An 87,808-nucleotide genomic window follows, 5' to 3' on the forward strand; every position below is an offset into this window, starting at 1 on the left:
CGCGGCACCGTCGCGTTGCAGTACGCGTAGAGCAGCTTCGCGCCGTGCCGGATGATCCCACCGTGCTCCTGATCGACGCCGGGCAGGAAGCCGGGTACGTCCAGAAGAGTGATGATGGGGATGTTGAAGGCGTCACACATCTGGACGAATCGCGCGGCCTTCTCGGACGCCTCGATGTCCAGCACGCCGGCCAGGGCCTGGGGCTGGTTGGCGACGATGCCGACGACCTGGCCGTCCATCCGGGCCAGGGCGCAGATGATGTTGCGGGCCCAGCGCTCGTGGACCTCCAGGTAGTCGCCGTCGTCGACGAGCTCCTCGATGACCTTGTGCATGTCGTACGGGCGGTTGCCGTCGGCCGGGACCAGGTCCAGGAGGGCATCGCCGCGCCGGTCGGCCGGGTCGTCGCTCGCCGCGGTGGGCGGGTTCTCCCGGTTGTTGGAGGGCAGCATCCCGATGAGGTAGCGGACCTCGGCGATGCAGGTCTCCTCGTCGTCGTACGCGAAGTGCGCGACGCCCGAGGTCTCGGCGTGGACGTCCGCGCCGCCCAGCCCGTTCTGCGTGATCTCCTCGCCGGTGACCGCCTTCACGACGTCCGGACCGGTGATGAACATCTGTGAGGTCTCACGCACCATGAACACGAAGTCCGTCAGCGCGGGGCTGTAGGCCGCACCGCCCGCACAGGGACCGAGCATCACGCTGATCTGCGGGATCACACCGGACGCCTTGGTGTTGCGCTGGAAGATGCCCCCGTATCCGGCGAGCGCCGAGACGCCCTCCTGGATACGGGCACCCGCGCCGTCGTTCAACGACACCAGCGGCGCACCCGCCGAGATGGCCATGTCCATGATCTTGTGGATCTTCGTCGCGTGGGCCTCGCCCAGCGCCCCGCCGAAGATCCGGAAGTCATGCGCGTACACGAAGACCGTCCGGCCCTCGACCGTGCCCCAGCCCGTGATCACACCGTCGGTGTAGGGCTTCTTCGCCTCCAGGCCGAAACCCGTCGCCCGGTGCCGCCGCAGCTGCTCGACCTCGTGGAAGGAACCCGGGTCGAGAAGGAGCTCGATGCGCTCGTGGGCGGTCAGCTTGCCCTTGGCGTGCTGTGCCTCGGTCGCCCGGTCACTGGGTCCGCGGCGGGCCCGCTCGCGCAGTGCCAGCAGTTCGGCCACACGGCCGCGGGTGTCGCTCGGCTCGCCCTGGGTTTCGTCCACAACGGTCATGTAACGACCCTACGAACCCCGCCAAAGAAATCGTGCCGTCGACTCCGTACAGTCTCCTGCCCGGTTTACTGGTGGAGCCTGACAGTAGCCCGGGCCCATGCAGGCGAAGTACCAGCCGGTACCGGGTTCTCCTTATGGAGGTCCTACAAAGGATCACTGTGGCCTGCCGCACACGCCGGTGAGCCGGGGGACGCGGTCGAGCTGGGCGTCCTGCACCTTCTGAATGTCCTCCAGGCGCGGGAGCACCGGCTCGTCCGGGTGCGCCACGGTCAGCAGCACCGCCTCGTAGAAGGCGTCCCGCACCGCCGCGGGCATGACGTCCGACGCGTCCAGGCACAACGGCACCCGCTGGTCCGTGAGGCGGCGGCCGATCTCCCGCTCGACCGCGCCCTTGCGGGCCGGGACCGCGGAATTGGCCGAGAACACCCCGCCCTCGCGGCCCCACTCCTCCTGGGCCTTCTCGGAGGTGAGGCGCCGGATCACCGTCCGGGCCCGTTCGCCGTCCCCGAACAGCGCGGCGAAGTCCGCCGACACCTCGTGGGCCTTCACGGTGTACGTGCCGCCGGGCAGCAGCGGGGCCGAGTCCGTGAAGGCGGCCCCGGCCCTGCGGGCCCCGTAGAACGTGCGGGCGAAGGAGCCCTGGTGTTCCAGGGAGCAGCCGCCCTCGAAGAGCAGCCCGTCTCCCCCGGCCGGGCCGCGGTGGTCCTTCGTGAGGATCGCCTGGCGCTCTTCGGGCGAGCCCTGGGCGAGCAGGCCCGCCCAGGTGGTCCAGGCGGTGACGACGTGCGGGGCGGTCCAGGGCAGCTCCCCGGTGGCCCACCGCGCGTACAGCACCGGGCCCGCCTGCTGGAGGAGCAGGTCCTCGATCCAGTCGCTGCCGGGCCAGCCGGAGGAGCCGTCGTCGCCCATGGCCGCGCACCAGGCGTCCAGCGGGGCCGGGGCGGGCGGCGGGGTCTCGCCCCTGCGGTACCAGACGATGGACTTGAGGTCGGCCTTGAGCGGTACCCACAGGTCCTTCTTTATGCCTTCCGCCTCCGGCAGCCACGGGTTGCCGTACTCCTCGGGCTCGTAGAGGTCCGTGAGCGGCTTGAGCCGGTTGTCGGCGGCGTACTCGACCAGTTCACCGACACCGGGCAGGATCGCGATGTCCGGCGGGTTGCCCGCCTGGACCTCGGCGAGCAGCACCTCGCGGGTGGCCGCGGTGCCCTGGTAGGTGTACGGGATGCCGAAGCCGTCCAGGACGTCCTTGAACTGCCGTTCCTGCTCGTCGGTCCAGGGGCCGAGGATGGTCACCCTCGGTTCGGCGTCGCTGCCTCCGGGGGCCGCGAGGCCGCAGGAGGCGGTCAGGAGCAGGGCGAGGACGAGCAGCAGCGCCCGGGGGGCCGTCCTCCGGATCATCCGGCCCTCCAGTAGTAGTCGGCGTTGAGGCGGCGGGCGATTCCGGCGGCCGGGAGCAGGAGGACCAGCGCGCCCGCGCCGAGCGCCCCGTAGTAGGTCCAGCTCTGCCAGCTCCGGGCGGCCAGCCCGTCTCGCAGTTCGGTGGAGGCGCGGGTGACGTACTGCTGGGCGTCGGCGAGGCGGTCCGGATCGCTCGCGCCGCCCCCGGACGGCACGCAGGGGTCGCTCGCGGTGTCCCCGGACCGCACGCGGGGGTCGCTCGCGGTGGCCTCGATCCGGACGAGCCGGTGGCGGGCCGCGTCGAGCCGTTCCTGGGTGGCGGCGGTCGCCCACAGCGGTACGACGGCGAGGGCGACGGCCACCAGCAGCGTCGGCAGCAGCCACGGGTCCAGGCTGCGCCCGCAGCGGCGGCGCAGCAGCCACAGCGCGCTGAGCGTGGTCAGGACGAGGACGAGCAGGCCCAGTTCGGCGACGGCCCAGCCGGTCACCTGGAGCGGGCCGAGGGTGCTGATCCGGCCCATCCGGCGCATCTGGTGGTCCTGGAGGACGTCGAGGCGGGGCACGACCCCGGTGCCCGGCCGGTTCAGCTGGCGGTCCGCGTCGCTCATCTTCTGCCGCTGCATCAGGTCGTCGTGCACGTACTTCACCGTCCCGGGCGTGACGGAGCCGCTGTACGAGGTGAGCACCCCGGTGACGGTCGCCAGGACGCCCCGGCCGCGCTCGCCGTCGATCTGGACGTCGGAGAGCCGGGACAGGCCCTGCCCGGCCGCGGAGAGCTGGGCCTCGTAGCGGGCTCCGGCTCCGACGACCTCGTCGATCCCGAAGCACACGGAGAGCCGGGCCTCCTGGTGGGCGCGGAGCAGGGCGAGCTGGGTGGCGGAGACGCCCTGGACGGCGGGGGCGGCGTGGCTGCGCATCTCGCCCGCCGCGTTCTGGACCTCGCGGTACGAGACGAGCAGCGCGGTCATCGAGACGAGCGCGGCCAGCACGATGACGGCCAGGTGCAGTTCGAGCAGCCGTCTGGTGCGGGAGCCGGTCGTCCGGCGGGCCCGGAAGGCGCGCGTCCAGTGGGTGGGCCGGGGGATCACAGGCGCCTCCCGCAGGCGATGCAGTACCGGGCGCCCGGCCCGGCGGGGTGGCGGCAGCCGGGGCACTTGCCGGGCGGACCCCCGGCGTGCGCGGGCAGGTCCAGCAGGGGGCCGGAGGCGACGTGCAGCCGTCCCTCGCGCACGGTCCCCCGGTCGACGGTGGGGCCGACGCGGACCAGGCCCCGGGGCCCGTCCACGATGTCGGCCACGGTGCGGACCTTGGTGAGGACCCAGTCGGCGCCGATCTCGTGGGCCAGCCGGACCGCGAGGCCGAACTGCCGCTCGGCCTCCTCGCGGCTCATCGGGTCCAGCGCCGCGTAGCCCCGTTCGAGCGCGGTCCGCATCCGGGTCGCGGCGTTCATCGCGTCGAGCGTGCCGCCCCCGCCGTCCGCGCCCACGGCGACGCCGGGCGGCAGCCAGCGGACCACGAGCGGGGCGGCGGCCTCGCCGACGGACACCGTGGCGAGCTGGAGCAGCACGCCGAGCGGGTCGGCGCTCGCGTCCGCCCGCACGGTGAGCAGGTAGTCCCGGGCGCCGGGCTCCCACTGGTGGGTGGCGAAGTCGTACCGGTGCGGGTGCTCCGGCGTGGTCAGCGGGACGAGGGCGTGCTGGCGGGGCTGCCGCTCGCTGAGCGCGATCCCGGTCACCGCGGGGCGGCCGGTGACGGTGACGGGCAGTTCGGGGCTCAGGACCTGGCGCAGCCGCCGCAGCGCCCTGGTGACGGCCGGGGCGAACCGGTCGGGCGCGGTGTCGGCCGTGCCGTGCAGGCCCTCGGTGAGGGCGAGCAGCGGTGCCGGGTCCCAGTCCGCGCCGAGCGCGAGCACGTCCGCGCTGAACTCGCCCTCGCACGCGGCGATCCCGGCCCCGAGGGCCGCCTCGCCCGCCGGGTCGTGCCCGCCGCCGTCGGTGACGAGGATCAGGTGCCGTACGGGCAGGGGCCGCCCAGCGAAGAGCGTGCGGGCGGCGGTGAGCCAGGTCCCGTATCCCGGCGGGGGCCGGTCGTCGGGGGTCGGTGCGACGCGCCCCGCGCTGAACGCCGCGCGCCGCTTCTCGTCGGTGTCCGCGAGCGCCCAGGGTCCGCGCAGCGGGTAGCACTGCCCGGGCCCGTGGTCGCCGGCGCCGCCGAGCACCGCGAAGGACACCCCGTCGGGCAGCGCCCGCAGGGTCGCGGCGAGCGCGGCGGCGGCGTCCTGCCGCCGGGCTGGGCCGACGTCCAGCGCGAGGACGACGGCGAGCTCGGTGGCGGGCCGCTGGTCCTGGGGGCCGGTGCCGGTGGCCTTGACGCGCACATGGGCGTCGATCCGGGTGTCGTGGTGCGGCTGCTGATCGCGCCGGACGTCGACGGACACGACGAACCGGAGCCCGGTCGGCGTCGGGTCGGGAGCGGCCATGAACGGATCTCCAGGGGTACGGCGGGAGGGGCGGGCGGGTAGTGGCGGCCGGGGCGCACCGCGCGCCCCCTCAGAACCGCGTCTGCGGGCGCACGGCGTGGGACAGGTCGATCAGCCGTTCGTACTCCGCCGGTTTCTGGCGTTGGCGGGCCAGCCAGCGGTAGCACTGCTCCAGTTCCGCGCGGACCTCCCGTTCGCCGGGGACCGGTGGGGGCGGGAGGCTCCTGCGCGGCCATGTCCGTCGCGGGGGCGGGGGGCCGGCCGTGGCGCGGACCGCGTCGAGCTTCCACTCGTACAGTTCGGTGCGCAGCAGCCACGCCGCCTCGTCGCCCGCGACGACCGGGGCGGCCAGCGCGGCCAGCGCCGCTCCGATCTCCGCGAGACCGGGCAGCGGGTGCTCGCCCGCGGCCAGCCGGGCGGCCCGGATGCGCAGGGCGGCGACGCGGGCCACGGTGTGGTCGCGGGACTCGTCGGGGACCAGGTCCAGGACCCGGACTGCGGCGTTCCGGTCGCCCCGGGCCAGGGCGAGCCGGGCGAGGCCGAGGGCGGCGCCGACGTGCGAGGGGTTGCGGGCGTGGACCGCGCGGAACAGCTCGTAGGCGGACGGGCCCGCCCCGGGCCCCACCTGCTCCGCGCAGTACGCGAGGGCCAGCTTCGCCGCGTATTCGCCGGGCAGCGCGCGGTGCACGGCCGAGAAGTGGCCGTGGGCGGCCTCCAGCAGCGCCCGGCGCTCCTCCTTCCGTACGTCCGCGCCGCGCAGGGCGACCAGGCCGCGGTGCCAGCTCAGGCGCCACTGCCGCACCGGACCGGGCCCGGGGATCGCAGCCGCCGCCTCGACCTGCTCGTGGGCCGCCGCCAGTGCCTCGGGGCCCTCCTGGCCGAGCAGCAGCCGGGCGTTGTGCAGGCAGATCTCGACGGACCGCTCCCCCTCGGCGGGCTGGGCGAGCGGCTGGCCCGGGTCGTAGCTGCTGACGCCGAAGCGGGCGGCCTGCGGGTCGCCGGGGTAGGGCCGGGGCACCGGGAGGCGGCGGGCGATCTCGGTCGGGGTCGGCGTGCCCGGGTCCAGGGTGGGCGCCGGGGGCGTTTCGCGGCGGCTGTGCAGCGGGCGGCGCAGCCAGTGCGCGTAGTCCGGGACCGAGCCCAGGCGGGCGCCGAGCAGTTCGGTGGAGGGCGTGAAGTAGGCGGAGGGTTCCGGCTGGTCGCGCTTGCCGCGCAGGGCCCGGATCTCGCGCAGCACCCCGCGCAGCTGCCCGGCCATGTCCTCGGCGGTGCCGAAGCGTTCCTCGGGGTCCTCGGCGGTGGCCCGTGCCAGGACGAGCCGGAAGGAGCTGATGCCGAGGCCGGGGACGTCGTCGCCGACCGCCCAGCGGGCCAGTTCGCCGAGCGTGACGCCGACCGTGTGCACGTCGTGGGCCACGGTGAGCGGCTTGGTGCCGTCCGTCTCCGGGGCCGCGAAGTACGGGGTGATCACGGGCGGCGGGTCGACGCTGCCCGCCTTGCGGACGCCGCCGAGGTCGATGACCTTGATGCCGTCGAGGTGGTGGATCACGTTCGACGGCTTCATGTCGCCGTAGAGGAAGCCCATCCCGTGCAGATGGGACAGGGCCTCCAGGATCTGGCAGCCGTAGGTGACGACGTGTTCGATGTCGAGGACGAAGGCGCCCTGCCGGACGGACTCGACCAGTGCGGACAGGGTGCGGTCGCCGACGTCCTCCATGACGATGTAGCCGCCGGAGACCGTGCCGTCGGCGTTGGCCGTGGAGACGAAGTCGCGGATCTGGACGATCCGTTCGTGCCGGATGGCGACCAGGCTGCGGCGCTCCTCGCCGGCCTGGGCGGCGCCGCGCTCGGCGTAGCGGTTGAGGAGGCCCTTGACGGCGACGAAGTCCTCCAGGTGGGTGTCCTCGGCCAGATAGACCCAGCCCTGTCCGCCGTGCGCGATGGGGCCCCGGATGACGTACTGGTCCTGGAGCGGCGGACCGTCCTTGGTGAGCTCGGGGCGGTACGAGTAGGGCGCCCCGCACACCGGGCAGTACCCCTCGTCCGGGGGCGGCGCGGCGGTGTGCGGCGGGACGAACGCGGTGTCGCAGGACTTGACGGAGCAGGTCATCACGATGCGCACGGGGTGCTCGGCGGCGGCCAGTCGTTCCGCCGGGCTGCCCGGGTCGAGCAGCGGGAGTTCGAGGAGCCCGGCGGGCCCGTGGTCCTCGGGCGCGCCGGGCAGCGGCGGCAGGCCCGGGGCGGTCTCGTCGCGGCCGCAGGTGTCGCAGTAGCCGGTGGGCAGGACGGCGCCGGTGCAGGGGCCGCCGGTGAAGCGGCGGTGCGGGCAGGGAATCCTCATGGGCGGCCCACGGGTCCGGTGCGCTGTCCGGGCGGACCGGCGGCGCACGCGAGGTCGGCGCGTAAGTCGCGTAAGAGCTGCTTGAGCCCGACGAGCCGGGCGTGCGGATCGGGCTGCGCCCTCAGCTCCCCCAGGCGCCTTCGGCGTGCCGCCGGGTCCGTGGCCGGGCGCGGGGGTGCGGACGCGGAGTCGGTCAGGCCGTCCAGGCGGGCCCAGACGCGTTCCATCCGCTCGGCCCCGCGCACCAGTTCCTCGGCGCGTTCGTCCAGCGCCGGTACGAGCAGGTCGCGTTCGACGGCGCCGGGTGCCGGGCCCTCCGTGCCGCGTACGACGACGAGCAGCCGGAAGCCGAGGGCGCGCACCCGGGCGAGGACGCGCACGAGCCCCGCCGGGTCCGGGTCCTCGTCGAGGCCGACCACCACGAGGACCGGGCCCGCCGCGGGGCGTCCGGCGAGCGAGCGTTCGGGTTCGTCGCCGCCTTCGAGGAGCCAGTCGCGGTAGCGGTTGCGCTGGTGGAGCGGGGGGCGCAGCTGGGCGACCAGGGTGTCCACGAGCTCGTCGGGGCGGCCGCGTCCGCCCTGGTGGACGAGGTGGGCGCGGTGCAGCTGGTGGCGCAGGGTGCGGTCGCGGCCGCCGCCCTCCGGGATGACGCTGAAGCGCACGGCGGGCTGGTCGGCCCCCGCGAACCAGCGCCGCAGCCGCGCGGCGAGAGCGTGGTCCCAGCCGTCCGGGCCGCTCAGCTCGGCCACCAGGGGCACGAGTTGTGCGATGCGGTCGACGGGGATCATGTACGAGAAGGCGAGGTCGTTCTCGGTGGGCAGCTCCATCTCCAGGTCGCCGCGCCAGCTGACGACGAGGCCGACGACGCTTTCGGGGCGCTCGCCCTCGCGGCCGGTGTGGACGGCGGCGCCGCTGAATCCGGGGCGCACCACCTCCGCGTTGGTGCGGGCGTCGAGCTGGACCCAGTCGCCGTGGAGGCCGCTGATCCGTCCCGCGAGCCACATGCCGTCGGCGTCGAAGGGCGCCGCGTAGCCGCCGAGCCACACCTCGGCACCGCGCTCCAGGCGCCGGGACAGGGGTGCCGGTTCCGCCTGGGGGCGCGGGCCGTCCAGGGCGAGGACGGCGACGTCCTCGCGGTCGGGCAGCCAGCCGTCGGGGGCGACCCGGGCGGCGACGGGCGGGATGGCCGGGTTCTCGGCGAACTCGACCCACATCCGGGCTCCGGGCTCCCCGACGACGTGGGCGCAGGTCAGCATCCGGTCCTGGGTGATCAGCACCCCGGCCCCGCACACGTCGCCCCGCGGGCCCTCCCGGCGCAGCCGCAGTCGCCAGTCCGCTCTCAACTCCCCCATGGTTCACGAGCGTACGCGCGGACGGGCCCCGCTTCCCAGAGTGCGGACACAAAGGGAAGCGGGGCCCGGGCCGTTCAGCCTCCGCAGTGGAAGCGGGCGCTGCCCCAGTCCGCGTGGTCGTTACCGTTGCCGTCGCCGCCGTCACCGACGACGAGCTCGACGTACTTGGCGCCGGTGACGTCCGCCGTGAGCGACCAGGCGGCGTCGGAGGCCCGGAGCACCGGGGACTTCACCTTCTCGGTGCCGTCGGCCCTCACCGAGAACTGGACGCTGCCCGCGGTCTTCTGGACGTCGTCCACGCCGACCTCGGCGGTGAAGGAGGTGCACTGTCCGCCCAGGTAGTAGCGGATGGTCGCCGGGGCGTGGCTGCCGAGCCCCTTCTCGTAGACCGTGCCGCCGATGGTGAGCGGGGTGCCGTCCCCGGCGCCGGTCTCGCCGTTGGACAGGTCGCGCTCGACCGGGCCCCAGCCGTTGGTGGTGGCCGTCCAGTCGAGGTCACTGGCCCAGCTGTCCCGGGTGGGCGGCGGGGGCAGGGTGCGCACGGAGGTCTGGGCGCCGAGCTTCCGCTGTCCGTCGCCGGTCGTGTACGTGGCCTGCGCGGTCAGGGCGTACGTGCGGTACTCGGCGTCCACCGGCGGGGTGACCTGCCAGCGCGCGGTGACCTTCGCGCCGGGTGCCACGGTGTCGAAGGTGACGGCTCCGGCGGGCTCGGCCCGCCAGCCCTCGGGGAGGGCGAGGTCCACCTCGACGCCGGTCGCGGCGGTGGACTCGTAGTTGGTGAAGCTCACCTCGACGGGGTTGGCGGTGCCCGGCTCCAGCGTCTCTCCACCGGCCGCGACGGTCAGCGTGCCGCAGGCGGCCCGCTCACCGGCGGGCGCCTCGCCGAGGTCGGTCACGGTGAAGGCGTCGAGCACGAAGTCGGCGCCCTCCGGTGCGTCGCCGCGCTTGCGCAGCCCGGTCCAGGTGTCGCCGCAGCCCGCCGTGACGGTCTCCGTGAAGTGGCCGGTGTCGTGCTGGGCGCCGATGGCGGTGGTCCGGGTCTCGACGGAGGCGGGCTTGCCCTCGGCGGTGATCCGGTCGTAGCCGTCGACCCACTCGTAGGCCCCGGCGTGGCTGGACTGGTAGTCGTACTCGACCCGGTAGCGGTGGCCCGCGGTCATCGGGACGGTCCAGGGGGCCGTGCGGTAGACGAGGCCGGTGTTCTCCTCATGGGCCTTCAGGGACTCCTTGCCGCCGATCACGTCGTCGATGAGCTTCCCGTTCCAGCCCGCCTGGGTGTACGGGGCGTGGAGCTGCGAGATGACGGTGCGGGGGTCGGTGGAGCCGCCCGCGTCGCCCTTGAGGAAGGGGCCCCAGCCCTGGTCGACGTCCTCGAAGTCCTCGTGGACGACGGTGCCCTTCTTCGTGGCGGGGGCGCCCGCGACGAGGCGGACGTCGTCGGCGCGGACGGTGGCCGTGCTGCCGTCCGCGGCTTCGATGCGCAGGGTGGTGCGGCCGTTCGCGGGGGCCGTGAAGTCGACCTTGGCGCGCTGGAAGTAGGTGCCGTGCCAGTCGGACGCGGCGACGTAGTCCCTGGCGGTGGAGCGGTCCACGGCGACGGACTCGCCGCCCGCCGAGAGCGTGGTGTGCCGGGTCTTTCCGGGCTCGACCTCGATGAGCGCTGACGCGGTGTAGCGGGCGCCGGGCTTCAGGCCGCCGATGCGCTGGGAGAGCGCGGCGGTGCCGGAGCCGGAGAGCTTCGCGCTGTTGCGGCCCTGCGCGTCGGTGTCGCGGACGGCGGTTCCGGTCTTCGTCCAGGCGCCGAGCCGGTCGTCGTTGAAGCCGGGGTCGGCGACGAGGGTGTCCTCGCCCCACTTCGGGTCGGCGGCCTCCGGGGCCTGTCGCGGGTAGAGGACGTACGGCTGTCCGGCCTCGGCCTTCAGCGTGATCCTCCCGTCGACGGGCCGCACGGTGCCGGTCTTCACGCGGCCGTTGTCGGTGAGCCGGTAGACGGTGTACGTGCCCGGGGAGGGCACCGCCCAGCTGCTCGTACCGCCCTCCCGGCTGTAGTGGTAGAGCTTCTTGCCGCCGTCCCACGGAAGCAGGTAGTCGGTGCCGCTGAGGACCTTGCGGCCGTGGTCGTAGTAGGTCCGCTTACCGTCCTCGACGGTGCCGGAGATCCCGCCGGTGAAGGTGATGTCGTTGCCGTCCCAGCGGGTGATCTTCTGCTGCTGGAGGTACTTGGCGGGCAGGTCGCGCTGCCAGACGTTGTCGTAGAAGGCGTTCCAGTCGGTCTCGCCGGTCCAGCCCTCGAATTCGGCGATGGCGCTCTGGCCGAGGACCGGGTCGTTGTTCCAGACGTCCTTCTCGCCGTTGCGGATGAACCGGATGATCTTCGAGTTGATGCCCTTGTTGGTGGCGCCGCCGTAGTCCAGGTCGTTGGCCCAGTGCGACCAGAGCGAGGCCCGCTCAAACTTGTCGGCCCACTCGCTGGAGACGTTCCAGCCCTGCTTCTGGAGGGCCTGGACGGTCTTGTCGGCGATCCAGCCGTGTGTGTAGTACACGTCGATGTACAGCATCGAGAGGTTGGCGCCGGTCTCGTCGCGCAGTTGCTGGAAGCGCTTCGCCAGGTCGCCGCTGTTGATGTCGCGGCGCTGGTCGATGTAGTAGCTCTGGCCCAGCCAGTTCCAGCCCGGCTTGGTCTTGTCGACCAGTTGCTCGTCGAACGCCTTGGCCTCCGGGTACGCCTCCGTGGCGTTGACGTGGACGCCGAAGGTGGCGCCCCACTTCTTGCCGTCCTTCAGCAGGGCGTTGAGGTCCTTCAGCCCGCCCGCGCGCTTGTTGTAGTCGCCGCCGTAGTCGGGGTGGGCGGAGTCGTGGCCCTCGGAGGCGTATCCCTTGAGCAGGGCGAGCTGACCGAGGCCGTCCGTCGCCAGGGAGATCCGCTTGACGTCGTCCAGGGTGCGCAGGAAGGGGTGCGTGGCCTGGCTGGCGAAGTTGAACGGGATGTGGGTGATGACCCGGTCCGCGGTGTCCTCGCTGCCCGGCGCGACCACGCCGATCGAGCGGAAGGCGACCGCCCCGTCCTGCCAGTCGACCGTGCGGTCGCCGTTGGCGTCGGGCGTGACGACGACCTTGGCCCAGGGCAGGGCGTCCCCGCTCTCCGGCTCCGGCGCGCCCGCGCCCCGGTAGGTCCACTGACCGGACCAGACGGCGACGCGCGTCGAGCCGTCGTCCTCCTTGCGGGCCTGGTGCCAGAACCGGGCGTCGTCGCCGCCGGTGGCGCCGGAGGGCTTGTCGTACGAGGAGTTGGACTCGACGGCTGCCGCGAGCGAGCCGGTGTTGACGATGGCGTAGGTGGCGCCGGAGGGCGCGGACTCGGCCGGGGTGTCGCCGGTGACCTTCGCGAAGACGTCGGCGGTCCTGGTGGAGTCGGTGTCCAGCTTGGTGAAGGCGGTGGCCGCGCCGGTGTCGGTGCTCGCCACGGAGACCAGGTCGTGGCCGGGTATGTCGATCGTGGACACCCGGAAGGCGGCGGTGTCGCGGACGGCGGTGACCTTGAAGGTGGTGGCACGGCCGGACACGGAGAGCGTGGCGTCGATCTCCACCCCGGGCAGGTCGGCGAAGGCCAGCGTGTAGCGGGCGGCCGAGCCGGTGACCTCCGGGGCGCCCTTGAGCTGCACCGGGTGCGCGGTGCCGTTCAGGGTGACGGCGGTGACCGGGCGGGTGGAGCCGGTGAGCTGCTTGCCGGATCCGCGGTCGGTGTACGTGAGGACGCGCGGGAAGTCCGCGGCGACGGCGACCGCGAGCTGCGCGGAGGAGATGACGGGGCTGTCCGCGGGCACGGCGGCACCGGCGGCAGCGGGCGAGGGGGCGGCGGCCACGGCGGGGAGGGCGGTCCCCACCAGGGCCAGGACGGCTGCTGAGGCGGCGGCTGCGACGCCCACCGGCATACGGCTTGGTGACATGTGCACTGCGTAGTCGTCGGCTCGGCGCACCGTCAACGACGTACGGCTCCGAGGGCTTCGCCAGTCCAACAACCGCCTTCCGTAAGTCCAAGTAGGTCCACCTGGGGCGGGTCCGGGGCGTCCGGGGCACCGCGTTCAGTTCCTGATCACGTGGTGTGCGGGCATCGAGCGGCCTCCAGGCAAGTGCCGCTCATCAGCGTCGAGTTGTGAAGAGTTCTTCTTTTTGAGAGCGCTCTCAGTCACAAGTATTGACGCCTGTGCCGCGCGCCGAGAAAGTGGTGCGCATCGCGGACGCCCCCCGCACCACCTTCCCCGCACGGTCCACCCGTCCGCGCCCCCACGCACCCCCGGAGTCGCCTCATGATTTCGCGCCGCAAGTTCCTGACGGGCGGAGCCGCCGCCACGGCCACCGCACTGACCTACCCCCTCTGGGGCAGCGCCCTGAGCCCGAGCGCGTCGGCCTCCGCCGCCACCTGCGAACTGGCCCTGGTCAACAAGTCGTTGCCCGGCCGCGTCAACGCCTACGTCACGGGCCACGAGCAGGGCACCGACCGCTGGGTCCTGCTGCGCGCCGACGGCAGCGTCTACCACCCCGACTCCCCCTCGGCGCCGCAGACCCCGCTGCCGGTCGACTGCGCGATCCCGCTGAACGGCGCGGGCGGCGCGCCCGTCGTACTGACGCTGCCTCAGATGTACGGCGCCCGGGTCTACTTCGTCCGGGACGACACCCTGACCTTCTACCTCAACCCGGGCCCGGCCCTGGTCGAGCCCGCGTTCGCCACCTCCACCGACCCGAACTACGGACGGACCTGGTCGTTCTGCGAGTTCACGTTCAATCCGCAGCAGCTGTACGCCAACATCAGCTACGTCGACCTGGTGACCGCGCTCCCGATCGGCCTGACCCTGGAGGGCGATTCCACGCACACCGTCGCCCCGCTCCCCGACGGCGCCGTGCAGCGGATCGCCGACGGCCTCATCGCCCAGGCGGCCGCCGACGGCCAGCCCTGGGACAAGTTGGTGACCCGCGGCGCGGACGGCAGCGTGCTGCGGGTCATCTCCCCGCAGAACCTGATGGCGCCCTACTTCGACCGGCCCGACCAGATGCCGTTCCGCGACCTGTTCACGGCGCAGATCGACCAGGTCTGGGAGAAGTACCGCTCGACGGACCTGCGCATCGACCTCCAGGGCGGGCGCGGCGTGCGCACGGGCCGGGTCAGCGGCGACACGCTGGTGTTCGAGGGCGGGCACACCTTCACCAAGCCGGTCTCGAAGGACATCTTCACCTGCAACCACGGGCCGTTCACCAACAACCCGGCGGACAACGACGACAAGAAGGCCCTGCTGGCCCGGCTGGCGGCCGGCTTCAACCGCTCGATCATGCTCAGTCACCCGGACCAGCCCAACGGCACCTCGGTGGCCGACTACTACCAGGGCGCGGCGACCAACCACTGGTCCCGGATCGTCCACGCCAACAGCCCGATCGGTTACGCCTTCCCGTACGACGACGTGCGTCCGGACGGCCAGCCGGACGTCTCGGGCGCCGCGAACGACGGCAATCCGAGGCGGTTCACGGTGAGCGTCGGTTCCTGACCTCACCCCCACAGACCGGGAGGACCCCCGTCCGGGCGGGACGGGGGTCCTTCCTCATGCGTGCGCGGGACGCCGCGCGGGCACCGGTGCCGTGTTTCAGGCGGCGGCGCCGACCGCGAGCTCCCGGCGGGCGCGCGCCGCGGCGCCGACCGGTACGGCGTCGGAGCCCAGGCCGGACCGCACCAGCCGGACCGGCTGGCCGCTCACCGGCGGTTCGGCCGTCAGCGACGCGAGGACGAGGGGGCTCAGCAGCGGCCAGGCGCGGCTGACCCCGCCGCCCACGACCACCGTCGTGATGTCGACGACCCCGGCGGTCATCACGATCGCCCGCGCGATTCCGGCACCGGCTGCCTCGTACACCGCGAGGGCGTCCGCGTCACCGGCGCGCGCCGCCTCGGCGACCTCGCGGGCGGTCAGCCCGCGGCCGGTGCGCTCCGCGTAGCGGGCGCCGATGGACCGGCCGGAGGCCAGGGTCTCCAGATGGCCGCGCCCGCCGCACGAGCAGAGCAGATCGCCGAAGCCGGGGATGTGCCCGATCTCCCCGGCCGCGCCGTGCGGACCGGTGAACAGCGCGCCGTCGCTCCACAGCGCCCCGCCGACGCCGGTGCCGAGGGTGATGCCGAGGACGTTCGGTTCGCCCCGGACGGCACCGCCCGACGTCTCTCCGTACAGGAAGGCGTTGACGTCGTTGTCCAGGAAGGCGGGCACGTCCAGCGCGTCCTGGAGGGCGTCGGTCACCCCGAATCCGGCCCAGCCGGTGAAGGAGTCGCTGGCCACGAGGATGTGGCCGGTGTCGGAGTCCACGACTCCGGCGGCGCCGACCCCGCAGCCGGTGAGCCGGCCGGGGGTGCGCCGGAGCAGCGGGGCCAGCGCGTCCAGGGCGGCGCCGGTCATGGCCGCGCCTCCGTGGGCCGCCGGGGTCGCCGTCTCGGCGCGGTCCAGTACGGTCAGGTCGTCGTCGCACAGCACCACCTGCGTGGTGGTGCCGCCGATGTCCACTCCGGCGAAGAGCCTGCGGTCGTGGGCGTTCATGCCTTGGCCTCCGTCCGGCCTGCCGTGAGGGCGGCCAGGCGCTCGGCCCGGCGACCGCGCTGGATCACCGGGTCCGGCACCGGTACGGCGGCCAGCAGGCCGCGGGTGTAGTCGGTCTCCGGGTGCAGGAGGGTTTCCCCGGTGGGGCCCTGCTCCTGGATGCGGCCGCCCCGCAGCACCACGACGCGCTGGGCGAAGTGCTGGACGACGGCCAGGTCGTGGGAGACGAAGAGACAGGCGAAGCCCAGCTCGTCCTGGAGCTCCGAGATCACTTCGAGCACCGCCTGCTGGACGCTCACGTCCAGGGCGCTGGTCGGTTCGTCCGCGACCAGCAGCCGGGGCTCCAGCACCAGAGCGCGGGCCAGGCTCACGCGCTGTCGCTGGCCGCCGGACAGCTCCCGGGGCGCGCGGTCGGCGACCTCGCGCGGCAGCCGGACGCGGTCCAGGACGGCGGCGACCTTGCTCCTGCGGTCCTTGGCGGAGAGCTTCCCTCGGTGGACCCTGAGCGGTTCGGCGACGCACTCCCCGACCGTCATCCGGGCGTCCAGCGACGCGACCGGGTCCTGGAGGACCACACCGATGCCGGCGCGCAGGGCCCGGCGGGCCCGGGACCGGGTGCGCGCCAGGTCGTGGCCGAACAGCGAGACCGTGCCGGAGGTCGGGGCGATCAGGCCCAGGGCGACCCGGGAGGCGGTGGACTTGCCGGAGCCGGACTCGCCGACCAGGCCCAGCGTCTGGCCGGGGTGCACGGCGAGGGAGACGCCGTCGAGGGCCCGCACCGCGTTCTTGCCGCGGCCGAAGACGACGGAGACGTCGCGGAGCTCGGCGACCGGCTCGGTGTCCGGGGCCTTGTCGACGGCCTGGGCCGGGGCGGCCTCGTCGCCCTCGGCCACCGACAGCCGGGGGACGGCGGCCAGCAGGCGGCGGGTGTAGTCGTGGGACGGGCGCAGGAGCACGTCTTCGACGGGACCGGTCTCCACGATCTCCCCGTGGTACATCACGGCGACCCGGTCGGCGAAGTCGGCGACGACACCCATGTTGTGGGTGACCAGCAGGACGCCGGTGCCCGTCTCGGCGGCGAGGCGGCGCAGCAGGTCGAGGATCTCGGCCTGCACCGTGACGTCCAGCGCGGTGGTGGGTTCGTCGGCGATCAGCAGGGCGGGGTTGTTGGCGATGGCCATCGCGATGACGACGCGCTGGCGCTGCCCGCCGGAGAGCTGGAAGGGGTAGGCGGTGGCCCGCTTCTCCGGCTCGGGGATGCCGACCTTGCGCAGGAGTGCGACGGCCTCCTCCGCGGCCTCCTTGGCGGAGACCTCGCGGTGGTTGCGGATCACCTCGGCGATCTGCGCGCCGACCCGGGTGAGCGGGTCGAGTGCGGTGGCCGGCTCCTGGAAGACCATGGAGGCGGTCCGGCCGCGCAGGGCGGCGAGTTCGCCCTCGCGGGCGCCGACGACCTGGGTGCCCGCGATGAGCGCGCTGCCGGTGGCGCGGGCGTTGCCGGACAGCAGGCCCATCGCGGCCAGCGCGATGGTCGACTTGCCCGAGCCGGACTCGCCGACGAGGGCGAGCGTCTCGCCGGGGGCGACGGTCAGGGACACGCCCCGGACGGCCGGCACCTCCCCGGTCTCGGTGGTGAAGACGACGCCGAGGCCGTCCAGTTCGAGGATCGGCCCGGCCTGTGCTGCGGCGGGGCCCTGGGTGGCGGTCATCCGCGTCCCCTCACGTCGAATGCGTCGCGGAGCCCGTCCCCGATCGCGTTGAACGCCCACACCACCAGGATGATGGCCAGGCCGGGCGGAATGATGAGCCACCAGTAGCCGGAGTAGGCCGCGGTGAGGCCGGCCGAGAGCATGCCGCCCCAGTCGGTGGACGGCGGCTGGACGCCCAGGCCCAGGTAGGAGACGTAGGCGACGAGCAGGATGGCGTCGGCGATCTGGAAGGTGGCCGCGACGATGATGGTCGAGACCGAGTTCGGCAGGATGTGCCGGATGATCGCCCGGCCGTGCGTGCCGCCGATCGCGCGGAGCGTCAGGACGTAGTCGCGGTTCTTCAGGCTCAGGGTCTCGGCCCTGATCAGGCGGGACGGCACCAGCCAGGACACGAAGCCCAGGATGACGATCAGGCCGGTCAGGTCCGGGGTGGTGATGGCGGAGACCACCAGCAGGATGAAGAGCGCCGGGATGGCGATCCCGGCGTCCACGATCCGCATCATGACCGCGTCCACCCAGCCGCCCGCGTAGCCGGCGACGGCTCCCCAGAGGGTGCCGATGACGGTGGCCAGGACGCCCGCGGCGAGACCGACGATCAGCGACACCTTGCCGCCGTACATGAGCCGGCCCAGGACGTCGTGGCCGACCGCGTCGGTGCCCAGCCAGTGGGAGCCACTGGGGGCGAGGTTGACCTGCTGGAGCATCGTGTGGGTCTGGTCGGTGGAGTACACCAGCGGACCGGCGAAGCAGAACAGGACGAAGACGACGACGACGCCGAGGCCGACCACGGCGAGCCGGTTGCGGCAGAAGCGCCGGACGGCGAGGCGGGACCCGGACGCCGTGACGGCGGCGGCCGTGCCGGGCACCTGGCCCGGCTGGATGACGGCACTCATGCCCGGCCTGCCTTCACTCGGGGGTCGATGATGCGCTGGACGATGTCGGCGAGGAGGGTGCCGGTCACCGTGGCGACCGCGATGACGAGCACGCAGCCGAGGAGCACGGGGTAGTCCGAGGACTGCGCGGCGGTCCAGAAGAGGAGCCCCATGCCCGGGTAGTTGAAGAGCTGCTCGACCACCAGCGCACCGCCGAAGAGCACCGGCACGTAGTACCCGAGCATGGCGACCACGGGCGTCAGCGAGTTGCGGAACACATGGCGCCACAGGATGGCGCGCGAGCGGGAGCCGCCGGCCCGCGCGGTCCTGACGTAGTCCTCGGACAGGTTCTCCAGGGTGGCCGCCCGCATGTAGCGGCTGAAGACCGCGATCATGGAGGCCGCGCCCGCGACCACCGGCAGCACCAGCGCCTGCGGTTCGGAGATCACCTGGGCGAGCGTGTCGCCCTGCGGTGCCTGCGAGGGGAACCACGGCAGCGTCTGGCTGAACAGCAGCACCAGGACCAGTCCGAGGAAGTACACGGGCGTGGAGTAGGCGATGAAGCTCAGCGTGGTGATGACGTAGTCGGCGGGCTTGTTGCGCCGCACGGCCTGCCACATGCCCATCGGGATCGCCAGCAGCAGGCCGACGACCGCCGACAGGACGGTGAGCAGCAGGGTCTTCGGCAGCCGTTCGGTGATGAGCTGGGACACCGGCTCGTTGAGCGTGTACGAGGTCCCGAGGTCACCGTGCAACAGCTGGTTGAGGTAGTAGAAGTACTGCACGGGCAGCGGCTTGTCGAGGCCCTGTTCGTGGTTGAAGGACGCGATCTGCTGCGCGGTGGCCTGCGGGCCGAGGATCCCGCGAGCGGGACCCCCGGGCAGGGCGTGCAGCAGACCGAAGACCACGATCGTCACGATGACGATCACCACGACGGCCTGGAGTATCCGCCTGATGAGGTACGAGGAGGTGCTCATGTGATTTCCGGTCGCTTCGGCTCAGTGATGCGCGTGGTGGGCGACCGGGGTCACTTGGTCCACTTCCACATGGCGGGGTGGAAGTTGGCGAGCGAGTCCTGGGCGAAGCCGCCGAGGCCCTTCTTGACGACGGACACCTGGTAGTCGGGCTCCGGGAGCCAGACGACCGGGAGGTCCTTGGTCAGCGCGGCGCTGTACTTCTGCATGGCGGCGTCGGAGGAGTCGGTGGTGGTCTCGCTGATCACCTTGTCGACGTCCGGGTTCGAGTAGCTGCCGAAGTTGGAGCCGCCGCCGGTGGCGAAGAGCGAGTCACCGCTCGGGTAGGCGGGGAAGTACCAGCTGCCGGCGCTGCCGAAGAAGGACAGCTGCCACTTGCAGCCGGGCTGGTCGGCGGTGCACTCACCGGCCTGCGAGAGCACCGAGTTGACCGGGGCGGTCTTGATGCTGAAGCCGATGCCGGACTTGGCGAAGGACGACTGGAGCGCGCTCATCATGTTGTCGGTCACGGTCGAGCCGGACTGCGACAGCACCTGCATCTGGAACTTGGTGCCCTTGTCCACCCCGGCACCGCACTGGTCGGCGCCGCTGCCCGGCTCCGTGCAGACCATGACGCCGCCGCGCTCGGTCCAGCCGTGGTCGGTGAGGAGCTTCTTCGCCTTGGCGGTGGAGAAGGGGTACGGGTTCTTCTTCTGCTCGGCGGAGATGAAGGAGGAGGTCTGGCCCTGCGGGACGGGCCCGTAGGTGGGGACGGCGGTGCCGTTGAAGATGACCTCGGACAGCGTCTTCTGGTCCACCGACATCTGGATCGCCTGGCGGGCGTAGAGCTGCTTGAAGACGGGCCCCATGGTGGGGTTGTTGAAGTTGTAGGGCATGTACGTGATCGCCCAGCCCGCCCACGGCTTGAGGGTGTAGCCCTTGGCCTTGAAGGACGCTTCCTGGCTGAGGTTCGTGGCGTTGATGTAGCCGTAGTCGACCGTGCCGGCCCGGAGCGCGTTCTCCTCGGCGTCCGCGGTGGTGAAAGGGAGCAGGTTCACCGTCTTGATGTTGGCCTTGCCGCCGCCGTCGTACTTGGCGTTGGCGAGCAGCTGCACCTTGCCCGCGGTCGAGAAGGACTTGATGGTGTACGGGCCGCTGACCGTCTTCCAGAGCGGGTCGGTGGCGTAACCGGCGATCTTCTTGGCGGCCGTGTTGAGGTACGTCCAGACCTTCTTGGCGCCCGCGGGGGTGAGGTCGAGGTCCGACACCTTGCCGTCGTCGCTGGTCTTGTCCCAGACGTGCTGCGGCATCGGGCGGATCATGCTCAGCTCGTTGGCGAGCATCCACTGGGTGTTGTACGCCTTGTCGAACGTGAGCGTGAAGTGCGTGTCGTCGACGATCTTCAGCGCGGTCCAGTTGTCCGGCGCCTTGCCCGGGCTGTAGCTGGCCCAGTCCTCCTTGTTGGCCTTGACCAGGTTGTACCAGAACTGCACGTCGCGCGAGGTGATCTGCTTGCCGTCGCTCCAGTGCCGGTTGCCGAGGGTGATCGTTGCGCTCTTGCCGTCCTCGGCGAAGTCGGCGGCGGTGGCCAGGGAGTTGTCCTTGTTCCAGCCGACCTTGCCGGTGGAGCCGTCGTACGCGATCAGCGGCTCCCAGAGGGACTGGGATATGGAGGAGTTGTTGGTGTTCAGGTGGGCGGCGGTGCCGACCGGGAGGATCCAGTTCGGCGTGAAGTTCGCGGGCAGCGCGTAGTTGATGCTGTCCGACGAGCCGGAGCCGGAGGCGCTCGCGCCCCCTCCGGAGCAGCCCGACAGAAGAACGGCGGCCGTGGTGGCAGCACCTGCGGCGAGGGCCCAGCGACGGTTGCGCACCGTGCGGGTAAGGATCATGACACTCCTCGGTTCGAAAGGGCCCGCAGCCGCTCGGGGGGTCGGCGCTGCGTTCACGACAGCTAACGCCGCCGCCATCGAAGAAACAAACAAGAATGAATAACAAGTAAGTTACTGCACTTTCGACGAAAGTCGTCTTGCCCCATTTCTTCCGCCCGTTTGGGGTGTTTTGACCAATTAAGTAGGGCTTCAAGGCTCGAGGGACTTCCTTCGCGCCACTGTTCCCCTGTGCGAAGCGCGGGCGTATCGTCGCCGCCACACACCCGTTGCGGAAGTAACTTTGTACATGACTGGAATAAGTGCGTGGGACCGCAAGGCCACGAAGGGGACCCCGTCCCTCGCCGTGCGCGTCCTGGAACTCATCGCATCGGGCCAGGCGAACTCCCGGGCCGAGCTGGCCGAGCGCCTGGGGGCCGCCGCCTCCACCATCTCGCTGGCGGTGGGGCATCTGGTCGAACGCGGCCTGGTCGCCGAGGAGGGCACCCAGTCCTCCACCGGCGGACGCCCCCGCAAGGTGCTGCGGATCGGCAGCCGGGACGACTTCGCCCTCGCCGCCGACCTCGGTGGCCGGCACGCCAGGATCGGCGTGGTGCTCCCGGGCGGCGGCCTGGCCGACGTCTCGACCGTCCCGTTCCTGATCGCCGACGGACCCGAGGCCGCCCTGCCCCGGCTGGCCGAGGCCCTGGAAGCCCTGGCCGGACAGCGGAACGCCGGTCGCCTGCGCGGTGTCGGCCTCTCGCTGCCCGGACCGGTGGACATCGCCTCGGGGTCGGTCGTCCGGCCGTCCCGGATGCCCGGCTGGCACCGTTTCCCGGTCGCCGCCTGGCTGGGCGAGCGCTTCGGCGTCCCGGCGGTCGTGGACAACGACGCCAACTGCATGGCGGTCGGCGAGCACACCGTCCGGCACGACGGGCCCTCGCAGACGATCATGGTGAAGATCGGCTCCGCGATCGGGGCCGGCGTGATCGCCGAGGGCCGCCTCTACCGGGGCGCCACCGGCGCCGCGGGGGACATCACGCACATCCGGATCGACGCCGGGGCCGGCATCCCGTGCTCCTGCGGCAACACCGGCTGCCTGGAGACCGTGGCGTCCGGTGCCGCGCTGGTCCGCATCCTGCGCGAGCGCGGCGCGGACGTGAACAGTCCCGAGGACGTGGCCCGGCTGGCCCTGGACGGTGATCCGCTGGCCACCCGCACGGTCCGCAGGGCGGGCGACTACCTGGGGCAGGTGCTGGCCGCCAACGTCAATTTCTTCAACCCGGGCGCCGTCTATCTCGGCGGCATCCTCTCGACCCTGGAACAGTTCGTCGCCGCCGTGCGCAGCCGGCTCTACGAGAGCTGCCACCCGCTCGTCACCGAGCACCTCACCATCGAGCGGACGCGGCTCGGCGCCGACGCCGGGCTGGTCGGCGCCGGACAGTTCGCCCTGCAGCACGCCCTGGCCAACGCCCTGCACGAGGTGGGCGGAACGGGCCGGTTCGACCCGCTCGCCCCCCGCCCCCTCTGACGCCCCACCCCTTACGAGGAGCCATGTCGCAATCCCGCACCGCAGCATCCCGCCCGGTCATCGCCATCGCAGGGCTCGGCATCGAGTCCTCCACCTTCTCCCCGGCCCGCACCCGGGCCGCCGCCTTCCACCCCTCGCGCGGCACCGAGGTGCTGGACCGCTACCCGTTCCTGGCCCCCGGTGAGGAGCTGCGCGAGGCGGCCGACTGGCACGGCGCCCTGGTCGGCAAGTCGCTGCCGGGCGGCACCGTCACCGCCGCCGCCTGGCAGGAGCTGACCGACGAGCTGATCGAACGGCTCGCCGCGCTGCCCCGCCCGGACGGCCTCTGGTACGACATCCACGGCGCGATGACCGTCGAGGGCGTCGACGACGCGGAGGCCGTCCTGCTGGACCGCATCCGCGCCACCGTCGGCCCGGACGTGATCATCTCGACCTCGATGGACCTGCACGGCAACGTCTCGCGCGAGCTGGTCCACGGCAGTGACCTGATCACGTGCTACCGGATGGCCCCGCACGAGGACCACATGGAGACCAAGGAGCGGGCCGCCCGCAACCTGGTCGAACTGCTGGCGTCCGGCGCGCCCCGTCCCGTCAAGGCATGGGTGCCCGTGCCGGTGCTGCTGGCCGGCGAGCAGACCTCCACCCGGATCGAACCGGCGAAGAGCGTGTACGCGGCGGTGGACGACGTCGAGGCCATGGACGGCGTGACCGACGCCGCCATCTGGGTCGGCTACGCGTGGGCCGACGAGCCGCGCAACCGCGCCGCCGTGGTGGTCACCGGACCCGGCCGGGAGGCCGTGGCGGCGGGTGCGGAGCGGCTGGCCCAGGGCTTCTGGAAGGCGCGCCACGACTTCGAGTTCGTCGCCCCGACGGGCACCTTCGACGGCATCCTGGACGAGGCCCTGAAGTCCGACCAGCGCCCGTACTTCATCAGCGACACCGGGGACAACCCGACCGCGGGCGGCGCCGGTGACGTGACCTGGGGGCTGACCCGGCTGCTGGCCCGCCCCGAGTTCCGGGAGGACGACGGCCCGACGGTCATCTACGCCTCGGTGCCCGGACCGGACGCCGTCGCGACGGCCGTCGCCGCCGGGGTCGGCGCCACCGTCACGGTCACCGCGGGCGCGGAGGTGGACGACCGGCACGCGGGCCCGGTCACCCTGACCGGCACGGTGCACTCCGTTCGGCACGGGGACCGGGACGCGCGGACCGAGGTCGTGATCCGGGTCGGCAGTGTGTACGCGATCCTCACCGAGCTCCGCAAGCCGTACCACCACGAGCACGACTTCACCGATCTGGGCCTCGACCCGCGGGGCGCCGACATCGTGATCGTGAAGATCGGCTACCTGGAGCCCGAGCTCTTCGACATGTCGGTGGGCTGGAAGATGGCGCTCACTCCCGGCGGCGTGGACCAGGACCTGGTGCGCCTGGGCCACCACCGCATCCGCCGCCCGATGTTCCCCTTCGACCGCGACATGGCCGACCCGGACCTCTCGGCCCGGATCATTCCCGCCTCCGACCAGCCGCTGACCGGGGAGGACGAGTGACCGCCCGCCCCGCGCTGGAGATCGCCGTCACCTCACCGGCGGGCGCCCGCGCCGCCCGGGAGAACGGCGCCGACCGGGTCGAACTGTGCACCGCGCTCGAACTGGGCGGCGTGACCCCGTCCGCCGCGCTGGTCGAGGCGGTCGCCGCGGAGGGGCTGCCCGTGCAGGTCCTCGTCAGGTGCCGGCCCGGCGACTTCGTCCACGACGCCGAGGAGCTGGACCTCATGGCCGCCGAGGTGCGGTCGGTGATCGCTTCCGGCGCCGCCGGAGTGGTCATCGGCGCGCTCAACGCCGACGGCACCCTCGACGTCCCGGCGGTCGCCCGGCTGGCCGAGGCGGCCCGGTCCGCGGGGCGTCCGGTGGAGGTGACCCTGCACCGCGCCGTCGACCAGTCCGCCGACCCGGTGGCGACCGCCGCCCTGCTGCCCTCGCTCGGACTCACCCGGGTCCTCACCTCGGGCGGGGCCCCGTCCGCGGCCGAGGGGCTGGCGACGATCGCCGCGATGGCCGCCGCGGCCCCGGGCGTCGACGTGATGGCCGGGGGCGGTGTGCGCCTCGGCGACATCCCGGCCCTCGTCTCCGCGGGCGTCGGCTCCGTCCACCTCTCCGCCAAGGTCCGCGCGCCGCGCCGCCCCGGCGGCACGTGGGTTCCGATGGGCGCGGGCGGCACGTCGGCCGAGCAGGACACCCATTTCGTCACCGACCCCGGTGTCGTCGCACGGGCCCGCCGGGCGCTGGACGACCTGGCCTGACCCTCACGCCCCCGTACGCGACTGCGCCCCCACCCGGGAACGGTGGGGGCGCAGTCGCTTACGGGGGGCGCAACCGGTCAGCAGCCGCCGCAGTTGTAGTAGGTCACGTCCCAGTGGTTGCCCTCGTCGGCGTAGACGTTGCCGGACGCGGACTTGTACTGGGGGGCGCCGTCACCGCGCAGGCCGATGTAACTGAACGCGCTCTTCACGTAGTTGGTGAGACAGGTGGTCTTGCCGAAGTCCAGCTTGTAGCCGTTCCAGTGCGAGTACGTGCCGCTGGCGTGCCCGGTCTCCGTGCCGCCGGTGATGTTCAGGGCGCAGCCGGTGGCGCTCTTCAGGGTCTGGGCGCCCTGCGCGGTTGCCAGGTTGAGCTGCTCGAACGAGGTGCAGGTGGAGTTGTAGCGGTCGGAGCAGCCGCCGGAGGACGACCAGGTGATCCCGGACGAGCTGAAGCGTGCGGTCGCCTGGCTGTGGGTGAGCTTGGTGACGGCGTACGCGTCGGTCGTGCCGCTCACCAGGCCGAAGCCGGGCGCGAAGAGGACGCCGAGCACGAGGGCGAGCGCGGTCAGGACGGGGCGCAGCGTCATCCGGGGGACACGGGGCGCGTGGAAGACCATGGGGGACTCTCCTCCTGTGCATGACAAAGGGGCAGAGGAATAGTGCCCCAGTTCTACGCGCGTCGCCAGGGGGCCTCGCGTAACGGCCGCGTGAACAGATGGCGGGCATCGCAACAGTCCGCGCGACAGATGTTGAACTTTGAACAAGATGGGCCTACAGTGAATGTCGTTGAAGGTTAAACAACAGGTCGAGCCCACTCGGCCAGGTCTTCGAGGAGGAGCCATGGCTCTGTTCAACCGCAAGTCCGACGACGCCGCTGCCGCCGCCACGACCACGGCCGACGTCGACCCCGCCCTGGCCGCGCTGACGGGTGACTACACGATCGACCCGGCGCACAGCAGCATCGGTTTCACCGTGCGTCACGCCATGGTGACCAACGTGCGCGGCTCCTTCGCCGAGCACGCGGGCTCCCTGAAGCTCGACGGCAGCAACCCGGCCAATTCCACGGCCTCGATCGACGTGAAGATCGCCAGCGTGGACACCGGCATCAAGGACCGCGACGGCCACCTGGTGAGCGGCGACTTCTTCGACGCCGAGAAGTTCCCCCTGATGACGTTCCGCTCGACCTCCGCCGAGCAGCTGGGCGGTGACAAGTACCGCGTCACCGGCGACCTCACCATCAAGGACGTGACCCGCCCGCTCGCCATCGACCTGGAGTTCAACGGCTCCGCCAAGGACGTCTACGGCAACGAGCGCGTCGGCTTCGAGGGCGGCGCCGAGATCCTGCGCTCGGACTGGGGCCTGACCTGGAACGCGGCGCTGGAGACCGGCGGCGTCATGGTCAGCGACAAGGTGAAGCTGACCTTCGACATCTCCGCCATCAAGGCCGCCCCGCAGGCCTGACCCGCTCAGCGCGGAGCGTCGAGCACCCGCGCGGCGGCAGCGCGAAGGCCCTTCACCGCCTGGTGAAGGGCCTCGTCGCGTCGAGCGGCCAGCGCGGTGTGCGCGGCCCTGTGCGTGGTGTCGCCCGCGCGGGCGTCCGCGACCATCCGCCGCATCAGCTCGGCGCGTTCGCCCGACGCCCGGCCCACCCGGCCGACCGCCGCGACCATGGCGTCCGGCCCCTCCACGAGGACCACCTCGGCGGCCCGGTGAACCTCGCGGGCCAGGCCGACGAACGCGCCGACCCGCTCGTCCACCATCGCCATGTCCGGCCGCTCCGGCCGCAGCGCCTCGAAGACGGCGTCCAGGGCGATGTCCCGGTCGTGCAGGGCCCCGAGGTACGCCACGTACGCGTCCCTGCGGTGCTGTCTGCGCCACTGGTCGTACTGGGAGCGGGCCGCCGTCCGCCCGGTGACGAAGGCCGCCCCCAGAGTGGTGAGCGAGCCGACGGCGGCCCCTATCAGCGCGGCGACTTCGGCATCCATGCGCGCCATTGTGCCGCCGCCCCGGCCCGCTCAGCCCATGGACTTCGAGCCGTCCAGGGATTCCCGGATGATGTCCGCGTGGCCCGCGTGCTGCGCGGTCTCCGCGATGATGTGCATCAGCGTCCTGCGGGCGGACCACTTCGCGTCCCCTTCGAACCAGGGGGCCTTCGGCAGCGCGTGCGCGGCGCCCAGGTCCGGCAGCGAGGCGACCAGCTCGTCGGTCGCCGCCGCCACCTTCTCGTAGGCGTCGAGCACGCCCGCCAGCGTGTCCCCCGGCAGCATCCTGAACTCGTCGGCCCGCTTGGCGAAGTCGGCCTCGGTCATCGCGGTGAAGTCCGGCATCGCGGCGGCACCCTCCACGATGAACGCGGCCCAGCCCCGCTCGACCGAGGTCACGTGCTTGATCAGGCCGCCGAGACACAACTCGCTCTTCGTCGTCCGGTCCCCCGCCTGCTCGTCGGTGAGGTCGCGCGTGGTGAACCGCAGGAAGTGCCGCTGCTTGCCCAGCGCCTCCAGGAGGTCCGCCCGCTCGTCCGAGCCGGTGTTCGCGGTGGGCGTCTCGCTGGCGTTCATGGTTCTGCCTTCCGTCGTTCCTGTTCCGCCGTCAGGACCGACAGTACGAGCGCATTAGGTCAGATCCGGTCCTGTACGCGCGGTCAACGCCGCCTGACCTTCAGGGCGTTGTCCGTTCGGGTGGTGGGGTTGCCGTCCGGGTCGTTCTGGATGCGCTCGTGCTCCTCGCTGAGCAGCACCTCCCACTCCCCCTCCGGCAGCTCCAGCTGGGCCAGCACCTCGTCCGGGGTCGGCAGCTCCATGTCGGCGTGCCGGTCGTCCCAGGCCGGGAAGCCCGCGTGCCCCACGATCAGCAGCACCCCGCCCGGGGCGACCGCGCGGGCCGCCCGGTGCAGGATGCGTTCGCGGGGCAGGTCGCCCATGGAGTGCAGGAACTGCGCCGAGACCAGGTCGTACGCCCCTTCGGGGAAGGTGGCGCCCAGGTCGTGGAACTGCCAGTCCACCCGGTCCGCGACCCCGGCCTCCGCCGCGTGCTCGGCGGCCCGTTCGAGCGCCACGCGCGAGATGTCCGTCGCGGTGACGTGCCAGCCCCGGCCCGCCAGCCAGACCGCGTCCGCGCCCTCCCCGCAGCCCAGGTCCAGCGCCCGGCCCGGCGCCAGGTCCTCCACCTCACGGACGAGCACGGTGTTGGGCTTCCCGCTCCAGATGCGGTGGCTCTCGCGGTACCGGTTGTCCCACAGCTCCGCGTCGGACGGGGCGTTACGGGCTTCCACGGCGCGCTTGGTGTCCTCGGTGACGAGGTCCCCGTTGATGGCCGCGCCCGCCTTGAGCCCGGCCGCCGCCGCGCCGATGACCTGGTCCATGAGACCGGTGACGTTCCCGGCGACCCACACCCCGGCCGCCGCCGTCGCGCCGGCCGGGTCCGCCTCGATGTACGAGCCGACGGTGTGCCCGCCCATCTCCAGCGGTACGGGGCGCAGCCCCAGGCTCTCCAGCACGCCGGAGCGCGCCGTGAACCTCGGCTGGACGACGACGGCCGCCCGCTCGACCACCCGGCCGCCCGCGAGCCGGACGCCGGTCAGCCGGTCGTCGGTCACCTCCAGCCCGGCCACCTCGCCGTCCACGACCGCGATGCCGCGCGCCGCCAGCTGCTCGTACTCCTCGTCGGAGGGCTCGGGCCCCTTGTGCAGGAAGAGCGTGACGTCCCCGCTCCACTGCCGCCACAGCAGCGCCTGGTGCACGGCCATGGGGCTGACCGCGATGACGCCGATCGCCGCGTCGCGCACCTCCCAGCCGTGGCAGTACGGACAGTGCAGCACCTCGTGGCCCCACCGCTCGGCCAGGCCCGGGACGGGCGGCAGCTCGTCGGTCAGCCCGGTCGTGACCAGCAGCCGCCGCGCCGTGACGGCCGTCCCGTCCCCGCGCACCACCCGGAATCCGGCGTCCTCCGGCAGCCGCTCGGCCACGGTGACCTCGCCGGTCACGACCTCGACCCCGTACCCGGCGACCTCCTCCCGGCCGATCGCCAGGAGCTCCCCGGGCGGGGTGCCCTCGCGCCCCAGGTAGTTGTGCACGTGCGACGCGGGCGCGTTGCGCGGACTCCCCGAGTCGATCACGAGCACGGACCGCCGCGCCCGCCCGAGGGCCAGCGCCCCGCTCAGCCCGGCGGCCCCGCCACCGATCACCACTACGTCGTACATCTGCGTGTTGTCGCTCATGCGAACCTCCTCCATCTACGGAGATGGTGGGGCCCGCGCGCGACTGCGGCAAACATCCTTGCCGGTGCGGCAAAACGATCCACCCGGACACAAGGCCGCAACCTTCGCCGTACCGAATAACGTACGCATCTGGTACCGTTTTAAGTACGTCTCTATCGCGACCTGGCGACATGCACAGGAGGAACCCCATGACCATCAACGCAAGCGAAGCACGGAAGGACTTCTTCGGCCTGATCCGTCGCGTCACCGAGGACCACGCACCGGAGCGCGTCACATCGAAGGCGGGCACCGTCGTGATCATGTCTGAGGAGGACTACAACGCCTGGGAGGAGACGATGTACCTGATGCGCTCCCCCCGTAACGCCGCCCGCCTCATGCGCTCCATCGAGCAGATGGACGCCGGCCGCGGCACCGTACGAGACCTGATCGACACGGAGGACGCGTGAAGACGTCGTTCTCGGACGACGGGTGGGAGGACTACACCCACTGGGCCGACACCGACCGCAAGACGCTCCGCAGGGTCAATGACCTCATCAAGGAGATCAAACGGACCCCTTTCGAAGGCAGGGGCAAGCCCGAGCCACTGAAGGGGAATCTGTCCGGCTGGTGGTCCCGCCGCATCACGCAGGAACACCGGCTGGTCTACCGCGTCACCGACTCCGGCGGCCTGGAGATCATCCAGGCCCGCGACCACTACTGACCGCCAGGGGCCAGAAGGAGAACCTGCGCACTCTCAACGCTTCGACCTCCCGGCTCACCACGACGTCCACCGCCGTCGCCCCCAGCCGCCTTCCGCCGTCGGCCTCCGGTTCGCGTTCTATCCAGGTCCCCAGCGCCACCTCCAACGCCCAGCGACCGGGCGATGTCCGCGACCGGCATCCCCGGACTGCTTGCCGCGAGCCATGGCAGATGACTTTCACCCACAGCTCGTCGCGTGACCTGCCGTTCAGGTGTCGGCATCGAAGGGGTCACCTCACACTCCTGCCGAAGCCCGGCTGACCAGCCAATCCACCCGTCCCTACGACAGCAAATCGAAACCCGGAGTGCGCCACCCTGAGGCGACGCTCGGGCCCTCGGCCTGCACAGCCTCAGCCCTCAACAGAACACGGGCCACGGAATCCGTCGGCGGCCCGTCACGAAACTTCGAGACTCACGTTGCCGTCAAGGCGCCCAAAAGCCCCCGCCGGAGAAATTCCGACGGGGGCTTGGTGCTTTGCTACCGCGAGGCTCGCGCAATCCACTCCTCTAGCCCCAGCACAACCGCCTCTAGCCGGTCGTCGAAATCCGCGCTAGAGAGCTCCCCACCGTCGAAGGATCGCCAAACTCCGGATAGGGAATCAATCAGATCACCCTGCCTCATAAGGAGATCAGACAACTCCTCTCCACTTAGCGAATGCTTCCCCTTGGAAATCATCCAGACGACACTCGCCGCGTCAGTCGAGATTCCTCGACCCGCGAGTTCGACAGCGCGCCACGAAACCCTGGAGTCAGCAGCGACCTTGAGGAATATATCGAGCGCCTCGGAGTTTCTTGTAGCCATCCAGGTTCCTTGCGATCGGGACACAGCACTTAAACACACTGGTCAAGACGTCATCAGCGAGAAGCCTGCTGGCCGCCCGAGAGGAACTTCCTCATCCAGGGAATGGCCGCTTTCCCTTCGGGAACGTCAGCCCCTCCCGCTCGGAGCACATTCGCGCAGTACGTCAGACAACTATTCCCCAGCGGGTGATACGGACCCCAGCTCCCCTGAGTGCACCTGATCGGTGCCCAGGTGTCCATGTTCCGGCGAGCGGCCGGGTTAACTCAGGCGGCCCTCGCGCATCGATGCCGCGTCAGCGACGACACGATCGCGTCGATCGAGCAGGGGCGGCGCCTGCTTCGACGGGACTTCGCCATGCTCCTGGATGGACTCCTGGAAACCAAGGGGGCCTTGCAGGTCGCCGTGGAGAAGGTGCCGGAGAAGGAGCGGTTCCCGCTCTTCGTGCAGGACTACGTGGAGTACGAGCAGGAGGCCGTGGCACTGCACTCGTACGAGAACCAGCTCGTACCGGGGCTCCTCCAGACCGAGGACTACGCGCGAGCAGTCTTCAAGTCCTCCTATCCGCCGCTCGAACCGGAGGAGGTGGAGGAGCGCGTGAAGAACCGCATGCAGCGGCAGGCCCTGCTGGAGCGCAAGCCCCGCCCCATGCTGAGCTTCCTCCTGGAGGAGGTGATCCTCCACCGACCCATCGGCGGGCCCGACGTCCTGCGGGAGCAGATCCGGCGCTTGCGCGAGGTCGCCGAACTGCCCTTCGTGACCATCCAGATCATGCCGACGAATCGCCGGACTCATGCCGCACTCGACGGCCCGATGGTCCTCCTGGAAACCGCGGATCACGATCAACTCGCGTACATCGAAGGGCAGCGCGTGAGCTTCCTCGTGGACGACGCCGAGGAAGTCAGCGTCTTCCAGCAGAAATGTGGGATGCTCCGGTCGCAGGCGCACTCGCCCGAGGAGAGCATCTGCCTAATGGACGACCTGCTTGGAGAGACATGACCCGCGCAGCACACGGCACTGGACTCAGCTGGTTCAAGTCCAGCTACAGCGGCAGCGAAGGCGGCAACTGCCTCGAAGTCGCCTACCACTGGCGCAAGTCGAGCTACAGCAACGACCAAGGCGGCGCGTGCGTCGAGGTCGTCGCGCACCCCGCGGCCGTGCACATCAGGGACTCCAAGGTCACCGACGGCCCCGTGCTCACCGTCCCGCCCGCCGCCTGGGACGCCTTCCTCCGGGCGAACGCCTAACGCCTCGTCGCCGTGAGGTACACGCGGCGGGCCGGGATCTCGTCCTCGTACGCCTCGCGGACCGTGCAGTCGTCGGTCGTGAAGCCCGCCTCGTGGGCCGCCCTGCGGAGCTCGTACGCGGTGAACTCCGCCCAGTAGACCTGGAGTCCACTGCCCAGGGGGTCATCGATGACGCCGTCCCCCTCGCCCTCCTTCGCGACGACGAGCAGCTGGCCGCCGGGGCGTATCGCGGCGGCCCAGGACGCCATCGTGTCGGGCAGCAGGCGCTTGGGCTGGTCGTGCAGGGAGTAGTACGAGACGAGGCCGTCCAGCGGGCCGCCGGTGACGGCGCGCTGGTCCATGACGGCGAACCGCACACCCGGCTGCTCCCGGCGCGCCAGCGCGACGCAGCGGGGCGAGAGGTCGATGCCCAGCATGTCGAGCCCGTGGGCGGCGAGCAGGGCCGTGACGTGGCCGCAGGGCCCGCAGCCCGCGTCGTACACCCGGCCGCCCGCGCCGACCCGCTTCGCGAACATGCGCAGGACCTCGAGGTCGTACGGCTTCGCCTCCAGCTCGTACCGGAAGAGCTGGAGGTAGTGCTCCGCGCGCGCGTCCCAGGTGCGGACGACGTCGGCGGAGCTGCCGGGGGTGGACGGCGAGGACAGGGGTATGTCGGCCATCACGGCAACCTATCGCGCCGGGGCGGCCCCGCTCAGGCGAACTGGCCGACCACGTAATCGCCCGCAGGCTGCCGTACGAGCACGTTCAGGCGGTTGAAGGTGTTGATGACGGCGATCGCGGAGACCAGGGCCGCGAGCTGGTCCTCGTCGAAGTGCTTGGCGGCGTTGGCCCAGACCTCGTCAGGGACACCGCCGTCCGCGAGGCGGGTGCCGTGTTCGGTCAGTTCCAGCGCGGCGCGCTCGGCGTCCGTGAAGACGGTGGCCTCGCGCCAGGCCGCGACCAGGTTGAGGCGGGTCGTGGTCTCCCCGGCGTGCGCGGCCTCCTTGGTGTGCATGTCGAGGCAGGCCGCACAGCCGTTGAGCTGGCTGGCCCGCACCCGTACCAGCTCCTGGGTGGCGAGGGGCAGGGCCGAGTCCTCCAAGGCCCTGCCCGCCGCGACGATGTGCTTCATGGCCTTGGCCGAAACGGCGTGGGTGAAGAGGTTGAGACGAGCGTCCATGATCGGTTCCTGCCTTCTGTCGAGTGGCTGCTACACCTCTCTGACGTGGCGGCCGGGACCGAGGTAACAGGCCCGCCCCGTCACAGCCCCGCGCGCAGGGCGTTCACGCGGGCCGCCGCCGCGTCGAAGGCGGTCGGGTCGAGCGAGTCGCCGAGGGCGTCGGCCAGGGCGGCCACCGCCTCGTCGCCCTGCGAGACGCTGCGGGCCGAGCAGAGCAGCAGGTCCATCCCGGCCGCGGCGGCCTTCACGGCGCGCTGCGACGTACTGCCGTAGGACGAGAGCGCGCCGGCCTCCAGCGCGTCGGTGACGGTGACGCCCTTGAAGCCGAGGCGGTTGCGGAGCTCTCCGACGACGGTCGGGGAGAGACCGGCGGGGCGGGCGGAGTCCAGGCCCGTGTAGATCGCCCAGGAGAGCATGACCAGCTTGACGCCCGCCGCGATCGCGTCCCGGTAAGGGGCCTCGTCCACGCTGCGGAGGGTGGTGGCGGAGGTGGAGATCGTGACGGACCGCAGGTCGGTGTTCTGGCTCGCCGTCGCCGGGCCCAGGCCCGGGAAGTGCTTGGCGGTGGCGGCGACGCCCTCGCGCTGCTGGGCGGTGATGAAGTCCGCGCCACAACTGGCCACGGCGGCGGCCGACTTGCTGTACGAGCGCTCGTACTGGTCGGTGAAGTCGCCGTCCTTGCGGTAGACGTCGAGGACGGGGGCCAGGTTGACGTTCATGCCGACCCCGGCGAGGTTCATGCCCGCGCCGCTGCCGGTGAAGTCGGCCCAGTAGTGCGGATCGGCGGAGGCGCCGACGTCCTTGGCGGACTTCACGGGCTCCCCCGGCAGGCGGCGGACCATGCCGCCCTCCTGGTCGGTCATGAGGAGCAGCGGCGCCTGGATGGGTGACGAGGCGCGGGCCGCGTTCATCGAGCGGATGACGCCCTCGATCTGCGTCAGGTTCTCGACGTTCTCGCCGAAGAAGATGACGCCCGCCGTGTGGCCCTGCTCGATGGCCGTCATCAGGGAGGCGGGGGGCGTGAGGCCCGGGTAGGAGTGGATGACGCGCTGCCCGGCGCGCTGGAGGGGGGACAGGGCGGAGAAGCGGGGGCGCGTGCTCTCCGGCAGCCGGAGGGCCGCCTCCGCCGCTCCGGCCGCCGGGCCCAGACCTCCGGCGAGGGCCGCGGCCCCGGCGATCAGGGCGCCGCGCCTGCTCAGGGGTGGGGTCATGAGGTGCTCCTTCGTGAACGGTGAGGGCGGGCGGGGACCGGAGCGGCCCGTCCCGGCCGCTCCGGCGCGTACACCTATACGTTTACGTTCACGGCGTGTTGTTCGCCAGGGCGAGGAGCCGGGAGCGGTCGCCGCCGAAGCGGTCCCGGTCGACGTTGCCGGAGACACCGCTCACCGAGCCGGTGGAGCTGTACTGCCAGACGGTGTAGTAGGGGAAGCCCGACGGGATGCTGGGAGTGCCGGTGGTCCAGTGCGCGACCCAGAGCGGGCTGCGGGCGGACATGCCGCTCCAGCCGCCGGTGCAGGTGTTCCACCAGCTCGGGCTGGTGTAGATCACGACGTCACGGCCGGTACGGGCCTTGTACCGGTTGTAGAAGTCGAGAATCCACTGCTGCATGGACGCCTGCGAGTAGCCGTAGCAGGTGCCCTCGATGTCCAGCACGCCCGGGAGCGTCAGGTTGTCGCGGGACCAGGCGCCGCCGTTGCTCGCGAAGAAGTCGGCCTGGGCCGCGCCGCCGGAGACGTCCGGGCGGGCGTAGTGGTACGCGCCCCGGATGACGCCCGCGTTGTAGGCGTTCAGGTAGTTGGCACTGAACGTCGGGTCCTTGTACGTCAGCCCCTCGGTGGCCTTCATCCAGGCGAACTCGATGCCCGCGCCGCGCACGGAGCTCCAGTTGATGCCACCCTGCCAGCTGGAGACGTCGATGCCCTCGGGGGCCGCCTTGAGGTTGGCGTCCGGCTGGGCGCCGAGGTGCAGTTGCCGGGTGTCCGGCTTGAAGTCCTTGGCGTCCTGGACGTAGCCGACGCCCATGTATCCCTTGCCGAGCGGGACGGGGTTGTCGTGGCGGGGCGTTGACGAGGCGGTGCCGGACATCAGGCCGAGCAGCAGCGCCGCGCTCGTACCGAGGACGCCGGCCGCGGTGAGTCTCTTGCGAGTAATCATGAGGAGCCTCCTGCTGGTGGGGGGAGCGGCCGTGGCCGGACCGCTCGGGCAGCACGCTTCACGCATGGGTCTACGCGCGTCTACTTGTCGCGAACACGACATAGTCAGCCACAGAAGTGACCCTCTGGTAAACAGTTTTCGTGCCTCGTTAGTGGTCTAGACCTCCACTCATCGCCGTGAACTGCGCGAACGCCCGCCGCCTGCCGGAACTTTCGGGATGCCCGTCCCGGTCCGTCAGGCGCCTCCCCCACTCGATCGGGTGGACGTTCTCTCCCAAAGGCATGATTCGCGGGCAAATGACGTCGGTGAGCGCGATCATGCCTCGGTGATCTCTACCAACCGGACGGTCCGCCGTCCCAAGTCCCCTGTTCTGGCCGGGTTCGGCGGTGTTCTCGCGCTGCTGAGCCTGATCCCGGCGCTCCCCGCCACCGCCGCCGCTCCCGCGCGCGACAGCGCCGTACGCACCACCGCGTATGCGGCGCCCAGGCCGGTGACGCCCGCCGAACGCCGTACCGCCGACTACCTGGACTCGTTGCGGGGGCGGCCCGCGCAGCTGCGGGCCTTCTTCAAGGAGCTGCCCAAGGGCGGCGACCTGCACAACCACCTGTCCGGCGCGGTGACCACGGAATACCTGCTCCAGCTCGCGATCGAGCAGGGGCTCTGCATCGACGCGACGATGACCGCGGTGGCGTCCCCGTGCGCCCCTGGCGCCCGCCCGGCCTCCGACGCCCGCACGGACGCCGCGTTCCGGCAGCAGATCATCCGGGCCTGGTCGATGCAGGACTTCCCGGCCGACGAGTCCGGGCACGACCACTTCTTCGACACGTTCGGCAAGTTCGGCATGGCCACCTGGTACGCCCGGGGCAAGATGCTCGCCAACGTCGCCGACACCGTCGTCAAGCAGAACCAGTTCTACCTGGAGACGATGGTCAGCCCGGCGTCCGAGAGCGCCAAGAAGCTGGCAGACGAGGTGGGTTACGACGCCGACCTCGCCGCGTTCCACCGCAAGCTGGTCGCGGGCGGCAAGCTCGACAAGGTCATCGACGAGGCGGTCCAGGAGGCCGACGACACCGACGTCCAGTTCCGCGAGGCCGCCCACTGCGACACCCCGCGCCCCGCCCCCGCCTGCAGGCTGCCCGTCCGGTGGATCTCGCAGGTGTCCCGGGGCAGCTCCCCGGCCCGCGTGTTCACGCAGATGGTCGTCGGCATGCGGCTGGCCGAGCGCGACCCGCGGTTCGTCGCGGTCAACCTGGTGCAGCCGGAGGACTGGGACAGCTCGCTGGAGAACTACAGCCTCCAGATGCGGATGCTGAAGTACCTGCGCGGGCAGTACCCGGGCGCCCACCTCACCCTGCACGCCGGTGAGCTGGCCCCGGGCCTGGTCAAGCCGGAGGACCTGACCTTCCACATCAACGAGGCGGTGCGGGTCGCCGGGGCCGAGCGCATCGGCCACGGCGTCGACCTGGTCCACGAGGACGACTGGCGCGCGCTGGCCCGGACGATGGCCCGGCGCCACGTGGCCGTCGAGGTGCCGTTCTCCAGCAACAAGCAGATCCTCGGCGTCGCGGGCGACGAGCACCCGTTCAACGCGTACCGCCGCTACGGCGTGCCGATCGTGCTCTCCACGGACGACCCGGGCGTCTCCCGGATCGACATCAGCCACGAGTACCAGTACGCGGCGAAGACCTACCGCCTCTCGTACACCGAGCTGAAGGACCTGGCCCGCGCCTCGCTGGAGTACGCCTTCCGCGACGGCCGCAGTCTGTGGGCCACCGGCACCTCGCCGTCCGGCTACCGCGTGGTGGCCGCCTGCCGGGCCGACCGCCCCGGTGACGGCCGGCCGAGCGCGCGCTGTGCGGACTACCTCGCGGGCAGCCCGAAGGCGGCGACCGAGTGGCGCCAGGAGGCGGCGTTCGCCGCGTTCGAGCGCGCCCACGGGGGTCGCTGAGGACAAGGCACGAAGGGGGTACGGGCCGCGGGCCCGTACCCCCTTCGTCATACCGTCGGAGCCTCCGCCTCGGAAGCCCCCGTCTCAGAAGCCCCCGCCGAAGTCGCCGCCGCCGCCGAAACCGCCTCCGTCGAAGCCGCCGCCGTCACCGCCGCCGAAGCCGGACGAGTCGAAGTCCGTGCCGGAGAAGTCACCGCCGGAGAAGTCACCGCCCGTGTCTCCGCCGCCGTAGTCGCCGCCTCCGTAGTCCGCCGCGTACGCCGGGGTGGCGAGCATCGAGCCGAGCATCGTGCCGACCAGGAGGCCCGGCAGCAGCCCGCCGCCGAAATAGCCGCCCGCCCAGGGACCGTAGGCCGGGCCCGCCTCCCAGTACGGCCGACGCGTGCCGTCGCCCACCTCGACCGTCCGGCTCATCGGGTCCTCGCCCTCGCTCAGCCGCACCCGGTCCGCCGCGCACACCGGGACCTCCCGGGCGCTGCCGCCCGCCGGGGCCCAGCGGACGTCCGCGACCGAGGGGCCGTGGCGGGGGTCGAAGAAGCAGGGCGGGCGGCGGGCCGGGAGTTCGCGGCCGGAGCGGCGGGCGTCGAGCACCGCGAGCGAGTAGCGCCCGTCCTCCAGGGCCTGGGTCACCCCGCGCACGTCCGAGGGGTGCTTCGCCCCGGCCATGCGGGACTTGGCGCTCTCGTAGGAGTCGAGGGCGCGCTCGTAGTCGCCGCGCATCGCGTCGTCGGCGCCGGGCTCCGCCGGGTGGAAGTCGAGCCGTTCCAGGGTCTCGCCGTACGCCGTGATGTCCTCGTCCACGACGACCCGCAGCTTGTCGAGCGCGACCCGCTCCTCTTCCTCCCTGCGCCTGCGGTTGCGGCGGACGACCGTGTACGCGGCGGCCCCGCCGAGGACCACCACGGCTCCGGTCACGGCCAGGCCGACGGCGGCCGAGCCGCCGGTGGACGCGGAGTGCCCGCCGCCGCTCCAGGAGGCGGGGGCGCTTCCCCGGGCCTGTTCGACGGCGCGGTCCACGAAGGCGCCCAGCTGGGTCGCCGCATCGGTGTCCGCGCCGGGGGTCTTCACGGCGGCGGTGAGGTTGATGACGGCGTTCCGGGACATCACCTGGGGATCGGCGCCCGCGCTGAAGCCGTCGCCGAGGCGGATCGCGTAGACGCCGGTGATACCGGTCTCGGCGCGCAGGGTGCGCAGCACGGTGTCCTCGGGGAAGGCGGCGGTGTTGGGCAGCACGGCCACGAAGACCGGCTTGTCCGCGTCCTCGATCTTCTTGCCCAGGGCCGCGGCCTGGCTCCGGGAGAGCTGGTCGGACGCGGCCGGGTCGACGTAGACGGGCCCCTTGCGCAGGGCCTGGGCGACGTCGTTCACGGTGGAGGCGTCGGCCCTGGCCGGGACGGCCGGGGCCGCCGCGGGAGCCAGGAAGAGGGCGAGGGCGGACAGCAGGGCCAGCAGCCCCGCCAGGAGCGCCGCCGGGGCCGTCGAGACGAAGAACGGCCTGTTCCGCATACTCCCAAGCTAACGCACACGCGTACGAAACGGGCGGGCGGCCTCCTGGTGCCGCCCGCCCGTTCCGCGTCCTCAGGCGGCCCGGTAGGCCGTCCTGAGCTTCGCCACCGCACCGGTGAGATCACCGGTGAGCAGCAGGTGGTCGGCGTCCGCGAACGGCTTGGACACCTTCTCGGTCAGCTTGCCGCCGGTCTTCTGCTGGACCAGCAGGCGGGCCTGGCCGACGATCTCCCGGCCCACCTCGGTCCGGCCGAGTCCGCTCTTCTCGGCGACCCGGGCGGCCGCACCGAGCAGGGCGAGGGTGACCTCGCCGCCGGCCGGGGGCTTCTTCAGCGTGGTGAGGCCCCAGCCGTACGGGAACTGCGGGTCGTAGGACGCGTCGCCCACGTTGACCGGGAGCTGCGCCTCGGACTTGGGCCAGGTCACCGGGAGCTGCCCGGTGAAGGGCCGCTTGCCGAAGAGGACGTCGGCGACGCCGTCGCCCTCGGAGCCCGGCAGCCAGGACGCCACCAGCGCGTCGATGCCGTCGAGCTGGTCCCCGATGAGCTGGGGGCGGCCCGAGACGATGAGGACGGCGCACTTCATCGCGGCGCAGACCTTGTCGATGGCGGCCCGGTCGGCGTCGGACAGCTTCAGGTCGTGCCCGTTGCCGACGTCGCCGACACCCTCCGCGTACGGGGTCTCACCGACGACGACCACGCCCACGTCGTATCCGGCCGTGTCGGCGGACGCGTCCTTGGAGTACGTGACGGACGCGGCGTCCTTCTTCATGGCGGACAGGATCGTGGTGCCCGGGGTGATGGGACCGGAGGAGCCCTGCCAGCTGATGGTCCAGCCGCCCGCCTGGTTGCCGATGTCGTCGGCGTTGGAACCGGCGACGTACACCTTCTGCGAGGACTTCAGCGGCAGCACGTTGCCGTCGTTCTTCAGCAGCACCTGCGACTTGGCGGCGGCTTCGCGGGCCACGGCCCGGTGTGCGGCGGAGCCGATCTTCTCCAGGTTGGCGGTGTCCGCGTACGGCTTCTCGAAGAGGCCCAGCCTGAACTTCTGGGTCAGGATGCGGGAGACCGCGTCGTCGATCCGGGACTGCGGGATGCGGCCCGCGGTGACCTCGTCCTGGAGCGTCTTCGTGAAGTCCTTGTACTCGGTCGGGACCATGATCATGTCGAGCCCGGCGTTGATGGACGTGCGCACGTCGCTCGCGTAGTCGCCGGGGAGCTGGTCGATCGCCTTGTAGTCGCTGATGACGAAGCCCTCGAAGCCCATGCGGTCCTTGAGGACACCGTTGATCATCTCGGCGTCGCCGTGCATCTTCACCGGGCCCTGGTCGTCCCCGATGATGTCGAGCGAGGAGTAGGACGGCATGACCGTGCCGACGCCGCGCTTGACCGCGTCCTCGAAGGGCGCGAGGTGGACGGCCTCCAGCTCCTGCCGGGTGACCTTGGTGACGCCCTGGTCGGTGGTGTACGAACCGGTGGTGGACGAGCCGTACTCCGTGCCGCCGTCGCCGACGTAGTGCTTGGCGGTGGCCAGCACCTTGTCGTTGCGGTGCAGGTCCTTGCCGTTGGCCGCGCCCTGCATGCCCTGGATGACGGTCTCCAGGGACTTCACGAGGGCCGGGTCCTCACCGTACGACTCGTAGGACCGGCCCCAGCGCTCGTCGCGCGAGACGCAGAGGCAGGGCGCGAAGTCCCACGGGACGCCGGTCGCGCGGACCTCGCTCGCGGTGACGGCACCGGTCTTCGCGGCCAGCTCCGGGTCGCGCGTGGCGCCGAGGCCGACGTTGTGCGGCATGACCGTCGAGCCGACCAGGTTGTTGTGGCCGTGCACCGCGTCCACACCGTAGATCAGCGGGATCTGGAAGCGGGTGGCCTGGGCGCGCAGCTGGTAGCCGTCGATCATCTTCGCCCACGCCTCGGGGGTGTTGGGCGAGGGCACCGAACCGCCGCCGGAGAGCAGCGAGCCGAGGTCGTACGTGGCGATGTCACCCTGCGAGGAGAGCGCGTTGCGCTCGGCCTGGGTCATCTGGCCGGCCTTCTCGGCGGGCGACATCCGGGAGAGCAGGTCCGCGACGCGCTGCTTCACGGGCAGCTTCGCGTTCTGGTAGGGCAGCCCGTGGGCGTCGATGACGGCCTGCGGGTTCTCCTTCGGGGGCCGGGCGCCGGTGACGGTCAGCTCCAGCGGGACGGTCTTCGCGGTGGCGGCACCGGAGACCTTCTTCGTCGCGACGTCCACCTGGTGGGTGGTGCCGGACGCGGTGCCCGCCGGGAAGGTGTACGTGCCGCTGACCGGCGTGTAGTCGGTGCCGGACTCCGCCGTACCGCCCTTCGTCTCGTACGCGACGGTGACGGGCTCCTCCAGCGGGACGGACCCGGTCGTGGTGAGCGTGAAGCCGAGGGACGCGGTCGCGCCCTGCTTCACCGGGACCACGGCCGCCTGGGTGACGACGCTCGCCTTCAGGGCCGCGTCGGCCTTGCCATACAGCTCCATGCCGTCCATGGCGAACGTGCCGGGGGCGCCGGTCGGCAGGGTGAGGGCCCAGCCCCACATCTCGTTCAGGCCGAGGACCTGGTCGATGCCGCCGACGGGCTGGTAGTCGCCCCGGTAGGTGAAGTCGGCGAACGGGATCTCGACGAGGTGCCAGCCCTCCCAGTCGTCGGTGAACGAGGTGGTCCAGAGCTCGGACGCCTCGCCGTTGGCGCCGCCGTCCTTGATCTCGAAGTTGATCCGCTTGCCCGAACCGGGCGGCAGGGGCGCGGTGTTCTGGCCGTACCACCAGAAGCGGATGCCCTTGTGGGCGGACCAGTCGTGCGGCTGCGCGTCGGCGGCGTAGTCGTGGCTGAGGCCGCCGTAGCCGCTGATGTCGTAGCTGCCTTCGAGGACCTTGTCGCCCTCGGGGGCGTCGGCCCGGTCCTTCAGCGCCAGGGTGGGGGGGTCGTCGGCGTCGCCGCCCCAGGTGAAGATGCCCTCGGCCGGCTGGCCGGCGAAGGGCACCTCCCCCTCGAAGCGGTCGATGGCGACCGGTGCCGGTTCGTCGGCGGCCGGTGCCGCCGTGGACGGGACCGCGCCGGCGAGCAGGCCGGCCACCACGGTGGCGGCGGCCAGCACGGCGGTCGCGGGTCTCGCCCGGCGTCGGGTGCGGGGTGGCATCTGTGCGGCTCCTTCGTACGGTGCCCGTGCGCGGCCCGGCGGGGGTGCCGGGCCGCGCACGGGACGCGGGTGGTACCGGGAGGTGACGTGCCATGGGGGGTGGTGGTGCGTGGGGGGTGGCTCGGGGGTCCGGGGGCGCTACTTCTTCTGCTCCACCCGCACCCAGTCGATCTCCGCCTTGACGCCGCCCTGCGCGACCCGGTCGACGCTGGACTGCGGAAGACCCCAGTAAGGGCTGGTGACCTTGTTCCACCCGGCGGGATAGGCACCGCCGAGCGCCAGGTTGAGGATCACGTACTGGTTGTGGTCGAAGACCCACTTGCCGCGCGTGGACTCCAGCTTGGAGCGGGAGGTCGTCTGCACGACGCGGTCGTCGACGGTGAACGTCATGCCCTCGGGCGTCCACTCGACGCCGTAGGTGTGCCATGCGTCGGCCCGGCCGCCGTTGGCGTACGTCTGCTGCTTGCCGATGTTGCCGTCGGCGGAGTAGCCGGGGCCGTGCAGGGCGGAGCTGGTCCAGTCGCCGTAGCCGATGTTCTCCATGATGTCGGTCTCGCCCGAGCCGGGCCAGGAGACGTCCGGGTCGTCGACGTCGCTGCCGAGCATCCAGAAGGCCGGCCAGAAGCCGTCACCGACCGGCAGCTTCATGCGGGCGCTGACCTTGCCGTAGGTGAAGTCGAACTTGGTGTTGGTGTCGATGCGGCCGGAGGTGAAGTCGAAGGTGCCCGCGGGGGTCTGGGTGCAGCCCTTGCAGTACTTCGACTGGAGGACCAAGGAGCCGTTCTCGGTACGGATGTTGTCCGTCGAGTCGACGTACGCCTGGGATTCGCCGTTGACCGGGTTCATCTCCGTGCCGGTGCGCACGACCCGCCACTTGTCGCGGTCGAGGCCGGAACCGGTGAAGTCGTCGAAGAACGTGGTGGTGTAGGCGCCGCCCGGGTCCTTGGGGAGGGCCGGGTAGGCGGCGTTCGCGCTGCCGCCGGTGCCCCACACCTGGAACTCGTAGAGCGAGTAGCCGAACTGGGCGGTCGCGGGCGCCGGGTTGTAGAACGAGCGGCGCTCGACGCCCAGCATCCGGACGTAGCGGCCGGTCGCCGGGGTGGGCAGCTGGACGGTGTCGTGCCGTCCGACGGCGTCGCCGGGCGACTTGACGTCGGCGCGGCGGGCGGCCACCTCGGCGGCGGACGGCTGGTAGACGGTGCGCCAGGTGCGGTTGTCGTCGGAGACCTGGATGCGGTAGTCGACGGCGTAGGCCGCCTCCCAGTACAGGTCGACGCTGTCGATGGTGGAGGTGGCGCCGAGGTCGACGCCCACCCAGCGGTTGGCGTTCCAGTCGCTGGACCAGCGGGACCGGTCGGCCTTCAGGTCGGCGGGCCAGCCTCCGTCGGTGACGAAGGCCGGGGAGTTGCCCGCGTGCTGGTAGAGGTCGCCGTACGCGGGGTGGTTGAGGGCCAGGTTGCTGCGGGTGGTGGAGGCCGGGGCGGGCTCTCCGCCGTACACCTTGAAGGAGTACAGCGAGTAGCCCCAGGGGGTGGCGCGCTGGATGCCGCGCATCCGGACGTAGCGGCCGGTGACCTCCTGCGGGTAGGTGTGCGCGGTGACGCTGCCGCCGGTGCCGTCGTCCTCGGTGTAGAAGGTGGTCCAGTCCGTGCCGTTCCTCGACACCTCCAGGACGTACTTCTTGCCGTAGGCGGCCTCCCAGTCCAGGGTGACGCTGCTGACCCGGATGACGGAGCCGAGGTCGACCCGGATCCAGGCGTCGTCGGCGAAGTTGCTGGACCAGCGGGTGGTGCCGTCGCCGTCAGCCACCGCCCCCGGTCCGGAGGCGTCGTTCTCGCTCCCGGACGCGGTGACGGAGCCCGGGTCGGCGGCGTGGGCGGCGGCGGCCCAATCGGTGTCCCAGGCCGCGGCCTCGGCCACCGCCGGCCGGGGGGCCGGGGCGGCGAAGGCCGTGGGGGCGGCGAGGGCGATCAGAGCGGCGGTGGCGGCTGCCAGGGTCGTACGAGAGGGCATGGTGGGGTGTCCCGTTCGTATCGGTGAGGGTGAGCGGCCACCCGCGGCGGTGGGGCTAGGGCGTGTCCCGAAAGTAGCGCCGTCCGCCCGGAGGGCGGGCCGGGCGGCGTCTGGAGCGTGCGTGCCAGACGCCGCCCGGCAGGCGGGACTTTCGGGACGCGCCCTAGGCGTCGCGGGTGAGCCGGATGGTGTCGCGGTACCACTTGGCGCTGTCCTTGAGCGTCCGCACCTGCGTGTCGTAGTCGACGCGGACGATGCCGAACCGCTTGTCGTAGCCGTAGGACCACTCGAAGTTGTCCATCAGCGACCAGGCGAAGTAGCCCCGCACGTCCGCCCCTTGGGCGCGGGCGGCGGCGACGGCGGCGATGTGGTCGGCGAGATAGGTGGTGCGGTCGGCGTCGTGGATCTCGCCGTCCGCGGAGACGGTGTCGTCGAAGGCGGCGCCGTTCTCCGTGATGACCGTCGGGAGACCGTAGTCCTTCTCCAGACGGACGAGCAGGTCGGTGAGGGCGGTGGGGGTGATCTCCCAGTCCATGGCGGTGCGCGGCAAGTCGCGCTCCACCTGACGGGTGACGGGCAGCCCCTCCGCGTCCGTGGTCGCCCCGTCCTCCGTGACGCCGGAGAACAGCGCGCCCCGGTAGAAGTTGACGCCGAGCACGTCCAGCGGCGTCGAGATGGCGGCCAGGTCGCCGTCCTGGACGGGCAGTTCGATGCCCTGGGCGGCGAGGTCGGCGACGATGTCCTCGGGGTAGCGGCCCTTGACGACCGGGTCCAGGTAGAGCCGGGCGCCCATGCCGTCGGCGCGGCGGCACGCCTCGGCGTCCTCGGGGCTGTCGGTCTCCGGGGTGGCGGTGCCGAGGTTGAGGGTGATGCCGAGTTCGAGGTCGTTGCCCCGGGCGGCGGCCTGCTCGCGGAGGTACTGCGAGGCGAGGCCGTGGCCGAGGAGCAGGTGGTGCACGGCGTGGATCGCGTCGCCCATGTTCTGCCGGCCCGGTGCCTGGCCGCCGTAGGCGTAGCCGAGCATCGCGGAGCACCAGGGCTCGTTGAGCGTGGTCCAGTGCGTGACCCGGTCGCCGAACGCGTCGTAGGCGAGCGCGGCGTACTCGGCGAAGCGGTACGCGGTGTCGCGCACCGGCCAGCCGCCCGCGTCCTCCAGCTCCTGCGGCAGGTCCCAGTGGTAGAGGGTGACCCAGGGGGTGACGCCCTTGGCCTCCAGCTCGTCCAGCAGGCGCTTGTAGAAGTCGAGGCCCTTCGGGTTGGCCGGGCCCCGGCCGCCCGGCTGGACGCGCGGCCAGGCCAGCGAGAACCGGTACGTGTCGACGCCGAGGTCCGCGATCAGCTGCACGTCCTCCGGCATGCGGTGGTAGTGGTCGCACGCCACGTCGCCGTTCTCGCCGCGCACGACCATGCCCGGCACCCGGCAGTACGTGTCCCAGATGGACGGCGTCCTGCCGTCCTCGGCCGCCGCGCCCTCGATCTGGTACGCGGCTGTGGCGACGCCCCAGCGGAAGCCGGCGGGCAGACCGGGTACGGCCCGGGCGGCGATCTCGCGGGCGTATGCCTGGGGGGTGACGAGGTTCATGCTTCTCCTGTGGTGTGCGTTGCTCGGGGGCTGCCTAGGCGCGGGCGGCGGGGGCCGGGGCCTCGTGGTGGAGCCAGCAGGCCACCGAGCGGGAGCCGTCCGTGCCGGGGGCCGCGAGCACCGGGACGTGGGTGTCGCAGCCCTCGGTCTTCTTGGCGCAGCGGGGGTGGAAGGCGCAGCCGGCGGGCATCGCCGAGAGGTGCGGGGGCGAGCCGGGGATGCCGCTGAGTTCGCGGCGGGGGCCGTGCAGCGCGGGGAAGGAGTGCAGCAGTCCGGCGCTGTACGGGTGGTGCGGGTCGCGGTAGATCTCGGTGGCGCCGGCCTCCTCCACGATCCGGCCGCCGTACATAATCGCGATCCGGTCGGAGAACTCGATCAGCAGCGAGATGTCGTGGGTGATGAAGACGACCGAGAATCCGAGCTCCTCGCGGAGCCGGACCAGCTGGCGCAGGATCTGCCGCTGCATGACCACGTCGAGCGCGGTCGTGGGCTCGTCCATGATGACGATCTCGGGTTCCAGGGCGAGCGCCATCGCGATCATGACGCGCTGGCGCATGCCGCCGGACAGCTGGTGCGGGTAGGCGCCGAGCCGGTCCGGGGAGATCCCGACGAGGCTGAGGAGTTCTCGGGCCCGGGCGGTGCGGTCGGCCTTCCTCATCTCCGGGCGGTGCGCCTGGAGCACGTCGGTGAGCTGGGCGTGCACCGTGTAGACGGGGTTCAGCGAGTTCATCGCGCCCTGGAAGACGATGGACAGCTCCTGCCAGCGGAAGGCGCGCAGCTCGGCCGCCGACATGGCGAGCAGGTCCATGGCCTCGCCGTCGCGCCCGTGGTAGTGGACCTCGCCGCCGGTGATGACGCCGGGCGGGGAGAGGAGCCGGGTGACCGCGTAGGCCAGGGTGGACTTGCCGGAGCCGGACTCGCCGGCCAGGCCGAGGACCTCGCCGCGGTGCAGGGTGAGGTCGATGTCGCGCAGGGCGTGGACGGCGTCGGCGCCGGTCCCGTAGTCCACGTTCAGGCCGCTGATGGTGAGGACGGGCTCGCTCATGAGCGGGTCTCCTTGTGGCGCGGGGTGCTGGTGCCGGTGCGGGCCACCGGGGTGAAGCCGACGCGCATCCTGACCTTCTTGGAGCCGCCGGTCTCGGTGCGCAGGCGCGGGTTGACGAATTCGTCGATGCCGAAGTTGATCAGGGCGAGGGACATGCCGAGCAGGGCGATGCAGAGCCCGGCCGGGACGAACCACCACCAGGCGCCCTGGGCCAGTGCCTGGCTGGACTGCGCCCAGAAGAGGACGGTGCCCCAGTTCCAGTTCGAGATGTCTGCGACGCCGATGAAGGCGAGGGTGATCTCGGAGAGGATCGCGAAGATGACCGTGCCGACGAAGCCGGACGCGATGACGGCGGTGAGGTTCGGCATCACCTCGAAGAGGATGATCCGCCAGGTCGGCTCGCCCGTGGCGCGGGCCGCCTCCACGTAGTCGCGGCGGCGCAGCGACAGGGTCTGGGCGCGCAGGACGCGGGCGCCCCAGGCCCAGGAGGTGACGGCGATGACGAAGGCGATGAGCAGGTCGCCGGCGTCCGTGACGAAGCTGGCGATGATGATGATCAGCGGCAGTCCCGGGATGACCAGGAAGACGTTGGACAGCAGCGACAGCACCTCGTCGGCCAGCCCGCCGAGGAACCCGGCGGTGACGCCGATCAGCACGGACAGGGCGGTGGCGAGGATGCCCGCGACGAAGCCCACGACGAGCACGCCCCGGGTCCCGACGAGGATCTGGGACAGCACGTCCTGACCGGTCTGCGTGGTGCCGAACCAGTGCGCCCCGGAGGGGGCCTCCAGCAGGTCCTGACTCATCGCGCTGGGGTCGTACGGGGCGATCCACGGGCCGATGATCGCCATCAGTACGAAGAAGAGCAGGATGCCCAGGCCGATGACGGTCTTCCGGCCGCGCAGGAACCGGAACTTGCGCTTGCTCGCTGCCGGGGTTTCGGTCGCGTCGAGTACGGCGACCTCGGATGCGGTGACGGCCACAGCCCTACGCCTCCCTTCGGGTACGGGGGTCGAGGAGCATGTAGAGGATGTCGGCGAGGAGGTTCGCCGCCAGGACGGAGAGCGTGATGATGAGGAAGATGCCCTGCATGAGGGGGTAGTCCTTGGCGCCCACGCCCTGGAAGAGCTGGTAGCCGATGCCCGGGTAGGAGAAGACCATCTCCACCAGGAGCGTGCCGCCGACGATGAAGCCGAGCGAGAGGGCGAACCCGGAGATGTTGGGCAGGATCGCGTTGCGTGCCGCGTAACCGAACATCACCCGGCGCTCGGAGAGGCCCTTGGCCTGGGCGACCATGACGTAGTCCTCGCTGGACACCGTCACCATCATGTTCCGCATGCCGAGGATCCAGCCGGCGACCGCGCTGAGGACGATCGTGAAGCCGGGCAGCACCCCGTGGTACAGCGCGCTGGAGATGAACGGCCAGTCGAAGGCGGGCACCAGCGAGTTGTCGTAGCCGCCGTCGGCCGGGAAGAGCGGCCACTTCACGGCGAACAGCGAGATCGCGATGAGCCCGAGCCAGAAGTACGGGATGGACGAGATGAACGTGGTGACGGGCAGCAGGTTGTCCATCCAGGAGCCGCGCCGCCAGCCCGTGAAGACCCCGATGCCGGTGCCGAGCAGGAAGCTGATCAGCGTGGTGATCCCGACGAGCGCCAGCGTCCAGGGCAGCGACTGCGAGATGACCTCGCTGACCGGGGTCGGGAAGAAGGTGAACGACAGGCCGAGGTCGCCGTGGAACAGGTGCACCCAGTAGTCGGTGTACTGCTCCCAGAGCGACTGCTTCTTGTCGAGGCCGAAGAGGGCCTTCAGCGAGTCGATGGCGCTGGTGTCCAGCTGGCCCTGGAAGCGGGCGATGAGCGCCTGGACGGGGTCGCCGGGCATCAGGCGCGGGATGAGGAAGTTGATCGTGATCGCGGCCCAGGCCGTGACCAGGTAGAAGGCGAGCCGTTGGAGCAGGAACTTCACTTCGCAGCCTCCTTCTCGTGGTCGTCGGTGCGGGCGGTGCCGGTGCCGTCGTAGAGCCAGCAGGCGGCCCACTGGCCGTCGGCCAGGTCGAACCGGGGCGGCAGTTCGGTGCGGCAGCGCTCCATGGCCTTGGGGCAGCGGGGGTGGAAGCGGCACCCGGCCGGCGGGTCGATGAGCGACGGGGGCTCGCCGGTGCCCTGGTCCTCCGGCTCGTCCTCGGCGGCCTGCCGGTCGGGGTGCGGCGCGGAGGCGATGAGCAGCTGGGTGTAGGGGTGTGCGGGGCGCTGCGTGACGGTCTCGCTGTCACCGCCCTCGACGATGCGGCCGGCGTACATCACCAGGGTGGTGTCGGCGAAGTAGCGGGCGGACGCGATGTCGTGGGTGATGTAGAGGATCGCCAGGTGCAGCCGGTCCTTGAGGTCCTTGAGCAGGTTGAGCACCCCGAGCCGGATGGACACGTCCAGCATCGAGACCGGCTCGTCGGCCAGCAGGACCTGGGGGTCGGCGCCGAGCGCGCGGGCGATGGCCACGCGCTGGCGCTGACCGCCCGACAGCTCGTGCGGGAACTTGTCCAGGTACTGATGAGGAGGAGTCAGCTGGACGCGGTTCAGCAGAGCGGTCAGGTTCTGTTCCAGTTCCGCCTCGCCGCTGCCCGCCCGACCGTGGATCTTCAGCGACCGGGTCAGGTGGTAGCGCACGGTGTGCACGGGGTTCAGCGAGGCGAACGGGTCCTGGAAGATGAGCTGGACCCGGCGTACGTAACTGCGGAAGGACCGGCCACGTCCGGCCTTCACCGGCTGCCCGTTCAGGTGGATCTCGCCCGAGGTGAGCGGATACAGCTGCGCGAGCAGTCTGGCGACGGTGGACTTCCCGGAGCCCGACTCCCCCACCAGTGCCGTGACGGTGCCGCGCCGCAGTTGCAGCGAGGCGTCGTCCACGGCGTGGACGGTACGGCGCGTGCGCGCGAGGAGGTCGCGTGCGTTGCGCCGCACGGCGAAGTGCTTGGTGACTCCGCGTGCTTCGAGCACGATGTGGTTGTTCTCTGGCTGTTCAGACATGGCCGGTACCTGATCCCTGCGTACTACTTGGCGGGCTTGAGATTCAGCACGACTTCCAGCGAGGTGCGCTGGGTGTGCTGCGGGTCCGCGTACGGGTTGTCCTCGGTGGGCCAGCCCACCCAGTTCTTCGTGGAGTACTCCGCCCCGACGGGTGCGGCCGCGGTCGGGATCATCGGCGCCTGCTCGACCATGATCTTCTGGAGGGTGTCCATCGCCTGCTTGCGGGCGGTGTCCGTGGTGGCCTGCGCGAAGTCCTTCAGCGCCTCGGTCGCCTCGGTGCTCTTGAAGCGGCCGAAGTTGCCGGACTGGGACGGCTTGCCGATGGGCTGGAGCAGGGCGCCGTCCATGATGTTCTGGTACATGTCGTACGGCGTGGCACCGCTGTTGGTCCAGTGCAGGGTGGCGTCGAAGTTGCCGTTGGCGACGTCCGCGCCCCAGGCGTCCGCGGTCTGCGTCTTGACCTTGGCGTCGATGCCGATCCTCTTGATGTTGTCCTTGATGATCGACAGGCCCGTGATGTAGTCGTTCCAGCCGGCCGGGTCGGTGAGGGTGAGCTTCACCGGCTTGCCGTCCGGGTCCTTGAGGACGCCGCCGCTGAGGGTGAAGCCGGCCTTCTCCAGGACCTGCTTGGCGCCCTCCACGTCCGGCTTGGTGGTGGCCTTCTTGTACGCGTCGGAGATGAAGGACTCACCGGCCGGCAGCGGGATGCCGGTGGGGTTGGTGATCTCCGGGTAGAGGGTCGCCTCGGCCTGCGTGTAGATGGCGTTGCGGTCGACCACCATCGCCATGGCCTTGCGGAGCGCCGGGTTGTCGAACGGCTTGCGGGCGGTGTTGATCCAGAGGCCGTGGATGCCGAGACCGGAGGGGAACCACAGCTTGTGGTTCTTCGGGTCCTTGTCGATGAACAGCTTCTTGAAGTCCGGCATGAAGACGAACGACCACTCCAGCTTGCCGCTGGCCAGCGCGGTGGTCGCCGCGTTGTTGTCGTTGTACGTGCTGTAGCGCAGCTCCTTGACCTTGGTCGAACCCTTCCAGTAGGTGGGCGTCGCGGTCAGCGTGGTGGTCTGCGGCGTGAAGCTCTTCAGCTTGTACGGGCCGGAGCCGACGGGGTTCCGGTTGGGCCAGGTCTCCGGGTTCTTGACCTTCTCCCAGATGTGCTTCGGCACGATGTACTGCTGGAGGATCTTGTTCTGGTTGACGTACTGCGAACTGTTGAAGGTCAGGACGACCTTCTTGTCCTTGACCTCGACGCCGCCCCACTGGATGCCGTCGGCGTTGAGCGCCGGGTGCTTCTTCAGCAGGTTGAAGGTGTACGCCACGTCGTCGGCGGTCAGCGGCTTGCCGTCGGCCCACTTGGCGCGCTCGTCGAGGGTGAGGGTGACCTTCTGGAAGTTGAGGTCCCACTTCCAGTCGGTCGCCAGCCACGGGTCGGGCTTGTCGGCGGGCCGGATCTGGCTGACCATCGCCAGCGGCTCGTAGATCATCCAGCGGTAGCCGAGGGTGGCGCCGGCCGAGGTGTTGAGGAACGGGTTGCTGTTGTTCGTCTGCGGCCCGTCCGGCTTGCCGATGTTCAGGACGCCCGAAGCGGCACTGCCGCCGTTCTTGTTGTGGTTCGAGTTGGCCGAGGAGCAGCCGGCGGCGAGTGCGACCACCGCGGTGGCGAGCGCGGCGGCTCTCAGCGTGTGACGGCGTGCGGACATAACGACTCCAGGAGGGACTGGCGGGTCTTGGGATCCGGAAACGGGCAGCGCTGGGCGCGCCTTGATACGGCGGTGCTGGTGGTGCGGTGCGGTGTGGGCCTGGGGGGTGCCCGTGTCCGCTAGGGCGCCGAGTGGCGCACGACCAGTTCGGTGGGCAGCACGACCGGGGTGTCCGGTGCGGGCGTGCCACCCAGGTGGGAGAGGAGCATCCGCGCGGCCGTCTCACCCATCTGCCGGGTGGGCTGGCGCACGGTGGTCAGGGGCGGTTCGGTGTGCTCGGCCATCGGGATGTCGTCGAAGCCGACGACCGCGATGTCACCGGGCACGGACTTCCCCGCCGCGCGCAACGCCCGCACCACGCCTGCCGCGGTGATGTCGTTGTGCGCGAAGACCGAGTCGAACTCCGTTCCCGAGGCGAGGAGTTGTTCGATGGCGAGTCGGCCGGAGCGTTCGGTGAAGTCCCCCAGGACGACATGGTCCGAGGGGAGGACCGAGACGAACCCGGCCAGCCGGTCGCGTACGCAGCCGAAGTGCGCGGGGCCGGTGATCACGACGGGCCTGGTGCGACCGGCGTCCCGCAGATGACGGGCGGCCGACGCGCCTCCTTCGTGGTTGGTTGTCACGACGGAGGGGAATTCGGGGTGGTGGCCGCGATCGTCGATCAGCACGATCGGCAGGCCGCCGCGGTGCAGTTCCGTGAGGTGGTCGAGGGTGTTCTCGGGTTCCACCACCACCAGGCCGTCGAAGGCCCGCGCCGACACCTGGCTGGTGAAGCGCTCCACGGACTCGGCCCCGCGGTTGCAGGTGAACAGCAGCAGCCCGTAGTCGGCGGCCTCGACGGTGTCGACCACGCCCTGGAGCAGTTCGCCCATCCAGGGCCAGGTCAGCGAGGGCACCAGCATGCCGACCGTACGGCTGCTGCCGCGGGCCAGGCCGACGGCGCCCGAACTGGGCACGTAACCGAGCTGCGCGATCACTTCGCGAACGCGCGCGGCGGTCGAACCGTCCACCTCTCCCTTGGTGTTGATGACCCGGGAGACGGTCGTCTTGCTCACGCCGGCCTCACGGGCGACATCAGCGATGGTGACGCGCATCGGGGCCTCCAGGACACAACGGGACAGAGAGAACGGGCCGAACGGCCGGCGATGGAACCGGTGCCGCAACCGGTTCCGGAACCGGTACCGGCGTTGGTGGCGTGAGTTAACCCCGCAGAAACACCGCCGTCAATACTTCACGTCGAGATTGGTCCGTACCCATCTGATAACGAGAAGAACACGGTCTCAACGTTCAACTTCTGAACGCAAAGACCTCTTGACGCGAGCACGTGAATCCCGTTCACTCAGTGCCCGTACGGGGCCGTACACGCGAACGCCCCCGCCCGCCCTGCCAATTGAGGCGGGCGGACGGGGGCGGGCGTGTGCGGGAGGCGGCCCCGCGCTCTCAGTCGGTCGGTTCGAGTCCCGCGCGCAGCAGCCCGTAGGTGTACGCGTCCTCCAGCGCCTGCCAGGACGCGGAGATGATGTTCTCGGCGACCCCGACGGTCGACCACTCGGCGGTTCCGTCGCCGGTGGTGATCAGGACGCGGGTGGTGGAGTCGGTGCCGGTGCGGCCCTCCAGGATGCGGACCTTGTAGTCCGTCAGCTCCAGCTTGGCGAGCTGCGGGTAGATCCGCTCCAGGGCCACGCGCAGGGCCCGGTCCAAGGCGTTGACCGGGCCGTTTCCCTCGGCCGTGGCGACGATCCGCTCGCCCTTCGCCCACAGCTTCACGGTCGCCTCGTTGGCGTGGGTGCCGTCGGGGCGGTCCTCCACGATCGCCCGCCAGGACTCGGTGCGGAAGTAGCGCCGCACCCGGCCCTCGGCCTCGGCGCGCAGCAGCAGTTCGAAGGAGGCGTCGGCCGCCTCGTACGTGTAGCCCTTGAGCTCGCGCTCCTTGACCCGGGCGACGACCCGGGAGACCAGCTCCCGGTCGCCCCCGAGGTCGATGCCGAGTTCGTCGCTCTTCAGCTCGATGGAGGCCCGCCCGGCCATGTCGGAGACCAGCATCCGCATGGTGTTGCCGACCAGGGCGGGGTCGATGTGCTGGTAGAGGTCCGGGTCGACCTTGATCGCCGAGGCGTGCAGGCCGGCCTTGTGGGCGAAGGCCGAGACACCCACGTACGGCTGGTGCGTGGAGGGGGTGAGGTTGACCACCTCGGCGATGGCGTGCGAGACGCGGGTCATGTCGGCGAGGGCACCGTCCGGGAGGACCCGCTTGCCGTACTTGAGCTCCAGCGCGGCGACGACCGGGAAGAGGTTGGCGTTGCCCACGCGCTCGCCGTAGCCGTTGGCGGTGCACTGGACGTGCGTGGCGCCCGCGTCGACGGCGGCGAGGGTGTTGGCGACGGCGCAGCCCGTGTCGTCCTGGGCGTGGATGCCGAGCCGGGCGCCGGTGTCGGCGAGGACCGTGGAGACGACGGCCTGGACCTGGGCCGGGAGCATCCCTCCGTTGGTGTCGCAGAGGATGACCACATCGGCGCCGGCCTCGGCGGCGGCCTTGACGACGGCCTTGGCGTACTCGGGGTTGGCGCGGTATCCGTCGAAGAAGTGCTCGCAGTCCACGAAGACCCGGCGGCCCTGCTCGCGGAGGTGGGCGACGGTGTCGCGGACCATCTCCAGGTTCTCCTCCAGCGTGGTGCGCAGCGCGAGCTCCACGTGGCGGTCGTGGGCCTTGGCGACCAGCGTGATCACCGGGGCGCCGGACTCCAGGAGCGCCTTGACCTGGGGGTCCTCGGCGGCGGTGCCGCCCGCCCTGCGGGTCGCGCCGAAGGCGACCAGCTCGGCGTTCCTGAACTCGATCTCCTGGCGGGCGCGCGCGAAGAACTCGGTGTCGCGGGGGTTGGCGCCGGGCCAGCCGCCCTCGATGAAGCCGACGCCGAACTCGTCCAGGTGCCGGGCGATGGTCAGTTTGTCGGCGACCGTCAGGTTGATGCCTTCACGCTGTGCACCGTCGCGCAGCGTGGTGTCGAAGACATGGAAGCTGTCGTCGGTGGGCTTGGCCTTGGTGGTCATTGCTGCTCTGACTCCTGTCGGATGAGTGGATCCGGACGGTCTGGCTCCACTTGCCCCCATCTTCCCGTGCGCCGCGTTCGCCGGCCGAGGTGGAGGCCGGAAAACAAAAAACCCCTCGCGGGTGCGAGAGGTCTGCGCGCGGGTCTGGGGCACGGTGGCCGTGCCGTACGTGGTGGTACGGGACGGTCACTGCGGACCGGCGCGCCTGCTGCCAATAATCATGACGAACGAGGGCACGGAGGCAGTCTGGCACAGGACCGCCGCCGTGAACCGCCCGTCTCAGGATGCGGGCGTACGGAGGCCTGCCGGCGAGACACCGGGAGGCCTCCGTGCGGCCGGGTCACGCCAGGGAGTGCATCCAGCCGTGGGTGTCCTCGGCGGTGCCGCGCTGGATGTCGAGCAGGCGCTCGCGCAGCTTGAGGGTGACCGGGCCGGGGGTGCCGTCGCCCTGGGTCCACTCGCCGCCCGCGCTCTTCACCGTGCCGACGGGGGTGATGACGGCGGCGGTGCCGCAGGCGAAGACCTCGGTGAGGGTGCCGGCGGCGGTGTCCTCGCGCCACTGGTCGATCGAGACGCGGGCCTCCTCGGAGGTGTAGCCGAGGTCACCGGCCAGCTTGAGGAGCGAGTCCCGGGTGATGCCGGCGAGCAGGGAGCCGGTGAGGGACGGGGTGACGATCCGGTCCCCGTACACGAAGTAGAGGTTCATGCCGCCCAGCTCCTCGACCCACTTGTGCTCGACGGCGTCGAGGTAGGCGACCTGGTCGCAGCCCTTGGCGGCGGCCTCGGCCTGGGCGAGGAGGGAGGCGGCGTAGTTGCCGCCGGTCTTGGCGTCGCCCATGCCGCCGGGGACGGCGCGGACGCGGTCCTCGGAGAGCCAGATGGAGACGGGCTTCACACCGCCGGGGAAGTAGGCCCCGGCCGGCGAGGCGATGACGAGGAACAGGTACTCGTTGGCCGGGCGCACGCCGAGGCCGACCTCGGTCGCGATCATGAAGGGGCGCAGGTACAGGGACTCCTCGCCGCCGTGGGCCGGGACCCAGGCCGCGTCCTGCTGGACGAGGGCGTCACAGGCCGCCACGAACGTCTCGACGGGCAGCTCGGGCATGGCGAGGCGGCGGGCCGAGGCGCGGAAGCGCTCGCCGTTGGCCTCGGGGCGGAAGGTGGCGACGGAGCCGTCGGGCTGCCGGTAGGCCTTCAGGCCCTCGAAGATCTCCTGGCCGTAGTGGAGCGTCATGTTGGCCGGGTCGATCGACAGCGGCGCGTACGGCACGAGCTGGGCGTCGTGCCAGCCGCGGCCTTCGGTCCACTTGATCGTCACCATGTGGTCGGTGAAGTAGCGGCCGAATCCGGGCTGGGCCAGGATCGCCTCGCGCTCCGCGTCGGACAGCGGGTTCGAGGAGGGCTTGAGCTCGATCGTGGTCGTCATGAGTGCGTGTCCTTCACCGTGATGTGTGTGTAGGACCGCGTGCACGCCTTCAAGTGCTAGGACGTCCGAGCTTCGCTGCGAGCCACGGCCCCGTTCGATTATTGCTCGAAGGGTGCCGTGCACGAAATGGCGTGAATGCGGTCCAGGGTTCGATGGTGACACCCGGGGCCGCACAGGAGAAGCCGCCGGGTGCGTCTGCGACCCGGCGGCTTCGTGGTGGAGTCGTCGGGTCAGCCCGCTACGCGTACCGCGAGGGCGTCGCCGATCTGGTCCGTCGTACGGGCACCGTCGCGCTCCGCCAGGTCGGCGGAGACGGCGTCCTCGATGCGCACGGCCTCGGCCTCGTAGCCGAGGTGGCGCAGCAGGAGGGCGACGGAGAGGATCGTGGCGGTCGGGTCGGCCTTGCCCTGCCCCGCGATGTCGGGGGCGGAGCCGTGGACCGGCTCGAACATCGACGGGAAGGCGCCCGTCGGGTTGATGTTGCCGGAGGCGGCCAGGCCGATGCCGCCGGTGACGGCCGCGGCGAGGTCGGTGAGGATGTCACCGAAGAGGTTGTCGGTGACGATGACGTCGAAGCGCTCCGGCTGCGTGACGAAGAAGATCGTCGCGGCGTCGACGTGCAGGTAGTCGGTGGTGACCTGCGGGTACTCCGCGGCGACCTTGTCGAAGGTGTTCTTCCACAGGTGGCCCGCGTAGACCAGGACGTTGTTCTTGTGGACCAGCGTCAGCTTCTTGCGGGGGCGGGCGGCGGCGCGCTCGAAGGCGTCGCGGACCACGCGCTCGACCCCGTGGGCGGTGTTGAGACTGACCTCGGTGGCGACCTCGTGCTCCGTGCCGGTGCGCAGCGAGCCGCCGTTGCCGGTGTACGGGCCCTCGGTGCCCTCGCGGACGACGACGAAGTCGATGTCCGGACGGCCGGCGAGCGGGGTCTCGGTGTTCGGGAAGAGCTTCGACGGCCGCAGGTTGATGAAGTGGTCGAAGGCGAAGCGCAGCTTCAGCAGCAGCCCGCGCTCCAGGACGCCGGAGGGCACGGACGGGTCGCCGATCGCGCCGAGCAGGATGGCGTCGTGGCCCTTCAGGGCTTCGAGCTCCGCGTCGGGGAGGGTTTCGCCGGTACGGTGCCAGCGCCGGGCGCCAAGGTCGTACTCCTTGGTCTCCAGCTTCACATCCTGCGGGAGAACAGCGTTGAGGACCTTGAGGCCCTGGGCCACGACCTCCTGGCCGATACCGTCACCGGGGATCACTGCGAGATTGATGCTGCGAGACATGACCGCACCCTACTGCTCGTCCCATCCCATGACACGTCCCGTCCACCATACGGACACATGAGCAGCTGTACGTGTACCGTTCACCTATTCGACGGGGTGCCGTCAGCCGGGCGGTGGAGGTTGTCGCCCATGGACATCCCCCGCTTCGGCATCCCCGAGAAGCTCGCCGGCCGCATGACCATGGCCGAGCAGCACGACTACCTCCGCACCCGGCTCACCCGCCGCGGTGCGCTGCGCACCGGCGTGGCGACCGCGGCCGTGGCGGGCGCCGGGATCGGCCTCGCCTCCTCCCCCGCGTACGCGGCCCCCACCGTACTCACCTCGCACAGCACCACCCGGGTCGACGGCGCGCTGGTCGCCCCGTTCGGGCGGCACCTGGCGTACGGGGCCGACCCGAAGACGCAGATGGCGGTCTCCTGGCAGGTGCCGTTCGCGGTGCGCCGCCCGTACATCCGCATCGGGCTGAAGCCATGGGCGCTGAGCCGGCGGATCGACGCGGAGGTGCGCCACCTGACGACGCCCCGGCTGAACGACGGCAGGATCGCGGCGGCCGAGCAGTTCTACGTCCACGCGTCCCTGGAGCGGCTGAAGCCCGGCACCACGTACTACTACGGCGTCGGTCACGAGGGCTTCGACCCGGCGGACGCGCGCAACCTGGGCACGCTCGGCACCTTCACCACCGCACCGGCGCAGGCGGAGAACTTCACCTTCACCGCCTTCGGCGACCAGGGCGTCAGCTACCACGCGCTCGGCAACGACCAGCTGATCCTGGGCCAGAACCCGGCGTTCCACCTGCACGCCGGGGACATCTGCTACGCGGACCCGTCGGGCTCCGGGCAGACCACCGACACCTATGACGCGCGGACCTGGGACCAGTTCCTGGCGCAGACGGAGACGGTCTCCAAGACCGTGCCGTGGATGGTGACGACCGGAAACCACGACATGGAGGCGTGGTACTCGCCGGACGGCTACGGCGGCCAGAACGCGCGCTGGACCCTGCCGGACAACGGCCCGGACCCGGTCAACCAGCCCGGCGCCTACTCCTTCGTCCACGGCAACGTGGGCGTGATCGCGCTCGACGCCAACGACGTCAGCTACGAGATCCCGGCCAACTTCGGCATCAGCGACGGCCGCCAGACCCGCTGGCTGGACCGCCGCCTCGGCGAGCTCCGGGCCCGCCGGGACCTCGACTTCCTGGTGGTCTTCTTCCACCACTGCGCCTTCTCCACGACCAACGCGCACGCCTCGGACGGCGGGGTGCGGGACGCCTGGGTGCCGCTCTTCGAGAAGCACGGGGTGGACCTGGTCATCAACGGGCACAACCACGTCTACGAGCGCACCGACGCGATCCTGAGGAACGCCGTCGGGCGCCCGGTGCCGATCGGCGAGCGCACCGATCCCCGCCGGGACGGCATCGTCTACGTCACGGCGGGCGGCGCGGGCAAGGCGCTGTACGACTTCCCGGTGCCCGACAGCTACGAGGGGCACGTCGCGGACCTGGAGAGCGTGGACACGTACCACGTGGCCAAGGGCCGTGTGAAGGCCGCCGAGACCGTGGAGTGGTCGCGGGTGCGGTACACCGGCTTCTCGTTCCTCGCGGTCGAGGTGGAGGCCGGTCGGCACCCCCGGATGAAGGTCACCGCACTCGCCGAGTCGGGCGAGCGCGTCGACCACTTCGAGATCAGCCGCGGCTGAACGCGGCCCGGTCAGTGGCCGGTGGAGCCGCCGTTGTCCCTGCGGTCGAGCGCGCGCTGCAGGGCGGCGGCGGCAGCCTGCCGCTCCGACTCGGTCGGGCGGTGGGCGTGACGGACACGGCGGCGGATGGTGGTCTCGGCCATGGTGGATCGACTCCTTGAGATCGCGAGGATTTCGAGATCGAACAGCGTGGGGTGATGTCGAGATCGTTGATTTCGAGGCGCCGGAAGGGGCGGGGAACGGGCGCCGCAGGGGTTGCCTGCACGGGGCGCGCGCTCTCGACCGCCAGTCGCTTGATCTAGCGAGACGTTCGGCTCCTACAAAGCTAGAACAGCCCGGCCGGTCTGTCTCCACAATTACTCGGACTTCCTACTATCTGAGACGGGGGTGCCCGGCCCGCCCACGTACTCAGGCGCACCTGAGTACGTGGGCCGTGTCGAAAAGGCGTGCGCCGCACGAGAGTTGCGGTCATGAACGGCCTCTACGCTCTCAAGCCCTGGTACGCGGACCGGCTCTCCGGCGTCCGCGCCTCGCTGGTCCGCCGTGAGGTGTCGCCCGACACCCTCACCGCCGCCGGGGTGGCCGCAGCGGCCGGTGCCGCCGCCGCCCTGGCCTGGCTGCCCGCCCCGGTCGCCGCCCTGCCGGTCGCCGTGCTGCTCGCGGCGCGGCTCGCCTTCGCCAACCTGGACGGGGCGCTCGCCCGGGACACCGGACGCACCACCCGGCGCGGCGCCGTCCTCAACGAGCTGGGCGACCGGGCCGCCGACCTCGTCGTGCTCGCCGGCTTCCTGGCGCTCGCCCCGCTCTGGCTGGTCGCGCTGACCGGCCTCGCGGCCACGCTGCCCTCCTGGGTGTCGCTGGCCGGGGCCGCCGCCGGGGCGCCCCGCCGCAACGGGGGCCCGGTCGGCAAGACCGAGCGCTGCCTGCTCGTCGTGATCGCCGCCGCGAGCGGCTGGGCCGTCCCGGTCCTGGCCGTGATCGCCGTCGGCTCCCTGCTCACCGCCGCGACCCGGCTGGCCGGCCTCTGGCGGGAACTGGCATGAGCGCCGTACTGATCGCCGAGGAGGCCGCCGTTCGCGCGGTGCCGCTGGTCGCGGGCGTGCTGGGCGCGGGCGGGGTCGCCGTCGCGGTGCTGCCCGCGAGGGTCCGGATGCGCGCGGAGCTGCGCAGGCGCTGGCGCACCTGGGCCGTGGTCGCGCCGGTCTTCCTGGGGGCGTTCCTCCTGGGCCGCGGCGGCACGTACGCGCTGGCCGCCGGTCTCGGCGTGGTCGCGGCCGCCGAGTACGCCCGGATGGCGGGGCTGCGCCGGGGCGACCTGGCCGTCCTCGCGGCGGCGTCGGCCGTCCTCCCGGCGCTGGCCTGGCTCGCCCCGCACGTGCTGGACCTGCGCGCGGCGGCCCTGCTGCTGGTCGCGGCGGCGCTCCCCTCCGTGCTGGACGGCGACGACCGCACGGGCTTCACCCGCACCGCCCGGACCGCCTTCGGGCTGCTGTGGCTCCCGGTCGCGCTGACCGGCCTGGTCACGCTCGGGGACACGGCCGTCGTGGTGGGCCTGGCGGTGGCGCTCGGTGACGTCGGCGCCTGGTGCGGCGGTACGGCGCTGGGGCGGCGGGGTCCGCTCGCCCGGCCGTTGTCGCCGCTCTCCCCGAACAAGACGTGGGCCGGGGTGCTGGGGGCGGCCGCCGCCACCGGGGCGCTGTTGCTGGTGCTCGGCGCGTTCGGCCCGGCACTGTGGGCGGCCGTGGTGGGCGGGTGCGTGCTCGGCGACCTGGTCGAATCGATGGTCAAGCGCGAGGCCGGGGTGAAGGACGCGGGCAGCTGGCTGCCGGGCTTCGGCGGCCTGCTCGACCGGATCGACTCCCTGCTGGTGGCCCTTCTCCTGGCGATGGTGATGACGTGAAGCCTCTCGGAAGCACGCTCGTACGCACCCCCGGCGTCCTCCCGGTCCGCTCCCGGGTCGCCTCCGCCCTGCGGCGCGGCCTGTGGTGGGGCGTGCTCAGCCTCACCGGCGGCATCGAGCGGCGCGGCCGGCTGCCGCGCGGCGGATGCGTGGTCGTCGCCAACCACAGCTCGCACGCCGACACGGCGGCGCTCCTCGCCGCGCTCGACGCCCGGCACACCCCGGCGATCGGCGCGGCGGCGGACTACTGGTTCGCCTCCCCGTGGCGGCGCCGCATCTGCCGCAGGCTGGCGGCGGGGTTCCCGGTGCGCCGGGCGGGCGGCGGCACGGCGGACCTGCTGGCGATGACCGGCGAGCTGCGCGCGGGCCGGGCCGTCGTGCTCTTCCCGGAGGGCACCCGCGCCGAGGACGGCACCCTCGGCTCGTTCCACAAGGGCGCGCTGGTCCTGGCCGAGGAGGCGGGTGTGCCGGTGGTGCCGGTGGGCATCGCGGGCACGGACCGGCTGCTGCCCAAGCACGGCCGGCTGCGCTCGTCGCTGGTGCGGGTGACGGTCGGGGAGCCGCTGCCCTCCGGGGTCACCCCGGATGCGGCCCGCGACGCGGTGCGCGCGCTGCACGACCGCACGGCCGCCGAACCGCTGCGGGACTCCGCGGTGCGCCGTCGGGTCGCCTCGGTCGCCACGTCCCGCGCGGGGCTGCCGCTGGCCTTCTGCTGGGCGTTCGCGGAGGCGCTGAGCTGGCCGCTGATGCCGGAGCTGCTGCTCGCCGCGGTCTGCGTGGCGGTGCCGCGCGCGGCCCTCAGGATGTCGCTGGGCGCGCTGGCCGGAAGCCTGGTGGGCGGGCTGCTCGCGCTGCACATGGCGGCGGCGGGCGCGCAGCTGCCGGCGCCGCTGACCACGGACCGGATGCGGGCGGAGGTGCGCGCGGAGCTGGCGGTGGAGGGCGCGCGGGCGGTCCGGCACCAGCCGTGGAACGGCATCCCGTTCAAGGTGTACGGGGCGGAGGCGGGCCGGGCCTCGGTGCCCGCGGCGGACTGGGCGGCCGCTTCGGCGGCGGCGCGCGGCGGGCGGACGCTGACCGTCGGACTGGCCTTCGGCGCGTTCGGGCTGCTGCTGCGCCGCCACCGCCGGCTGTACGGGACCTACCTGGCGCTGCTCGGCGGCGGCTTCGCGGTAGGGCTGGCCCTGATCGTGCGCGGGTGGAGCTGAGCCCCGTCATGGAAACCGCCCCCCGTCCGGCAGGGGAACCGGACGGGGGGCGGGACTCGTGGGGGCGGCGAGCCGCCCCGGGCCGGTCAGCCCTGGTGGGGGTAGGTGTACTCGGTCGGCGGGACCAGGGTCTCCTTGATGGCCCGGGTGAGGGTCCAACGCTGGAGGTTCTGGGGGGCGCCGGCCTTGTCGTTCGTACCCGAGGCGCGGCCGCCGCCGAAGGGCTGCTGGCCGACGACGGCACCGGTCGACTTGTCGTTGATGTAGAAGTTGCCCGCGGCGTACCGCAGCTTCTCCATCGTGTACGCGGCCGCCGCCCGGTCGTTCGCGATGACGGAACCGGTCAGGGCGTAGTCGGAGACCGACTCCATCTGCTCCAGCATTGCGTCGTACTGGTCGTCCTCGTAGACGTACACCGCGAGGATGGGGCCGAAGTACTCGGTCGTGAAGACCTCGTTCTCGGGGTCGGTGCACTCGATGACGGTCGGGCGGACGAAGTAGCCCACCGAGTCGTCGTAGCTGCCGCCCGCGACGATCGTGCACGCCGGGTCGGCGGCGGCGCGGTCGATCGCGGCCTTGTTCTTCGCGAAGGAGCGGTCGTCGATGACGGCGCCCATGAAGTGCGACAGGTCGGTGACGTCGCCCATGGTGATGGAGTCGACCTCGGCCGCGAACGCCTCCTTGAAGCCCGAGTTCCAGATGGAGGCCGGGATGTAGGCGCGCGAGGTCGCCGAGCACTTCTGGCCCTGGTACTCGAAGGCGCCACGGGTCAGCGCGGTCTTCAGGACCGCACGGTCGGCCGACGGGTGGGCGACGACGAAGTCCTTGCCACCGGTCTCGCCGACGAGCCGCGGGTAGGTGCGGTAGTTGGCGATGTTGTTGCCGACGGTCTTCCACAGGTGCTGGAAGGTCGGGGTGGAGCCGGTGAAGTGGATGCCGGCCAGGTCGCGGTGGTTCAGGGCCACCTCGGAGACGGCGATGCCGTCGCCGGTCACCAGGTTGATGACGCCCTTGGGCAGACCGGCCTCCTCCAGCAGCTGCATGAGCAGTACGGCGGCGTGGGTCTGCGTCGGGGACGGCTTCCACACGACGACGTTGCCCATGAGGGCGGGCGCGGTCGGCAGGTTGGCGGCGATGGCCGAGAAGTTGAACGGCGTGATCGCGTAGACGAAGCCCTCCAGCGGGCGGTGGTCCATGCGGTTCCACACGCCCGGGGAGTTGGCCGGGGGCTGCTCGGCGAGGATCTGGCGCGCGTAGTGCACGTTGAAGCGCCAGAAGTCGACCAGCTCGCAGGGGCAGTCGATCTCGGCCTGCTGGGCGGTCTTGCCCTGGCCGAGCATCGTGGAGGCGGCCAGCGTCTCGCGCCACGGGCCGGACAGCAGCTCGGCGGCGCGCAGGATGATCGCGGCGCGGTCGTCGAAGGACATCGCCCGCCAGGCCGGGGCGGCGGCCAGGGCGGCGTCGATCGCGTCCTGGGCGTCCTGCTCGGTGGCGCCGGCGAAGGTGCCGATGACGGCCTTGTGGTTGTGGGGCTGCACGACGTCGACGCGCTCGCCGCCACCCATCCGCTTCTCGCCGCCGATGGTCATCGGCAGGTCGATGGGGTTCTGGCTGAGCTCCTTGAGCTTGGCCTCCAGGCGGGCGCGCTCCGGGGAGCCCGGGGCGTAGGAGTGGACCGGCTCGTTGACCGGCGCGGGGACCTGGGTCACAGCGTCCATGGTGTCCTTTGCTCCTTCAGTCAGTCGTTGGGAGGGGTGGAGGGGTGCTCAGCCCTTGGTGAGGATGGAGCGGCCGAAGAACAGCAGGTTGGCCGGCTTCTCGGCGAGGCGGCGCATGAAGTACCCGTACCAGTCGGTGCCGTACGCGGTGTAGACACGCATGCGGTGGCCCTCGGCGGCGAGCCGGATGTGCTCGTCGCTGCGGATGCCGTACAGCATCTGGAACTCGTACTCGTCCAGTTTGCGCCCGGCCTTGCGGCCCAGCTCCTGGGCGATGGCGATCAGGCGGGGGTCGTGGGACCCGATCATCGGGTAGCCCTCGCCCTGCATCAGGGTCTTCAGGATGCGGACGTACGCCTTGTCGATCTCGGCCTTGTCCTGGTACGCGACGGAGGCGGGCTCCTTGTAGGCGCCCTTCACGATGCGCACGCGGCTGCCGGCGGCGGCGAGGCGGCGGGCGTCCTCCTCGGTGCGGAAGAGGTACGCCTGGATGACGCAGCCGGTCTGCGGGAAGTCCTTCCGCAGCTCCTCGTGGATGGCGAACATCGAGTCGAGGGTGGTGTGGTCCTCGGCGTCCAGGGTGACCGTGGTGCCGATCGCGGCGGCTGCCTCGACGACCGGGCGCACGTTGGCCAGGGCCAGCTCGTGGCCGCCGTCCAGGGACTGGCCGAACATCGACAGCTTGACGGACATCTCCGCCCGGGTGCCCAGGCCCAGGTCCTTGAGGCGCTCGATGAGCTCCAGGTAGGCGTCGCGCGCGGCGGCGGCCTGCTCGGGCGTGGTGATGTCCTCGCCGACGACGTCGAGGGTGACTTCGAGGCCCTTGTCGGCGGCGTCCTCGATGACCGGGACGACCTGGTCGACCGTCTCGCCGGCGATGAAGCGGTCCACGACCTGCTTGGTGCCGGGCGCGGCCGAGATGAACCGGCGCATCTTGTCGCTTCGCGACGCGGCGAGAATCACGGGACCCAGCACGGGGCACCTCCACGGAAAGTACGAACGAAGCCACACCGCCGTATATGCCGTGTAACGAACATAAGCGGTACAGCACGGAGAACCACCGTGAAATCTAAGGATCGCGCCGAATCCCTGCCATCGACAGCTGCCACACATCCGTGGACTGGATCTCAGACATATGTCTGAAGGGGTGCGAGAATGGCCGGGTGAAGGGCGATTACCAGGAGCTGGTGGACGAGATCTCCGCGCTGCTCGGCGTCCCCGCGACGCTGGAGAACCGGGATTTCGGGCTGGTCGCCTTCGGGGCCCACGACAGCGACGACACCACGGCGATGGACCCGGTCCGCACCCGCTCGATCCTGACCCGCCGCTCCACCCCGGCGGTCCGCGCCTGGTTCGAGAACTTCGGCATCACCCGCGCCACCGGCCCCCTGCGCATCCCCGCCGCCCCCGAGGCGGGCGTCTACCGCGACCGCATCTGCCTGCCGGTACGCCATCGGGGTGTCGTGCTCGGTTACGTGTGGCTGCTCGACGCCGACCCGGGGCCGACCGACCGCCAGCTCGACGCGGCGATGGACGTCGCCGCCCGGATCGGCGCACTGCTGGCCGACGAGGAGCGGGCGGGCACCGACCTGTCCCGGGAGTTCGGCGCGGTGCTGGCCGCCGGGCGCGGCTGGCAGCGGGACATGGCGGTCGCCGCGCTCGCCGAGGCGCTGGGCCCCGACGCGGAGGGGCTGCACACCGTGGTGTGCGTGGCCCCCTGGGCGGACGGCGCGCCCGCCGTGCGCGCCGTCCCCTCGGCGGCGGCGCTGACCGGAGCCCCGTTGCCGGGCCGGTCCGGCCCGCCCGCGCTGGCGGCACTGATCCGGCTGCGGTCGCCGGAGGTCCTGGACCCCGCCCTCACCGCCGCGGACCGGCTGCGCGCCACCGCCGGGGAGACGGCCACCGCGGGCATCGCGGTCCCGCGCCGTGGCCTCGCGGAGCTGGCGGACGCGTGGCACGAGGCATCGGCGGCGGCCCGGGCGGCGGCGGCGGAGACCCGGTTCGGCCCGGTCGCCGACTGGCCGGCCATCGGCCCGTACCGCACGCTGACCGCGCTCGCCCCGGACACCCTGCCCGACCCGGCCGTACGCCCCCTGCTGACCCCGGCCCAGCGGGACCTGGCCCGCACCGCGGAAGTGTTCCTGGACTGCGCGGGCCAGGCGTCCCGGACCGCCGCCGAGCTGGGCATCCACCGCCAGACGCTGTACTACCGCCTCTCCCGCGTCCAGCAGCTGACCGGCCTCGACCTCAACGACGGCGAGGACCGGCTGCTCCTGCACATGGCCCTGAAGGCGGCCCGGCTGCGGTGAGGCGCCGGGCTCACAGCCAGGCGGGCGGGGGCGGGGCCGCGATCGGGCGGTCGCTGACCACGGCGGCCATGACCAGGGGCGCGTCGCCGTCGCTGCGGCCGACGCTCACACCGGCCCAGCGGTCACCCGGCCGGTCCTCCGGTCCGGGGAGCGGACCCCAGGCGGCCAGGTCGCCGTAGCAGTCCTCGTCGAGGAGGGCGTCGAACAGCGGGGGGACCGGGGTGCCCTCCTCCCTCAGGAGCAGCGCGACATGGACGGCGACGCGGTGGTGCGGGCCCCAGCGGGTCTCCAGCTCCGCGACGAGGGCGTCGAGCAGGGCCTCGGCCTCCTCCTCCGCCTCGTCGGGGTCGTCGCGGTCCCCGTCGTCGCCGGACTCCCAGAGCGGCACGGCCCGGAAGCCCTCGCCGGTGGTCGCCCGCCACTCCCCCGTGTCCGGGTCGCCCTCGGCCACCGTGGGCCCGGCGGCCGGGAGCGGGGCGGTGAGCAGGGCCGCCACCTCGGCGGCGGTGCGCGCGAGGTCGAAGGGCTCGCCGGCCCGGACGGTCATCGGCAGCGCTCCGGGGCCGGGCCGCCGCCTTCCAGGACGACCTTCAGGCCGTCCGTCAGGTCCTGGGCGGACGGGGCCGAATCGGGGTCCATCAGCCACTGGACCATGACCCCGGCCAGGAGGGCCTGGACGAAGAGGCCGGCGACGCGGGCGCGCTCCGGGTCGGTCTCCGGGTCGATGCCCAGCATGCCCTCGGCGAGTCCCTCGCGCCCGGCACGCTGCGGCCCGATGAGGGCCTTGCGCAGTTCGGGGTCGGAGTCGATCCGGGAGATGACCTCCATCTGGAGCTGCCAGACGGCCCGGGTCTGTTCATAGCTCCCGATGACCCGCTCCCAGGTATCGCGGAACCGGTCCAGCGGCGCGGCGGGGACCTCCGGCGCCCCCTCGGGACCGTCCCCGTCCGGGGAGAACCGTTCGCCCCACTCCTCGGTCAGCTTGATGAACGCGAGGTTGAGCAGCGCGTCCTTGGAGCCGTAGTGGTAGCCGATGGAGGCGAGGTTCGTGCCCGAGGCGGCCACGATGTCGCGCGCCGTGGTGCGCGCGTACCCCTTCTCCAGCAGGCAGCGCTTGGCGCCTTCGAGCAGATCCTCACGATGTCCCATGACAGCAGCGTACCCGGCATGCAGACGTTTGTGTAAGACGCGCGTCTACATGCCGGGTACGGAGGGCTCGGAAGCCCGATGAGTCAGTCGGTGAGGTTCACCGAGCGGGCCGAGGCGGCGCCGATCTCCGAGGAGATCTCGGTCAGCACGGCCGCCGGGACGTCGTCGTCCACGGTGAGGACGACCAGCGCCTCGCCGCCCACGTCGGCGCGGGAGACCTGCATGCCCGCGATGTTGAGACCGGCCTCGCCGAGGATGCGGCCGACCGTGCCGACGACGCCGGGGCGGTCCTCGTAACGGAGCACGATCATGTGGTCGGCGAGCGCCAGGTCCACGTCGTGCTCACCGATCGCGACGATCTTCTGGAGGTGCTTGGGGCCTGCCAGCGTGCCGGAGACGGCGACCTCCTGACCGTCCGACAGGGTGCCCCGGACGGTGACCACGTTGCGGTGCTCGGGCGACTCGGAGCTGGTGGTGAGGCGGACCTCGACCCCGCGCTCCTGGGCGAACAGCGGAGCGTTCACGTACGACACGGTCTCGTCCACGACGTCCTCGAACACGCCCTTGAGCGCGGAGAGTTCGAGCACCTTGACGTCGTGCTGGGTGATCTCGCCGTACACCTCGACGTCGAGGCGGGCGGCGACCTCGCCGGCCAGCGCGGTGAAGATCCGGCCCAGCTTCTCGGCCAGCGGCAGGCCGGGGCGCACGTCCTCGGCGATGACGCCGCCCTGGACGTTGACCGCGTCCGGGACGAGCTCACCGGCGAGCGCGAGGCGCACGGACTTGGCGACCGCGATGCCCGCCTTCTCCTGGGCCTCGTCGGTGGAGGCGCCCAGGTGCGGGGTGCAGACGACCTGGTCGAACTGGAAGAGTGGGGAGTCCGTGCAGGGCTCCTTCGCGTACACGTCGAGACCGGCGCCGGCGACGCGGCCCTCCTTGAGCGCGGAGGCCAGCGCCTCCTCGTCCACGATGCCGCCGCGGGCGGCGTTGACGATGCGCACGGTGGGCTTCACCTTGTGCAGCGCCTCGTCGCCGATCAGGCCGATCGTCTCGGGGGTCTTGGGCAGGTGCACCGTGATGAAGTCGGCGACCTCCAGGAGCTCGTCCAGCGAGAGGAGCTTGACGCCCATCTGCGCGGCGCGCGCGGGCTGCACATAGGGGTCGTAGGCGACGATCTTCATGCCGAAGGCGGACATGCGCTGGGCGACCAGGACGCCGATGCGGCCGAGGCCGACGACGCCGAGGGTCTTCTCGCTCAGCTCGACACCGGTGTACTTCGAGCGCTTCCACTCGCCGTTCTTCAGGGCGGTGTTGGCCTGCGGGATGTGGCGCGCGGTGGCCACGAGGAGGCCGCAGGCGAGCTCGGCGGCGGTGACGATGTTGGAGGTCGGGGCGTTCACGACCATGACGCCGGCCTTGGTGGCGGCGGAGACATCGACGTTGTCCAGACCGACGCCCGCGCGGGCGACGACCTTCAGCTTGTTCGCGGCGGCGATGGCCTCGGCGTCGACCTTGGTGGCGGACCGCACCAGGATGGCGTCGACATCGGCGATGGCGGGGATGAGCTCGGCGCGGTCCGCGCCGTTGCAGTGCCGGATCTCGAAGTCCGGCCCCAGGGCGTCCACCGTGGCGGGCGACAGCTCTTCAGCGATGAGTACGACAGGTTTCGAGCTCACGTGAGTCCTCACAGATCCAGTGCGGACGGCCGTCCCGACGGCCGCAGGCGTGGAGGGGCTTGCCGCGTGGAAGACGCACGACACTGTGGGCCTGACGCGTGTATGTGGAGCAGTGTAGTCATGCGCGGGACCCCGATCAGCGCCCCTTCGGAAGGATCACCCGCACGAGTGCGTGGGCCCCGGGGGCGGGGGTGACCCGCCCCCGGGGCCGGGGGGTTACGCGTCCTCGTCGTTGACCCAGCTCATGAGCTTGCGCAGCTCACGGCCGGTGGTCTCCAGCAGGTGGTCGCTGTCGGCCTTCTTGTACTCGTTGTACTTGGGCAGGCCGTTGTGGTACTCGGCCATCCAGTTCTTGGCGAAGGTGCCGTCCTGGATCTCGGCGAGGACCTTCTTCATCTCGGCCTTGGTGGCGTCCGTGATGATGCGCGGGCCGGTGACGTAGTCGCCCCACTCGGCGGTCTCCGAGATGGACCAGCGCATCTTCTCCAGGCCGCCCTCGTACATGAGGTCCACGATGAGCTTCAGCTCGTGCAGGCACTCGAAGTAGGCGATCTCCGGCTGGTAGCCGGCCTCGGTCAGGGTCTCGAAACCGGCCTTGACCAGGGCGGCGGTGCCACCGCAGAGGACGGCCTGCTCGCCGAAGAGGTCGGTCTCGGTCTCCTCGGTGAAGGTCGTCTTGATGACGCCGGCGCGGGTGCCGCCGATGCCCTTGGCGTACGAGAGGGCGAGCGCCAGGCCGTTGCCCGTGGCGTCCTGCTCGACGGCCACGATGCACGGAACGCCGCGGCCCTCCTCGTACTGGCGGCGGACCAGGTGGCCCGGGCCCTTGGGGGCGACCATGCAGACGTCGACGTCGGCCGGGGGCTTGATGAAGTCGAAGCGGATGTTCAGGCCGTGGCCGAAGAACAGCGCGTCGCCCTTCTTGAGGTTGTCCTTGATGGACTCCTCGTAGACCTGGGCCTGGATCGGGTCCGGGACGAGGATCATGATGACGTCGGCCTCGGCGGCGGCCTCGGACGGGGTCACCACGCGCAGGCCCTGCTCCTCGGCCTTGGCCTTGGACTTGGAACCCTCGTGCAGACCGACACGGACGTCGACACCCGAGTCACGCAGCGACAGCGCGTGGGCGTGGCCCTGGCTGCCGTAGCCGATGACCGCGACCTTGCGGCCCTGGATGATGGACAGGTCGGCATCGTCGTCGTAGAACAGCTCGGCCACTGGGTCTTCTCCTTGGTGTGCAGGTGTTGCGTCCCACCGTACGGCGGGGTGCGTCAGATACGTTTTCGGGTCTCGCCATGCGAGCGGGGCGGCGGGCCCTTCGGTTTGTTTACGCCGAGCGGTCGAGCGCGCGCAGGGACCGGTCGGTGATCGAGCGCGCGCCGCGCCCTATGGCGATGGTGCCGGACTGGACGAGCTCCTTGATGCCGTACTGCTCCAGCATCTTGAGCATCGCCTCCAGCTTGTCGGCGCCGCCGGTCGCCTCGATCGTGACGGCCTCGGGCGAGACGTCGACGGTCTTGGCGCGGAACAGCTGGACGATCTCGACGATCTGGGAGCGGGTCTCGTTGTCGGCGCGGACCTTCACCAGGACGAGCTCGCGCTGGATCGCAGCGGAGGGCTCGAGTTCGACGATCTTGAGGACGTTGACCAGCTTGTTGAGCTGCTTGGTGACCTGCTCCAGGGGCAGGTCCTCGACATTCACGACGATGGTGATGCGGGAGATGTCGGGGTGTTCGGTGGTACCGACCGCGAGCGAGTCGATGTTGAAGCCGCGGCGGGAGAACAGTGCGGTGATCCGGGCCAGGACACCGGGCTTGTTCTCGACCAGGACGGAGAGCGTGTGCTTGGTGGACATGGAAGTCGGTCTCTCTCTGTCTCTCAGTCGTCTTCGTTGTCGCCGAAGTCGGGGCGGACGCCGCGGGCGGCCATGACCTCGTCGTTGGAGGTGCCGGCGGCGACCATCGGCCACACCATGGCGTCCTCGTGGACGATGAAGTCGATGACGACCGGGCGGTCGTTGATCGCGTTCGCCTCGGCGATGACCTTGTCCAGGTCGGCCGGGTCCTCGCAGCGGATCGCGTGGCAGCCCATGGCCTCCGAGAGCTTCACGAAGTCCGGGACGCGGGTGCCCTTGTTGGGCGGGGTCTCGCCGTCCGGGCCCGCGTGCAGCACGGTGTTGGAGTACCGCTGGTTGTAGAAGAGGGTCTGCCACTGGCGGACCATCCCGAGGGCGCCGTTGTTGATGATGGCGATCTTGACCGGGATGTTGTTCAGGGCACAGGTCGTGAGCTCCTGATTGGTCATCTGGAAGCAGCCGTCGCCGTCGATCGCCCAGACCGTGCGGTCGGGCATGCCGGCCTTGGCGCCCATCGCGGCGGGAACCGCGTAACCCATGGTCCCGGCGCCGCCGGAGTTGAGCCAGGTGGCGGGCTGCTCGTACTGGATGAAGTGCGAGGCCCACATCTGGTGCTGGCCGACACCCGCGGCGAAGATCGTGTCCGGCGGGGCGAGCTCGCCGATGCGCTGGATGACCTGCTGCGGCGAGAGGCTGCCGTCCTCGGGCAGGTCGTAGCCGAGCGGGTAGGTCTCGCGCCAGCGGTCGAGGTCCTTCCACCAGGCGCTGTAGTCGCCGGTGTTGCCCTCGGTGTGCTCGGCCTGGACGGCCTGGACGAGGTCGGCGATGACCTCGCGGGCGTCGCCCACGATCGGGACGTCGGCCGCGCGGTTCTTGCCGATCTCCGCGGGGTCGATGTCCGCGTGGACGATCTTGGCGTACGGGGCGAAGCTGTCCAGCTTGCCGGTGACGCGGTCGTCGAAGCGGGCGCCGAGGGCGACGATCAGGTCGGCCTTCTGGAGCGCGGTGACGGCGGTGACCGAACCGTGCATCCCGGGCATTCCCACGTGCAGCGGGTGGCTGTCGGGGAAGGAGCCGAGCGCCATCAGGGTGGTGGTGACGGGCGCTCCGGTCAGCTCGGCCAGCACCTTGAGCTCGGCGGTGGCCCGGGCCTTCATGACGCCGCCGCCCACGTAGAGCACCGGACGCTTGGCCTGGGTGATGAGCTTGGCGGCCTCGCGGATCTGCTTGGCGTGCGGCTTGGTCACCGGGCGGTAGCCGGGCAGGTCCATGACCGGCGGCCAGCTGAAGGTGGTCTTCGCCTGGAGCGCATCCTTGGCGATGTCGACCAGGACCGGGCCGGGGCGGCCGGAGGCGGCGATGTGGAAGGCCTCCGCGATGGTGTGCGGGATGTCCTCGGCCTTGGTGACCAGGAAGTTGTGCTTCGTGACCGGCATCGTGATGCCGCAGATGTCCGCCTCCTGGAAGGCGTCGGTGCCGATGGCGGCGGAGGCCACCTGGCCGGTGATCGCGACGATCGGCACCGAGTCCAGGTACGCGTCGGCGATCGGGGTGACCAGGTTGGTGGCGCCGGGGCCCGAGGTGGCCATGCAGACGCCGACCTTGCCGGTGGCCTGCGCGTAACCGGTGGCCGCGTGACCCGCGCCCTGCTCGTGGCGGACGAGGACGTGACGGACGCGCTGCGAGTCCATCATCGGGTCGTACGCCGGAAGGATCGCGCCGCCGGGAATGCCGAATACCGTGTCGGCGCCCACCTCTTCGAGGGAGCGGATGAGGGACTGCGCACCCGTGACGTGCTCAACGGTGGCGGAGGGGGATCCGCCGGTACGGGCCCGCGGCTGGGGATGGTGGGCCCCGGTGGCCTGCTCGGTCATCGGCATTCTCTTCTCGAAGCTGAGGTTTTTGCGAGTGTTTTACGACGTTTTGCCTGGTCCGGTGCAACAAAAAACCCCTCGTGCCGTGAGGCAAGCGAGGGGAGCGCGCCGGTGCGGTCCGCAGAGTGTCATCGAGGACCCTGCTTCAGCCGACGCGCTTTCCAAGTACGAGAATTCGGGTGCGCATGGCATTGACCCTCTCTCCGACGCACGCGAGGTGTCAAGTGGGTGGGACGGGTGTCTCACCATGTGAGCGGCTGAGGGACGGGATCGCGCCGCCCGTGAGCACCTTCTGCGCGGGCACTCCGGCGGGCACCGGGAACGTCCCGCGGACCAGGGCGCGGCGCAGTCGGTACTCGTCCAGCGGCCCCGAGAAGGCGGCGCCCTGGCCGTGCGTACACCCCATGGCGCGCAGGGCGAGGACCTGCTCCGGGACGTCCACGCCGTCGGCCACGGACTGCATGCCGAGGTCGCAGGCGATCCTGAGCAGCCCGCTGGTGATCTTGTGCAGCCGGGCCGACTCCACGACGCCCTCCACCAGGCCCCGGTCCAGCTTGAGCACGTCGATGGGGAGGCGGCGCAGGGCGTTGATCGCGGCGTAGCCGCTGCCGAAGCCGTCGAGCGCGATCCGGACGCCCAGCCGGCGCAGCGCGGCCAGCCGCTGCTCCAGGTCCTCGAGGGGGACCCGGGGGTCGCTGTCCGCGACCTCGATCATGAGCGCCCCGGAGGGCAGCCCGTACCGCGTGAGCAGCGCCTCGACCGAGCCGGCCGGGAAGCCGCGGTCGAGCAGCCGGCGGGCCGGGAGGCGGACGGAGACCGCGGTGCGGTGGCCCGCCCTGGCCCGGTCGGCGGCCTGCTCGACGGCCTCTTCGAGCAGCCAGCGGCCCAGCTCGGCGGTGCGGTCGCCGTCCTCGGAGATCCGCAGGAACTCGGCGGGCGTGAAGAGGATGCCCTGGGCGGAGCGCCAGCGGGCCTGGGCGGCGACGGCGGCGACCCGGCCGGTGGCGAGGTGCACCACGGGCTGGTGGAGGAGCGCGAACTCGCCGTCGCGCAGGGCGCCGCACAGCCGGGTGGCCAGCTCGGAGCGGCGGACCACGTCGGCCTGCATCTGCGGGGCGTACAGCTCGACGCGGTTCTTGCCGCCGGCCTTGGCGCGGTACATGGCGAGGTCGGCGTTGCGCATGAGGTCGTTGGGGGTGATGCCGGGCTCGGCGAAGGCGACGCCGATGGAGGCGGTGACGCGGACCTCGCCGTCGCCGACGCGGTACGGCTCGGAGAGCGTGAGGCGCAGCCGGTCGGCGATCTCGTGGACCTGGCACTCGCGGGCGTCCTGCTCGCGGCCGGCGTCGCCGACGATGAGGGCGGCGAACTCGTCGCCCCCGAGGCGGGCGGCGGTGTCCCCGGAGCGGACGGACTCGTGGAGCCGGCGGGCGGCCTGGACGAGCAGTTCGTCACCCGCCTGGTGGCCGAGCCGGTCGTTGGCCGCCTTGAAGCCGTCCAGGTCGATGAAGAGGACGGCGGTGCCCGCGTCCCCGGCGCGGCGGCCGGAGAGCGCCTGGCGGACCCGGGCGGTGAACAGGGCCCGGTTGGGCAGGTCGGTGAGCGGGTCGTGCTCGGCGTTGTGCTGCAGCTGGGCCTGGAGGCGGACGCGTTCGGTGACGTCCCGGCTGTTCAGGATCAGGCCGCCCTGGTGGCGGTTGACGGTGGACTCGACGTTGAGCCAGTCGCCGGAGCCGGACCGGAAGCGGCACTCGATGCGGGTGGTGGGCTCCTCGCCGGGCGGGGCGGCGAGGAAGCGGCGGACCTCGTGGACGACGCGGCCGAGGTCGTCGGGATGGATGATCGAGGACAGCTCGGCGCCGACCAGCTCGTCCGCGTCGCGCCCGTAGACCCCGGCGGCGGCGGGGCTGACGTAGCGCAGGACGCCGCTGGGGGCGGCGATCATGATGACGTCGCTCGAGCCCTGCACCAGGGAGCGGAAGTGGTTCTCCTTCTGGGCCAGTTCCTGGGTGAGGGCGATGTTGTCGAGGAGCATGATGCCCTGGCGGACGACGAGCGCGAGGACCACCGTGCACCCGGTGAGGACGACGACCCGGTCCACCCGGCGGCCCTCGATCACGTTGTACAGGATGCCCAGGGTGCAGACGGCCGCGGCGAGATACGGGGTCAGCGCGGCCAGTGAGCCGGCGATGGGGCGGCCGGCGGCGCCCGCGGCGGCCGGGTCCTCGCCCTCGTCGTCGGCCCGGGCGGCGTCGTCCGCGTCGCGGGCGGCGCCCCAGGGGGCGTAGGCGAGGAGCAGCGAGCCGGCGAACCAGCCGGCGTCGAGCAACTGGCCCGAGTGGTAGGTCTGGCGGAGCAGCGGCGAGGTGAACAGGGCGTCGCAGAGCACGGTCAGGGCGAGCGCGGCGATGGCGGTGTTCACCGCGGCGCGGTTGACGCTGGACCGCCGGAAGTGCAGGGCGAGGACCATCGAGACGAGCACGATGTCGAGCAGCGGGTAGGCCAGCGAGAGCGCGGCGCGGGCCACGCTGTCGCCCTCCATGTCCGCGACGTGCGCGGTGTGGGCGAGGGCGAGGCTCCAGGACAGGGTGAGCAGCGAGCCGCCGATCAGCCAGGAGTCGAGGGCCAGGCAGACCCAGCCGGCGCGGGTGACGGGCCGCTTGGCGAGGACGAGGAGTCCGACGATGGCGGGCGGCGCGAAGCAGAGGAAGAAGACGTCGGCGAGGGACGGGCTCGGGACCCGGACCGCGCGCACGCACTCGTACCAGCCCCAGACGGCGTTGCCCGCGCAGGCCATCAGCGAGGAGAGCGCGAACAGCAGCCAGGCCGGACGGAATCTCGGATCGGCGACGCGGGCGAAGAGGAAGCAGGAGACGGCGGCGGCGAGGGCGGCGGCGCTGAGGCCGAAGTCCCCCATGAACAGGGCGACCTGGGCCGAGCCCCAGCCGGTGGCGGCGCCCACCGCGTAACCGCCGCAGACGAGGCCGAGGACGAGCTGCGGGAGCAGCGCGGAGGTGCGGCCCGGCCCGGACTGCCGGGCGAGGAGCGCTCCGCGGGTGCTCACCGGGGCGCTCACCGCGGCCCTCCCGAGGTCCCCGGCCGGCTGCGGCGCCGGCTCACCGGGCCCTCCGTGCGCCGTCTTTGGCCCTGCCGTGTCGGATCGTTCGCCCATCGGCCGTCCATCGCCCGTCGCCCCCTCGCGTGTGGCTGGCTCCCCGGCGCCGTCCCTGCCACGGCGCGACACCCCTTTCGGGACGATACACCAGACTCGTCACTCAGGGACATAGTTCCTCTACTCTCCGTGACGACCTGCGGTGTTGCGGCCACGGAGGGGAACGGCGCGCGCTCGTTGCGTGGTCAGCCGGTGGTGCGGACGACGTTGTCCAGCGGCTCCCCCGCGGCGAAGCGGGTGAGCTGTCCGGCGATCAGCCGCTTGGCGCGCGGCAGGAACGCGGAGGTGCTGCCGCCGACGTGCGGGGTGATGAGCACATGGGGAGCATGCCAGAGGGGATGGCCGGAAGGCAGCGGTTCCGGGTCGGTGACGTCCAGGGCGGCGCGCAGTCGGCCGGACTCGAGTTCGGACAACAGGGCCTTGGTGTCGACCACTCCGCCCCGCGCGACGTTCACCAGGAGCGCCCCGTCGCGCATCGCGGCGAGGAACTCCGCGCCCACCAGCCCCTGTGTGGAGGGGTTCAGCGGGGTGGAGAGGACGACCACGTCGGCCTCGGGCAGCAGGGCCGGGAGGTCGTCGAGTGTGTGTACGGGCCCGCGTGCGGTTGTCCGTGCGGAGCGCGCGACGCGTGCGACCCGCGCGCACTCGAACGGCGCGAGCCGGTCCTCGATGGCCGAGCCGATCGATCCGTACCCCACGATCAGCACGGACTTGTCGGCGAGCGCCGGGTAGAAGCCGGACCGCCACTCCTCGTGGTCCTGGCCGTGCACGAAGCCGGGGAACCCGCGCAGCGAGGCCAGGATCAGCGCGAGGGCCAGCTCGGCGGTGGACGCCTCGTGGACGCCCTTGGCGTTGCACACCCTGACGCCCGCGTGCAGTCCGACGAGGCCCGGCTCGACGTTGTCGGTGCCCGCCGACAGCGTCTGCACGACCTGGACGCGGCTCATCGCGGCGAGCGGCCGGACCGCGACCTCCGTGCTCTTCATGTAGGGCACGACGTAGTAGGCGCAGTCGGCGGGGTCGGCCGGGTAGTCCTTCCCGCCGTCCCAGAAGTGGTACGTCAGACCGTCGGGAAGCCCCTCGATCCCGTCGGCCGGGAGGGGCAGCCAGACCTCGGGGGCGGGGGCGGAGCGCGTGGTGGAAGTCATGGCCAGGAGGCTATGCGAAGCCCTTCGGCACGCAGAGGTTAGGTTGGTCGGCGGTGCGAGAGGGGTTCGGGAGTTGGAGCGCAGGAGTCTCGGTGCGGCGGCGCTCGCCGTGGGGGCGGTCGGTCTCGGCTGCATGCCGATGAGCTGGGCGTACAGCGCCTCGCAGCAGCGGGGCGACCGCGCGCTGCGGGCGGTGCACGCGGCACTGGACGCGGGCGTCGATCTGCTCGACACCGCCGACATGTACGGCCCCTTCACCAATGAGCTGCTGGTGGGCCGGGCCCTCAAGGGGCGGCGTGCGGAGGCGTTCGTGTCCACCAAGTGCGGTCTCCTGGTGGGCGATCAGCACATCGTGGCCAACGGCAGGCCGGGTTACGTGAAGAGGGCCTGCGACGCCTCGCTGCGGCGGCTGCAGACCGATGTGATCGACCTCTACCAACTCCACCGCGCCGACCCCGAGGTGCCCGTCGAGGAGACGTGGGGCGCCATGGCTGAGCTGGTCGGCGCGGGCAAGGTGCGGGCGCTGGGGCTGTGCGCGGTCGGTGCGCGGGCGTCGCGGCGTCCGGGAGCCCGGATGCATGACGGAACGATCCGGCAGCTGGAGCGGGTGCAGCAGGTCTTCCCGGTCAGCGCGGTGCAGGCGGAGCTCTCGGTGTGGTCGCCGCAGGCGCTGGAGTCGCTGCTGCCGTGGTGCGCGGACCGGGGCGTGGGATTCCTGGCCGCGATGCCGCTGGGCAACGGCTTCCTGACGGGGACGCTGACGCCGGGCCAGGGCTTCGAGCCGGAGGACCTGCGGGCCCGGCATCCCCGGTTCACGGCCGAGATGATGGCGGCGAACCAGCCGTTGGTGGTGGGACTGCGCCGCATCGCCGAGCGGCACGGGGCGACGCCCGCGCAGGTGGCCCTGGCGTGGGTGCTGCACCAGGGGCCCCAGGTGGTGCCGGTGCCCGGCACCAAGCGGGCGGACTGGGCGGTGGAGAACGCGGGCGCGGCCGGGCTGGCCCTGACGGAACGCGACCTGGCGGAGATCGACCGGCTCCCGGCGCCCCGCGAGTCCTGGGACTAGCACGTGTCCTGCGGTCCGGAAAGCGTCCCGGTCCACGTCCGCTCGGTGTAAGAACGGTAGATCAGGCGGCCGTTGAAGGGACAGGTGTGGTGGTGGGATCAGCGCAGGGCTCCGAGGGGCGTCGGACGGGTCACGGCGGGAGCGGCCCCGGGGCGCGGCGGGGCGCGGTGGCCGTACTGGCGGCCGGGGCCCTGCTGCTGGCCGCCGGATGCAGCTCGCAGGAGGGGGCGGGAAGTCCGGCGGGCGCGAGTCCACCGTCGCACTCCCCCACCGCGTCGGCCGCCGGGTCCCCCTCCCCGTCGCCGTCCGTCTCGCGCCCCCCGGCCGGCCGGCCTCCGGCCAAGGGCTCGGCGAAGGTGGTGCAGACACTCACCGAGGGGCTGAACTCCCCGTGGGGGCTGGCCGCGCTCCCCGGCGGCGACCTCCTGGTCGGCTCCCGGGACAAGGGCACGATCACCCGGATCGACGTGAAGACCGGCAAGAAGAAGCTCCTCGGCACGGTCCCCGGGGTCGCCCCGGCCGGTGAGGGCGGGCTGCTCGGCCTCGCCGTGTCGCCGGACTTCGGCACAGACCACCAGGTGTACGCGTACTTCACCACCGCGTCGGACAACCGCATCGCCCGCATGATCTACGACGAGAACGGCTCGCCCGGCCAGCTGCTCGGCGCCCCGGACACCATCCTGCGCGGCATCCCCAAGGGGCAGATCCACAACGGGGGCAGGATCGCCTTCGGCCCCGACGGCGCGCTGTACGCGGGCACGGGCGAGACGGGCGACGACGACCGCGCCCAGGACCCGGATTCGCCGGCGGGCAAGATCCTGCGGATGACGCCCGACGGCGAGCCGCTGCACGGCAACCCGGAGGGCGACTCCGTGGTGTATTCGTACGGGCACCGCAATGTCCAGGGCCTCGCCTGGGACGCGGAGAAGCGGCTGTGGGCCTCCGAGTTCGGCCAGGACACCTGGGACGAGCTGAATCTGATCGAGCCGGGCGGCAACTACGGCTGGCCGGACGTCGAGGGCACGGCGCACCAGAAGGGCTTCCACGACCCGGTCGCCCAGTGGAAGACCTCCGAGGCGTCGCCGAGTGGCATCGCGTACGTCAAGGGCTCCATCTGGATGGCCGGACTGCGGGGCGAACGGCTGTGGCGCATCCCGCTCTCCTACGAGGGCGGGGCGGCGAAGGAGCCGCTGGCCGAGCCGCAGGCGTTCCTGGAGGGCGAGTACGGCCGGCTGCGGACGGTGCTCGCGGCGGGCGGCGACAAGCTGTGGCTGGTCACGAGCGAGACGGACAGCCGGGGCACACCGAAGCCGGGCGACGACAAGATCCTGCTGGTCCAGGTCCGGTAGGGCGTGTTTCGGAAGTAGCGCCGTCCGCCCGCCGGACAGGCGGGACTTTCGAAACACGCCCTAACCCCCGTCAGCGCTGCTCCGGCACCGGGTAGAGCCGCAGCCGGTGGGCCAGGGCCGCGGCCTCGCCCCGGCCGGCCACGCCCAGCTTGGCCAGGATGTTGGAGACGTGGACGCTCGCGGTCTTCGGCGAGATGTACAGCTCCTCGGCGATCCGGCGGTTGGTGAGGCCCGCCGCGACCAGCCGGTGGACGTCCTGCTCGCGCGGGGTCAGCCCGAAGGACTCCACCGCGGCCGCGGCGGCCCGCAGCTGCTCCTCGGAGGGGTCCCGGGCGGGCCCGGACCCGTCCGGCACGACGACCGCGGCCGGGATCTCCTCGGCCTCGCCGCCCGCCCCGGCCAGGGCGACGCGGGCGCGGCCGGCCAGCAGCTCGACGGTCTCGGTGAGCGGGCGGGCCCCGAGCCGGACGGCGGTGCGGTGCGCGTCCCGCAGCAGGCCGGTGGCGGCGGCCCGGTCACCGGAGGCGACAAGCAGGGCCTCCGCCCAGCGGTGGTGGATCTGCGCCAGCTCGTACGGGCGGTGCAGCGGGGTGAACGCCCGGGCGGCGCCCTCCCAGTGGTCCGGGGTGTCGACGCCCTCGGCCCGGGCCAGCTCCGCCTCGACCAGGAGGGCGTAGGCGGACCAGACCGGGACGAGGACCGGCAGCCGCTTGAGGTGGCTCCGGACCAGGTCGAGGACGGCGGGGCGGCCCGGCTCGGTGGCGGGGAGGCCGCGGGCGTCGGCCTCGGCCGCCGCGACGGCGTACAGCATGGGGAAGGCGTAGCGCTGGGTGCCGGTGGGGAAGCCCTCGGCGGCCTGCGCCTCGAAGGCGGCGCGCGCCTCGGGCAGCCGGCCCTGCATCGCGGCGATCTGGATGGCGTGGCGCACCGGGTTGATGAAGTGCTGCGGCTGGGGGTCGCTGGAGCCGAAGCAGCGCCGGGTCAGGACGAGTTGGCGTTCGGCCTCGGCGAGATCGCCCCGGGCGAGGGCGAGTTCGGTGCGCCGGGAGGCGACCAGCCCCTGGGACTTGCGGGACAGCGACTTGCGGGCGGCGGCCTCCGCGGTGGCCGCGGCCTCGTCCCAGCGGCCCAGCGAGAACAGGGACATGGCCTGGTTGGTACGGACCCACGCCTCCATGTCCGCGACGCCGTGCTCGTGGCAGATGCGGATGCCGTGATCGGCGGCGGCCACCGCTTCCAGCGAGCGGCCCATGGCCTCCAGCGTGGAGGGCAGGTTGATGCTGGCCCGGCCCATGATGTCGATGAGGCCCAGCTCGTCGGCCCGGTCGCGTACGGCGTACATCTCGGCGATGCCCTCGTCCACGCCGCCCGCGTCCGCGTTGAGCCAGCCCCGGGTGAGCCGGGCGTGCAGCTCGATGTACTCGTCGCCGACGAGCTGGGCGTACTCCACGGCCCGCTCGGCGGCGGTCAGGGTTTCGGCGCCGGGGCGGTGCAGGGCGCCCCAGCCGGCCACCAGCATCAGGACGAACGCGTGCACCTTCGACGGGGGCAGGCCCCGGACCAGCCGCTCGGCGGTGGCCAGCTCCTCCCAGCCGTCGCCGCGCGTGAGGTCCTGGACGAGGCGGGAGCGCTGGACCCAGAACCAGGCGGCGCGCAGCGCGTCGTCCTCGCCCTCCAGGAGGCGCAGGGCCTTCTTGCAGAGGGTGAAGGCCCGTTCGCGCTCCCCGCCGAGGCGGGCGGCGACGGTGGCCTCGGCCATCAGGTCGAGGTAGGTCAGCGGGGTCGAGGCGTTGCGCCCGCAGGTCGGGTAGACCTCGGCGTAGTCGATGGGGCGCAGGGTGCCGCGGACGTCCTCGGGGGCGTCGTCCCACAGCTCCAGGGCCCTTTCCAGGAGGCGCAGTTGCTCGGCGTATGCGTTGCGGCGGCGGGCCCGGACGGATGCCTTCAGGACGGCGGGCAGTGCCTTGGCGGCGTCGTGCGCGCCGTACCAGTAGCTGGCCAGGCGGGTCGCGCGTTCGTCGTCGTGGACGAGGGCGGGGTCGGCCTCCAGCGCCTGTGCGTAACGGCGGTTGAGGCGGGAGCGCTCGCCGGGGAGCAGGTCGTCGCTCACGGCCTCGCGGACCAGGGAGTGGCGGAAGCGGTAGCCGTCGCCCTCCGGGGTGGTCAGGAGCAGGTTGGCGCCGACGGCGGTGCGCAGCGCCGCGATGAGGTCGTCCTCGCTGAGCCCGGCGACGGCGGCGAGCAGTTCGTACTCGACGGCGGAGCCGCCCTCGGCGACGATCCGGGCGACCTTCTGGGCGTCGGCGGACAGGGCCTCGACGCGCACGAGGAGGAGGTCGCGGAGCGATTCGGGCAGGCCGTCTCCGTCCCCGTCGCCGCACTCCAGGATGCAGGCCAGCTCCTCCACGAAGAAGGCGTTGCCGTCGGAGCGCTCGAATATCTCGTCCACCAGGGCGGGGTCGGGGGTGTCCGCGAGGATGCCGGCGAGCTGGCGGCGGACCTCGGACCGGGTGAACCGGGAGAGCTCGATCCGGCGGACGGTGCGCAGCCGGTCGATCTCCGCGAGGAGGGGGCGCAGGGGGTGGCGGCGGTGGATGTCGTCGGCGCGGTAGGTGCCGACGACGACGAGCCGGCCGCTGCGCAGGGTGCGGAAGAGGTAGGCGAGGAGGTGGCGGGTGGAGGAGTCCGCCCAGTGCAGGTCCTCCAGGACCAGGACGACGGCCCGGTCGGCCGAGATGCGCTCCAGGAGCCGGACGGTCAGTTCGAAGAGGCGGGCGGTGCCGAGCTCGTCGTTGCCGTCGCGGCCGGTCTCGCCGAGTTCGGGGAGCAGCCGGGCCAGTTCGCCCTCCTGGCCGGCGCAGGCGGCGGCCATCTCGTCGGGCAGGGCGCGGCGCAGGGCCCGCAGGGCGGTCGAGAAGGGGGCGTACGGCAGGCCGTCGGCACCGATCTCGACGCAGCCGCCGACGGCGACGACGGCGTCGCGGCGGGCGGCGAGGGCAAGGAATTCCTCGACGAGGCGGGTCTTGCCGACTCCGGCCTCGCCGCCGATGAGCAGGGCCTGCGGAGCGCCGCAGAACCCCCCGGCGGCGCCGGAGGGTTCCTTGGTGGCGCGGGCGAGCGCGCCGGTGAGCGAGTTGAGTTCGCCGGTGCGGCCGACGAACACGGGGCTGACTGACCTGGTCTCCACGTGGGCGAGCATCGCACACGGGTCCGACAGTGCGGCCGGAATAAGCCGTGGGCTGAGGGGCCCCGGGCCCCGGTCCACCACCGCTGCCTCAGGCGGCGGGCGTGAACCGGTCCCGTACGCCGCTGGTACTCACCGTCCTTCCGGACTCCTTGCGCGGGGTCCGGCGGGCGCGGCGGGCCCGGGTCGCCTCGCCGGCGAGGCGCTGGAGGTCGGCGCGGCGCAGGAGTTCGGCGTGCATGACCTTGTGGAGTTCGTACGCGAACATGGGATGTCCCCCTGGGGTGAGGGCCCTTTCGGGCCTTGGTGGCGGCAGTTCCTCTGCCGTGCCACCACTCTCGTCCCCCAGGGGGGTACGCCACATCGGGCGTGTTGCGCATCTGTGGCGTGCGGGCGCCTTAGGCCCGGGGCCGCGGCACCGCTCAGGGCCCCGGAATCCCCCGGACATGCCTTAGGCGAGGGGTCCGGGAGCCGCGGACCGTCCTATCCGGCCGTCGCGGTGGGCAGGGCGACGATGAGGTCGAAGTACATGGCCATGGAGATCAGCACGCCGAGGGCGCCGAGTGCGATGCCGCCCCGGGCGACCGCGCGGACCCAGCCGGCCTGCGGCTGCCGGGCCGGGGTGCCGAAGGCGGGCCGGACCAGGACGTAGCTGCCGACCAGCAGGGCCAGGAGGCCGAAAAGGCCGTTGACCAGGGCGGTGGCGTGCCAGGCGTCGCCGTAGATCTCGTTGATCTGCTGGGCCGCGCTGCCGCCGGACGAGGTCTTGATCTGCCCGATCAGGGTCTCGCGCTCGGCGGCGACCCGGCCGCTCCAGGCGCCGGTGAGGCCGACGACGCCGAGTCCGGCGGAGACGACGGCCGCGGAGGCGGCGGCGAGCCGCCCGGAGGTCTCTTCGGAGGTGTCGTCGTCACCGGTCTCCTCAGCGGCCTCCGCCTCGGTCGCGTCCCCCGTGCCCGTCTCGTCCTGGTCCCGCCGTTCCGGGTGCTCCGGCGTGGCGCGGTCGGTCTTCCCGGTCGTCTCGTCGGTCGTCTCGTCGGTCGTCTTCTCGCCGTCGGCGACGGCTTCGGGCGTGGTGGGGTTCATGCGGCGCACGCTAGGTGCCGCAGATGAGAGGCCCCTTAACGGCTCGGGTCCACCGGGCGGGCGGTCAGTGGACGCGCCCGGCCGGCTCGTCCTCGTACGTCCGCACGCCCGGCACCGGCGCGCGCACCACCGGGCGGTCCGGGGGTTCGATGCTGAGGCGGGGCAGGCGGCGCTCCAGCCAGCCGGGGAGCCACCAGTTGGCGCCGCCCAGCAGGTGCATGAGGGCCGGGACGAGCAGGGTGCGCAGCACGAAGGCGTCGAGGGCGACGGCCGCCGCGAGGGCGATGCCGAACATCGCGATGACGCGGTCGCCGCTGAGGACGAAGGCGAGGAACACCGAGATCATGATCACAGCGGCCGAGTTGATGACCCGGCTGGTCTCGGCGAGGCCCACCCGGACCGCGCGCCGGTTGTCGCGGGTCTCCAGCCACTCCTCGTACATCCGGCCGACCAGGAAGACCTGGTAGTCCATGGAGAGGCCGAAGAGCACGGAGACCATGATCACCGGGAGGAAGGGTTCGATGGGGCCCGGGCTGCCGAGGCCCAGCAGTTCGCTGCCCCAGCCCCACTGGAAGATCGTGACGACGACGCCGAACGACGAGGCGACCGCCGCGACGTTCATCGCCGCCGCCTTCAGCGGGATGCCGACGGACCGGAAGGCCAGCAGCAGGAGCAGGCAGCCGAGTCCTATGACGACGCCGATGAACAGCGGCAGCTTGCCGATGATGATCTGCGCGAAGTCGTCGTAGCTGGCGGTCACCCCGCCGACATGGGTCTCCAGCGAGGTGTTGTCGGCTGCCTTCGGCAGCACGTCCGCGCGCAGCCGCTCCACGAGGTCGCTGGTCGCGCGGGACTGCGGGGAGGAGTCGGGGACGACGGTGATGTAGGCGGTGTCGCCCGCGGCGTTGTACGTCACCGGCTGGGCCCACGCCACCCCGTCGACCGTGCGCAGGGTGGCGGGCAGGGCGTCCATCGCGAGCCGGTCGTCGGCGCCGTCGAGGTGCGCGGCGACGGTGAGCGGTCCGTTGACGCCGGGGCCGAAGCCGTCGGCGAGCAGGTCGTACGCCTGCCGGGTGGTGGCGGACTCCGGGTTGTTGCCCTGGTCGGAGCTGCCGAGGTGGAGCGAGAAGGTGGGCAGCGCGAGGACCAGCATCACCACGGCGGCCACGGCGCCCAGGAGCTTGGGGTGCCGCTCGACGAAGGCGGACCAGCGGGCGGCGAAACCGGTGGGCGGCTCGGGCTGCGGCCCGTGCGCGGCCAGCCGGGCCCGTTCGCGCCGGCTGAGCGCCCGCAGTCCGATGAGCGAGAGCAGGGCCGGCAGCAGGGTGACCGAAGCGGCCACGGTCAGGACGACGGTGAGCGAGGCGGCGATGGCCACGCCGTTGAGGAAGCTCAGCCGGAGGATCAGCATGCCGAGGAGCGCGATGCAGACGGTGGCCCCGGCGAAGATCACGGCCCGCCCGGTCGTCGCCACCGCGTGCTGCGCGGCCTCGGGCACGGTCATGCCGCGCCGCAGTCCTCTGCGGTGCCGGGTGACGATGAACAGGGCGTAGTCGATGCCCACGCCGAGCCCTATCAGCATGCCGAGCATGGGCGCGAAGTCGGCGACGGTCATCAGGTGTCCGAGGAGCACGATGCCCGCGTACGCCGTGCCGACCGAGACGAGGGCGGTGGCGATGGGCAGCAGGCTCGCGGCGAGGGAGCCGAAGGCGAGGAAGAGCACGACGGCCGCGACGGCGACCCCGACGACCTCGCTGAGGTGCGCGGCGTGCGCCTCGGTGAGCCCGACGGCCTGGCCGCCCAGCTCCACGCGCAGATGCGGGCTCTCGGCCGCCTTGGCCGTGTCCACGACCGCCTGCGCCTGGGCCGGGGGCACGTCGTCGGCACGCCGGTCGAAGGTGACGGTGGCGTACGCGGTGTGTCCGTCGGTGCTGATCTGCGCGGCGCCGGTCTCCGTGTACGGGCTGTCGACGGCCCCGACCCCGGGCAGCCGTTCCACGGCGTGCAGGGTGCGGGTCATCTTCTGCTCGACGTCGGTGGCCCGGACCGTGGAGTCCTCGGTGTGCCAGACGATGGTGTCGGTGTCCCCGCCGAGATCGGTGAACCCGCTCTTCAGCAGCTCCGCGGCCCGCCCGGACTCGGTGCCCGGTGCCTCGTAGTCGTTGCTGTAGGCGGACCCCGCGAAGGCCGCGGCGGCGGCCGTGCCCCCGAGGGCGAGCAGCCAGATCAGGACGGCGATGAGGCGGTGCGCGACGCACCAGCGAGCGATGGCAGCCAAGGGGACGTGCTCCCTGCGGGTTCGTGGACCTTTACCCGCAGATGAGGTGATCTGCCGTAAACGTCTCATGACCTGAGAACGCCACTCTGACAGCAGAAGATGATCCTTTGTCCCATTCGTGGCCATGGTCACAGGGCCTGATCCCGAGCCGCACCGGGATGGATCAGGCCCCACGACCGACGGGTCAGCCGGAGACGCTCGCCCGGCCGTTCTCGATGTGCCCCATCAGCCGCCGCCGGAAGCCGCTCTCGCCCTCGGCGGTGACCGCCAGGTCGTACCAGCCGTGCGCGTCGGCCGCCGAGTGCACGACCGTACGGCTGCGGCCCGGCTTGACGGTGACGCGACGGGTCCAGTCCTTCAGGTCGGCCTCGTCCGCGTAACCGAGGGGCCGCACCAGGAAGGTCAGGGTCCGGCGGCCGTTGTTGCTCAGGGTGAGGTGCAGATCGCGGTCGCGGCCGTCCACGCGGCCGGCGGCCTCCGCCCCGCCCTCGGCCGGCCCTTCGAACTCGCGCCGGAAGCCGTTCGGCCCGGTCACCGTGAAGCGGTACGACTCCCCCGTCACCGGCACGGTCCAGTGCCCGTCGCCCCGGACGTCCTGGTGCTGCGGAGCCGGGAACTCACCGGCGTACGGGTACAGCGCGAAGTGGACGGACGAGGTGCCGCTGTTGGTGAGCTCCACCCGCAGGCCACCGTCGGTGCGCCGGGCCCGGGCGTCGGGCTGGTAGGGCAGCGGGCGCGCCGGGCGTACGCCGGGCTCCTGCTCGGGCAGCCGCTGCACGGCGGGCGGCTTCGGCGACCAGCGGCCGCTGAGCGGCGGGATCGCCCCGGGCCGCTGCACGGCCGGCTGCCGCCGCTGCCGGGTGAAGTCGAACGCGGAGGTGAGGTCGCCGGTGACCTGCCGCCGCCAGTCGCTGATGTTGGGCTCCTCGACGCCCGTCCAGCGTTCCAGGAAGCGGATGACGGAGGTGTGGTCGAAGACCTCGGAGCAGACGTAGCCGCCCACGGTCCACGGCGAGACGACGAGCATCGGCACCCGGATGCCGAGACCGGTCGGACGGCCCTCCCACTGCTCGTCGGTCACGCCGGGAGGCGCGACGGGCGGCGGGACGTGGTCGAAGAAGCCGTCGTTCTCGTCGTAGTTGATCAGCACGGCGGTGTGCCGCCACACGTCCGGGTGCCGGCCGAGCGCGTCGAGGATCTTGTAGACGACGGTGGCGCTGTGCACCGGCGAGGAGACGCTCGGGTGCTCCGAGTCGACTGCCGACGGGACGAGGTAGGAGACCTCGGGCAGCGTCCCGGCCGCCACGTCCTTGGCGAACTCCTCGGCCAGCGTCCCGGTCGGGACCCGGCGCAGCGCCCGCTCGAACAGGCTGCGCTCCTGCCGGTTCAGCGTGGCCACGCCCTCGTCGAGCAGGCCGAGCAGCCTCTCCCGTTCGGCTTCGGAGGCGCCCCGGACCTGGGCGTAGAAGGACTCCATGTAGGTGTGGCCGCCGGTCCGCGCCAGGGCCTTGCGGGCGACGGCCTTGAAGGTGGCGTAGAACTCGATCTGGTTGTCGGTGAAGTTCTCCCACTCGGTGTACGTACGCCAGCTGCGCCCGGCCTTCTCCAGCCGCTCGGCATAGGTGGACCAGTCGTAGCCGGGGTGGGTGCCCTCGCTGTACGCGTCGTTGCCGACGGCCCGCTTGCCGTTCGGCTCGAAGCCGGTCTTCCCGCTCCACAGATGGTTGCGGTTGGGGCTGGTGGAGCTGTGGATCGAGGAGTGGTACGCGTCGCAGACCGTGAACGTGTCGGCCAGCTCGTAGTGCAGCGGGATGTCGCGGCGGTCGTAGTACGCCATCGTGGCCGCGGTCTTGGCGCTGATCCAGCCGTTCATCCAGCCGCCGCCCCACGCCTTCGCGCCGCCGTTCCAGGAGTGGTCGAGGGCGCCTATGTACTGGAGGTCCTTCTGCTGCTCCTCGGCGGCCTCGCGAACCGGGAAGGGCAGCACGGTGGAGCCGGCCGCGGCGGGCTGCTCGAACACCGACGTACCGCCGGGCAGTTCGACGGCGTTGCGGTCGGCGAAGCCGCGCACACCGCGCAGGGTGCCGAAGTAGTGGTCGAAGGAACGGTTCTCCTGCATCAGGATCACCACGTGCCGGATGTCCCGCAGCCCGCCGCCACCAGGCCCCGCGTGGGCGGGCTGCGCGGCGAGGGCGGCCTGCAGCGACGGCGGCAGGAACGATCCCGCCGCGGCGGCGCCGAGCGCACCGCCGCCCAGCGCGAAGAGCCGACGCCGTGACATGTCCGTGGTCAAAAGAGCCTCCCCATTTCCGGTGGTCACACCGGGGAAGCTATGCAGGCCGGGTGGCGCGGGGAAGGACTGCGCGCGGACCGGTGGTTAACGTCCAACAGGTCCGCCCGAAAGTCCAAGCACGCCGAAGGGGTGGTGGCGCCGGTCCGCGGACCGGCGCCACCACCCCTTCGGGGCGCACGGGAGGGGGCACGCCCCGAAGCCCCCCGTAGCCCGGGGCAGCGGGGGGGCGCCGGCCGCG

At 71.9% G+C, this 87,808-nt stretch carries 68 protein-coding genes; 17 read left to right on the plus strand and 51 right to left on the minus strand.

Translation table 11 applies throughout. The annotated features are described in order from the left end of the window. From AB0L33_RS31375 to AB0L33_RS31405, 7 genes are all read right to left on the minus strand, one after another. Positions 1-1,217, minus strand: a 1,217-nt coding sequence (locus AB0L33_RS31375; RefSeq protein ID WP_365686801.1) for an acyl-CoA carboxylase subunit beta, incomplete at its 3' end; no start/stop codon positions are given. A 153-nt stretch (positions 1,218-1,370) separates the two neighbouring features. Continuing rightward, entirely contained in the window at positions 1,371-2,615 is a 1,245-nt protein-coding gene (locus AB0L33_RS31380; protein WP_365686803.1) for a carbohydrate ABC transporter substrate-binding protein, read from the minus strand. Further along, positions 2,612-3,703 (minus strand): hypothetical protein, encoded by a 1,092-nt coding sequence (locus tag AB0L33_RS31385; RefSeq protein ID WP_365686805.1) that lies wholly within the window; start codon positions 3,701-3,703, stop codon positions 2,612-2,614. Before AB0L33_RS31385 ends, AB0L33_RS31380 begins: the two co-directional genes overlap by 4 nt. Next, positions 3,700-5,094, minus strand: coding sequence for a hypothetical protein (locus tag AB0L33_RS31390; RefSeq protein WP_365686807.1), 1,395 nt, complete (start codon positions 5,092-5,094; stop codon positions 3,700-3,702). Before AB0L33_RS31390 ends, AB0L33_RS31385 begins: the two co-directional genes overlap by 4 nt. Positions 5,095-5,164: 70 nt before the next feature. Further along, positions 5,165-7,435: a tetratricopeptide repeat protein gene (locus AB0L33_RS31395; RefSeq protein WP_365686808.1), complete on the minus strand. Its 2,271-nt coding sequence runs from the start codon at positions 7,433-7,435 to the stop codon at positions 5,165-5,167. Next, entirely contained in the window at positions 7,432-8,787 is a 1,356-nt protein-coding gene (locus AB0L33_RS31400; RefSeq protein WP_365686810.1) for a serine protease, read from the minus strand. Before AB0L33_RS31400 ends, AB0L33_RS31395 begins: the two co-directional genes overlap by 4 nt. 74 nt (positions 8,788-8,861) lie before the next feature. Beyond that, positions 8,862-12,734 (minus strand): endo-alpha-N-acetylgalactosaminidase family protein, encoded by a 3,873-nt coding sequence (locus AB0L33_RS31405; RefSeq protein ID WP_365686812.1) that lies wholly within the window; start codon positions 12,732-12,734, stop codon positions 8,862-8,864. Positions 12,735-13,094: 360 nt separating this feature from the next. Here AB0L33_RS31405 and AB0L33_RS31410 point away from each other — a divergent pair, with 360 nt between their 5' ends. Next, complete coding sequence (locus AB0L33_RS31410; protein ID WP_365686814.1) at positions 13,095-14,324, plus strand: glycoside hydrolase family 64 protein; 1,230 nt, start codon at positions 13,095-13,097, stop codon at positions 14,322-14,324. A 96-nt stretch (positions 14,325-14,420) separates the two neighbouring features. Here AB0L33_RS31410 and AB0L33_RS31415 read toward each other — a convergent pair whose 3' ends face one another. From AB0L33_RS31415 to AB0L33_RS31435, 5 genes are read right to left on the minus strand one after another with little or no spacing between them, the layout of a single operon-like run. Next, on the minus strand, positions 14,421-15,356 hold the full coding sequence (locus tag AB0L33_RS31415; protein WP_365686816.1) for an ROK family protein: 936 nt from the start codon (positions 15,354-15,356) through the stop codon (positions 14,421-14,423). Further along, entirely contained in the window at positions 15,353-17,065 is a 1,713-nt protein-coding gene (locus AB0L33_RS31420; RefSeq protein WP_365686818.1) for an ABC transporter ATP-binding protein, read from the minus strand. Before AB0L33_RS31420 ends, AB0L33_RS31415 begins: the two co-directional genes overlap by 4 nt. Continuing rightward, positions 17,062-17,958 carry an ABC transporter permease gene (locus AB0L33_RS31425; protein WP_365686819.1) on the minus strand — a complete coding sequence of 299 codons (897 nt, stop codon included), beginning with the start codon at positions 17,956-17,958 and terminating at the stop codon, positions 17,062-17,064. The genes AB0L33_RS31420 and AB0L33_RS31425 overlap by 4 nt, the downstream gene beginning before the upstream one ends. After that, positions 17,955-18,914 (minus strand): ABC transporter permease, encoded by a 960-nt coding sequence (locus tag AB0L33_RS31430; protein WP_365686821.1) that lies wholly within the window; start codon positions 18,912-18,914, stop codon positions 17,955-17,957. Before AB0L33_RS31430 ends, AB0L33_RS31425 begins: the two co-directional genes overlap by 4 nt. A 50-nt stretch (positions 18,915-18,964) precedes the next feature. Continuing rightward, the gene (locus AB0L33_RS31435) at positions 18,965-20,779 is read right to left on the minus strand and encodes a peptide ABC transporter substrate-binding protein (RefSeq protein WP_365686822.1); all 1,815 of its coding nucleotides are present in this window, start codon (positions 20,777-20,779) and stop codon (positions 18,965-18,967) included. Positions 20,780-21,065: 286 nt separating this feature from the next. Between AB0L33_RS31435 and AB0L33_RS31440 the strand changes: the two genes are divergently transcribed. The 3 genes from AB0L33_RS31440 to AB0L33_RS31450 are packed head-to-tail and all read left to right on the plus strand — an operon-like array spanning position 21,066 to position 24,585. Next, positions 21,066-22,286 carry an ROK family protein gene (locus AB0L33_RS31440; RefSeq protein WP_365686824.1) on the plus strand — a complete coding sequence of 407 codons (1,221 nt, stop codon included), beginning with the start codon at positions 21,066-21,068 and terminating at the stop codon, positions 22,284-22,286. Between the two features lie 23 nt (positions 22,287-22,309). Further along, a complete protein-coding gene (locus AB0L33_RS31445) occupies positions 22,310-23,833 on the plus strand; it encodes a M81 family metallopeptidase (RefSeq protein WP_365686825.1) in 1,524 nt (507 codons plus the stop codon). Further along, the gene (locus AB0L33_RS31450) at positions 23,830-24,585 is read left to right on the plus strand and encodes a copper homeostasis protein CutC (RefSeq protein ID WP_365686827.1); all 756 of its coding nucleotides are present in this window, start codon (positions 23,830-23,832) and stop codon (positions 24,583-24,585) included. The genes AB0L33_RS31445 and AB0L33_RS31450 overlap by 4 nt, the downstream gene beginning before the upstream one ends. Before the next feature lie 77 nt (positions 24,586-24,662). On the opposite strand, the gene AB0L33_RS31455 is transcribed toward AB0L33_RS31450, so the two are convergent. Continuing rightward, positions 24,663-25,202, minus strand: a complete 540-nt coding sequence (locus tag AB0L33_RS31455; protein ID WP_365686829.1) for a hypothetical protein — start codon at positions 25,200-25,202, stop codon at positions 24,663-24,665. A 223-nt stretch (positions 25,203-25,425) separates the two neighbouring features. Here AB0L33_RS31455 and AB0L33_RS31460 point away from each other — a divergent pair, with 223 nt between their 5' ends. Then, positions 25,426-26,046, plus strand: coding sequence for a YceI family protein (locus AB0L33_RS31460; protein WP_365686831.1), 621 nt, complete (start codon positions 25,426-25,428; stop codon positions 26,044-26,046). Positions 26,047-26,051: 5 nt separating this feature from the next. On the opposite strand, the gene AB0L33_RS31465 is transcribed toward AB0L33_RS31460, so the two are convergent. From AB0L33_RS31465 to AB0L33_RS31475, 3 genes are all read right to left on the minus strand, one after another. After that, entirely contained in the window at positions 26,052-26,570 is a 519-nt protein-coding gene (locus AB0L33_RS31465; protein ID WP_365686833.1) for a proline dehydrogenase, read from the minus strand. Between the two features lie 30 nt (positions 26,571-26,600). Next, positions 26,601-27,143, minus strand: coding sequence for a DinB family protein (locus AB0L33_RS31470; protein ID WP_365686834.1), 543 nt, complete (start codon positions 27,141-27,143; stop codon positions 26,601-26,603). 83 nt (positions 27,144-27,226) lie between these two features. Beyond that, entirely contained in the window at positions 27,227-28,801 is a 1,575-nt protein-coding gene (locus AB0L33_RS31475; RefSeq protein ID WP_365686836.1) for an FAD-dependent oxidoreductase, read from the minus strand. Between the two features lie 188 nt (positions 28,802-28,989). On the opposite strand from AB0L33_RS31475, the gene AB0L33_RS31480 reads away from it, so the two are divergent. Together AB0L33_RS31480 and AB0L33_RS31485 are read left to right on the plus strand one after the other, a co-directional pair. Further along, positions 28,990-29,247, plus strand: a complete 258-nt coding sequence (locus tag AB0L33_RS31480; RefSeq protein ID WP_032763654.1) for a type II toxin-antitoxin system prevent-host-death family antitoxin — start codon at positions 28,990-28,992, stop codon at positions 29,245-29,247. Next, positions 29,244-29,501 carry a Txe/YoeB family addiction module toxin gene (locus tag AB0L33_RS31485; RefSeq protein ID WP_365686838.1) on the plus strand — a complete coding sequence of 86 codons (258 nt, stop codon included), beginning with the start codon at positions 29,244-29,246 and terminating at the stop codon, positions 29,499-29,501. Before AB0L33_RS31480 ends, AB0L33_RS31485 begins: the two co-directional genes overlap by 4 nt. Before the next feature lie 516 nt (positions 29,502-30,017). Here AB0L33_RS31485 and AB0L33_RS31490 read toward each other — a convergent pair. Beyond that, on the minus strand, positions 30,018-30,341 hold the full coding sequence (locus AB0L33_RS31490; protein WP_365686839.1) for a hypothetical protein: 324 nt from the start codon (positions 30,339-30,341) through the stop codon (positions 30,018-30,020). Positions 30,342-30,551: 210 nt separating this feature from the next. Here AB0L33_RS31490 and AB0L33_RS31495 point away from each other — a divergent pair, with 210 nt between their 5' ends. Then, positions 30,552-31,337 carry a helix-turn-helix transcriptional regulator gene (locus tag AB0L33_RS31495; RefSeq protein ID WP_365686841.1) on the plus strand — a complete coding sequence of 262 codons (786 nt, stop codon included), beginning with the start codon at positions 30,552-30,554 and terminating at the stop codon, positions 31,335-31,337. After that, positions 31,334-31,585: a DUF397 domain-containing protein gene (locus AB0L33_RS31500; protein ID WP_365686843.1), complete on the plus strand. Its 252-nt coding sequence runs from the start codon at positions 31,334-31,336 to the stop codon at positions 31,583-31,585. Before AB0L33_RS31495 ends, AB0L33_RS31500 begins: the two co-directional genes overlap by 4 nt. On the opposite strand, the gene AB0L33_RS31505 is transcribed toward AB0L33_RS31500, so the two are convergent. The 4 genes from AB0L33_RS31505 to AB0L33_RS31520 form a co-directional block, all read right to left on the minus strand. Next, on the minus strand, positions 31,582-32,244 hold the full coding sequence (locus AB0L33_RS31505; protein ID WP_365686845.1) for a class I SAM-dependent methyltransferase: 663 nt from the start codon (positions 32,242-32,244) through the stop codon (positions 31,582-31,584). The genes AB0L33_RS31500 and AB0L33_RS31505 overlap by 4 nt on opposite strands. Before the next feature lie 32 nt (positions 32,245-32,276). Next, the gene (locus tag AB0L33_RS31510; RefSeq protein WP_365686847.1) at positions 32,277-32,744 is read right to left on the minus strand and encodes a carboxymuconolactone decarboxylase family protein; all 468 of its coding nucleotides are present in this window, start codon (positions 32,742-32,744) and stop codon (positions 32,277-32,279) included. A gap of 80 nt (positions 32,745-32,824) precedes the next feature. Next, complete coding sequence (locus tag AB0L33_RS31515) at positions 32,825-33,955, minus strand: glycoside hydrolase family 3 N-terminal domain-containing protein (protein WP_365686849.1); 1,131 nt, start codon at positions 33,953-33,955, stop codon at positions 32,825-32,827. Between the two features lie 88 nt (positions 33,956-34,043). After that, on the minus strand, positions 34,044-34,898 hold the full coding sequence (locus tag AB0L33_RS31520) for a GH25 family lysozyme (protein WP_365686850.1): 855 nt from the start codon (positions 34,896-34,898) through the stop codon (positions 34,044-34,046). Between the two features lie 325 nt (positions 34,899-35,223). Here AB0L33_RS31520 and AB0L33_RS31525 point away from each other — a divergent pair, with 325 nt between their 5' ends. After that, positions 35,224-36,846, plus strand: a complete 1,623-nt coding sequence (locus tag AB0L33_RS31525; RefSeq protein WP_365686852.1) for an adenosine deaminase — start codon at positions 35,224-35,226, stop codon at positions 36,844-36,846. An 84-nt stretch (positions 36,847-36,930) separates the two neighbouring features. Here the strand turns inward: AB0L33_RS31525 and AB0L33_RS31530 are convergent, their stop codons facing one another. From AB0L33_RS31530 to AB0L33_RS31590, 13 genes are all read right to left on the minus strand, one after another. Continuing rightward, entirely contained in the window at positions 36,931-38,352 is a 1,422-nt protein-coding gene (locus AB0L33_RS31530) for a hypothetical protein (RefSeq protein ID WP_365686854.1), read from the minus strand. Positions 38,353-38,424: 72 nt separating this feature from the next. Further along, complete coding sequence (locus tag AB0L33_RS31535; RefSeq protein WP_365686855.1) at positions 38,425-41,502, minus strand: glycoside hydrolase family 3 N-terminal domain-containing protein; 3,078 nt, start codon at positions 41,500-41,502, stop codon at positions 38,425-38,427. A 138-nt stretch (positions 41,503-41,640) separates the two neighbouring features. Next, on the minus strand, positions 41,641-43,515 hold the full coding sequence (locus AB0L33_RS31540; protein ID WP_365686856.1) for a discoidin domain-containing protein: 1,875 nt from the start codon (positions 43,513-43,515) through the stop codon (positions 41,641-41,643). Positions 43,516-43,678: 163 nt separating this feature from the next. Continuing rightward, positions 43,679-45,097 carry a GH1 family beta-glucosidase gene (locus AB0L33_RS31545; RefSeq protein ID WP_365686858.1) on the minus strand — a complete coding sequence of 473 codons (1,419 nt, stop codon included), beginning with the start codon at positions 45,095-45,097 and terminating at the stop codon, positions 43,679-43,681. Positions 45,098-45,131: 34 nt separating this feature from the next. Continuing rightward, the gene (locus tag AB0L33_RS31550; protein ID WP_365686860.1) at positions 45,132-46,142 is read right to left on the minus strand and encodes an ABC transporter ATP-binding protein; all 1,011 of its coding nucleotides are present in this window, start codon (positions 46,140-46,142) and stop codon (positions 45,132-45,134) included. After that, the gene (locus AB0L33_RS31555; protein WP_365686861.1) at positions 46,139-47,125 is read right to left on the minus strand and encodes an ABC transporter permease; all 987 of its coding nucleotides are present in this window, start codon (positions 47,123-47,125) and stop codon (positions 46,139-46,141) included. Before AB0L33_RS31555 ends, AB0L33_RS31550 begins: the two co-directional genes overlap by 4 nt. Before the next feature lie 4 nt (positions 47,126-47,129). After that, a complete protein-coding gene (locus tag AB0L33_RS31560) occupies positions 47,130-48,110 on the minus strand; it encodes an ABC transporter permease (protein ID WP_365686863.1) in 981 nt (326 codons plus the stop codon). Beyond that, positions 48,107-49,168, minus strand: a complete 1,062-nt coding sequence (locus tag AB0L33_RS31565) for an ABC transporter ATP-binding protein (protein WP_365686865.1) — start codon at positions 49,166-49,168, stop codon at positions 48,107-48,109. The genes AB0L33_RS31560 and AB0L33_RS31565 overlap by 4 nt, the downstream gene beginning before the upstream one ends. Before the next feature lie 23 nt (positions 49,169-49,191). Beyond that, positions 49,192-50,868 (minus strand): ABC transporter substrate-binding protein, encoded by a 1,677-nt coding sequence (locus AB0L33_RS31570; protein WP_365686866.1) that lies wholly within the window; start codon positions 50,866-50,868, stop codon positions 49,192-49,194. Positions 50,869-50,987: 119 nt separating this feature from the next. Further along, on the minus strand, positions 50,988-51,962 hold the full coding sequence (locus tag AB0L33_RS31575) for a LacI family DNA-binding transcriptional regulator (RefSeq protein ID WP_365686868.1): 975 nt from the start codon (positions 51,960-51,962) through the stop codon (positions 50,988-50,990). Between the two features lie 346 nt (positions 51,963-52,308). After that, entirely contained in the window at positions 52,309-53,916 is a 1,608-nt protein-coding gene (gene cimA / locus AB0L33_RS31580; RefSeq protein ID WP_365686870.1) for a citramalate synthase, read from the minus strand. Between the two features lie 340 nt (positions 53,917-54,256). Then, a complete protein-coding gene (locus AB0L33_RS31585; RefSeq protein ID WP_365686872.1) occupies positions 54,257-55,342 on the minus strand; it encodes a branched-chain amino acid aminotransferase in 1,086 nt (361 codons plus the stop codon). A 230-nt stretch (positions 55,343-55,572) separates the two neighbouring features. Next, positions 55,573-56,610 carry a 3-isopropylmalate dehydrogenase gene (locus AB0L33_RS31590; protein WP_365686874.1) on the minus strand — a complete coding sequence of 346 codons (1,038 nt, stop codon included), beginning with the start codon at positions 56,608-56,610 and terminating at the stop codon, positions 55,573-55,575. Between the two features lie 129 nt (positions 56,611-56,739). Here AB0L33_RS31590 and AB0L33_RS31595 point away from each other — a divergent pair, with 129 nt between their 5' ends. Beyond that, the gene (locus AB0L33_RS31595) at positions 56,740-58,305 is read left to right on the plus strand and encodes a metallophosphoesterase family protein (protein WP_365686876.1); all 1,566 of its coding nucleotides are present in this window, start codon (positions 56,740-56,742) and stop codon (positions 58,303-58,305) included. An 11-nt stretch (positions 58,306-58,316) separates the two neighbouring features. Here the strand turns inward: AB0L33_RS31595 and AB0L33_RS31600 are convergent, their stop codons facing one another. Then, positions 58,317-58,448, minus strand: coding sequence for a hypothetical protein (locus AB0L33_RS31600; RefSeq protein ID WP_361019951.1), 132 nt, complete (start codon positions 58,446-58,448; stop codon positions 58,317-58,319). Positions 58,449-58,775: 327 nt separating this feature from the next. Here AB0L33_RS31600 and AB0L33_RS31605 point away from each other — a divergent pair, with 327 nt between their 5' ends. From AB0L33_RS31605 to AB0L33_RS31615, 3 genes are read left to right on the plus strand one after another with little or no spacing between them, the layout of a single operon-like run. Next, positions 58,776-59,348, plus strand: coding sequence for a CDP-alcohol phosphatidyltransferase family protein (locus AB0L33_RS31605; protein ID WP_365686877.1), 573 nt, complete (start codon positions 58,776-58,778; stop codon positions 59,346-59,348). Continuing rightward, entirely contained in the window at positions 59,345-60,205 is an 861-nt protein-coding gene (locus tag AB0L33_RS31610; protein WP_365686879.1) for a phosphatidate cytidylyltransferase, read from the plus strand. The genes AB0L33_RS31605 and AB0L33_RS31610 overlap by 4 nt, the downstream gene beginning before the upstream one ends. Then, entirely contained in the window at positions 60,202-61,413 is a 1,212-nt protein-coding gene (locus AB0L33_RS31615) for a lysophospholipid acyltransferase family protein (RefSeq protein ID WP_365686880.1), read from the plus strand. Before AB0L33_RS31610 ends, AB0L33_RS31615 begins: the two co-directional genes overlap by 4 nt. An 86-nt stretch (positions 61,414-61,499) precedes the next feature. On the opposite strand, the gene pruA is transcribed toward AB0L33_RS31615, so the two are convergent. Further along, complete coding sequence (gene pruA / locus AB0L33_RS31620) at positions 61,500-63,131, minus strand: L-glutamate gamma-semialdehyde dehydrogenase (protein WP_365686881.1); 1,632 nt, start codon at positions 63,129-63,131, stop codon at positions 61,500-61,502. A 48-nt stretch (positions 63,132-63,179) separates the two neighbouring features. Beyond that, on the minus strand, positions 63,180-64,106 hold the full coding sequence (locus AB0L33_RS31625; protein WP_143619527.1) for a proline dehydrogenase family protein: 927 nt from the start codon (positions 64,104-64,106) through the stop codon (positions 63,180-63,182). A gap of 188 nt (positions 64,107-64,294) precedes the next feature. Here AB0L33_RS31625 and AB0L33_RS31630 point away from each other — a divergent pair, with 188 nt between their 5' ends. Beyond that, positions 64,295-65,440 carry a helix-turn-helix domain-containing protein gene (locus AB0L33_RS31630; protein WP_365686882.1) on the plus strand — a complete coding sequence of 382 codons (1,146 nt, stop codon included), beginning with the start codon at positions 64,295-64,297 and terminating at the stop codon, positions 65,438-65,440. A 10-nt stretch (positions 65,441-65,450) separates the two neighbouring features. Here AB0L33_RS31630 and AB0L33_RS31635 read toward each other — a convergent pair whose 3' ends face one another. From AB0L33_RS31635 to AB0L33_RS31670, 8 genes are all read right to left on the minus strand, one after another. Next, positions 65,451-65,987 (minus strand): hypothetical protein, encoded by a 537-nt coding sequence (locus tag AB0L33_RS31635; protein ID WP_365686883.1) that lies wholly within the window; start codon positions 65,985-65,987, stop codon positions 65,451-65,453. Further along, positions 65,984-66,589, minus strand: coding sequence for a TetR/AcrR family transcriptional regulator (locus tag AB0L33_RS31640; protein WP_365686884.1), 606 nt, complete (start codon positions 66,587-66,589; stop codon positions 65,984-65,986). Before AB0L33_RS31640 ends, AB0L33_RS31635 begins: the two co-directional genes overlap by 4 nt. An 83-nt stretch (positions 66,590-66,672) precedes the next feature. Then, positions 66,673-68,265 (minus strand): phosphoglycerate dehydrogenase, encoded by a 1,593-nt coding sequence (gene serA / locus AB0L33_RS31645; protein WP_365686886.1) that lies wholly within the window; start codon positions 68,263-68,265, stop codon positions 66,673-66,675. A gap of 216 nt (positions 68,266-68,481) precedes the next feature. Further along, positions 68,482-69,483: a ketol-acid reductoisomerase gene (gene ilvC, locus AB0L33_RS31650; RefSeq protein WP_365686888.1), complete on the minus strand. Its 1,002-nt coding sequence runs from the start codon at positions 69,481-69,483 to the stop codon at positions 68,482-68,484. A gap of 109 nt (positions 69,484-69,592) precedes the next feature. Then, entirely contained in the window at positions 69,593-70,120 is a 528-nt protein-coding gene (ilvN, locus tag AB0L33_RS31655; protein ID WP_018102507.1) for an acetolactate synthase small subunit, read from the minus strand. Positions 70,121-70,143: 23 nt separating this feature from the next. Beyond that, positions 70,144-72,000: an acetolactate synthase large subunit gene (locus tag AB0L33_RS31660; protein ID WP_365686889.1), complete on the minus strand. Its 1,857-nt coding sequence runs from the start codon at positions 71,998-72,000 to the stop codon at positions 70,144-70,146. Between the two features lie 214 nt (positions 72,001-72,214). Next, a complete protein-coding gene (locus AB0L33_RS31665; RefSeq protein ID WP_365686890.1) occupies positions 72,215-75,058 on the minus strand; it encodes an EAL domain-containing protein in 2,844 nt (947 codons plus the stop codon). Between the two features lie 293 nt (positions 75,059-75,351). Further along, positions 75,352-76,314, minus strand: coding sequence for a 2-hydroxyacid dehydrogenase (locus AB0L33_RS31670; RefSeq protein ID WP_365686892.1), 963 nt, complete (start codon positions 76,312-76,314; stop codon positions 75,352-75,354). Between the two features lie 73 nt (positions 76,315-76,387). Between AB0L33_RS31670 and AB0L33_RS31675 the strand changes: the two genes are divergently transcribed. After that, positions 76,388-77,380, plus strand: coding sequence for an aldo/keto reductase (locus tag AB0L33_RS31675; protein WP_365686893.1), 993 nt, complete (start codon positions 76,388-76,390; stop codon positions 77,378-77,380). Between the two features lie 130 nt (positions 77,381-77,510). On the opposite strand, the gene AB0L33_RS31680 is transcribed toward AB0L33_RS31675, so the two are convergent. Continuing rightward, positions 77,511-77,753 (minus strand): hypothetical protein, encoded by a 243-nt coding sequence (locus tag AB0L33_RS31680; RefSeq protein WP_365686894.1) that lies wholly within the window; start codon positions 77,751-77,753, stop codon positions 77,511-77,513. Between AB0L33_RS31680 and AB0L33_RS31685 the strand changes: the two genes are divergently transcribed. After that, positions 77,737-78,729: a PQQ-dependent sugar dehydrogenase gene (locus AB0L33_RS31685; protein ID WP_365686895.1), complete on the plus strand. Its 993-nt coding sequence runs from the start codon at positions 77,737-77,739 to the stop codon at positions 78,727-78,729. The two genes, AB0L33_RS31680 and AB0L33_RS31685, sit on opposite strands and share 17 nt — an antisense overlap. 70 nt (positions 78,730-78,799) lie before the next feature. On the opposite strand, the gene AB0L33_RS31690 is transcribed toward AB0L33_RS31685, so the two are convergent. The 5 genes from AB0L33_RS31690 to AB0L33_RS31710 all read right to left on the minus strand — a co-directional run bounded on the left by AB0L33_RS31690 (position 78,800) and on the right by AB0L33_RS31710 (position 87,570). After that, positions 78,800-81,928: an AAA family ATPase gene (locus AB0L33_RS31690; RefSeq protein ID WP_365686897.1), complete on the minus strand. Its 3,129-nt coding sequence runs from the start codon at positions 81,926-81,928 to the stop codon at positions 78,800-78,802. A gap of 76 nt (positions 81,929-82,004) precedes the next feature. Then, complete coding sequence (locus tag AB0L33_RS31695) at positions 82,005-82,181, minus strand: hypothetical protein (protein WP_365686899.1); 177 nt, start codon at positions 82,179-82,181, stop codon at positions 82,005-82,007. Positions 82,182-82,396: 215 nt separating this feature from the next. Continuing rightward, positions 82,397-82,999 (minus strand): hypothetical protein, encoded by a 603-nt coding sequence (locus tag AB0L33_RS31700; protein ID WP_365686900.1) that lies wholly within the window; start codon positions 82,997-82,999, stop codon positions 82,397-82,399. A gap of 64 nt (positions 83,000-83,063) precedes the next feature. After that, positions 83,064-85,277 (minus strand): MMPL family transporter, encoded by a 2,214-nt coding sequence (locus AB0L33_RS31705; protein ID WP_365686902.1) that lies wholly within the window; start codon positions 85,275-85,277, stop codon positions 83,064-83,066. Between the two features lie 184 nt (positions 85,278-85,461). Beyond that, complete coding sequence (locus AB0L33_RS31710) at positions 85,462-87,570, minus strand: phosphocholine-specific phospholipase C (RefSeq protein ID WP_365686903.1); 2,109 nt, start codon at positions 87,568-87,570, stop codon at positions 85,462-85,464. Between the last annotated feature and the right edge of the window lie 238 nt (positions 87,571-87,808).

Source organism: Streptomyces sp. NPDC052299 (assembly GCF_040679335.1).
Classification (GTDB): Bacteria; Actinomycetota; Actinomycetes; order Streptomycetales; family Streptomycetaceae; genus Streptomyces.

What these genes read in the sequence shown, in the direction of transcription:
- AB0L33_RS31590 (WP_365686874.1), bottom strand. Translation starts at nt 56,610, where the DNA reads ATGTCTCGCAGCATCAATCTCGCAGTGATCCCCGGTGACGGTATCGGC.
- AB0L33_RS31690 (WP_365686897.1), bottom strand. Translation starts at nt 81,928, where the DNA reads ATGCTCGCCCACGTGGAGACCAGGTCAGTCAGCCCCGTGTTCGTCGGC.
- cimA (WP_365686870.1), bottom strand. Translation starts at nt 53,916, where the DNA reads ATGACCACCAAGGCCAAGCCCACCGACGACAGCTTCCATGTCTTCGAC.
- AB0L33_RS31425 (WP_365686819.1), bottom strand. Translation starts at nt 17,958, where the DNA reads ATGAGTGCCGTCATCCAGCCGGGCCAGGTGCCCGGCACGGCCGCCGCC.
- AB0L33_RS31465 (WP_365686833.1), bottom strand. Translation starts at nt 26,570, where the DNA reads ATGGATGCCGAAGTCGCCGCGCTGATAGGGGCCGCCGTCGGCTCGCTC.
- AB0L33_RS31500 (WP_365686843.1), top strand. Translation starts at nt 31,334, where the DNA reads ATGACCCGCGCAGCACACGGCACTGGACTCAGCTGGTTCAAGTCCAGC.
- AB0L33_RS31545 (WP_365686858.1), bottom strand. Translation starts at nt 45,097, where the DNA reads ATGAACCTCGTCACCCCCCAGGCATACGCCCGCGAGATCGCCGCCCGG.
- AB0L33_RS31410 (WP_365686814.1), top strand. Translation starts at nt 13,095, where the DNA reads ATGATTTCGCGCCGCAAGTTCCTGACGGGCGGAGCCGCCGCCACGGCC.
- AB0L33_RS31575 (WP_365686868.1), bottom strand. Translation starts at nt 51,962, where the DNA reads ATGCGCGTCACCATCGCTGATGTCGCCCGTGAGGCCGGCGTGAGCAAG.
- AB0L33_RS31605 (WP_365686877.1), top strand. Translation starts at nt 58,776, where the DNA reads ATGAACGGCCTCTACGCTCTCAAGCCCTGGTACGCGGACCGGCTCTCC.
- AB0L33_RS31595 (WP_365686876.1), top strand. Translation starts at nt 56,740, where the DNA reads ATGGACATCCCCCGCTTCGGCATCCCCGAGAAGCTCGCCGGCCGCATG.
- AB0L33_RS31390 (WP_365686807.1), bottom strand. Translation starts at nt 5,094, where the DNA reads ATGGCCGCTCCCGACCCGACGCCGACCGGGCTCCGGTTCGTCGTGTCC.
- AB0L33_RS31415 (WP_365686816.1), bottom strand. Translation starts at nt 15,356, where the DNA reads ATGAACGCCCACGACCGCAGGCTCTTCGCCGGAGTGGACATCGGCGGC.
- pruA (WP_365686881.1), bottom strand. Translation starts at nt 63,131, where the DNA reads ATGGACGCTGTGACCCAGGTCCCCGCGCCGGTCAACGAGCCGGTCCAC.
- AB0L33_RS31660 (WP_365686889.1), bottom strand. Translation starts at nt 72,000, where the DNA reads ATGCCGATGACCGAGCAGGCCACCGGGGCCCACCATCCCCAGCCGCGG.
- AB0L33_RS31505 (WP_365686845.1), bottom strand. Translation starts at nt 32,244, where the DNA reads ATGGCCGACATACCCCTGTCCTCGCCGTCCACCCCCGGCAGCTCCGCC.
- AB0L33_RS31510 (WP_365686847.1), bottom strand. Translation starts at nt 32,744, where the DNA reads ATGGACGCTCGTCTCAACCTCTTCACCCACGCCGTTTCGGCCAAGGCC.
- AB0L33_RS31695 (WP_365686899.1), bottom strand. Translation starts at nt 82,181, where the DNA reads ATGTTCGCGTACGAACTCCACAAGGTCATGCACGCCGAACTCCTGCGC.
- AB0L33_RS31490 (WP_365686839.1), bottom strand. Translation starts at nt 30,341, where the DNA reads ATGGCTACAAGAAACTCCGAGGCGCTCGATATATTCCTCAAGGTCGCT.
- AB0L33_RS31430 (WP_365686821.1), bottom strand. Translation starts at nt 18,914, where the DNA reads ATGAGCACCTCCTCGTACCTCATCAGGCGGATACTCCAGGCCGTCGTG.
- AB0L33_RS31455 (WP_365686829.1), bottom strand. Translation starts at nt 25,202, where the DNA reads ATGGTCTTCCACGCGCCCCGTGTCCCCCGGATGACGCTGCGCCCCGTC.
- AB0L33_RS31435 (WP_365686822.1), bottom strand. Translation starts at nt 20,779, where the DNA reads ATGATCCTTACCCGCACGGTGCGCAACCGTCGCTGGGCCCTCGCCGCA.
- ilvN (WP_018102507.1), bottom strand. Translation starts at nt 70,120, where the DNA reads ATGTCCACCAAGCACACGCTCTCCGTCCTGGTCGAGAACAAGCCCGGT.
- AB0L33_RS31395 (WP_365686808.1), bottom strand. Translation starts at nt 7,435, where the DNA reads ATGAGGATTCCCTGCCCGCACCGCCGCTTCACCGGCGGCCCCTGCACC.
- AB0L33_RS31460 (WP_365686831.1), top strand. Translation starts at nt 25,426, where the DNA reads ATGGCTCTGTTCAACCGCAAGTCCGACGACGCCGCTGCCGCCGCCACG.
- AB0L33_RS31480 (WP_032763654.1), top strand. Translation starts at nt 28,990, where the DNA reads ATGACCATCAACGCAAGCGAAGCACGGAAGGACTTCTTCGGCCTGATC.
- AB0L33_RS31380 (WP_365686803.1), bottom strand. Translation starts at nt 2,615, where the DNA reads ATGATCCGGAGGACGGCCCCCCGGGCGCTGCTGCTCGTCCTCGCCCTG.
- AB0L33_RS31475 (WP_365686836.1), bottom strand. Translation starts at nt 28,801, where the DNA reads ATGAGCGACAACACGCAGATGTACGACGTAGTGGTGATCGGTGGCGGG.
- AB0L33_RS31515 (WP_365686849.1), bottom strand. Translation starts at nt 33,955, where the DNA reads ATGACCCCACCCCTGAGCAGGCGCGGCGCCCTGATCGCCGGGGCCGCG.
- AB0L33_RS31700 (WP_365686900.1), bottom strand. Translation starts at nt 82,999, where the DNA reads ATGAACCCCACCACGCCCGAAGCCGTCGCCGACGGCGAGAAGACGACC.
- AB0L33_RS31470 (WP_365686834.1), bottom strand. Translation starts at nt 27,143, where the DNA reads ATGAACGCCAGCGAGACGCCCACCGCGAACACCGGCTCGGACGAGCGG.
- AB0L33_RS31400 (WP_365686810.1), bottom strand. Translation starts at nt 8,787, where the DNA reads ATGGGGGAGTTGAGAGCGGACTGGCGACTGCGGCTGCGCCGGGAGGGC.
- AB0L33_RS31600 (WP_361019951.1), bottom strand. Translation starts at nt 58,448, where the DNA reads ATGGCCGAGACCACCATCCGCCGCCGTGTCCGTCACGCCCACCGCCCG.
- AB0L33_RS31640 (WP_365686884.1), bottom strand. Translation starts at nt 66,589, where the DNA reads ATGGGACATCGTGAGGATCTGCTCGAAGGCGCCAAGCGCTGCCTGCTG.
- AB0L33_RS31520 (WP_365686850.1), bottom strand. Translation starts at nt 34,898, where the DNA reads ATGATTACTCGCAAGAGACTCACCGCGGCCGGCGTCCTCGGTACGAGC.
- AB0L33_RS31570 (WP_365686866.1), bottom strand. Translation starts at nt 50,868, where the DNA reads ATGTCCGCACGCCGTCACACGCTGAGAGCCGCCGCGCTCGCCACCGCG.
- AB0L33_RS31585 (WP_365686872.1), bottom strand. Translation starts at nt 55,342, where the DNA reads ATGACGACCACGATCGAGCTCAAGCCCTCCTCGAACCCGCTGTCCGAC.
- AB0L33_RS31405 (WP_365686812.1), bottom strand. Translation starts at nt 12,734, where the DNA reads ATGTCACCAAGCCGTATGCCGGTGGGCGTCGCAGCCGCCGCCTCAGCA.
- AB0L33_RS31635 (WP_365686883.1), bottom strand. Translation starts at nt 65,987, where the DNA reads ATGACCGTCCGGGCCGGCGAGCCCTTCGACCTCGCGCGCACCGCCGCC.
- AB0L33_RS31550 (WP_365686860.1), bottom strand. Translation starts at nt 46,142, where the DNA reads ATGAGCGAGCCCGTCCTCACCATCAGCGGCCTGAACGTGGACTACGGG.
- AB0L33_RS31445 (WP_365686825.1), top strand. Translation starts at nt 22,310, where the DNA reads ATGTCGCAATCCCGCACCGCAGCATCCCGCCCGGTCATCGCCATCGCA.
- AB0L33_RS31540 (WP_365686856.1), bottom strand. Translation starts at nt 43,515, where the DNA reads ATGCCCTCTCGTACGACCCTGGCAGCCGCCACCGCCGCTCTGATCGCC.
- AB0L33_RS31420 (WP_365686818.1), bottom strand. Translation starts at nt 17,065, where the DNA reads ATGACCGCCACCCAGGGCCCCGCCGCAGCACAGGCCGGGCCGATCCTC.
- AB0L33_RS31610 (WP_365686879.1), top strand. Translation starts at nt 59,345, where the DNA reads ATGAGCGCCGTACTGATCGCCGAGGAGGCCGCCGTTCGCGCGGTGCCG.
- AB0L33_RS31565 (WP_365686865.1), bottom strand. Translation starts at nt 49,168, where the DNA reads ATGTCTGAACAGCCAGAGAACAACCACATCGTGCTCGAAGCACGCGGA.
- AB0L33_RS31670 (WP_365686892.1), bottom strand. Translation starts at nt 76,314, where the DNA reads ATGACTTCCACCACGCGCTCCGCCCCCGCCCCCGAGGTCTGGCTGCCC.
- AB0L33_RS31440 (WP_365686824.1), top strand. Translation starts at nt 21,066, where the DNA reads ATGACTGGAATAAGTGCGTGGGACCGCAAGGCCACGAAGGGGACCCCG.
- AB0L33_RS31530 (WP_365686854.1), bottom strand. Translation starts at nt 38,352, where the DNA reads ATGCGGAACAGGCCGTTCTTCGTCTCGACGGCCCCGGCGGCGCTCCTG.
- AB0L33_RS31535 (WP_365686855.1), bottom strand. Translation starts at nt 41,502, where the DNA reads ATGCCACCCCGCACCCGACGCCGGGCGAGACCCGCGACCGCCGTGCTG.